This window comes from Pseudogemmobacter hezensis (genome assembly GCF_013155295.1).
Classification (GTDB): domain Bacteria; phylum Pseudomonadota; class Alphaproteobacteria; order Rhodobacterales; family Rhodobacteraceae; genus Pseudogemmobacter; species Pseudogemmobacter hezensis.
This window is the reverse complement of record NZ_JABJXT010000009.1, coordinates 1-114,481: the sequence shown is the minus strand read 5'-3', so window position 1 is coordinate 114,481 and position 114,481 is coordinate 1. Positions and strand designations below refer to the sequence as shown.

At 63.6% G+C, this 114,481-nt stretch carries 99 protein-coding genes, 3 tRNA genes and 2 pseudogenes (1 of these 104 cut by a window edge); 48 read left to right on the top strand and 56 right to left on the bottom strand.

Annotated features, from left to right (window positions below):
* The 4 genes from gyrA to gluQRS form a co-directional block, all read left to right on the top strand.
* Positions 1-529, top strand: partial view of a DNA gyrase subunit A gene (gene gyrA / locus HOY34_RS11885; protein ID WP_172363091.1) — the final stretch only. 2,237 nt of this gene lie to the left of the window's left edge; only the last 529 of its 2,766 coding nucleotides appear in the window; its start codon lies off the left edge, out of view; its stop codon occupies positions 527-529.
* Positions 530-625: 96 nt separating this feature from the next.
* Complete coding sequence (locus tag HOY34_RS11880; protein ID WP_172363089.1) at positions 626-976, top strand: DUF6614 family protein; 351 nt, start codon at positions 626-628, stop codon at positions 974-976.
* 66 nt (positions 977-1,042) lie between these two features.
* The gene (trmFO, locus tag HOY34_RS11875; protein WP_172363087.1) at positions 1,043-2,371 is read left to right on the top strand and encodes a methylenetetrahydrofolate--tRNA-(uracil(54)-C(5))-methyltransferase (FADH(2)-oxidizing) TrmFO; all 1,329 of its coding nucleotides are present in this window, start codon (positions 1,043-1,045) and stop codon (positions 2,369-2,371) included.
* Positions 2,359-3,183 carry a tRNA glutamyl-Q(34) synthetase GluQRS gene (gluQRS, locus tag HOY34_RS11870; RefSeq protein WP_172363085.1) on the top strand — a complete coding sequence of 275 codons (825 nt, stop codon included), beginning with the start codon at positions 2,359-2,361 and terminating at the stop codon, positions 3,181-3,183. The genes trmFO and gluQRS overlap by 13 nt, the downstream gene beginning before the upstream one ends.
* A gap of 10 nt (positions 3,184-3,193) precedes the next feature.
* On the opposite strand, the gene hisI is transcribed toward gluQRS, so the two are convergent.
* Positions 3,194-3,553, bottom strand: coding sequence for a phosphoribosyl-AMP cyclohydrolase (gene hisI, locus HOY34_RS11865; protein WP_172363083.1), 360 nt, complete (start codon positions 3,551-3,553; stop codon positions 3,194-3,196).
* 60 nt (positions 3,554-3,613) lie between these two features.
* On the opposite strand from hisI, the gene HOY34_RS11860 reads away from it, so the two are divergent.
* Entirely contained in the window at positions 3,614-4,060 is a 447-nt protein-coding gene (locus HOY34_RS11860) for an iron-sulfur cluster assembly scaffold protein (RefSeq protein ID WP_172363081.1), read from the top strand.
* 186 nt (positions 4,061-4,246) lie between these two features.
* Here HOY34_RS11860 and HOY34_RS22320 read toward each other — a convergent pair whose 3' ends face one another.
* From HOY34_RS22320 to HOY34_RS11810, 11 genes are all read right to left on the bottom strand, one after another.
* Positions 4,247-4,369, bottom strand: coding sequence for a hypothetical protein (locus HOY34_RS22320; RefSeq protein WP_301538898.1), 123 nt, complete (start codon positions 4,367-4,369; stop codon positions 4,247-4,249).
* Between the two features lie 164 nt (positions 4,370-4,533).
* Complete coding sequence (gene recG, locus HOY34_RS11855; protein ID WP_172363079.1) at positions 4,534-6,624, bottom strand: ATP-dependent DNA helicase RecG; 2,091 nt, start codon at positions 6,622-6,624, stop codon at positions 4,534-4,536.
* On the bottom strand, positions 6,621-8,879 hold the full coding sequence (ligA, locus tag HOY34_RS11850) for an NAD-dependent DNA ligase LigA (RefSeq protein WP_253944404.1): 2,259 nt from the start codon (positions 8,877-8,879) through the stop codon (positions 6,621-6,623). The genes recG and ligA overlap by 4 nt, the downstream gene beginning before the upstream one ends.
* 107 nt (positions 8,880-8,986) lie before the next feature.
* A complete protein-coding gene (pgi, locus tag HOY34_RS11845) occupies positions 8,987-10,591 on the bottom strand; it encodes a glucose-6-phosphate isomerase (protein ID WP_172363075.1) in 1,605 nt (534 codons plus the stop codon).
* A gap of 24 nt (positions 10,592-10,615) precedes the next feature.
* Positions 10,616-11,287 (bottom strand): 6-phosphogluconolactonase, encoded by a 672-nt coding sequence (gene pgl, locus HOY34_RS11840; protein ID WP_172363073.1) that lies wholly within the window; start codon positions 11,285-11,287, stop codon positions 10,616-10,618.
* The gene (zwf, locus tag HOY34_RS11835) at positions 11,284-12,738 is read right to left on the bottom strand and encodes a glucose-6-phosphate dehydrogenase (RefSeq protein WP_172363071.1); all 1,455 of its coding nucleotides are present in this window, start codon (positions 12,736-12,738) and stop codon (positions 11,284-11,286) included. The genes pgl and zwf overlap by 4 nt, the downstream gene beginning before the upstream one ends.
* Positions 12,739-12,929: 191 nt before the next feature.
* Complete coding sequence (locus HOY34_RS11830; RefSeq protein ID WP_172363069.1) at positions 12,930-13,826, bottom strand: NAD(P)-dependent oxidoreductase; 897 nt, start codon at positions 13,824-13,826, stop codon at positions 12,930-12,932.
* A 178-nt stretch (positions 13,827-14,004) separates the two neighbouring features.
* A complete protein-coding gene (locus HOY34_RS11825) occupies positions 14,005-15,441 on the bottom strand; it encodes an aldehyde dehydrogenase family protein (RefSeq protein ID WP_172363067.1) in 1,437 nt (478 codons plus the stop codon).
* Between the two features lie 140 nt (positions 15,442-15,581).
* On the bottom strand, positions 15,582-16,415 hold the full coding sequence (locus HOY34_RS11820; RefSeq protein WP_172363065.1) for an isocitrate lyase/PEP mutase family protein: 834 nt from the start codon (positions 16,413-16,415) through the stop codon (positions 15,582-15,584).
* A gap of 134 nt (positions 16,416-16,549) precedes the next feature.
* On the bottom strand, positions 16,550-19,009 hold the full coding sequence (locus tag HOY34_RS11815) for a GcvT family protein (protein ID WP_172363063.1): 2,460 nt from the start codon (positions 19,007-19,009) through the stop codon (positions 16,550-16,552).
* Between the two features lie 62 nt (positions 19,010-19,071).
* A complete protein-coding gene (locus tag HOY34_RS11810; protein WP_172363061.1) occupies positions 19,072-21,513 on the bottom strand; it encodes a GcvT family protein in 2,442 nt (813 codons plus the stop codon).
* A gap of 160 nt (positions 21,514-21,673) precedes the next feature.
* Between HOY34_RS11810 and HOY34_RS11805 the strand changes: the two genes are divergently transcribed.
* Entirely contained in the window at positions 21,674-22,543 is an 870-nt protein-coding gene (locus tag HOY34_RS11805) for a LysR family transcriptional regulator (RefSeq protein ID WP_172363059.1), read from the top strand.
* A 93-nt stretch (positions 22,544-22,636) separates the two neighbouring features.
* Here the strand turns inward: HOY34_RS11805 and HOY34_RS11800 are convergent, their stop codons facing one another.
* Positions 22,637-23,563, bottom strand: coding sequence for a PHP domain-containing protein (locus HOY34_RS11800; RefSeq protein WP_172363057.1), 927 nt, complete (start codon positions 23,561-23,563; stop codon positions 22,637-22,639).
* Positions 23,564-24,032: 469 nt separating this feature from the next.
* Here HOY34_RS11800 and HOY34_RS11795 point away from each other — a divergent pair, with 469 nt between their 5' ends.
* Both HOY34_RS11795 and HOY34_RS11790 read left to right on the top strand, forming a co-directional pair.
* Positions 24,033-24,500: an SspB family protein gene (locus tag HOY34_RS11795; RefSeq protein ID WP_172363055.1), complete on the top strand. Its 468-nt coding sequence runs from the start codon at positions 24,033-24,035 to the stop codon at positions 24,498-24,500.
* Positions 24,501-24,656: 156 nt separating this feature from the next.
* Positions 24,657-25,211 carry a class I SAM-dependent methyltransferase gene (locus tag HOY34_RS11790; protein ID WP_172363054.1) on the top strand — a complete coding sequence of 185 codons (555 nt, stop codon included), beginning with the start codon at positions 24,657-24,659 and terminating at the stop codon, positions 25,209-25,211.
* A gap of 108 nt (positions 25,212-25,319) precedes the next feature.
* On the opposite strand, the gene HOY34_RS11785 is transcribed toward HOY34_RS11790, so the two are convergent.
* Positions 25,320-26,798, bottom strand: coding sequence for a carboxypeptidase M32 (locus tag HOY34_RS11785; RefSeq protein WP_172363052.1), 1,479 nt, complete (start codon positions 26,796-26,798; stop codon positions 25,320-25,322).
* Positions 26,795-28,000: a heme A synthase gene (gene ctaA / locus HOY34_RS11780; RefSeq protein ID WP_172363050.1), complete on the bottom strand. Its 1,206-nt coding sequence runs from the start codon at positions 27,998-28,000 to the stop codon at positions 26,795-26,797. Before ctaA ends, HOY34_RS11785 begins: the two co-directional genes overlap by 4 nt.
* Before the next feature lie 199 nt (positions 28,001-28,199).
* Here ctaA and purD point away from each other — a divergent pair, with 199 nt between their 5' ends.
* From purD to HOY34_RS11765, 3 genes are all read left to right on the top strand, one after another.
* The gene (gene purD, locus HOY34_RS11775; RefSeq protein ID WP_172363048.1) at positions 28,200-29,480 is read left to right on the top strand and encodes a phosphoribosylamine--glycine ligase; all 1,281 of its coding nucleotides are present in this window, start codon (positions 28,200-28,202) and stop codon (positions 29,478-29,480) included.
* Positions 29,481-29,673: 193 nt separating this feature from the next.
* Positions 29,674-30,159 (top strand): GNAT family N-acetyltransferase, encoded by a 486-nt coding sequence (locus HOY34_RS11770; RefSeq protein WP_172363046.1) that lies wholly within the window; start codon positions 29,674-29,676, stop codon positions 30,157-30,159.
* A gap of 127 nt (positions 30,160-30,286) precedes the next feature.
* Entirely contained in the window at positions 30,287-31,060 is a 774-nt protein-coding gene (locus tag HOY34_RS11765) for an EcsC family protein (RefSeq protein ID WP_172363044.1), read from the top strand.
* Positions 31,061-31,158: 98 nt separating this feature from the next.
* Here HOY34_RS11765 and HOY34_RS11760 read toward each other — a convergent pair whose 3' ends face one another.
* Both HOY34_RS11760 and HOY34_RS11755 read right to left on the bottom strand, forming a co-directional pair.
* Positions 31,159-32,397: a lytic murein transglycosylase gene (locus HOY34_RS11760; RefSeq protein ID WP_172363042.1), complete on the bottom strand. Its 1,239-nt coding sequence runs from the start codon at positions 32,395-32,397 to the stop codon at positions 31,159-31,161.
* A gap of 146 nt (positions 32,398-32,543) precedes the next feature.
* Entirely contained in the window at positions 32,544-33,332 is a 789-nt protein-coding gene (locus HOY34_RS11755) for an RNA methyltransferase (protein WP_253944403.1), read from the bottom strand.
* Between the two features lie 259 nt (positions 33,333-33,591).
* Here HOY34_RS11755 and HOY34_RS11750 point away from each other — a divergent pair, with 259 nt between their 5' ends.
* A complete protein-coding gene (locus tag HOY34_RS11750; protein WP_172363040.1) occupies positions 33,592-34,212 on the top strand; it encodes a thiamine phosphate synthase in 621 nt (206 codons plus the stop codon).
* Between the two features lie 100 nt (positions 34,213-34,312).
* Here the strand turns inward: HOY34_RS11750 and HOY34_RS11745 are convergent, their stop codons facing one another.
* Entirely contained in the window at positions 34,313-35,125 is an 813-nt protein-coding gene (locus HOY34_RS11745) for a glutamate racemase (protein WP_172363038.1), read from the bottom strand.
* 243 nt (positions 35,126-35,368) lie between these two features.
* Between HOY34_RS11745 and HOY34_RS11740 the strand changes: the two genes are divergently transcribed.
* The 7 genes from HOY34_RS11740 (at position 35,369) to HOY34_RS11710 (ending at position 41,210) form a co-directional block, all read left to right on the top strand.
* Positions 35,369-36,262 carry a LysR family transcriptional regulator gene (locus HOY34_RS11740; RefSeq protein WP_172363036.1) on the top strand — a complete coding sequence of 298 codons (894 nt, stop codon included), beginning with the start codon at positions 35,369-35,371 and terminating at the stop codon, positions 36,260-36,262.
* A gap of 668 nt (positions 36,263-36,930) precedes the next feature.
* Positions 36,931-39,105: a phosphoribosylformylglycinamidine synthase subunit PurL gene (gene purL / locus HOY34_RS11735; RefSeq protein WP_172363034.1), complete on the top strand. Its 2,175-nt coding sequence runs from the start codon at positions 36,931-36,933 to the stop codon at positions 39,103-39,105.
* A 32-nt stretch (positions 39,106-39,137) separates the two neighbouring features.
* Positions 39,138-39,566: a GNAT family N-acetyltransferase gene (locus HOY34_RS11730; protein WP_366926955.1), complete on the top strand. Its 429-nt coding sequence runs from the start codon at positions 39,138-39,140 to the stop codon at positions 39,564-39,566.
* An 84-nt stretch (positions 39,567-39,650) separates the two neighbouring features.
* Entirely contained in the window at positions 39,651-39,893 is a 243-nt protein-coding gene (locus HOY34_RS11725; RefSeq protein ID WP_172363030.1) for a BolA/IbaG family iron-sulfur metabolism protein, read from the top strand.
* Between the two features lie 19 nt (positions 39,894-39,912).
* The gene (locus HOY34_RS11720) at positions 39,913-40,101 is read left to right on the top strand and encodes a hypothetical protein (RefSeq protein ID WP_172363028.1); all 189 of its coding nucleotides are present in this window, start codon (positions 39,913-39,915) and stop codon (positions 40,099-40,101) included.
* On the top strand, positions 40,098-40,457 hold the full coding sequence (gene grxD, locus HOY34_RS11715; protein ID WP_172363026.1) for a Grx4 family monothiol glutaredoxin: 360 nt from the start codon (positions 40,098-40,100) through the stop codon (positions 40,455-40,457). The genes HOY34_RS11720 and grxD overlap by 4 nt, the downstream gene beginning before the upstream one ends.
* Positions 40,458-41,134: 677 nt before the next feature.
* A tRNA-Phe gene (locus tag HOY34_RS11710) sits at positions 41,135-41,210 on the top strand.
* Positions 41,211-41,426: 216 nt separating this feature from the next.
* On the opposite strand, the gene tgt is transcribed toward HOY34_RS11710, so the two are convergent.
* Both tgt and pepN read right to left on the bottom strand, forming a co-directional pair.
* Complete coding sequence (gene tgt / locus HOY34_RS11705) at positions 41,427-42,557, bottom strand: tRNA guanosine(34) transglycosylase Tgt (protein WP_172363024.1); 1,131 nt, start codon at positions 42,555-42,557, stop codon at positions 41,427-41,429.
* 572 nt (positions 42,558-43,129) lie between these two features.
* Positions 43,130-45,727, bottom strand: coding sequence for an aminopeptidase N (pepN, locus tag HOY34_RS11700; RefSeq protein ID WP_172363022.1), 2,598 nt, complete (start codon positions 45,725-45,727; stop codon positions 43,130-43,132).
* 296 nt (positions 45,728-46,023) lie between these two features.
* On the opposite strand from pepN, the gene HOY34_RS11695 reads away from it, so the two are divergent.
* Both HOY34_RS11695 and eno read left to right on the top strand, forming a co-directional pair.
* Positions 46,024-46,953, top strand: a complete 930-nt coding sequence (locus tag HOY34_RS11695; RefSeq protein WP_172363020.1) for a DMT family transporter — start codon at positions 46,024-46,026, stop codon at positions 46,951-46,953.
* 80 nt (positions 46,954-47,033) lie between these two features.
* A complete protein-coding gene (eno, locus tag HOY34_RS11690) occupies positions 47,034-48,311 on the top strand; it encodes a phosphopyruvate hydratase (protein ID WP_172363018.1) in 1,278 nt (425 codons plus the stop codon).
* Positions 48,312-48,417: 106 nt separating this feature from the next.
* Here eno and HOY34_RS11685 read toward each other — a convergent pair whose 3' ends face one another.
* Positions 48,418-48,960, bottom strand: coding sequence for an RSP_2648 family PIN domain-containing protein (locus HOY34_RS11685; protein WP_172363016.1), 543 nt, complete (start codon positions 48,958-48,960; stop codon positions 48,418-48,420).
* Positions 48,960-50,189, bottom strand: a complete 1,230-nt coding sequence (locus HOY34_RS11680) for an RSP_2647 family RNA methyltransferase (RefSeq protein WP_172363014.1) — start codon at positions 50,187-50,189, stop codon at positions 48,960-48,962. The genes HOY34_RS11685 and HOY34_RS11680 overlap by 1 nt, the downstream gene beginning before the upstream one ends.
* A 227-nt stretch (positions 50,190-50,416) precedes the next feature.
* Here HOY34_RS11680 and edd point away from each other — a divergent pair, with 227 nt between their 5' ends.
* The gene (edd, locus tag HOY34_RS11675) at positions 50,417-52,243 is read left to right on the top strand and encodes a phosphogluconate dehydratase (protein WP_172363012.1); all 1,827 of its coding nucleotides are present in this window, start codon (positions 50,417-50,419) and stop codon (positions 52,241-52,243) included.
* An 81-nt stretch (positions 52,244-52,324) separates the two neighbouring features.
* Positions 52,325-52,969 carry a bifunctional 4-hydroxy-2-oxoglutarate aldolase/2-dehydro-3-deoxy-phosphogluconate aldolase gene (eda, locus tag HOY34_RS11670; RefSeq protein ID WP_172363010.1) on the top strand — a complete coding sequence of 215 codons (645 nt, stop codon included), beginning with the start codon at positions 52,325-52,327 and terminating at the stop codon, positions 52,967-52,969.
* 100 nt (positions 52,970-53,069) lie between these two features.
* On the opposite strand, the gene HOY34_RS11665 is transcribed toward eda, so the two are convergent.
* Together HOY34_RS11665 and HOY34_RS11660 are read right to left on the bottom strand one after the other, a co-directional pair.
* Positions 53,070-53,345: a hypothetical protein gene (locus HOY34_RS11665; RefSeq protein ID WP_172363008.1), complete on the bottom strand. Its 276-nt coding sequence runs from the start codon at positions 53,343-53,345 to the stop codon at positions 53,070-53,072.
* Between the two features lie 23 nt (positions 53,346-53,368).
* A complete protein-coding gene (locus tag HOY34_RS11660) occupies positions 53,369-56,155 on the bottom strand; it encodes a [protein-PII] uridylyltransferase family protein (RefSeq protein WP_172363006.1) in 2,787 nt (928 codons plus the stop codon).
* 298 nt (positions 56,156-56,453) lie between these two features.
* On the opposite strand from HOY34_RS11660, the gene HOY34_RS11655 reads away from it, so the two are divergent.
* The 7 genes from HOY34_RS11655 (at position 56,454) to HOY34_RS11625 (ending at position 64,424) form a co-directional block, all read left to right on the top strand.
* Positions 56,454-57,296, top strand: coding sequence for an arginyltransferase (locus HOY34_RS11655; RefSeq protein ID WP_172363004.1), 843 nt, complete (start codon positions 56,454-56,456; stop codon positions 57,294-57,296).
* Positions 57,297-57,766: 470 nt separating this feature from the next.
* Positions 57,767-59,515: an acetolactate synthase 3 large subunit gene (locus HOY34_RS11650; RefSeq protein ID WP_172363003.1), complete on the top strand. Its 1,749-nt coding sequence runs from the start codon at positions 57,767-57,769 to the stop codon at positions 59,513-59,515.
* Positions 59,516-59,623: 108 nt separating this feature from the next.
* On the top strand, positions 59,624-60,184 hold the full coding sequence (ilvN, locus tag HOY34_RS11645; RefSeq protein ID WP_172363001.1) for an acetolactate synthase small subunit: 561 nt from the start codon (positions 59,624-59,626) through the stop codon (positions 60,182-60,184).
* 188 nt (positions 60,185-60,372) lie between these two features.
* Positions 60,373-62,220 (top strand): ABC-F family ATP-binding cassette domain-containing protein, encoded by a 1,848-nt coding sequence (locus tag HOY34_RS11640; protein WP_172362999.1) that lies wholly within the window; start codon positions 60,373-60,375, stop codon positions 62,218-62,220.
* 128 nt (positions 62,221-62,348) lie between these two features.
* Complete coding sequence (locus HOY34_RS11635; protein ID WP_216654725.1) at positions 62,349-62,948, top strand: nitroreductase family protein; 600 nt, start codon at positions 62,349-62,351, stop codon at positions 62,946-62,948.
* Between the two features lie 189 nt (positions 62,949-63,137).
* On the top strand, positions 63,138-63,758 hold the full coding sequence (locus HOY34_RS11630) for a MarC family protein (protein ID WP_172362997.1): 621 nt from the start codon (positions 63,138-63,140) through the stop codon (positions 63,756-63,758).
* A 90-nt stretch (positions 63,759-63,848) separates the two neighbouring features.
* The gene (locus tag HOY34_RS11625; RefSeq protein ID WP_172362995.1) at positions 63,849-64,424 is read left to right on the top strand and encodes a retropepsin-like aspartic protease family protein; all 576 of its coding nucleotides are present in this window, start codon (positions 63,849-63,851) and stop codon (positions 64,422-64,424) included.
* A gap of 37 nt (positions 64,425-64,461) precedes the next feature.
* On the opposite strand, the gene HOY34_RS11620 is transcribed toward HOY34_RS11625, so the two are convergent.
* Together HOY34_RS11620 and HOY34_RS11615 are read right to left on the bottom strand one after the other, a co-directional pair.
* The gene (locus HOY34_RS11620; RefSeq protein ID WP_172362993.1) at positions 64,462-64,929 is read right to left on the bottom strand and encodes a DNA polymerase III subunit chi; all 468 of its coding nucleotides are present in this window, start codon (positions 64,927-64,929) and stop codon (positions 64,462-64,464) included.
* Between the two features lie 7 nt (positions 64,930-64,936).
* Positions 64,937-66,406, bottom strand: coding sequence for a leucyl aminopeptidase (locus tag HOY34_RS11615; RefSeq protein ID WP_172362991.1), 1,470 nt, complete (start codon positions 66,404-66,406; stop codon positions 64,937-64,939).
* Between the two features lie 282 nt (positions 66,407-66,688).
* Between HOY34_RS11615 and lptF the strand changes: the two genes are divergently transcribed.
* From lptF to rsmA, 5 genes are all read left to right on the top strand, one after another.
* Positions 66,689-67,837, top strand: a complete 1,149-nt coding sequence (gene lptF / locus HOY34_RS11610; RefSeq protein ID WP_172362989.1) for an LPS export ABC transporter permease LptF — start codon at positions 66,689-66,691, stop codon at positions 67,835-67,837.
* The gene (gene lptG, locus HOY34_RS11605) at positions 67,834-68,931 is read left to right on the top strand and encodes an LPS export ABC transporter permease LptG (protein WP_172362987.1); all 1,098 of its coding nucleotides are present in this window, start codon (positions 67,834-67,836) and stop codon (positions 68,929-68,931) included. The genes lptF and lptG overlap by 4 nt, the downstream gene beginning before the upstream one ends.
* 1 nt (position 68,932) lies before the next feature.
* Positions 68,933-71,149 (top strand): LPS-assembly protein LptD, encoded by a 2,217-nt coding sequence (locus HOY34_RS11600; protein ID WP_172362985.1) that lies wholly within the window; start codon positions 68,933-68,935, stop codon positions 71,147-71,149.
* A 208-nt stretch (positions 71,150-71,357) separates the two neighbouring features.
* Positions 71,358-72,659 carry a peptidylprolyl isomerase gene (locus HOY34_RS11595; RefSeq protein ID WP_172362983.1) on the top strand — a complete coding sequence of 434 codons (1,302 nt, stop codon included), beginning with the start codon at positions 71,358-71,360 and terminating at the stop codon, positions 72,657-72,659.
* A gap of 35 nt (positions 72,660-72,694) precedes the next feature.
* Entirely contained in the window at positions 72,695-73,540 is an 846-nt protein-coding gene (gene rsmA, locus HOY34_RS11590; RefSeq protein WP_172362981.1) for a 16S rRNA (adenine(1518)-N(6)/adenine(1519)-N(6))-dimethyltransferase RsmA, read from the top strand.
* Between the two features lie 997 nt (positions 73,541-74,537).
* On the opposite strand, the pseudogene HOY34_RS22560 reads toward rsmA, so the two are convergent.
* The 5 genes and pseudogenes from HOY34_RS22560 to HOY34_RS11565 all read right to left on the bottom strand — a co-directional run.
* A pseudogene (locus tag HOY34_RS22560) lies at positions 74,538-74,793 on the bottom strand (DUF4167 domain-containing protein); the annotation flags it as partial.
* 263 nt (positions 74,794-75,056) lie between these two features.
* Entirely contained in the window at positions 75,057-75,884 is an 828-nt protein-coding gene (gene prmC, locus HOY34_RS11580; protein ID WP_172362979.1) for a peptide chain release factor N(5)-glutamine methyltransferase, read from the bottom strand.
* The gene (prfA, locus tag HOY34_RS11575) at positions 75,881-76,936 is read right to left on the bottom strand and encodes a peptide chain release factor 1 (protein WP_172362977.1); all 1,056 of its coding nucleotides are present in this window, start codon (positions 76,934-76,936) and stop codon (positions 75,881-75,883) included. The genes prmC and prfA overlap by 4 nt, the downstream gene beginning before the upstream one ends.
* Before the next feature lie 51 nt (positions 76,937-76,987).
* Positions 76,988-77,434 (bottom strand): DUF6636 domain-containing protein, encoded by a 447-nt coding sequence (locus HOY34_RS11570; RefSeq protein WP_172362975.1) that lies wholly within the window; start codon positions 77,432-77,434, stop codon positions 76,988-76,990.
* Between the two features lie 35 nt (positions 77,435-77,469).
* The gene (locus HOY34_RS11565; RefSeq protein ID WP_172362973.1) at positions 77,470-78,630 is read right to left on the bottom strand and encodes a M20 aminoacylase family protein; all 1,161 of its coding nucleotides are present in this window, start codon (positions 78,628-78,630) and stop codon (positions 77,470-77,472) included.
* Between the two features lie 88 nt (positions 78,631-78,718).
* Here HOY34_RS11565 and mazG point away from each other — a divergent pair, with 88 nt between their 5' ends.
* The 3 genes from mazG (at position 78,719) to HOY34_RS11550 (ending at position 81,985) form a co-directional block, all read left to right on the top strand.
* A complete protein-coding gene (gene mazG / locus HOY34_RS11560; RefSeq protein ID WP_172362971.1) occupies positions 78,719-79,582 on the top strand; it encodes a nucleoside triphosphate pyrophosphohydrolase in 864 nt (287 codons plus the stop codon).
* A 210-nt stretch (positions 79,583-79,792) separates the two neighbouring features.
* Positions 79,793-80,941, top strand: a complete 1,149-nt coding sequence (locus HOY34_RS11555; RefSeq protein ID WP_172362969.1) for a Hint domain-containing protein — start codon at positions 79,793-79,795, stop codon at positions 80,939-80,941.
* A gap of 96 nt (positions 80,942-81,037) precedes the next feature.
* The gene (locus HOY34_RS11550; protein WP_172362967.1) at positions 81,038-81,985 is read left to right on the top strand and encodes a nucleoside hydrolase; all 948 of its coding nucleotides are present in this window, start codon (positions 81,038-81,040) and stop codon (positions 81,983-81,985) included.
* A gap of 121 nt (positions 81,986-82,106) precedes the next feature.
* On the opposite strand, the gene HOY34_RS11545 is transcribed toward HOY34_RS11550, so the two are convergent.
* Genes HOY34_RS11545 through HOY34_RS11530 form a run of 4 tightly spaced genes read right to left on the bottom strand, consistent with a single transcriptional unit; the run spans position 82,107 to position 85,232 of the window.
* The gene (locus HOY34_RS11545) at positions 82,107-83,144 is read right to left on the bottom strand and encodes a sensor histidine kinase (protein WP_172362965.1); all 1,038 of its coding nucleotides are present in this window, start codon (positions 83,142-83,144) and stop codon (positions 82,107-82,109) included.
* The gene (locus tag HOY34_RS11540; protein ID WP_172362963.1) at positions 83,141-83,689 is read right to left on the bottom strand and encodes a gamma carbonic anhydrase family protein; all 549 of its coding nucleotides are present in this window, start codon (positions 83,687-83,689) and stop codon (positions 83,141-83,143) included. Before HOY34_RS11540 ends, HOY34_RS11545 begins: the two co-directional genes overlap by 4 nt.
* Positions 83,686-84,321, bottom strand: a complete 636-nt coding sequence (gmk, locus tag HOY34_RS11535; protein ID WP_172362961.1) for a guanylate kinase — start codon at positions 84,319-84,321, stop codon at positions 83,686-83,688. Before gmk ends, HOY34_RS11540 begins: the two co-directional genes overlap by 4 nt.
* A gap of 17 nt (positions 84,322-84,338) precedes the next feature.
* Entirely contained in the window at positions 84,339-85,232 is an 894-nt protein-coding gene (locus HOY34_RS11530) for a YicC/YloC family endoribonuclease (RefSeq protein WP_172362959.1), read from the bottom strand.
* A gap of 531 nt (positions 85,233-85,763) precedes the next feature.
* On the opposite strand from HOY34_RS11530, the gene HOY34_RS11525 reads away from it, so the two are divergent.
* Positions 85,764-86,765 carry a PAS domain-containing protein gene (locus tag HOY34_RS11525; RefSeq protein ID WP_172362957.1) on the top strand — a complete coding sequence of 334 codons (1,002 nt, stop codon included), beginning with the start codon at positions 85,764-85,766 and terminating at the stop codon, positions 86,763-86,765.
* A gap of 167 nt (positions 86,766-86,932) precedes the next feature.
* Here the strand turns inward: HOY34_RS11525 and HOY34_RS11520 are convergent, their stop codons facing one another.
* The 7 genes and pseudogenes from HOY34_RS11520 to HOY34_RS11490 form a co-directional block, all read right to left on the bottom strand.
* The gene (locus HOY34_RS11520) at positions 86,933-87,466 is read right to left on the bottom strand and encodes a GNAT family N-acetyltransferase (RefSeq protein ID WP_172362955.1); all 534 of its coding nucleotides are present in this window, start codon (positions 87,464-87,466) and stop codon (positions 86,933-86,935) included.
* Entirely contained in the window at positions 87,463-88,080 is a 618-nt protein-coding gene (locus tag HOY34_RS11515) for a GNAT family N-acetyltransferase (protein WP_172362953.1), read from the bottom strand. Before HOY34_RS11515 ends, HOY34_RS11520 begins: the two co-directional genes overlap by 4 nt.
* 142 nt (positions 88,081-88,222) lie before the next feature.
* The gene (gene rpmA, locus HOY34_RS11510) at positions 88,223-88,492 is read right to left on the bottom strand and encodes a 50S ribosomal protein L27 (RefSeq protein ID WP_172362951.1); all 270 of its coding nucleotides are present in this window, start codon (positions 88,490-88,492) and stop codon (positions 88,223-88,225) included.
* 114 nt (positions 88,493-88,606) lie between these two features.
* Positions 88,607-88,981 (bottom strand): annotated as a pseudogene (gene rplU / locus HOY34_RS11505) (50S ribosomal protein L21); the annotation flags it as partial.
* 122 nt (positions 88,982-89,103) lie between these two features.
* Positions 89,104-89,286, bottom strand: a complete 183-nt coding sequence (locus tag HOY34_RS22430; RefSeq protein WP_366926954.1) for a hypothetical protein — start codon at positions 89,284-89,286, stop codon at positions 89,104-89,106.
* 11 nt (positions 89,287-89,297) lie between these two features.
* Complete coding sequence (locus tag HOY34_RS11495; protein ID WP_172362949.1) at positions 89,298-90,245, bottom strand: DUF2059 domain-containing protein; 948 nt, start codon at positions 90,243-90,245, stop codon at positions 89,298-89,300.
* Between the two features lie 708 nt (positions 90,246-90,953).
* A tRNA-Ser gene (locus tag HOY34_RS11490) sits at positions 90,954-91,043 on the bottom strand.
* A 447-nt stretch (positions 91,044-91,490) separates the two neighbouring features.
* Between HOY34_RS11490 and lon the strand changes: the two genes are divergently transcribed.
* From lon to HOY34_RS22595, 4 genes are all read left to right on the top strand, one after another.
* On the top strand, positions 91,491-93,896 hold the full coding sequence (gene lon / locus HOY34_RS11485) for an endopeptidase La (RefSeq protein ID WP_172362947.1): 2,406 nt from the start codon (positions 91,491-91,493) through the stop codon (positions 93,894-93,896).
* A gap of 171 nt (positions 93,897-94,067) precedes the next feature.
* Positions 94,068-94,529 carry an HU family DNA-binding protein gene (locus HOY34_RS11480; RefSeq protein ID WP_172362945.1) on the top strand — a complete coding sequence of 154 codons (462 nt, stop codon included), beginning with the start codon at positions 94,068-94,070 and terminating at the stop codon, positions 94,527-94,529.
* Between the two features lie 12 nt (positions 94,530-94,541).
* Positions 94,542-94,616: transfer RNA gene (locus tag HOY34_RS11475), tRNA-Val, on the top strand.
* A 222-nt stretch (positions 94,617-94,838) separates the two neighbouring features.
* Positions 94,839-94,976 (top strand): hypothetical protein, encoded by a 138-nt coding sequence (locus HOY34_RS22595; RefSeq protein WP_216654724.1) that lies wholly within the window; start codon positions 94,839-94,841, stop codon positions 94,974-94,976.
* 207 nt (positions 94,977-95,183) lie between these two features.
* On the opposite strand, the gene HOY34_RS11465 is transcribed toward HOY34_RS22595, so the two are convergent.
* The 8 genes from HOY34_RS11465 to HOY34_RS11430 form a co-directional block, all read right to left on the bottom strand.
* A complete protein-coding gene (locus HOY34_RS11465) occupies positions 95,184-96,224 on the bottom strand; it encodes a FliM/FliN family flagellar motor C-terminal domain-containing protein (protein ID WP_172362943.1) in 1,041 nt (346 codons plus the stop codon).
* A 149-nt stretch (positions 96,225-96,373) separates the two neighbouring features.
* Positions 96,374-99,061 carry an ATP-binding protein gene (locus HOY34_RS11460; RefSeq protein WP_172362941.1) on the bottom strand — a complete coding sequence of 896 codons (2,688 nt, stop codon included), beginning with the start codon at positions 99,059-99,061 and terminating at the stop codon, positions 96,374-96,376.
* Between the two features lie 6 nt (positions 99,062-99,067).
* On the bottom strand, positions 99,068-99,604 hold the full coding sequence (locus HOY34_RS21825; RefSeq protein WP_216654723.1) for a hypothetical protein: 537 nt from the start codon (positions 99,602-99,604) through the stop codon (positions 99,068-99,070).
* Between the two features lie 177 nt (positions 99,605-99,781).
* On the bottom strand, positions 99,782-100,216 hold the full coding sequence (locus HOY34_RS11450; RefSeq protein WP_172362939.1) for a response regulator transcription factor: 435 nt from the start codon (positions 100,214-100,216) through the stop codon (positions 99,782-99,784).
* Positions 100,217-100,349: 133 nt separating this feature from the next.
* Complete coding sequence (locus HOY34_RS11445) at positions 100,350-101,696, bottom strand: helix-turn-helix transcriptional regulator (RefSeq protein WP_172362937.1); 1,347 nt, start codon at positions 101,694-101,696, stop codon at positions 100,350-100,352.
* A 158-nt stretch (positions 101,697-101,854) separates the two neighbouring features.
* Entirely contained in the window at positions 101,855-103,306 is a 1,452-nt protein-coding gene (gene hydA / locus HOY34_RS11440) for a dihydropyrimidinase (protein WP_172362935.1), read from the bottom strand.
* Between the two features lie 13 nt (positions 103,307-103,319).
* Positions 103,320-103,847, bottom strand: coding sequence for a hypothetical protein (locus tag HOY34_RS11435; protein WP_172362933.1), 528 nt, complete (start codon positions 103,845-103,847; stop codon positions 103,320-103,322).
* 17 nt (positions 103,848-103,864) lie between these two features.
* Complete coding sequence (locus HOY34_RS11430) at positions 103,865-105,115, bottom strand: Zn-dependent hydrolase (RefSeq protein ID WP_172362931.1); 1,251 nt, start codon at positions 105,113-105,115, stop codon at positions 103,865-103,867.
* A gap of 147 nt (positions 105,116-105,262) precedes the next feature.
* Between HOY34_RS11430 and HOY34_RS11425 the strand changes: the two genes are divergently transcribed.
* Both HOY34_RS11425 and HOY34_RS11420 read left to right on the top strand, forming a co-directional pair.
* Positions 105,263-105,898: a TetR family transcriptional regulator C-terminal domain-containing protein gene (locus HOY34_RS11425; RefSeq protein WP_172362929.1), complete on the top strand. Its 636-nt coding sequence runs from the start codon at positions 105,263-105,265 to the stop codon at positions 105,896-105,898.
* 127 nt (positions 105,899-106,025) lie between these two features.
* Positions 106,026-106,331 (top strand): hypothetical protein, encoded by a 306-nt coding sequence (locus HOY34_RS11420; protein WP_172362927.1) that lies wholly within the window; start codon positions 106,026-106,028, stop codon positions 106,329-106,331.
* Positions 106,332-106,471: 140 nt separating this feature from the next.
* Here the strand turns inward: HOY34_RS11420 and preA are convergent, their stop codons facing one another.
* The 3 genes from preA to HOY34_RS11405 all read right to left on the bottom strand — a co-directional run bounded on the left by preA (position 106,472) and on the right by HOY34_RS11405 (position 109,855).
* Positions 106,472-107,773: an NAD-dependent dihydropyrimidine dehydrogenase subunit PreA gene (preA, locus tag HOY34_RS11415; protein ID WP_172362925.1), complete on the bottom strand. Its 1,302-nt coding sequence runs from the start codon at positions 107,771-107,773 to the stop codon at positions 106,472-106,474.
* Between the two features lie 126 nt (positions 107,774-107,899).
* A complete protein-coding gene (locus tag HOY34_RS11410; protein WP_172362923.1) occupies positions 107,900-108,436 on the bottom strand; it encodes a DedA family protein in 537 nt (178 codons plus the stop codon).
* Positions 108,437-108,538: 102 nt separating this feature from the next.
* Positions 108,539-109,855 (bottom strand): NAD(P)-dependent oxidoreductase, encoded by a 1,317-nt coding sequence (locus HOY34_RS11405; RefSeq protein WP_172362921.1) that lies wholly within the window; start codon positions 109,853-109,855, stop codon positions 108,539-108,541.
* Between the two features lie 332 nt (positions 109,856-110,187).
* Between HOY34_RS11405 and accB the strand changes: the two genes are divergently transcribed.
* From accB to aat, 3 genes are read left to right on the top strand one after another with little or no spacing between them, the layout of a single operon-like run.
* On the top strand, positions 110,188-110,679 hold the full coding sequence (gene accB, locus HOY34_RS11400; protein WP_172362919.1) for an acetyl-CoA carboxylase biotin carboxyl carrier protein: 492 nt from the start codon (positions 110,188-110,190) through the stop codon (positions 110,677-110,679).
* An 8-nt stretch (positions 110,680-110,687) separates the two neighbouring features.
* Positions 110,688-112,043 (top strand): acetyl-CoA carboxylase biotin carboxylase subunit, encoded by a 1,356-nt coding sequence (accC, locus tag HOY34_RS11395; protein ID WP_172362917.1) that lies wholly within the window; start codon positions 110,688-110,690, stop codon positions 112,041-112,043.
* 11 nt (positions 112,044-112,054) lie between these two features.
* Positions 112,055-112,702: a leucyl/phenylalanyl-tRNA--protein transferase gene (gene aat / locus HOY34_RS11390; protein WP_172362915.1), complete on the top strand. Its 648-nt coding sequence runs from the start codon at positions 112,055-112,057 to the stop codon at positions 112,700-112,702.
* Here the strand turns inward: aat and HOY34_RS11385 are convergent.
* From HOY34_RS11385 to HOY34_RS11375, 3 genes are read right to left on the bottom strand one after another with little or no spacing between them, the layout of a single operon-like run.
* Positions 112,642-113,064, bottom strand: a complete 423-nt coding sequence (locus tag HOY34_RS11385; protein WP_172362913.1) for a DUF2155 domain-containing protein — start codon at positions 113,062-113,064, stop codon at positions 112,642-112,644. The genes aat and HOY34_RS11385 overlap by 61 nt on opposite strands.
* Positions 113,064-113,543, bottom strand: a complete 480-nt coding sequence (mlaD, locus tag HOY34_RS11380; RefSeq protein WP_172362911.1) for an outer membrane lipid asymmetry maintenance protein MlaD — start codon at positions 113,541-113,543, stop codon at positions 113,064-113,066. Before mlaD ends, HOY34_RS11385 begins: the two co-directional genes overlap by 1 nt.
* Positions 113,540-113,917, bottom strand: a complete 378-nt coding sequence (locus HOY34_RS11375) for an NADH:ubiquinone oxidoreductase subunit NDUFA12 (protein WP_172362909.1) — start codon at positions 113,915-113,917, stop codon at positions 113,540-113,542. The genes mlaD and HOY34_RS11375 overlap by 4 nt, the downstream gene beginning before the upstream one ends.
* Between the last annotated feature and the right edge of the window lie 564 nt (positions 113,918-114,481).

Sequence of the window (114,481 nt, the reverse complement as noted above, 5' to 3'; positions counted from 1 at the left end):
CATCCGCCATTTCGAGGCCGACCCGGCCGAACGTGCCGCCTATCTGAAGCAGCGCCGCCTTGTCGCGGGCGTGACCGATGAGACCGAGGCCGATGATGAGGATGAGGCCGCCGAAGGCCAGCTTTCGCCTGAACGCTATGCCGAGATGTCGGCGGCCGAGGATCTGATCCTGACGATCACCGCGCGTGGTCTGGGCAAGCTGTCGTCCAGCCATGATTATCCGGTGCGCGGCCGTGGCGGCCAGGGCGTGACCGCCTTTGCCAAATCGATGCCGGGCGGGCCGCTGGTGGCCTCTTTCCCGGTCGACATGTCGGATCAGATCATGCTGGCGACCTCGTCCGGCCAGTCGATCCGGGTGCCGGTCGGCCAGATCTCATTCCGCTCGCGTTCGGCGGGTGGGGTGAAGGTTCTGAACACCGGCGGCGAGGAAGAGGTGGTCTCGGTCGCCCGCATCGCCGAGCAAGAGGCGGATGAGGCGGCGCCAGACAGCCCCGCAGCAGAGGCCCCCACAGACCCGGCACAGGAATGATTTTACGGCCCGCCCCATCGGCGGGCCGTTTCATTTTAACCCGGTGGTAAACCTTAGCTGTTTCACTGTGCTCTGGATCCCGGCACGGAGGATGCGGTGAATCTCTATCATTGTCTGATCGAACTCAGGCCCGAGGCGCGGGCCTTGTCATTCGCGGCCGCAGTCGCCGCCTGGATGGAACATCTGCGCAACAAGGGCCTTGTAAGTGAATGGCGGCTTTTGCGGCGCAAGCTGGGCCTGGCCTCGGGCGCACATACCGATTTCCTGCTGGAGATCGAGCTTCCCGGCCTTGCCGGGCTGGACAACGCCTTTGCCGGGCTGGCGGCCACCGATGAAGAGGCCCTGCGCCGTTACGACCAGATGCACGGCATGATCGCCCATGCCGATGTCGGCCTTTATCGCCCCTGGCCGGACCCCGCACAGCGAGAAAGGATCGCCCTGATCTGAGCAGCCAATCTCAGCCCTCAATCTGGGCAGTTGATCTGCCGCCCCGGCAGGGCTACATCCCCGGCTATGGATAAGCTCAATATCATCGGCGGCGGCATGGCCGGGTCTGAGGCTGCCTGGCAGGCGGCTGAGGCCGGAATCCCGGTCGTCCTTCACGAAATGCGCCCCTCTGTGGGCACATTCGCGCATCGCACCGGCGATTTCGCCGAAATGGTCTGCTCGAACTCATTCCGCTCGGATGATGATGAGAGGAACGCCGTCGGTCTTTTGCATTGGGAAATGCAGGCGGCCAACGGGGTGATCATGGCAATGGCGCGGCAGCATCGCCTGCCCGCCGGGGGGGCGCTGGCGGTTGACCGCGATGCCTTCTCGGCCTCGGTCACGGCGAAACTGCGGGCGCATCCGCTGATTTCATTCGCGCCGGGCGAGATTACCGCGCTGCCAGATGACGGCCACTGGATCATCGCCACCGGCCCGCTGACCTCTGGCGCGCTGGCCGAGGCGATCCGAACAGAGACAGGCGCCGAAAGCCTGGCGTTTTTCGATGCGATCGCCCCCATCGTCTATGCCGAGACCATCGATATGGACATCGCCTGGCGCCAGTCGCGCTATGACAAAGGCGAGACCGAGGAAGAGCAGAAGGCCTATATCAACTGCCCGATGACCAAACCTCAGTATGAGGCTTTCATCGACGCGCTGCTGGCGGCTGAGAAAACCGAATTCCACGAGGGCGAGACCGCAGGCTATTTCGACGGTTGCCTGCCGATTGAGGTCATGGCCGAGCGCGGGCGCGAAACCCTGCGCTTTGGCCCGATGAAGCCGGTTGGCCTGACCAATTCCCATGCCCCCGACACCAAAGCCCATGCCGTGGTGCAGCTGCGCCGCGACAATGCGCTTGGCACGCTTTACAATATCGTGGGCTTCCAGACCAAAATGAAATACGGCGCCCAAACCGCTGTTTTCAAAATGATTCCCGGTCTTGAGAATGCCAGCTTTGCGCGGCTTGGCGGCATTCACCGCAATACTTTCATCAACTCGCCCACGCTGCTCGACAATCAGATGCGGCTGAAATCGCGCCCGAATATCCGTTTCGCAGGCCAGATCACCGGGGTTGAGGGCTATGTCGAATCTGCGGCCATGGGGCTGCTGGCGGGCCGGATGGCTGCGGCAGAGATCAAAGGCCAGGATCTGCCGCCGCCCCCCGCTGACACCGCCATGGGGGCGCTGATCACCCATATTACCGGCGGGGCCGAGGCGAAAACCTTCCAGCCGATGAATGTGAATTTCGGTCTCTTCCCGCCGATTGACGCCAAAGGCGGCAGGCGCGGCCGCAAGGACCGTTACAAGGCCTATACCGACCGCGCCAAGGATGCTTTCACGGCATGGCTCGGGTAACGCGCTTCGCGCCGTCACCAACCGGGCCTTTGCATCTGGGCCATGCCTATGCCGCGCTGGTTGCCGCTGAACGCGGCGATCAGTTCCTGCTTCGGATTGAGGACATTGATACGGCGCGTGCAAAACCTGCCTTTGAGGCAGGCATCTATGAGGATCTTTCCTGGCTGGGGCTGCGCTGGCAACAGCCCGTTCTGCGCCAGTCTGAACGGCTGGCACTTTACGCAGATGCCGTTGGTCGGCTTAGCGAAATGGGCCTCACCTATCATTGCACCTGCAGCCGTGGCGATATTCGCGCAGCGCTTTCAGCCCCGCAGGAAGGCGCGCCGCTGATCGGCCCCGATGGTCCGGTCTATCCCGGCACCTGCCGCAATGCAGGCCACCGCGAGGGCGCGATCCGGCTGGATATGGCAAAAGCGATGGCCCTCAGCGGGCCCATTCGCTGGACCGAAACCGGCCTGAACCCCGGCGCACATCAGCGCGACGCCCATCAGATGGTGACGGAGATCGGCGATGTCGTGCTGGCGCGGCGCGATATCGGCACCTCATATCATGTTGCTGTGGTGGTCGATGACGCCGCCCAGGGCATAAGTGAGGTCACCCGCGGTGCCGATCTTTTCGAGGCGACCGCCATTCACGTGCTGCTGATCCGCCTGCTTGGCCTGGCCCAACCGCTTTGGCATCATCACCGACTGATCCGCGATGCGGCGGGCAAGCGCCTGGCCAAACGCGATGACGCCCAGGCGCTGGCGAAATATCGGGCCGAGGGCGCGACGCCCGCCGATATTCGCCAGATGCTGCAAGCCGGAATCTAGCCTGGGAAAATCAGGCGATGGGCTTCATCAGCTCGACCTCATCGCCCGTCTCAACCCCGGTGTAAAAGCACGAGCGGCGGTTGGTGTGGCAGGCAGGCCCGGTCTGATCGACCAGCGCCAGCAGGCAGTCGCGGTCGCAATCCACCCGCAGACCGACCAGCTTTTGCACATGGCCAGAGCTTTCGCCCTTCACCCAGAACGCCTGACGCGAGCGCGACCAATAGGTCACCCGCCCCGTTTCAAGCGTTTTCGCCACCGCCGCTGCATTCATCCAGGCCAGCATCAGCACCTCGCCGCTGTCATGCTGCTGCGCGATGCAGGGGATCAGCCCATTGGCATCATATTTCAGGCTGGCAGGATCAAAGGGCATCGGCTTCTCCTTGGCGCGGGGCGGCATCGGGATTACATAGACCAAAGCGGAGGGCAAGCCATGAGCGACAGCGATCTGATCTCGCTTTATTCCGGACGCATCCTGGAGCTGGCGGCCAATGTGCCGCTGACCGGGCGGCTGAGCGCCCCTGATGCATCAGCGCGGCGGCGCTCGCCGGTCTGCGGGTCTTCGATCACCGTGGATCTGGTGCTGAAAGACGGGCGGGTTTCCGAATACGCCCAGGAGGTGCGGGCCTGTGCGCTTGGCCAGGCCTCGGCGGCCATTCTGGGCCAGATGGTGATCGGGCGCAGCCCTGCCGAGCTGACCGCGCTGCGAGATGCGGTCGCGGATATGCTGAGATCCGGTGGCGACGGCCCGGATGCGCCGTTTGATCTTTACCGTGTGCTGATCCCGGCCCGCGAGTTTCGCAACCGCCACGCCTCGATCCTGCTGGCGCTTGAGGCGGCTGCTGAGGCGGCAGAGATCGCCGGCAGCAAGGATCCCTGAGCGGCATAAACCGCTGAATAAAAAAACCGCCGCACGTCGGGTTGCGACGGCGGCGGAAGTGCAGCGTGTCTGGGACATGCGGGGATCTGCAGGACAAAGGCAGATCAGACGGCCATAGGATCGGGACAGATAAGGCCGTGGCATGCCGGGGGTTCAGACCGCAGGCAGAAACTCAGATCCAGGCGCTCAGCCCGCAACGGGCAGCGCGAGGGTAACAAACAGCAAGGCAAACAGGGCGACGATGCCAAGGATATCCTCAACCACGCGGATATCACTGTTGCGGCGGACGGCTTTCAGTCGGGCGATCATTGTCTTTTCCCTCTGCTCTCTTGCTTTGTTGCCTCATTGTTCTCATTTCATTCACCTTTTGTAAAGAACTTTTTGAGAACATTTAGGTATAAAGTGAGAACATTAGGGTTCTGGGGCTGGCCAGCCATATTAAGACAAATGATTTCATAGGGTTAATCGGGATCTCAGCCGACGGTCAGCAATCTGATCGCGCGGTCCTGATCCAGCAGCCACAACAGATGCCGTGCGGCCTTGCCGCGTGGTGATTCCAGCTTTGGGTCGTCATGCAGCAATTTGCGGGCATCCGACTGGGCAACAGCCATCAGCGCTGATTGCCGCTCGATATCGGCGACGCGGAACTTTGGCAGGCCAGATTGCGCGGTGCCGATCAGATCACCCGCGCCGCGCATCGCCAGATCCTCTTCGGCGATGCGAAAGCCGTCTTCGGTATCGCGCAGGGTTTTCAGGCGGCGCTCACCCGTCTCTGTCAGCGGCGCCTGATACATCAGCAGGCAGGTCGATTCGGCTGCGCCCCGCCCGACCCGACCGCGCAGCTGATGCAACTGCGCCAGGCCAAAACTCTCGGCCCGCTCGATCACCATGATCGAGGCATTGGGCACATTCACCCCCACTTCAATCACCGTGGTCGCAACCAGCACCCCGGTTTCGCCCGCCACGAATCGTGCCATCGCCGCGTCTTTGTCAGTGGGCGGCATCTGGCCGTGGACCAGCCCCACCCGCCCTTCGCCCAGGGCGGCCCGCAGCTGCGCGAACCGCTCCTCGGCCGAGGCCAGATCGACCAGCTCGCTTTCTTCAACCAGCGGGCAGACCCAATAGGCCTGCCGCCCCTCGCTCAGGGCGCGTTTCAGATGCTGGACGACCTCATCAATGCGGGCCGTGGTCACCAGGGCGGTTTTGATCGGCTTGCGGCCCGGTGGTTTTTCATCAAGCACCGAGACATCCATATCGCCATAGGTGGCCAGCGCCAGGCTGCGCGGGATCGGCGTGGCGGTCATCACCAGCACATCAACCGCCTCGCCTTTGGCGCCCAGCTCCATCCGCTGGGCAACGCCAAAGCGGTGCTGTTCATCCACCACCGCCAGGCGAAGATCATGGAAAACCACGTCTTTTTGGAAAACCGCATGGGTTCCGACCAGGACCTGGATCTCGCCCGCGGCAAGCGCCGCCAGTTTCGCCGCCCGCTCGGCGCCGCGGTCGCGGCCGGTCAAAAGCTCCAGCCGGATGCCGGCGCTGGCGGCCAGATCGCGCAGCCCCTCATGATGCTGACGCGCAAGGATCTCGGTCGGGGCCATCATCACGCCCTGCCCGCCCGCCTCAACCGCGACGGCAAGCGCCAGCATCGCAACCAGCGTTTTGCCCGCCCCGACATCGCCCTGCAGCAGGCGGTTCATCCGCAAAGGCGCGGCCATATCTGCAGCAATCTCGCTTAGGGCACGGGTCTGCGCCCCGGTCGGGCGATAGGGCAGCGCCGCCAGAACCCGCGCCTGCAGGTGCCCATCGCCCCGGCTTTCCACACCGCGCCCGCGCCGCATCCGGGCCCGCGCCAGCGAAAGCGTCAGCTGATGGGCCAGCAGCTCATCATAGGCCAGCCGCGCCCGGGCCGGGTGATCGGCGGCCAGATCCTGGGCGCTCATGGGCAGATGCGCGCGGCGCACCGCCTCGGCCCAGGTGGGCCAGCCCTCTTTCGCCATCTGACCCGGATCGATCCATTCCGGCAGGTCCGGCAGCCGCGTCAGCGCCGAGGCCACCGCCTTTTGCAGCGTCTTTTGGGTAATCCCGGCGGTCAGCGGATAGACGGGCTCCCACCCGGACAGGGTTTTCGCCTCTTCCGGGGCGAGGATGTGATCGGGGTGCACCATCCTGACCGCGTAATCATTGGCCTCGGCCTTGCCCGAGACCACGCGCCGCGCCCCGACCGGCAGGATGCGCTGCAGATAGTCGCCACGGGCGTGGAAGAACACCAGCTCCAGCACCTCGCCCGCAGAATCGCGGGTCTGGATCACCACCGGGGCCGAACGGTTCCGGGCCGGATTGTGGCGCAAAACCTCGACCTCGATCGTGATGGTGGTGGGCAGGATGTAATCGGAAAGCCCCGCCTGCAGACTGCGGTCGATCCCGGAATAAGGCAGCAAAAACAAAAGGTCGCGCGGGCGCGTGACCGAAAGCCCCTCAAAGGCCTTTGCCGATTTCGCGCCGACCCCGTCCAGCGTTTCCAGATCCGCGAAAAGCGGGAAAAGCGCCTCTGGCCTGCTCATGCCCCTGAGGATCCGATCAGCGCCAGCCAGGCGTCCTCATCTATCATCTTCACGCCGTGTTTTTCGGCATCCTTCGCCTTTGATCCCGCGCCAGGCCCCGCCACCAGCAGATCGGTTTTCGCCGAAACGCTGCCCGCAACTTTGGCGCCAAGCGCCTCGGCACGGGCCTTGGCCTCGGCGCGGGTCATTTTCTCAAGGCTGCCGGTGAAGACCACCGTCAGGCCAGCAACCGGGCTGGCGCTGGCCCGCGCCGGGGGGGGCGTGATCTCGCGCAGCTGGGCAATCAGCGCATCGACCGCCTCACGCTCATGCCCGCCGGGCGCGAGCGAGGTGACCAGCGACACCGCCAGCACCGCGCCGATCCCGTCAATCGACAAAAGATCCGACCAGGCGGCGGTGGTCTCAGACGGCAGCGGATCCGCCTCCCATATCGCGGCACGCACCTTTGCCAGCTGGGCGCGGCGGCCCTGGTGGCTGGCCTCGGCACGTTCTTGCGCCTCGGCCTCATCGGCGGCGATCTGGCGCAGGGCGGCGGGATGGGCGAGGTCAACCGCCCCGATCAGCGCCGTCCAGCTGTGATAATAGCGGGCCAGATCGCGGGCCGCGCCCTCGCCGACATCGCGGATGCCAAGGCCGAACAAAAGCCGCTCCAGGCTGATGCGGCGGCGTTCCTCTATCGCCGCCCAAAGCTTTTTGACCGAGGTCTCGCCAAAGCCGTCACGGTTCTTCAGCTTTTGCAGCGGATTGGCATTGTCGCGCTCTTCCAGCGTGAAGATATCGGCGGGGGTTTTCACCGGCAAAAGGTCGTCGTGATAGAACATCTCGACCTGTTTCGCGCCAAGCCCCTCAATATCAAAGGCATTGCGGCTGACGAAATGTTTCAGCCTTTCAACCCCTTGCGCCGGGCAGATCAGCCCGCCCGTGCAACGGCGCACGGAATCGCCCGGGGCGCGGATCGCCGGGCTGCCACATTGCGGGCAGGTCTCGGGGAAATGATAGGGCTGCGCGGTATCGGGCCGTTTCGTCAGATCGACATCGGCCAGCTTCGGGATCACATCACCGGCGCGGTAGACCTGGACGAAATCGCCGATGCGGAAATCGCGCCCGCCCCGGATCTCTTCGCCCGCCGAATTGCGGCCCTGGATGTAATCCTCATTGTGCAGGGTGGCGTTCGAGACCACCACGCCGCCCACCGTCACCGGGGTCAGCCGCGCCACCGGAGACAGCGCCCCGGTGCGGCCCACCTGGATGTCGATGGCTTCGATCCAGGTCCAGGCCAGCTCGGCTGGGAATTTATGCGCAATCGCCCAACGCGGCGTGGTCGAGCGAAAACCAAGCCGCGCCTGCAGCGCCAGATCATCGACCTTATAGACCACGCCGTCGATATCATAACCAAGGCTGGCGCGGCGCTCGCCGATCAGACGGTATTGCGCCAGCATCTCATCGGGCCCGGCGCAAAGCACGGTCAGCGGATTGGTCTGAAAGCCAAAGGCGGCCAGCTGCGCGATGGCCGCCGATTGGGTGGCCGCCAGCGGCTGCGACAGCTCGCCCCAGGCATAGGCGAAGAATTTCAGCGGCCGCGCGGCGGTGATCGAAGCATCCAGCTGGCGCAGACTGCCCGCCGCCGCATTGCGCGGATTGGCAAAGACCTTCTCGCCCGCCGCCAGCTGCCGCGCATTCAGCGCCGCGAAATCGGCATGCGACATATAGACCTCGCCGCGCACCTCAAGAACCTCGGGTGCCCCGGCGATTGTCTGCGGAATATCCGGGATGGTGCGGGCATTGGCGGTGACATTCTCACCCGTCGCGCCATCGCCGCGCGTGGCGGCCTGGACCAGCACGCCCTGCTCATAACGCAAGGACAGCGAAAGCCCGTCGATCTTCGGCTCGGCGGTGTAACTCAGCGCCCCCTGATGGTTCAGAAAGCTGCGCACACGCTCGTCGAAATCGGTGACATCGGCATCGTCGAAGGCGTTTTCCAGGCTGAGCATCGCCACGCGGTGGGGCACTTTGCCAAAGCCCTCGGCCAGCGCGGCGCCGACCTGTTCGCTGGGGCTGTCCTGGCGTTTCAGCTGCGGGAAATGCTGCTCTAACAGGCTGTTGCGCCGTTTCAGCGCGTCATATTCCGCGTCAGAGATCACCGGCGCATCATCGGTGTGATAGGCGCTGTTTGCTGCCGAAATCGCCTGGGCCAATGCCGCCAGTTCGGCCTGGGCCTCGCCTGGGCTAAGCTGATCTGGGTCTTTGGCGTCCATGGTCATCTCCGGCATTGCTGGCCGAAATTAGGGCCTGTCAGCGCAGAGGTAAAGCCGGATCGGCATGGCGGCAGATGCTGCCTGCCCCATGCCGACCCGTGATTTTCTTAGCCCTTCAGGAAGGCCACCAGCGCCGCGGTCGAGCCGTCTTTGCCCTCGGTTCCGACCTGGCCTTCCAGCACGGGTTGCAGGGCCAGCGCCAGTTCCTTGCCCAGCTCGACCCCCCATTGGTCGTAAGAGTTGATGCCAAGGATCACCCCTTCGACAAAGACCCGGTGTTCATAAAGCGCGATGATCTGGCCCAGCACGAAGGGGGTCAGCAGGTCATAGGCCAGCGTCGTGGTCGGGCGATTGCCGGGGAAGACGCGGTGGCGGGCCTGGCGTTCCAGCTCATCCCCGGTCAGGCCTTTTTTGGCCATGATGGCGCGGGCTTCATCAAGTGAGCGGCCGCGCAAAAGTGCCTCGGATTGCGCCAGGCAATTGGCGACCAGCAGCAAATGCTGATGCGCCAGATCCGGCTCATGCCCGTGACGACCGACGAGGAACTCGCATGGGATCACCCGCGTGCCCTGATGGATCAGCTGGTAAAAGGCGTGCTGGCCATTGGTGCCAGGTTCGCCCCAGACCACCGGGCCGGAATTGATCGTCAGGCTTGAGCCATCCAGCGCCACGGATTTGCCGTTACTCTCCATCTCAAGCTGCTGCAGATAGGCGGGCAGCCGCGAGAGGCGCTGCTCATAGGGCAGCACGGCACGGGTGGCGTAATCGCAGAGCTGGTTGTGCCAGATGCCGACCAGCGCCAGCAGAACCGGGATGTTTTCCGCAAAGGGCGCTTCGAGGAAGTGGCTGTCCATCGCGCGGCCACCAGCCAGGAACTGATCGAAATCCTCAGGCCCGATCGCCAGCATCAGCGCAAGGCCAATCGGCCCCCACATCGAATAGCGCCCGCCGACCCAATCCTCGAAACCGAACACACGTTCGGGCGCAATGCCGTAAGCTGCGGTTTTATCCGCCGCAGTCGAGACGGCAGCGAATTGCGCGCCGGGGTCTTTCACCACCCGGCCCATCCAGGCCTTTGCGGTATCGGCATTGGTCATCGTCTCGATGGTGGTGAAGGTTTTCGAGGCCACGATCACCAGCGTCGTTTCCGGGTTCAGCCCGGCAAGCGTGTCATGGATATGCGCCCCGTCGACGTTCGAGACGAAATGCACCCGCGGCCCGTCGGCGTAGGGCACCAGCGCCAGTGCAGCCATCGCAGGCCCCAGGTCAGAGCCACCGATACCGATATTAACCACATCGGTGATGCGCCCGCCCTGCCCCTGATACGCGCCCGAGCGCAGCTGATCGGCGAAAGCCGCCATCCGCTTGCGGGTCGCGGTGATGCCCGGGATTACATCTTCGCCATCAACCAGGATGCGGTGATCCTCACCCGCCCGCAGCGCGACATGCAAAACGGCGCGGCCCTCAGTCTCATTGATTTTCTTGCCGGAAAACATCGCGGCGCGCTTATCGGCGACGCCGGATTTTTCAGCCAGATCCAGCAAAAGATCGCGGGCTTCCGCGTCGATATTGGTCTTGGACCAGTCAAAAAGCAGCCCGTCAGCCCTGGCCGAAAACGCCGCCGCCCGACCGGCATCTGCGTTGAAGAGCGAAAGGATATGGCGATCCGCCACTTTCGCATGATGCGCCCTCAGCGCCTGCCACTTGTCCATGTTTCAGCCCTTCCGGTCCTGTTCTCACTCGGCCCAATGCACCTCGGCCAGATCCAGCACTGTGCGGATCGGGGCCTCTTCGACGGGCAAACCAGCCGCCTTTTCAATCGCTTCGCGCTTCGCCTCGCCGGTGATCAGCACATGGATATGCATGGCGTCACGCAAGACGGGCGCGGTCAGGGTCACCCTTGGCTCGACCGCAGCCTCGGATCGCATCGGCATCAAGAGCGGCGCATCAGGGGCCAGCGCATCCGTCAGACGGTCAGCCCCCGGAAAGAGCGACGCCGTATGCATATCGCCCCCCATCCCCAGAAGCAGGACAGAGATCGGCAGCGCGGCGCGAAGCCCCTCTTCCAGCGCGGGGATCCCCTCTTCCGGCGTATCGGTCGCGGTATAAAGCGGGATCAGCCGCGCATTGGCGGCCCGCCCGGTCAGCAGACGCTCACGCAGAAGCCTTGTGTTCGAGCGATCAGAGTGCTCGGGCACCCAGCGTTCGTCATTCAGCACGACCGAGACCAGAGCCCAGTCGAGATCGACGCCCGAAAGGATGTCGAAAACCGGGCCGGGCGTGGTGCCGCCGGGCACCGAAAGCGTGGCGCGGCCATCGCGGCGGATGAATTCCCCCAGTTGCGAGGCGATGCGGTCCGCCAGCTTCAGATGCAGGAAATCGCGGTCAGGATAGGCGTTGAATTTCATGAGCCGATCCCCCGCCAGCGGCGCCCGTCGCGGTGCATCAGCATCAGCGCATCTTCGGGACCAGAGGTGCCGGGATCATAGGCTTGCGGCTTATCGCCCCGCGCCTCCCATCCCTCGATGATCGGATCGGTCCAGGCCCAGGCGGCCTCGACCTCATCGCCGCGCATGAAGAGGGTCTGATTGCCACGGATCACATCCATGATCAGCCGCTCATAGGCATCAGGCACATCTTCGAGACTGTCTTTCAGCGCCTCGGCGAAGGACATATCCAATGGCACCTGGGTCAGGCGCATGCCGCCCGGGCCCGGTTCCTTGATCATCACCTTGAGGTTCATGCCCTCATCAGGCTGCAGCCGGATCACCAGCACATTGTCGCGCCAGCCCGCGTGATCGTCGAAAATCGAATGCGGCGGCTCTTTGAAGGTGATGGCGATCTCGCTTTCGCGCGCCCGCAGACGCTTGCCGGTGCGCAGGTAAAAGGGCGTGCCCTTCCAGCGCCAGTTCGAGATATTCACCTTCAGCGCGATATAGCTTTCGGTGCGGCTGGCCGGATCTTCCGAATGCTCAAGATAGCCCGCCTCGCCGCCCCCGGCCAGATACTGGCCGCGCACGATGTCTTCGGGCTGCACCGGATCCAGCGCCCGGATGACCTTGAGTTTCTCATCGCGCACCGCGTCGGGGTCAAAATGATAGGGCGGCTCCATGGCGATCAGGCACAAAAGCTGCATGATGTGGTTTTGCACCATATCGCGCATCGCGCCCGATTTGTCATAGTAAGCGCCGCGCCCGTTCACGCCGACGGTTTCCGCCACCGTGATCTGGACGTGGTCGATATATTCCGACTTCCACAGCGGCTCGAACAGGATATTCGCAAACCGCACCGCCATCAGGTTCTGCACGGTTTCTTTGCCGAGGTAATGGTCGATCCGGTAGATCTGCCGTTCCTCGAAATGCTGCGCCAGAACGGCGTTCAGCGCTTTGGCAGAGGCCAGATCGCGCCCGAAGGGTTTCTCCACCACGATCCGCGCATCCGGGCCTGCGATGCCATGGCTGGTCAGCCGTTCCGCAATCGCGCCGAACAGGGACGGCGCGACCGAGAAATAAAAGGCCTGCACCACATCGGCGCGGATCAGCTTTTTCAGATCCTTCCAGCCCTTTTCGCCGGTCGCATCAATCGTCACGAAGGACAGCCGATCCAGAAAGCCCTGGATCGCCGTCTCGTCGCGCTTTGCCTCGGGCACGAATTCGGCAATCGCACCGGCGACGAAATCGCGGAATTCCGCATCGGTCAGATCGGCACGCGCCGCGCCGATCACCCGGGCCTCGGGCAGGATCTGCCCCGCCAGCCAGCGCAGATATAGGCCGGGAAGGATTTTGCGCCGGGCCAGATCGCCGGTGCCGCCAAAGATCACAAGATCGAATATTTCGACCGGAATGACGCGCGAAGCCATGGAATCCCTGTCTGTTCTGAACCTGTCGTGATTGCGCCCCGGCCTGGCAATGGCCCGTCCGTTAGCGCTAACGTAGCATTGTCAGCCTTCTAGCTGCCGTGCATCCCCATGTCTAGCACCGGAATGTGACACCGCAAATAGCTGATACCGTCCGGGAACTGCGTGGGGGCTTCGTCCGGGGGCTGCGGCGATCAAAGACGTTCTGGAAAACCGCCTGCCCGCAGATCAGTGTCCAGCAATTCTTCCAGCAGCTTCACGATCCGGGTCGACTGCGCCTGGCCGCCAAAGGCCGCCCGCCCGCGCAGGAAGGTCTGGTTGACGGTAGAGGCCAGATCCAGCGGCACCCCGAATTCCTGGCCAAAGCCAAGCGCAAAGCCCAGATCCTTCAGCGCCATATCCATCGAGAAGCCGACATCATAGCTGCCATTCAGGATCAGCTGGCCCTCGGTCTCATGCACGAAGGAATTGCCGGAAGAGGCGGCAATCGCCTCCCACGCGGTTTTCAGATCAAGGCCGCCGCGCTTGGCCAGCATCAGCGCCTCGCCGTCGGCCACCAGATGGGTGAAGGCCAGCATATTGGTGATCACCTTGATCACCGCCGCCGAGCCCAGCTCTCCCATGTAAAAGATCTTGCCGCCGATCACCTCAAGCGCGGGGTAATGCAAATCAAAAAGGTCGCGCTCGCCGCCGGCCAGCACGGTGATCTCGCCTTTGGCGGCCATATGCACGCCGCCGGTGACCGGGGCCTCCATCATCCGAATGCCGGCGCTGCGGGCAAGGCCTGCGAAACGCAGCACATCCTCGCGCCCCAGCGTCGAATTCTCGATCCAGCTTGCACCCGGCCGCATGAAGGGCAGCATCTGCGCCAGCACGGCCTCGCTGACCTGGGGTGAGGGCAGGCAGGTAAAAACATGGTCAACCCCCGCCGCCAGTTCCTCCAGCGAAGAGGCCCGGTCGCCCCCCTTGCCGCAAAGACGGTCAACGGCGGCACTGTCGCGGTCATAGACGGTGACGTCAAATCCCGCATGCAGCAGGCTGGCAGCAAGATGCCCGCCCAGATTGCCCAGACCGACATAGCCATAACGCATGGCCGCACTCCTGATTGAGACGGATTACAAAGACATACCGCAGGGCGCGACTCGGCCCGGCGCGGGTCTCACTCAATCACCGCCCGCACAGAAGATGCAAGATCGCCATCTGTCCGATTCCGGCAGGGCAGCTATGCACCCGCCGGAACCCTTTTTCACAGAACAGGCCCCCCCAGGATCAGGCCCCCCAGCCGACGATGCCCTTGATCTCGCAGAAATCATGGATGCCCCAATCGGCATATTCGCGCCCGTTCCCCGATTGTTTATAGCCGCCAAAGGGCGCGAAAGTGTCCCAGTCCGGGTAGTTGAGGTTCACCGTCCCCGCCCGCAGACGCCGTGCGATGGGTTTCGCCTCTTCGACCGGGCCCGCGATATAGGCCGCCAGGCCATAGGGCGTGTCATTGGCCATGCGGATCGCATCATCGATGCTGTCATAGGGCAGGATCGAAAGCACCGGGCCAAAGATCTCTTCACGTGAGATGGTCATCTCATTGGTGACATCGCCAAAGATCGTCGGCTGCACATACCAGCCGCGATTGACGCCCTGAGGCCGCCCGGTGCCGCCAGCGATCAGGCTTGCGCCCTCGTCAATGCCCGCCTGAATCAGCCGCTGCACCTTGTCATATTGCGCCTTTGAGATCAGCGGCCCCATCGTGGTGGCGGTCTCTGTGGTCGGCCCGATCACCACCTCATCCGCGGCCTCTTTCGCCGCAGCATAGGCGGTCTGCGCATGGGCGCGGGGCACGAACATCCGCGTCGGCGCATCGCAGCTTTGCCCGGTATTGGCGAAACAGCCCGCAACGCCCGCCTTGACGGCCTCGGCAATATCCGCCGATGGCAGAATGATATTGGGGCTTTTGCCACCCAACTCCTGGGCCACGCGCTTCACGGTCGGCGCAGCGGCGGCGGCAATCGCAGTGCCTGCGCGGGTGGATCCGGTGAACGAGACCATATCCACCTCAGGATGCGAGGACATCCGCGCCCCCACCACCGGGCCCATCCCGTTCACCAGATTGAAGACGCCCGCAGGCACCCCGGCCTCATGGCAGACTTCGGCAAACAAAAGCCCCGAAAGCGGCGCGATCTCGGATGGCTTCAACACCATCGTGCAGCCCGCGATCAGCGCAGGCGCGACCTTGCAGGCGATCTGGTTCATAGGCCAGTTCCAGGGAGTGATCAGGGCGCAGACGCCGATCCCCTCCATCACGATGCGGGTATCGCCGCGCATATATTCCCAGGTCATCTCTTCGGCGGCTTTGATGGTGGATTCGATATGCACCTGCCCCGCCCAGGCCTGCGCACCTTTGGCCCATTCAATCGGTGCCCCCATCTCAAGCGACATCGCAAGCGCGAAATCGTCATAGCGCGCATTATAGACCTCAAGGATCCGCTTCACGAGCGCGATACGCTCTGCGACCGGAACCACCGTCCAGGCATCAAAAGCCGCCCGCGCAGCCAGGATGGCGCGATCGGCATCGGCCTCGGTGCCAAGCGCCAGCTGCCCCAGGATTTCTTCGGTGGCGGGGTTCTCGACCCCCAGATCACTGGCCCCGGGCAAAGGATCAACCCAGGCCCCGTTGATATAGAAATGCCCCAGATGCTTTGAGACCGTCATTTCTCTCTCCTGTCGCTTCACAAAGGCACATTGATTGCGCCCTCTTATATTTCCGCAGACTGAGGCGGATCACCGCCATACACAAGCACCGCCACGACCAGACCAAATACCGACGCGGCGCAAAGGCGCAGTCCACCGCGCTACAGACGCGCAGCCCCCACACGCAGCAGGGCATCGATCTCATCGCCCGGTGCCGCGCCCGCCAGCGGCGCAAAACTGCCCTCGCCCAGCATCGCAAGTGTCGCATCACGGATCGCCGCATGGGTCAGCCGCGCAATCTGGCTGCCGGCAGAGATCCGCCGCACCCCCATCGCCGCCAGATCCGCCACCGGGCAGGCCTTCAAAGGCCCCGCCGCCAGCGCATTGACGGGTGCCCTGACCGAGGCCAGAACCTGCGCCAGCCCCTCACGCCCGGGCGGCACCGGCAGATACAAAAGCCCCGCGCCGGCCGCCTCAAAGGCCTGCAAACGCCGGATCCCCTCGGCCAGGTCATAGACGCCGTTCATCACCCCATCGGCACGGGCGCAAAACACAAACGGCCGCCCAAGCGCCCGCGCGGCTGCCGCCCCGGCGCGAACCCGCTCAACCGCCAGTTCGAAATCATAGGCCGGATTGCCCGCAACCATCTGCGTATCCTCGACCGAGATCCCCGAAAGCCCAACCTCTGCCGCCAGGCGAACCGTCTCAGCCACCATCTCAGGCGCATCGCCAAAACCATTCTCGAAATCGCCCGAAAGCGGCAGATCCACCGCCGCCAGCAGATCGGCAGCATGGGCCAGGGCCTCATCGCGGCTGACACCCCCCATATCCGGCCGCCCCAGTGTGAAAGCATGAGCCGCAGATGAGGTCGCCAGCGCCTTCGCTCCCAAAGCCGCCATCATCCGCGCAGATCCCCGGTCCCAGGGATTTGGGATCACAAAACACCCCGATCTGTGCAGATCCTCAAAATCCCGATGCCGCGCCGCAAGTATCATTCATCTGTCCTCAAATATCCTCGGGGGGCGGGCGCGGGAACCGCGCCCAGGGGGGCAGACAGCCCCCCACTTTTCCCGCTCCCCATTTTCCCCGACCACCACTTTTCTCCGACCCCAACGTTTCCCCAACACAGTCACATACGGATACGCTCCGATTTCGGATCATACATCGGCACCAGGCTCACCTCAGCCTCGTGGCGCACCCCGGCCACCTCGATCTCATAGCACGAGCCCAGCAGATCCGCCTCACTCTCGCCTGCGCAGGGCACATAGCCCAGCCCGATCGCGCCCCCCAATGCATGACCATAATTAGCCGAGGTCACCGGGCCCACGATCTTCCCATCCCGCACGATCGCCTCATTGTGGAAAAGCGATACCTCCGGGTCTTGCAGCCGGAACTGCAGCATTCGCCGCCCCACGCCCTGCTCCATAACGCGCAGCACCGCATCACGGCCAATGAAATCGGGCTTTTTCACCCGCACCGCAAAGCCAAGCCCTGCCTCAAGCACATGATCCTCATCGGTAATATCATGGCCCCAATGGCGATACCCCTTTTCGATCCGGCACGAATCCAGCGCATGCAGCCCGCAAAGCCGCAGCCCCAGATCGGCCCCGGCCTCTTCCAGCGCCTCAAACACATGCGCGGTCTGATCCGAGGGGACGTAAAGCTCCCAGCCCAGCTCGCCGACATAGGTCACCCGATGCGCCCGGGCCAGACCATAGCCGACCTCAACCTCGCGCATGCTGGCAAAGGGATGCGCCTCATTTGAAAAGTCATTGGGCGAGACCCTCTGCATCAGATCCCGCGCCTTCGGCCCCATCACGCACAGAACCGATTCCGCCGCCGTCACATCGGTGATCACCACGAACTCATCACCCAGATGCCGCCGCAGCCAGGCCAGATCGCGCTGCAGCGTCGCCCCCGGCACCACCAGCATAAAGGCGCGCTCTGACAGCCGCGTGACGGTCAGATCGCTCTCGATCCCCCCCCGCGCATTCAGCATCTGCGTGTAGACGATCCGGCCCGCCGCCACATCCATCTGCCCCGCACAGACCCGGTTGAGGAAACTGACAGCGTCACGCCCCTCGACCCTGATCTTGCCGAAAGAGGTCATATCGAAAAGGCCCACGCCCTGACGCACCGCCATATGCTCGGCGCGCTGGTTCTCAAACCAGTTCTGGCGGCCCCAGGCATAACGATATTCGCGTTCCTGGCCGGGGTTTGCGAACCAGTTCGCCCGCTCCCAGCCCGCGACCTCGCCAAAGACCGCGCCCCGCGCCTGCAGATGCCCATGCAACGGTGTGCGCCGCACCCCCCGCGCCGTCGCCATCTGACGGTAGGGATAATGGTCGGCGTAAAGCAGGCCCAGCGTCTCGGTCACCCGGTCTTTCAGATAGCGGCGATTGCGCTGGAAGGGCTGGGCGCGGCGGATATCGACATCCCACAGATCAAACGGCGCCTCCCCCGTGGTGATCCATTCCGCCAGCGCCATGCCCGCGCCCCCGGATGAGACAATCCCGACCGAGTTATAGCCCGCCGCCACCCAATAGCCGCCCAGCTCTGGCGCAGGGCCCAGATAATAGCGATCATCGGGGGTAAAGCTTTCGGGTCCGTTAAAGAAGGTATGGATCCCGGCGGTCTGGAACATCGGCATCCGGTTCGCGGCATCCTCCAGGATCGGCGCGAAATGATCCCAATCTTCGGGCAGGGTGTCGAATTCGAAATCCTCCCGGATGCCCGCCATGCCCCAGGGTTTGGCGACCGGCTCAAAGGCGCCGATCATCATCTTGCCGGCATCGGTCTTGTAATAGGCGCATTCATCTGGAACCCGCAGAACCGGCATATCGGTCAGGCCCGCGACAGGCTCGGTGATCAGGTAGAAATGCTCGCAGGCATGCAGCGGCAGCGTCACACCCGAGGCTGCGGCCAGATCGCGGCCCCACATGCCGCCGCAATTGATCACCACATCCGCAGCGATATGGCCCGGCCCATCCGGCCCGATATAGTCAACGCCGCTGACCTGGCGACGCCCGCCCACAGCCGGCCCCTCGGTCACGCCCGTGACCTTGACGCCCTCGAACACTTTCGCGCCACGCATCCGGGCACCTTTGGCCAGCGCCATGGCGATATTGGCGGGATCACATTGCCCATCCCCGGGCAGATGCACGCCGCCAATCACCCCATCCGTGTTAAGATGCGGATACATCGCCTTGATTTCAGTGGGGGAAATCTCTCCAACCTCAACCCCGAAAATCCGCGCCACCGTCGCCTGGCGCAGGATCTCCTGCATGCGGTCCCCGGTCAGCGCCACCGTCATCGAGCCGACCCGCTTCAGCCCGGTTGCAACCCCGGTCTCTTCTTCCAGCCTGCTGTAAAGATCCGCCGAATACTTCGCCAGCCGGGTCATATTCTGATTAGCCCGCAGCTGCCCGATCAGCCCCGCCGCATGCCAGGTGGTGCCTGAGGTCAGCTTGCGCCGCTCAAGCAGCACCACATCCGTCCAGCCCGCTTTTGCCAGATGATAGGCAACCGAACAGCCCGAGACGCCGCCCCCAATTACCACCGCCCGCGCCGTTTTTGGTACATCCACCAAGATGTTAGCCCTTCTTCTTTGTATAAATGTCCCGGGGGCTCTGCCCCGGACGTTCCCTCAGCTCAGGCGCGGATCCGCAGATTTTGCGGATCCCAGAGCGGGCCATCCGCCTGCACCACCGCCGCATGCCTTTGCCCGAAGATCTCAACCTCCAGAACCTCACCCGGAACATTCAGATCAGCCCGCAACATACCAAGACCAATCGATTTTCCGACACGGTGACCATAATAGCCCGAGGTCACTTCCCCCACGGCCTGATCGCCTTTCCAGATCGTCGCCATATAGGGCGCATCATAGGCCCCGGCCTCGATCACCAGGGTGGTAAACCGCTTTGTAACTCCGGCCTGGCGCTCTGCCAAAAGCGCCTCGCGGCCGCGGAACGCGGGCTTGTCCCAGTCAACAAATCTCTCAAGACCGCCCTGCAACAGGCTGTAATCAGTGGAAAGATCGCCTTTCCAGGCCCGATACCCCTTTTCGATCCGCAAAGCGTTCAGCGCGAACATGCCAAAGGGCTTAAGCCCCAAAGGCCCGCCCGCCCGCATCAGCGCCTGGCGCACCGCAGGCATATCGGCGTTTTCCGCATGGATTTCCCAGCCCAGCTCGCCCGCGAAACTGACCCGCGCCAGCCAGACCTCACGCCCGGCAATCCGGCCCGTCTGATGCGAAAGCCAGCCCTTCGCCAGATCCGCCTCGGCCCCGGCGGCCTGCAAAACCTCGCGCGCCTTTGGCCCGGTCAGGATCTGGCAGGACCAGTCATCGGTCAGCTCGGAAAGGCTCAGCCCCGGTGCCAGATACCGCTCCAGCCAGGCGCGGTCATGCGCCTGGGCCGTCGCTGCCGTGATCAGCAAAAACGCATCATCGGCAAGACGGGCCACCGACATCTCTGTGACGATCCGCCCCCGGTGATCGGCGAAATAGGCCAGCCCCAGTCGCCCCGGGGCTGGCAGTCTGCCGGTGATCTGCGCCGAAAGCCAGTCTGCCGCACCCGCACCCGAGAGGTGGTAGCGCGAGAACCCGGGCAGATCGAGAATGCCGCAGGCATCCCGCACCGCCTCACATTCCGCCTTCACGGCAGCAAACCATGGTCCCTGACGCGCCCATGTTCGCTGCGCCGCCTCAGAGACATCGTCGCCAGGCCGCGCATACCAAAGCGCACGCTCCCAGCCGTTGAATGGCCCGAACTGCGCGCCCAGAGCGGCGACATCCGTATGCACGGGCGACAGCTTTTTGTCGCGCCCCGCCCCCCAGACATGATGCGGAAAATGCATCGCATATTCATGGCCATAGACTTCCTTGCCCTTGGCCACGCAGTAATCGTGGTCCTCAAACCCGGTGAAACGGCGCGGATCGCAAGACCACATATCCCATTCGGTCGTCCCCTCAGTCACCCATTCGGCCAGAACCTTGCCCGCACCACCGCCCTGACAGATGCCAAAGGTGAAAACGCAGGCCTCAAAGGCATTGGGCACCCCAGGCATCGGCCCGATCAGCGGGTTGCCATCGGGCGTGTAAGGGATCGGCCCGTTGATCACCTTTTGCAAAGCCGCCTTCTCCAAAAGCGGCACCCGCGCCATCGCATCGGCGATATGCCATTCCAGCCGCTCCAGATCATCGGGGAAAAGCTGGAAACTGAAATCCTCGGGCATCGGGTCATCAGGCGTCGCCCAATGCGCCCGGCAGGGGTTCTCATAGGGGCCAAGATTAAAGCCCATCTTCTCTTGGCGCAGGTAATAGCTGCTGTCGACATCGCGCAGCAAAGGCAACTTATGCCCGCTTTCCGCCGACCAGGCCGCCAGCTCGGGGATGGTGTCGAACAGAAGATACTGATGGCTCATCACCATCATCGGCACCCTTCGCCCGAACATCCGCCCCACCTCAGCCGCGTAATAGCCGCCCGCATTGACGACATATTCCGCCCGCACCTCGCCCTTCGGGGTCGTCAGAACCCACTCGCTGCCCGTCCACTTCGCCGCTGTCACCGGGCAAAAGCGCTCAATCCGCGCCCCCATCTGCCGCGCCCCCGCCGCCAGCGCCTGGGTCAGCTGTGCCGGATCAATATCCCCATCATAAGGATCATAAAGCGCCCCGCTCAGATCATGGGTCTCAAGAAAGGGATAGCGCCCGCGGATCTCATCCGCGCCCAACACCTCAAGATCCATCCCCTGGGCCCGCCCCATCCCGGCAACACGCCTGAACTCCAAAAGCCGCTCGGCACTATGGCCCAGACGCAGCGATCCGGTGACATGGTAATTCATCGGATAACCAACCTCTTCGCCCAGCCCCCGATAAAGCCCCGCCGAATAACGCTGCATATTCATGATCGACCAGGAGGCCGAAAACGTCGGCACATTCCCCGCCGCATGCCAGGTCGAGCCCGCCGTCAGCTCGTTCTTCTCCAGCAAGATCACATCGCGCCACCCTGCTTTCGCCAGGTGATAAAGCGCCGAGACGCCAACCACGCCCCCCCCGATAATCGCAACCCTTGCGCTGGCGAATTCCGACATGCTGGCCCCCATCTGTTCGCGGCCACTATTCGCCAGCTCTCTTCCCCTTTCAATTCGGCCGCGCCCCACCTATTGATCGGGTAATCCGATCAGCGCCTGCCGCCTTTTCATCTGTCCAAAAATATCCCGGGGGTCCGGGGGCTGGCCCCCGGCTTTGACCATGCAAATCGAACTTATCGAGACCTTCCTCGACCTCGCTGAAAGCCGCAGCTTCCACCGCAGCGCCGAGCGTCTGGGGCTAACCCAATCCACCGTCTCGGCCCGCCTCGTCAGCCTTGAAACCGCGCTTGGCACCCGGCTTTTCGACCGCTCGCGCTCTGGCACGGCGCTTACCACCGAGGGCAAACGGTTCGAACCCCATGCCCGCATGCTGCGCCATCAGTGGAATGAGGCCAAGCGCCATATCCAGATCCCCAGCGGCACCGGGCATCTGCTGCGCCTTGGCATTCAGAACGATCTTTCCGCGATCTATCTTGGCGATTGGGTGGCCGAAATCCGTCGCACCTTCCCGCAGATCGCGCTTTATATCGAGCCCGATTACTCAAACCAGATGTGCACGGATCTGCTGACCGGGGTGCTGGACTTCGCGGTCATGTTCTCGCCAAAGCCGCATCCTGATCTGCATTTTGAAAGCCTGGGGGATGCCTGCTATCACATGGTCTCAACCCTGACAGATCGTCTCTCTGATGTGCAGCCAGAGCGCTTTATCTTCTCGCATTTCTCGCCCGCTTTTCAGGAGATGCACCGCCAGATCACGCCAGAGCTGGCCGAGGCCCCGATCTCGGTCGGCCAAAGCGGCTCGGTCGCCTCGCTTCTGATGGGGATGGGCGGCACGGGCTATGTGCTGGAACCAACCGCCCGTGAGATGATCGCCGCAGGTCGGGTGCGGGCGGTCAGCGACGCGCCGGTTTTGCGCCAGCCGGTCTATGCCGCGATGCATATCCGCCACCGGATCACGCCTTTGCACCGCAAGCTGACGCGAATCGTCAGCCGCCAGCCCGCCCCGGCCGGGGAACAGGCACCAGGCTGATCCCCCGCAAAGCTGATCGCCGAAAAAGGATATTGCCCAATCGGGCCGCGTTGCCGCTCGCAGCCCGATTGCGAAACCCGAAACCGCCCGCGCTCAGGCGCGGCGGATCGGGTTGCTCCAGGCCCTGCGCCCGGCTGCATCAATCACCACCACCCGCAGCCAGGGCGTATCGCTTTGCCATTGCAAAGACAGCTCGGCCCGGGTCAGCGACTTGCCCCAAAGGCAGTTCGAGCTGGAGCCCTGGCCAAGCGCAATCACCCGCTCGACCGCCGAGCATTCGACATGGACAGTATCCCCCGCGACCCGGAAATCATGGATCTCGGGGCCTTCGCTCGAATAGAAATCGCCCCGTTTCAGCGCGGCCAGCAAGGCCTCGGGGGTGTTTTCCTCGGCTTTCACCATGGTCCAGCCGCCGAAATAATCGGGGTCTTTGAAATGTGAATCATCGGTCGCAATCAGCGAAAGGTCACGCCCCTCAGAGATCAGCAGATCGGCAATCTGGGTGCCATCGCCACGATCATTGCAGACGGCTGACCCGTGATTGTAGATCTCAACCGCATGGGCGGCGGTGATCGAGCGCGCATCGGCCAGCGTCATCCCCGACCATTGCGGATGGGCGATGGTGACAAAAGCCCCCGCCGCCGCAGCCCGGGCCGCAAGCGCCGGGCCGCTTTCCTGATCGGGCGCGGCCCGCCAGTCCCGGGCGCCGATCTTCGGGAAATCGGCGGGCAGACCAACGGCAAGGATATGCCACAGCTCGCCGTTTTCCATCGCGCCGGAATGCAGCTCGGCCCCCAGAATGGTGGTGAAATCCGCCTGGCGGAACGGCGTGGTATCGACCAGCGGATAATCATAGATCCCGACGTAATGATCGGTCAGCGCCAGGAAGTCATAGCCCTCGGCCCGGTAACGGCGACAGACCTCTTCGGGGGTCAGCGCCCCGTCGGAACGGTTGGAATGGCTGTGCAGATTGCCGCGCCAAAAGCGGCCAGGGGCGGAAAAGGCGGATTGGCGGGTCATGAAGGCTCCGGTAGCAGGATGGGCAGATGGCAAGGGGTGGACAGGTGCTCAGCGCATGCAGGCTGCGGCGAACGGGCGGTATATGCAAGGTTCTGACAACGGCAATATGACAGCCCGATTTGCGGTTTAACGCCCGATTTAACGCAAGGTTCAACGCAAGGTTTCGTGGGCCGATCCTGACACAGCCAGATCACAGCACGGGCAGATCACAGCACGGGCAGATCACAGCACGGGCAGATCACGGCACGGGCAGATCACGGCGCAGACTGCCTTATCGCAGGGGGCCAGCGCAAGAGCCCGCACAAGAGGCCAGCGCAGAAGCCGCAACAGCCCTGCCATCAGCTGCGGCAAAGCCTTATGAGCGGGCTGCGGCTGCGGCCGAACGGGCTTTTCGCCGCCGCTTTGGCGCTGCCCTCTTTCCTTGTGCGTCATTTGATTTATGCTGGCCCCGAAATGGCTGGGGATCCGAATGACACGCGCAATAGATTATGGAAACCTGATGCACCAGGCCATGCGCGGCCTGATCCGCAACGTGCTGGAAGATGTCGCCAAAAACGGCCTTCCTGGTGACCATCACTTCTTCATCACCTTTGACACCCACCATCCCGATGTCGCCATCGCCGACTGGCTGCGTGAACGTTATCCCAATGAGATGACCGTGGTATTGCAGCACTGGTACACCGGGCTTGAGGTCACCGATCAGGGCTTTTCGGTCACGCTGAACTTTGGCAACTCGCCCGAGCCGCTGGTGATCCCCTTTGATGCGGTGCTGACCTTTGTCGACCCTTCGGTCGAATTCGGGCTGCGCTTTGAAAGCCAGCATGAGGATGACGAGGATGACGAGGCGGCTGACGCCGGCGATGACAGCGATGACGGCGAGCCAGCCCCTCGCCAGGAGGCAGAGGTCGTCAGCCTCGATAAGTTCCGCAAAACCTGAGATCTGAAGGCGGAAATCGCAGGTCCAAAGGCCTGAGACCCGAAATCAGGCCCCCGGCTGCGGCTATGGCACTGCCGCCGGGCCGCCCCCTGCGATCAGATCAGCACGGTGCCCCCATAGGGCCACAAGTGGCGCGACCAACAGACAGGAAGTTCATTGGAAAGCGATCTTGCATTGTTCCGGCGGCGCCTTTTGCGCAATCCCCGCCAGGTCTCGGCCATCGCGCCCTCTTCGCGCACGCTTGCCCGGGCGATGACGCTAGGGATCGGCCCCAATACCGGCCAGGTGGTCGAGTTCGGCCCCGGCACCGGACGCTTTACCGAGGCCCTGCTGGCACGCGGTCTGCCGCCGCAAAACCTGACGCTTTTCGAGCTGGATGAGGAATTCGTCGCCCATCTGCGCCAGAAGTTCCCCGGCGTAAGGGTGTTGCAGGCCGGGGCCGAGACGGCGGGCCAGGTGATGACGGAAAAGGTTTCGACAGTGATTTCGGGGCTGCCGCTGCTGTCGATGCCCGAGGATATTCGCCAGGCGATTGTCGGGGCCGCTTTTGAGGTTCTGGCGCCGCGCGGCAGCTATGTGCAATTCACCTATGGTCCGCGCCCGCCGCTGCCCCCCGAGACCATCGAGGCGCTTGGGCTGCGGGTGAACAAGGGTCACAAGATCTGGGCCAATCTGCCGCCTGCCCGCGTCTATCGCTTTCGTCGCGCCTGAGTGCGAAATCCTGCCCGCGAAAATCTGGCTGCATAAAGACTGACCGCGAAAGACAAAGGGGGCAGAGAAACCCTGCCCCCCAGCCGAAAATCATCCGCGACGCGGTGCTCAGAAACCGTAAATCCCGGCGAATTTCGTCTCCAGGTAATCCAGCAGCGGCTCGGCCGAAGGCTCTTCGCCACAGGCGCGGGCGATGGTCTCGCGCGGGCTATAGATGCCGCCATGACGGCGCAGGTTCTCGCGCAGCCAGTCATTGGCCGCCCCCAGCTCGCCCTTTGCCAGATCCTGGTCGAGACCCGGCAGATCGCGGCGCAGCGCCTGGTTCAGGCAGCCTGCATAAAGATTGCCCAGGGTATAGGTTGGGAAATAGCCAAAGAGGCCAATCGACCAGTGCACATCCTGCAGCATCCCGTTCGAGGGCTTGTCGACCGCCACCCCGAAATCCGCGAGGGAACGCTCATTCCAGGCCCCTTCCAGATCGGCAACCGCCAGATCGCCCGCAATCAGCGCCCGCTCCAGATCAAAGCGCAGCATGACGTGCAGGTTGTAATGCACCTCATCGGATTCGGTGCGGATATAGCCGGGGCTGACGCGGTTGACTGTGGCATAGAAGGCCTCTGGGTCCTGGATGCCGAACTCGCCGAAACGGTCGCGCATCTCACCGAACAGCCATTCGGTAAAGGGGCGTGAGCGGCCCAGCTGGTTCTCACAGATCCGGCTTTGGCTTTCGTGAACCCCCATCGAGACACCGCCGCCAATCGGGGTCAGCAAAAGATCGGAATCGACGCCCTGTTCATAGGCGGCATGGCCGGTCTCATGGATGGTGGAATAGAGACAGTTGAAGGGGTCGCCCTCGGCCACGCGGGTGGTGATGCGCACATCATCGCCCGAGCCGGAACAGAAGGGATGCACCGCCGTGTCAACGCGCCCGCGCTGCAGGTCATAGCCAAAGACCATGGCAAGGCGGCGCGACAGGCGGATCTGCGCATCGGCCCCGAAGCTGCCGCTCAGCGCCTCAGGTTTGCGCGGCGAGGCGAGGATCCTTTCGCGCAGGGCCACAAGGCGCGGGCGCAGCGCGTCAAACATCGCCGCGCATTCGGCCCCGGTCATGCCCGGCTCGTAATCATCCAGCATCGCGTCATAAAGATCACCGCCAGAAGCCAGCGCCGCCGCCTCTTCGCGTTTCAGATCAACGACCTGCGAAAGCGTCGGCAGGAAATTGGCCACCGCCTCACCTGCCCGCGCCTCAGCCCAGATGCCCTGCGACAGCGAGGTGACCCGCGCAATCTCCTGGGAAAGGCGTGCAGGCACCTTCATCGCCCGCTGGTAAGAACGGCGGATCCGGGCGACCTGCGCCTTTGCCACCACCTCGACCGGATCGACCTTCGCCAGCCACTCGCCCACCCGCGGATCGATGCGGCGGGCATGGAGAACGCCCTCCATCGCGGCCATTTCCTCGCCGCGCTGCGCCCCCGCGCCGCGTGGCATCATGGTTTCCTGATCCCAGGACAGCCGCCCCGCCACCTGCTCGATCGCGGCGGTCTCGCGGGCATGCGCCATCAGCGCCTCGTAAACGTCAGCCATCATGCGGTTCCTTTGCGGATCGACCCGGCAACCGGGTATTGCGACAGATAGCGGGCCCGCAGGATCAGCACCCACAGGATGATCGCGCCGATCTGATGGGTGATCGCCACATGCAGATGCGCCGAGGTCAGCACCGCCATGATGCCCAGACCAGCCTGCGCCACCAGCATCAGCATGACCATGTGAAAGGCGAAACGGGTGTCACGATGGGCGGATTTGCGGCCCCTGAGCCAGACGACCACGCCGAAGATGAACAGAAGATAGCCCGCCATCCGGTGCATGAACTGCACCAGCCCCGGGTTCTCAAAGAAGGCATGCCAGACCGGCAGCACGTTCCCTTGCATATCCGTCGCATAGAAGGCATCGGCCGGGAAGAAACTGTCGCCCATCAAAGGCCAGGTCGGGAAGGCACGGCCTGCATCGATCCCGGCAACCAGGGCGCCCAGCAGGATCTGCAGGAAGGCAAAATGCATCAGCCCGGTTGAAAGCGAGAAGAGCTTTGCCTCCCGCCCGCGCCGCGCTGTCATCAGCTGGGATTCGCTGCGCGACAGCAAAAGCGCATACCAGCCCAGGAACCCAAGGATCACGAAAGCCAGCCCCAGGTGCACCGCCAGCCGGTAAGAGGCCACGCGGATCATCTCTCCCTGCAGGCCCGAATGCACCATCCACCAGCCAATCGCGCCCTGCAGACCGCCAAGCGCGCCGACCAGCAAAAGCCGCCCCGTCCAGCCATTGGGGATCGATTTCGTCAGCCAGAAGCCCAGGAAGCCAACCGCCCAGACCAGGCCGACCAGACGGCCCAGCTGGCGATGCCCCCATTCCCACCAATAGATGAACTGGAACTGCTCAAGGCTCATCCCGGCATTGGCCAGCTGATATTGCGGCGTCTGGCGATATTTCTCAAACTCTGTTGCCCAGGCCGTGGCATCCAGCGGCGGCAGCGCCCCGGTGACAGGCCGCCACTCGGTGATCGACAGGCCCGAGCCTGTCAGACGCGTCAGCCCGCCGACGACGATCATCGCCACCACCAGCAGGAAAAGAACGATCAGCCAGATACGGATCGGTCCGCGCGCCCCCTTATGCCCCTGATCTATCAGGCCAGGCCCGGCCGGGCTGCCGCCCGTCGCCGGGGGCCTGCCCGCGCCCTGTCCCGCGCCCTGTTTCGTCTCGCCAACGTCTTCAAATATGCTGCGTTTTCCGGCCATGGTGCCTTCCTTCGTGACAGCCTGCAGATTAGGCCGCGCCCGCCCAGGCTTCAAGGTGACAAAGCGTCCGGCACATGGGGCGAAAAACCTGAGCCACTTGCTCTTGTCACCCGCTGCCCTGGCGACTATCAGGCCCGCAAGCAGGGGCGCCATCGGTGGCCGCTGGTCAGAGTATTGCAACCATGCGGGGGCGCGAGAGATGAATATCCTGATCCTTGGCGGCGGCGGGCGTGAACATGCGCTGGCCTGGGCGGTAAAGCAGAACCCGAAATGCGACCGGCTGATCGTGGCGCCGGGCAATGCCGGGATCGCGCAGATCGCCGAATGTGCGGCGCTTGATATTCTGGACGCGGGCCGCGTGGTGGCATTTTGCGAAGAGAATGCGATTGATTTCGTGATCGTCGGGCCAGAGGCTCCGCTGGCCGCCGGCGTCGCCGATGCAACCCGCGCCGCCGGGATCCTGACCTTCGGCCCCAGCCAGGCGGCAGCCCAGCTGGAAGCCTCAAAGCGGTTCACCAAAGAGGTCTGCGACGCCTGCGCCGCGCCGACCGCCGCCTGGGCCAGGTTCACCGAGGCCAGCCCGGCGAAAGACTATATCCGCGAAAAGGGCGCACCGATTGTCGTCAAGGCCGACGGCCTGGCCGCAGGCAAAGGCGTGATCGTCGCCATGACCGAGGCTGAGGCCCTGGCCGCCATCGACGATATGTTCGGCGGCGAGTTCGGCGAGGCCGGGGCCGAGGTCGTCATCGAGGAATTCATGCAGGGCGAAGAGGCCAGCTTCTTCATCCTGTCAGACGGCACCACCGCCCTGCCCTTTGGCACCGCCCAGGACCACAAGCGCGTCGGCGACGGCGATACCGGCCCGAATACCGGCGGCATGGGCGCCTATTCGCCCGCCCCCGTCCTGACCGAGGCGCTGCAGGCCCAGGCGATGGAGCGCATCGTCCTGCCCACCATCCGCGAGATGGCGCGGCGCGGCACCCCCTATCAGGGCATCCTTTATGCCGGGCTGATGATCGACGATGACCCGCAAAGCGGCGAGCGCCGGGCGCGGCTGGTTGAATACAACTGCCGCTTTGGTGACCCCGAGGCCCAGGTGCTGATGATGCGGCTTGGGGCTCAGGTGCTCGATCACCTGATCGCCACCGCCGACCAGCGGCTGGCCCAGGCAAAGGTCAACTGGGCCGATGATCACGCGCTCAGCGTGGTCCTGGCCGCAAAGGGCTATCCCGGCAGCTATCAGAAAGGCAGCCGGATCGGCGGGCTTGAGGATCTGCCCCAGGACAGCCGTCACATGGTCTTTCACGCCGGAACCACCGCCAAAGACGGCGCAACCCTCGCCAGCGGCGGGCGGGTGCTGAACGTGACAGCCCGCGGCGACAGCCTGGCCGAAGCCCGCGATGAGGCCTATAAAATGGTCGATGCCATCGACTGGCCCGAAGGGTTCTGCCGACGCGACATCGGCTGGCGGGCGTTGTAAGCGGCCATCCGCCGCCCTTCGTGACATCCCGCCCCTTTGACATCCCGCCCGCCGGACAGGAACCGGCGCGGGTGTCGGCGGCCTGTCACGCCCCTTGATCGCGCACCATGGGGGCTGCATTGCCCCTGTCACATTCCCATGTAAGGCAGGGCTGCGGCAGCCCCCTTGCCGTCAGCAAAAAGGACAGGCGCAGGTGTATCGGCTTGACGAAGAGACCGAGGCCGACTGGTGGGAAGTCGAGGCCCTTTATGACCTGTGTTTCGCGCCCGGGCGCACCGCGCTTTCGTCATACCGACTGCGCGAGGGCGTGCCGACGATTGCGCCTTTGTGCCTGTGCCTGCGCGATGGCGACGGTATCCTTGCGGGCGCGATCCGCTATTGGCCCGCGAAAATCGACAGCACCGATATCCTGCTGCTGGGCCCGGTTGCGGTACACCCGACCCGCCAGGGCGAGGGCCTCGGCGGGCTTTTGATCACCGAAAGCCTGGCCATTGCACGCCGCATCGGCTGGGAACGTGTCTTGCTGGTCGGCGACGCCCCCTATTACCGCCGCTTTGGCTTTGAAAAGCTTGATCACGTGGTGATGCCGCCGCCAACCAACCCCGACCGGGTGCTGGGCCTTGCACTGAAAGAAGGCGCCTGGGCGGGAATTGCTGGCGCGGTCAGCCGCGCGACCTGAGGCCTGCGCTGCGCGGGCCGGGGTGCCGCTCTGGCGCGATTGCCACAGCCGCGCCTGCCTTGTGGCCCGCAGATCCTGGTGGCCCGCAGATCTTGCGTTGCGGCCAGGGCCACCCAATATCAAAACCATGAACAGTGAAACCGCCAAAGCCGCCCCCCTTCCGGCCCTCTCGGATTGCGCCGGCGAAGTCGACACCCTTGCGCTGCGCTGGAAGCGGGCCAATGGCCCGATCATGTCGTTGCTGACCCGCTTTGGCGGCAAACTGGAGGAACAGCTGTCGCTGTTTCCGCCGGGCTTTCGCACCCGGGCCGAAACGGTCACCGCCGCCGCCCTTGAAAGCGCCTATGCGGTGGCGAAACAGGGCGGCAAACTGCCCGGCACCGGAGAGCGTGGCACCATGACCGCCGCCATTGGCGCGGGGCTGGTGGGCGGCGCGGGCGGGTTTGCCTCGGCGCTGGCAGAGCTGCCCTTCACCATCACCGTCCTGCTGCATGCGATCCGGCGCGAGGCTCTGCGCGAGGGCTATGACCCCGACGATCCCTGGATCATGGCCGAGGCGCTGCGCACCTTTGGCTCTGGCAGCCCGGTGGCGGCGGATGACGGCATCAATACCGCGTTTTTCTCGGCCAGGGTGGCGCTGACCGGCCCGGCGATCAATCAGATGATCGCCACTGTCGCGCCGAAACTGGCAACCATGCTGGGGCAGAAACTGGCCGCCCAGGCGGTTCCGGTGATGGGGGCGCTGTCAGGGGCGGCGCTGAATGCCGCTTTCCTGCGTTATTATCGGGAGATGGCCGCGATCCGCTTTCGCCTGCTGCGCCTGTCGGAAGAACATGGCGCCGAGGCGGTGCTGCATCACTTTGCAACAGCCACCGCCCAGCCGCGCCTGACGAAAGCCTGAGGCCCGGTAAGTGATGCGGGGCCAATGATACGGGGCCAGTGATACGGGGACAATGATGCGGGGCCGCCGCAGTCAGTGGCCCCGCCTCTTTCAGCTGTTCAGCGCAATGCGGCCAGCAGGGCGGGCGACGGCACGCCGTTTGCCTCGATCCCGCGGCTTTTCTGGAAGGCCATGATCGCCTCACGCGATTTCGGGCCGATCACCCCGTCGCTGCCGCCGGTGTCAAAGCCCCGCGCCGTCAGGCGGCGCTGCAGATCCTGACGGTCTGCCTTGGTCAACCCATTGGCATCAGGGCCAAAAGCCGCCCTGACCGGGCCGCCGCCGATGATCCGGTCGGCCAGATGGCCGACGCCGATCGCGTAATTCTCGGCGTTGTTATAGCGCAGGATCACGTTGAAATTCTGCGTCAGCAGGAAGGCGGGCGTGCCCACCCCGCCAGGCGCGATGATCGAGCCTGCAGCAAGGGCGCCGCCCCCGGCCCGCGACACGCCAAGCGCGGCCCAATCCGCCGCCGACTGCCCCTTGCCGCGCCCCAAAAGACCGGCGTTGAAGCCCTGCGGCAGCACGACCTCCATCCCCCAGGGCAGGCCCCGCTGCCAGCCGGTGCGCGACACGTAATTGGCGGTCGAGGCCAGCGCATCCGTCGGATCATCCGACCAGATATCGCGCCGCCCGTCGCCGGTGAAATCCACCGCATATTGCAGATACGAGGTCGGGATGAACTGGGTGTGGCCCATCGCGCCCGCCCAGCTGCCCAGCATCCGGTCAGCCGGAATATCCCCCGCCTGCAGGATCCGCATCGCGCCATCCAGCTGGCTTTCAAAAAAGGCCGCCCGCCGCCCCTCATAGGCCAGCGTCGACAGCGCCGAGATCACCGGAACATTGCCGCGCCTTGTGCCGTAAAAGCTTTCCAGCCCCCAGAAGGCGCAGACGACATTGCCCTCAACCCCGTATCGCGCCCCGATTGCCGAAAGGACCGAGCCGTAACGCGCATACATTTCGCGCCCCAGCGAGACCCGCTCATCCGAGGCCGCAATCGCCAGATAATCCTCAAGCGAGCGTTTGAACTCGGTCTGATTGCGGTCTTTCTCGATCACCTCGGGCAGGAAGCCTGCATGGCGGAAGGCTGCATCCAGCGTGCCCGCCGAGATGCCGCGCGTTGCCGCGCGATTGCGGTAATTCTGAACCCAGGTCGTCCAGCCAGCATTGGGCACGGCACGCGGCGCGGGCGTCTCACGGCTGCCCGTAGCCACGCCGCCCATGCGCGGTGCGCCGCCCACGCAGCCTGCAAGCAATGCCGATCCGGCGGTAAGGGTGAAAACTCTGCGCGAAATCATGCTGCCTGCCTCTGTTTTACATTTTTAAGGCAGTTTAGCTGATCAGCGCCCGCAGTCAAAGCCCCGGCAGCACGGGTGGCGGGAAAGCCGCCAGGAGATAATCACCCTGAAAGGGCCGGAAAAACGCCGCGCCTGTGGCCCGCAGCTCAGCCCTCTGCGCCGGGCGGCGGGTTCCCATTCGGCGGGTCTGCGGCCTGGCCCTTGCGAAACAGGATCTGGCGCAGCATGCCATGCAGGGTCTGCACCTCAGCCCGGGTCAGGGCCAGTCTGCTCCACATATTGCGCAGGTTCAGCCGCATGCCATCGGCCTTGGTCGGCGGGAAGAAAAACCCCGCCTCTTCCAGCCGGGTCTCATAATGATCGCCAAGGCGCTGCACTTCTTCGCGGCTGGCCATTTCCGTGCGGGCAAGGCCCATCACGCTGTCTGGCACCGCCGAGCCCTGGCGGCCCCATTCATAGGCCAGCAGCAGGACCGACTGGCCAAGGTTCAGCGAAAAGAACTCTGGGTTGACGGGCACGGTGACGATGGCATTGGCGTGGATCAGATCGGCGTTTTCCAGCCCGGCGCGTTCGGGGCCAAAGAGGATGCCGATCTTCTTGCCCTGCGCCCCCATCTCACGCGCCATGGCCATCGCCCGCTCTGGCGTGACGATTTCCTTGACCAGCTCGCGCGAGCGGGCCGTGGTCGCAAAGACGAAATCGCAATCTGCCACCGCGCCCGCGACATCCGCGAAAATCCCCGCGTGATCCAGCACCCGCCCCGCGCCGCTGGCCATCGCATTGGCTTTCGGGTTCGGCCAGCCGTCACGCGGATCTACGATGCGCATCCGGTCAAGGCCGAAATTCAGCATCGCCCGCGCCGCCGCGCCGATATTCTCGCCCATCTGCGGGCGCACCAGCACGACCACCGGATCAATCATCTCAGCCTTTGCCATTCGCGGGCCCATTCCCTAAGTGCAGGTTCCGCGCCCCGATACCCTGCATGGCCCCCGGTAACAAGCAAATGGCGGAGCGGGCAAATGGCGAGCGGGCAAATCGGGCGGAGGAAACAAAACCGCCCTGCCCGCCATATGCAACGGCACGGCCTACCCCGCACAGCCCACCCCGCACGGCCTACCCCGCACGGCCTACCCCGTAGCCAAAACCCGCAAACGCTGCTACAGCCCGCCCCGACACAGCAGCCGGAGGCCCGAAATGTCCGCAGAAGACCGCCCGCAGATCAATCTGATCACGCCCCCGAGCTTCCAGACCGATCTTTTCCCCGACCAGCTGGCCCGCGTGCTGGATACGGTTGAGATCGCCTGCCTGCGCATCTCGCTGGCCACCCGCAACACCGATGACCTGGGCCTCGCCGCCGATATCTGCCGCGATGTCGCCCATCGCCGCGACGTGCCCGTGGTGATCGAGAACCACCTGCTGCTGGTCGAGCCGCATGGCCTTGACGGCGTGCATCTGACCGATGGCGCGCGCTCGCTGCGCAAGGCCCGCAAGGATCTGGGCGCAGATGCGATCATCGGCGCCTTTTGCGGCGCGACCCGGCATGAGGGCATCAATGCCGCCGAAGCCGGGGCCGATTACGTCGCCTTTGGCCCGGTGGGCGAAAGCAGCCTGGGCGATGGCAGCCGTGCAGACTGGGATCTGTTCCAGTGGTGGTCTGAGATGATCGAGGTGCCGGTTATCGCCGAGGGCGCGCTGACCACAGAGCTGATCACCCGCTTTGGCCCGGTGACCGACCATTTCGCCATTGGCGAAGAGATCTGGTCGGCCGAGGATCCGCTGGCGGCACTGCAGGCGCTGATCGCGCCGCTTGGCTGACCCAAACCCATTCCCCGCGACGGCCACGAAAAAAGCCGCCCCCGAAAGGGGCGGCTGATTTTATTGAAGGGCAAGCAGCATCAGCCCGGATCACTCCCTGTCAGGCCTTTTCAAACCGGATGCCCCGGCGCAGGAACTGGGTGGCATGGGCGCTGACCGAGACCGGATCGCCCGTGGTCAGGAACTTGCTTTCGCGCCCCGAACCCAGAAACTCGGGCCGCCGCGCCAGGTAATCCGAGAGGCTGTCTGCAACCAGCCGCGCCTGGCTATAGACTTTGACCTGCGGGCCAAGCGCCTCCTGGAAGGTCTTTTCCATCAGCGGGTAATGGGTGCAGCCAAGGATCGCCGCCTCTGGCGCGGGCATCCGCCGTTTCAGCGCCTCGACATGGCTGCGCACCAGCGCATCCGCCAGGATCTCATCGCCCTGCTCGATCGCATCGACCACACCGCCACAGGGCTGCGCCTCGACATCGACGCCAATCGCGCGGAACGCCAACTCGCGCTGGAAGGCCCGGCTCGACACGGTCGCGGGCGTGGCAAACAGTGCCACATGCTTCACCGTCACCTCGCGCGGGGGCGAGTTGTCGCCCCATTGCCGTTCGGTCAGCGCCTCGATCAGCGGCACGAAGACCCCCAGCACCCGCTTGTCGGCGGGCAGCCAATGTTCCTGCATCCGCCGCAGCGCCGCAGCCGAGGCGGTATTGCAGGCCAGAATCACCAGATCGCAGCCCTCAGCCCAAAGACGCTCGGTCGCGGCGCAGGTCAGGGCGAAAATGTCATCCGCCGTCCGCACCCCATAAGGCGCATGCGCATTGTCGCCGAAATAGACAAAGGGCACATCGGGCAGTTTTTTGACCAGCGCATCCAGCACCGTCAGCCCGCCCAAGCCCGAATCAAATACGCCTACCGCCATCTGCCTGCCCTCTCACGTGCTTGCCTGACCGGGATGGGGCCGAAACGCGCCCTCCCCCATAGCGGATTTCACCGCTCTTTGCTGCAATCATAGGCACAACCGCAGCGCCACGAAAGGCTTGCCAGGGCCTCTGGCGTGACATTCCTGCCAAATCCCCATTGCTACAGCAAAATTGCGTGATCTGGTTTTCCTCTGCTGCATGGCTTGTGCTATGGTCCGGCGCGAATGGAAGGGCATTGAGACATGGACTGGGACAAGCTGAGAATTTTCCACGCGGTGGCCGACAAAGGCAGCCTGACCCATGCGGGTGAGGTGCTGCATCTGTCGCAATCCGCCGTCAGCCGCCAGATCCGCGCGCTGGAAGAAAGCCTTGATGTGACGCTGTTCCACCGCCATGCCCGCGGCCTGATCCTGACCGAACAGGGTGAATTGCTGTTCGAGGCCACCCAGGCCATGGCCAAGCGCCTTGATGCCGCCGCCGCCCGCATCCGCGACAGCGAGGATGAGGTTTTCGGCGAATTGCGCGTGACCACCACCATGGGGTTCGGAACGCTCTGGCTGGCGCCACGTCTGGCGCGGCTTTATGAGAAATTCCCGGCGCTGAAGATCGACCTGATGCTGGAAGAGCGCGTCCTCGATCTGCCGATGCGCGAGGCCGATGTCGCGATCCGCATGAAAGAGCCGAGCCAGGCCGATCTGATCCGCCGCCGTCTGATGAATATCCGCATGCGCCTTTATGCAACGCCGGAATACCTGGCGCGGCACGGCACGCCGCAGACCATGGCCGATATGGGCCAGCACCGCCTGATCTGTCAGCACCCCGGCACACCGCAGGTGGCGGCAGGAGCGCGGCTGGTCCAGGAGATCATGGCCCATGACATCCCCTCGACGCTGCATGTGAACAATTACTTCGGTGTGCAGCAGGGCGTGATCAACCATCTCGGCATCGGGGTGCTGCCGGATTACACGACCGAAGAGAACCCACATCTGGTGCGCGTTCTGGCCGATGTCGAATCGGGCGAAGTGCCGGTGTTTCTGGCCTATCCCGAGGAATTGCGGCACTCAAAACGCGTCGCAGCCTTTCGCGATTTCGTGACCGAGGAAATCTCAACCTTCCGCCGCAGCCACGGCAGCTGAGGCCTCTCTGTTTCGGCTGTATTGCGGACCTCAGGGGCTGCGGGCCCGCGGTTTCTGCCGCGGCGCAGCCCTTGCCGCCGTTCAGATCCTGGGCATGCCCCCATACAGAGCCGGAGAGGTATCGCAGCGCTCAGCCCTCTTGCGCCGACCAGAAGTGTTCAGGACAGCCAGAGGAAGGCAGAGGCTGGCGAAGACTGGCCCCGCCCCCCGCTTTTTCTGCGCCTTTCCTGCCCTGCGGCGTTACCGCAAACATCCCGCCCCTCCAGCCATGCGATCCGCGCATAGCAGCATTGCCCGACCTGCGACATTGCTGCACTTGCATAATTTATAAACAGCCCATAAATCAGGCTACGAGGCGCTGATCAGGGCAACCTGTTCGCCCTCATACCTCCCTGTTGGACTTGGGCCGAGCTTTGCTCGGCCTTTTTTTTGTTCTGTGCTAGCAGACCGCGCCCGTCCCAGGCATGCACGAATCGCATTCGCGCGCAGCTCTACGGGCCGGGGCCACGCCCTGCTTTCGGCAATACTGCGCGGCCCGCTCGTATTATCCTGCATCAGTGCCGGCAGAGCCCTTCCCCAATCGCCCCGCATGCAATATGACGCCCGCAGATTTCCCGCTCAGATTTCCCGCATAGCGCAGAGCAAACTGCAGACCCGGAGGCCAGATCATGACCGTTGCCGCACGCGAACCCGCCATCACCCCGGAGCTGATCGCCTCGCATGGGATCAAGCCTGACGAATATACCCGCCTGCTTGAGATCCTCGGCCGCGAGCCCAGCTTCACCGAATTGGGCATCTTCTCGGCAATGTGGAACGAGCATTGTTCCTATAAATCGTCGAAAGTCTGGCTGCGCACCCTGCCCACGACCGGCCCGCAAGTGATCTGCGGCCCGGGTGAAAACGCGGGCGTGGTGGATATCGGTGATGGCCAGGCGGTCATCTTCAAGATGGAAAGCCACAACCACCCCTCTTACATCGAGCCGCATCAGGGCGCCGCGACCGGCGTCGGCGGCATCCTGCGCGACGTCTTCACCATGGGTGCGCGGCCGATCGCTGCGATGAATGCGCTCTCGTTCGGCCTGCCGTCCCACCACAAGACCGCGCATCTGGTCAAAGGTGTGGTTGAGGGCGTTGGTTCCTACGGCAATGCTTTCGGCGTGCCGACGGTTGGCGGCGAAGTGCGCTTCCACAAATCCTACAACGGCAACTGCCTTGTGAACGCTTTCGCAGCGGGCCTGGCGGATACCGACAAGATCTTCTACTCGGCGGCCTCGGGCGTCGGCATGCCGGTGGTTTACCTTGGCGCGAAAACCGGCCGTGACGGCGTTGGCGGCGCGACCATGGCCTCGGCCGAGTTTGACGACACCATCGAGGAAAAACGCCCCACCGTTCAGGTCGGCGACCCCTTCACCGAGAAACGCCTGCTGGAAGCCTGCCTTGAGCTGATGCAGACCGGCGCGGTGATCTCGATCCAGGACATGGGCGCGGCTGGCCTGACCTGTTCGGCGGTTGAGATGGGCGACAAGGGTGGCCTTGGCATCAAGCTGCAGCTGGACCAGGTGCCGCAGCGCGAAACCAATATGACCGCCTATGAGATGATGCTGTCGGAAAGCCAGGAGCGCATGCTCATGGTGCTGAACCCCGAGCTGGAAGACGTGGCGCGGGCGATCTTCGTGAAATGGGATCTCGACTTTGCCATCGTCGGCGAGACGATCCCGGAAGACCGTTTCCTGATCCTGCACGGAAATGAGATCAAGGCCGATATCCAGCTGTCGAAGCTGTCGTCCTCTGCGCCGGAATACAACCGCCCCTGGGTTGAGACGCCGAAGGCCGAACCCCTTGGCGCCGTGCCGCATATCGGCGCGATTGAGGGGCTGAGAGTGCTGATCGGCAGCCCGAATTACGCCCATAAAGGCTGGGTGTTTGAGCAATACGACAGCCAGGTCGGTGCCGATACCGTCGTGACCCCGGGCCTGCCCGCAGGCGTCGTGCGCGTTCACGGAACCTCGAAAGCGCTGGCCTTCACCTCGGATGTGACGCCGCGCTACGTCAAGGCAAACCCCTTTGAGGGCGGCAAGCAGGCCGTGGCCGAGGCTTACCGCAACCTGACCGCCATGGGCGCCCTGCCGCTGGCCACGACCGACAATATGAACTTCGGCAACCCCGAAAAGCCCGAGATCATGGGCCAGTTCGTCGGCGCGATCAAAGGCATCGGCGAGGCTGTCTCGGCGCTGGATATGCCGATCGTCTCGGGCAACGTGTCCTTGTATAATGAGACCGACGGCTCGGGCATCCTGCCGACGCCGACCATCGGCGCGGTGGGGATCCTTGCCTCGCTGGACGATCTGATCTGCGGCAAGCCCCAGGCGGGCGATGTGGCGCTGCTGATCGGCGAGACCTTCGGCCACCTGGGCCAGTCGGCGCTGCTGGCCGAGGCCTTTGGCGATGAACGCGGCGATGCGCCCTCGGTCGATCTGGCCGCCGAAAAGAAAAACGGCGATTTCGTCCGTGCGCAGCGCCGCCAGATCGTTGCGGCATCGGATCTGGGCGATGGCGGCCTTGCGCTGGCAGCCTTTGAGATGGCCGAGGATGCAGGCGTCGGCATCACGCTGATCCCGGGCGATACCTCGGCGCTCTTTGGCGAAGATCAGGCCCGCTATCTGCTGGCGGTGCGCGAAAGCGCCGCAGCCCAGATCGAGGCCGCCGCCCTTACCGCAGGCGTTGCGGTGGCCCGCATCGGCAGCTTCGGCGGCGACAGCGTCACCCTTGGCCAGGACAGCGCACCGCTGGCTGAGCTGTCAGCGCTTTATCGCGGTGCCTTTGCCAAAGCCGTGGGCCTTTGATCCGCAAGGCGACAGAGGCTGATCTTGAACGGGTGGACCTGCTGATCCGGGCCCACCCGCAGGCCCTTATGGACAAGGGCATGGCAGAGCTGACCGCGATGCTGGATGATCAGGACTGCCTGATCCTGATCGCCGAAGGCGCAGACTGCAACGGCATCGCCACCCTGCGCATGCTTTACGACCAGGTCTGGTATCTCGACAATCTGACGGTGACAGAGCCTGGCAAAGGCGACGGCCCCCGGCTGATCCGTGCGGTCACTGATCTGCTCTTCGGCAGCTATAACGCCCATCGGATCATGTGCGACGTGGTTTTCGACAATCCGGTGGCGCTGAAAACCTTCCTCGGCGCAGGCTTTACCCATGAGGGCAATATGCGCCAGTGCTGGAAGCGAAACGGCACCTGGGTCGATTGCGACGCGCTGGCGATGCTGGCACCGGAATGGCGTGCATTGCAGGCGTAACCCGCCTGCAGCCTTTGGGCCATATCCCTTGCGGGCCGCGCAGCCAGCGCATACATCTTAGGTGAAAGAGCAAGGAGCAGCCCGATGCCAATGGAAGGCAAGGATATTGAGGCTTTGATCCGGGAAAGCTTCCCCGAGGCCCAGATCACCATTACCGACCTCGCCGGAGACGGCAATCACTGGGCCGCCGAAGTGATCGACGAAAGCTTTCGCAGCATGAACCGGGTGCAGCAACAGCGTGCCGTCTATGCCAGCCTGAAAGGCAAGATGGACGGCGCGCATGGCGATCTGCACGCGCTGGCGCTGACGACGAAAGCGCCAGAGTAGCTTCGGGTGTAATTTTCGAATGTCCGAAATCTTCGATCTGATATTGCGGATTGTGGTGGCGTTGTTGCAGCTGGTGGATGCCATCCTGCGGATGCTGTCTCCGCTGGGCTATTGCCGCGATATGCGGGGATTTCTGAAATATGGCGGCAGCTACTGGCTGCGTATGCGCCGGCTTGAGGCCTGGCGAAGCAAGAGGGAAATGATATGAGCGCGCAGGATCAGATCCGCGAAACGGTTGAGAAGAACGACGTGGTGCTGTTCATGAAGGGCACCAAAACCATGCCGCAATGCGGCTTTTCCAGCCGGGTGGCCGGGGTGCTGAACTATATGGGCATCGACTATCTCGATGTGAATGTTCTGGCCGATGCCGAAATCCGTCAGGGAATCAAAGACTTTTCCGACTGGCCCACGATTCCGCAGCTTTACGTCAAAGGCGAGTTCGTCGGCGGCTGTGACATCGTGACCGAGATGACGCTTTCGGGCGAGCTGGACACGCTTTTCACCGAGAATGGCATCAGCTTTAACAAAGAAGCCGCCGATAAAATCCGCGAAGCCAACGCGTAAACGACCGCGCGGACAATACTGGTCCCGGGCAGCCCTGCCCGGGAATACCTGCGGCCAGGCGGAACGCAGACCTCCGAACGCAGACCTCCGCCCCCCCCATACGTTCCGAACGCAGACCTTCCGAATCCAGACCCCGGCTGTTTTGGTGATTCTCTGCGCTGGCACTGACAGGGACACGCTCGCAGCACCGCGCGGTGTTCAGCGCCCCTCATAATCGCCCCCTTTCATAGAGCATCTTCCGTGCGCCTTCAGCGGCACAGCGAAAACGCACGGCGAAAGACGCAGGCCATTCTCAGAGATGCTCGGGGAAATCAGGTGGCGGGCCCGCAGCGGCCGTGGGTGGTCTCGATATCCCGAGAGCCAGAGGTCTCAGGTGGGAACCAGGTATCCGGACCAGGATCCGGGCAGAGCCAGCCCCCATTCATATGCTTATCGGCCACTGGGTTATGGACCCCTCACGCGAAGAGCAGCACCCGCCAGTGGTGAACTTAGTGACGCTCTGCCCGCAGGACAAGGGGCGATGCGCATCACTCCAGCGCGGATCACGGCAGGGTATTGGTGCGGGCTGAGATCAATCCTGGCAGGCAGGCAATCATTCTTCCGAAGACAATGCATTTATTTGTTTTTTACCTCTGGACACCGCCCTGAGGCTTGGGTATCACCCCCACATCAAAGGTGCCCGGATAGCTCAGTTGGTAGAGCAGCGGATTGAAAATCCGCGTGTCGGCGGTTCAAATCCGTCTCCGGGCACCACTTGATAACTCCCTCAAAATGACGCCGCTTTGAACAAGCAAACCATTGGTGCCGCTGGCATATTGTTTTGGCTGAGGCATAGTGCATCAGGGAAAGACCTCGGCCGCAGATCCTGGCCGCGTCGAAATCAGATCCGTGCAAATCCTGCACGCCCTTATGCGGGCGCGCATTTGTTGGCTGAGGACTTCGCCTGCTGATCTGTCTCGCTGATCCGCCTCAGAGCGGCTCTATATCGCCCTCGGCCCGCGCCGCATGGAAGCCGGCCACGAATTGGGCCAGTTTCCCGGCGCCGATCGCCTCACGCAGGCCTGCCATAAGCTCTTGATAGTAGTGCAGGTTGTGCCATGTCACCAACATCGAAGAGATGATCTCCTGGCTGCGGAACACGTGATGCAGATAGGCGCGCGAGTAGTTGCGGCACGCCGGGCAGCTGCAGTTCTCATCCAGTGGGCGCGGGTCGTCCTGGTGGCGGGCGTTCTTGATATTCACCTGGCCGCGGCGCGTCCAGGCCTGGCCCGTACGACCCGAGCGTGACGGCAACACGCAATCCATCATATCGATACCGCGCTCGACCGCGCCGACGATATCATCGGGCTTGCCGACCCCCATCAGATAGCGCGGCCTGTCCTCGGGCAGGAATCCGGGCGCATAGTCCAGAACGCCGAACATCGCCTCTTGCCCCTCGCCCACCGCCAGGCCGCCGACCGCATAGCCGTCAAAGCCGATCTCGCGCAGCGCCTGGGCCGATTCCTCGCGCAGCTCGCGGGTCACGCCGCCCTGCATGATGCCAAACAGCGCGTGTCCCGGCCGGTCGCCAAAGGCATCGCGCGAGCGCTGCGCCCACCGCATCGAAAGCCGCATCGACTTTGCGACCTCTTCCTCGGTCGCGGGCAACGCCGGGCATTCGTCGAAACACATCACGATGTCAGAGCCCAGCAGTTTCTGGATCTCCATCGAGCGTTCCGGCGAAAGCATATGCTTTGAGCCGTCGACATGGCTGGAAAAACGCACGCCCTCTTCCGTCAGCTTGCGCAGGCCGGCAAGGCTCATGACCTGAAAACCGCCCGAGTCGGTCAGGATCGGCTTTTGCCAGTTCATGAAATTATGCAGCCCACCTAAACGCGCCACACGCTCGGCGCCAGGACGCAGCATCAGATGATAGGTATTCCCCAGCAGGATATCAGCGCCCGTCGCCGCCACCGATTCCGGCATCATCGCCTTGACGGTTGCGGCGGTGCCGACCGGCATGAAGGCCGGGGTGCGGATCTCTCCGCGCGGCGTTTTGATCACGCCAAGGCGGGCGGCGCCGTCTTTCGCCTTCAGCTCGAATGAAAAGCGTTGCTGCATCTTTTGTCTCACGCATGAACCCAAAGCGCGGCTCCGGGCGCGGCGCGGAAAGCGCGCAGCCAGAGGCCGATCTGGGGGCTTTTGCCACAGATCCCGCGCCAGTGCACCCGCTTTGCACCCGCTTTGGTGTCAAAGCTGTGGCCGCAGGTCAGGGGAAGGGCCCGGGGCAGCCCCTGCCCCTTATTTGTTGCGATACTGGCGGGCGATAACTTCCGGCGCGTCGCGTTGCTGTGGCGACAACGCACGCGCGGCCCCGCCAGCTGCGCCCCCGGCCACCTGCGCCCCCGGCCACATCGCCCGGCACCTGGCCCACGGCTTTGGCCCGCAATACCAGAAAGCGGCCGCAGAGATAATTCCAGGCAAAGCAATGATCAGCGGCATATCACAATACCCTGCTGGCAGCCTTTCTGGCCGCCAAACACGCCCATGCATGGATCAGGGAACAACTCATCCCGCTTTTCAAGCATCGCACAGAGCTGATCAGGCCCTCCGATTCAGGCGCCACCGTTGCAGGCCCGCCCGTTGCAGGCCCGCCCGCACAGACCGGCGGGCGGGCCTGGCAGTCACCCCGGTCAGCCTGCGGCCAGCATCCGCCCGACCATCTCTGAAAGATCACGGCTCAGGCCTGGTGTCGCACTGATGCGGGTCAGCTCTGCCCGGATCAGCGCCTGGCGGGCGGCGTCATAGCGCGGCCAGGTCTCAAACGCGGTCGAGATCCGCGCCGCCGTCTGCGGGTTCAGCGTGTCTAGGCGCAGCAGCCAGTCGGCCAGCAGCCGATAGCACGCGCCATCTGCCTGATGAAAGCCCGCATGATTGGCCGCCAGCGCGCCAAAGACCGCGCGGAAACGGTTGGGGTTCTTCAGGTCGAAATCTGCATTCCCCGTCAGCGCATCGGCAATCTCTGCCGCTTTTCCGGGGGCGGCACAGGCGATCTGCAGCATGAACCATTTGTCCATGACATTGCGATCTGCCTGCCATTTGCCCGCGAAAGCGGTCAGTTCAGCCTGGCCCTGCCCATTGTCCAGCAGCGCCGTCAGCGCAGCGATTGTCGCGCTCATATTGTCGGCCGCGGCAAAAGCAGCTGCCGCCGCTTGCCCCCCGTCTAGACGCGATTGCAGCGCCAGAAGCGCCGCATGCAGCGCGCGCCGCCCCGCCCCGGCTGCATCGGGAACAAAGGGCCTGTTGTCCTGCAAACCCGCCAGCAGCCCCGGCAAATCCCGCGCCAGCGCCGCCGCCAGCGCATCGCCCGCGCTGCGCCGCGCCAGATAGATCGCCGCCGGATCGGGGGTGATGCCACGATCCGCCAGCGCCTGGGCCAGGTCATCCTCGCCCGGCAGCCGCAGGATCAGCGCCCGGAAAGCAGGGTCCAGATCCACATCGCGGATCACCGGCACCAGCGCGTCCAGCCAGGCCTCTTGCAGATCGGGCCTGCCACTAAGGCTGGCCACCAGCATCTCTCGCGCCAGCGAGCGCCCGGCCTCATAGCGGTTGAAGAGATCGCTGTCATGGGCCAGCAGCAGCGCGCGCTCGGTGACGCTTGTCTCACGCTCCAGCACCACCGGGGCCGAGAAGCCGCGCAGGATCGAGGGCACCGGACGCTCGTTCAGGCCAGTGAATTCAAAGCTTTGCTCTGCCTCTGTCAGGGTCAGGATGCGGGTCGGATGCAGTTCACTTCCGTCCTGCGCCAAAAGCCCCACCGCGACCGGAATCACCTTTGGCGATTTCACGGGCTGGCCGGGCGTTGGCGGCGTGTGCTGGCGCAGCACCAGGCGATAGGTGCCATTTTCAAAACTGTCCGAGACCTGAAGGCGCGGCGTGCCCGCCTCTGAATACCAGCGCTTGAACTGGCTGAGATCTTGCCCCGTCACATCCTCAAAGACGCGCAGCCAATCCTCGATCGTCGCCGCATGACCATCGTGGCGGCTGAAATAGAGATCCAGCGCCTTTGCGTAAGCCTGATCGCCGACCAGCACTTTCAGCATGCGGATCAGCTCTGCGCCCTTTTCATAGACCGTGGCCGTGTAGAAATTGTTAATCTCGACAAAGCTTTCCGGGCGAACGGGATGGGCCAGCGGGCCCTGGTCCTCTCGGAACTGGCGCGCCCGCAAAAGCGCCACGTCTTCGATGCGTTTGACCGCATGGCTGCGCATATCGCCCGAGAATTGCTGGTCGCGGAAGACCGTCAGCCCCTCTTTCAGGCAAAGCTGGAACCAGTCGCGGCAGGTGATGCGATTGCCGGTCCAGTTGTGGAAATATTCATGCGCGATGATCGCCTCGATGCGGGCGAAATCGTCGTCAGTGGCCGTTTCGGGCGAGGCCAGCACGAATTTGGAGTTGAAGATATTCAGCCCCTTATTCTCCATCGCGCCCATGTTGAAATCATCAACGGCGACGATGTTGAATATATCGAGGTCATATTCGCGCCCGTAAACCTCTTCATCCCATTTCATCGAGCGGATCAGGCTGTCCATCGCCCAGGCGCAGCGGTCCTGATCGCCCTGGCGTACCCAGATCGCCAGATCAACGTCGCGCCCGGATTTCGTGGTAAAGCGGTCCCGATGCGCGACCAGATCCCCCGCAACCAGGGCGAAAAGATAGGCGGGCTTGGGCCAGGGATCATCCCATTCGGCGCGGGTCTGGCCATCTGCCCCGGCAGTCCCTGCCACCGGATTGCCGTTTGACAACAGAACGGGCGCCTCGCCCTCAATCACCACGCTGAACCGCGCCATCACATCAGGGCGGTCGGGGTAGAAGGTGATCTTGCGAAAACCCTGGGCCTCGCATTGGGTGCAATACATGCCATTCGACATATAAAGCCCCTCCAGCGCGGTGTTTTCCGCCGGGTCGATCTCAACCAGGGTTTCCAGCGTGAAGGGTGCATCGGGCAAAAGATCGCCCGGAATGGTCAGGCCGGTTTCATCCGGGGTCAGATCCAGCAGCGCGCCGTCAAGTTTCAGCGAGATCAGCCGCAGCTCTTCGCCGTCAAGGCGCAGCACATGCGGGCCTGGGGCGGCGGGGTTTGGCCGCATATGCAGCCGCGCCGCCACTTTGGTGCGCAAAGGCGAAAGGCGAAAGGTAAGCTCGACCCGGTCGACCAGATGGCTGAAGGGGCGATAATCAGACAGCCAGACGGTGCGGGGATCATGCTCAGAGGGTGTCGTGGCGGTCATGTCAAATTCCTTATCGCCGGGGGCGCAGAGGTGGGGGCACAGAGGCAGGGTCGCAGAAATGGCCCGCGCAGGATGGCGCGATCCGCGCGGATCTTCAATCGCCCTTGCCCCAAGACTGGCGGGATGTGTTACGAATTGACCGACAGCGCCCCGGGCCCCGAGGCGAAGGGCTGATCTTTGCCCGCCTTCCCTCCTGGCTGAACCCAGGCTAAGAGCGATCTGCCGCAACGGCTGACCAAAGCGCAGCATCGCCTGACAGCTTTGACAAGCATCATCTGCGGCTCAGGGGGAAAGAAATGAGCGCCACGCCGATTGCGGCCAGCCAGTCGCAGGACAATCGCCGCGCGACGATCATGATGATCGCCTCGATGGCTGCTTTCGCGGTCGAGGATACCTTTCTGAAAGTCGCCGCCATTTCCATGCCGCCGGGCCAGGTTCTGGTGATCAACGGCCTTCTGGGCGGCGGGATTTTTGCGATCCTTGCGATGATGCGCGGCGAGAAGGTGTTCAGCCTGGATGCGCTGCGCGGCAAGGCGCTGGTGCGCAACCTGTCAGAGGGGGTGGCGGCCTTCACCTATCTTCTGGCGCTGGCGATTGTGCCGATGGCGATGGCCTCGGCGCTCTTGCAGGCCTCACCGCTGATGATCACCGCGGGGGCTGCGCTTTTCCTTGGTGAAACCGTCGGCTGGCGGCGCTGGATCTCTATCGTCACCGGCTTTGTGGGGGTGATGATCATCCTGAAGCCCTGGGAAAGCGGGATCGATATCGCGGGCCTCTCGATGGTTGGCTGTGTGATCGCGCTGTCGGTGCGCGATCTGGTGACGCGCCGCCTGCCGCCGCATCTGGGCACCATGAGCCTTTCGGCCTGGGGGGTGCTGGCCTCGGTGCCTGCGGGGCTGCTTTTGATGCTTTATCGCGGCGATGGGTTCGAGACCCCCGCCCCCGACAAGGCGCTGGTGCTGGGCTGCGCGGTCTTCGTCGGGCTGATCGGCTATTATCTGGTGGTCGAGGCGATGCGTATCGGCGAGGTCTCGGCGGTGGCACCATTCCGTTACACGCGGCTGGTATTTGCCTTCCTGCTGGCGATTGTTTTCCTCGGCGAAGAGCTCAGCCTGAATGTGCTGCTGGGCTCTGGCCTCGTGATCCTCTCCGGCCTTTATATGTTTGGCCGGGCCAGAAAGCGGGCAGAGAAACGCATGCCGACCCTTCCCCCAGGCCCAACCTGAGGCTAAACCAGTGGCGGGACAGGCCCATCCCGCAGGATTGAAACCGAAATCTGCAGATAAACCGCCAAACGGAGCCCCCAATGAGCACGATCATTGACATTCACGCCCGCGAAATCCTCGACAGCCGTGGCAACCCGACCGTAGAGGTCGATGTGGTGCTGGAAAGCGGCGCCATGGGCCGCGCGGCTGTGCCCTCGGGGGCCTCGACCGGCGCCCATGAGGCCAATGAGCGCCGCGATGGCGACAAATCGCGCTATTTCGGCAAGGGCGTGCTTGAGGCCGTGGCCGCCGTGAATGGCGAGATCGCCGAAGAGCTGGTCGGCTATGATGCGACCGAACAGCTGGGCATCGACCGCACCATGATCGAGATGGACGGAACGCCCAACAAATCGCGCCTGGGCGCCAATGCGATCCTCGGCGTGTCGCTGGCGGTGGCAAAGGCTGCGGCGGAATACACAACCCAGCCGCTTTACCGTTATATCGGTGGCACTTCGGCGCGGGTTCTGCCGGTTCCGATGATGAACATCATCAATGGCGGCGAACATGCCGACAACCCCATCGACATTCAGGAATTCATGATCATGCCGGTCGGCGCGGATGAAATGCGTGACGCGATCCGCATGGGCTCGGAAGTGTTCCACACGCTGAAGAAAGAGCTGTCGGCGGCCGGATATGGCACCAATGTCGGCGATGAGGGTGGCTTTGCGCCGAACCTTTCCTCCTCACGCGTGGCCTTGGATTTCATCCTGAAAGCGATTGAGAAAGCCGGCTATAAGCCCGGTGAGGATATCTACCTCGCCCTCGACTGCGCCTCGACCGAATATTTCAAGGGCGGCAAATATGAGATGAAGGGCGAAGGCCTGTCGCTGACCTCGGCCGAGAATGCCGAATACCTGGCAAAGCTGGCGGCAGACTATCCGATCATCTCGATCGAAGACGGCATGGCCGAGGACGACTGGGAGGGCTGGAAGCTTCTGACCGACAGCCTCGGCGCAAAGGTGCAACTGGTGGGCGACGATCTCTTCGTAACCAACCCGCGCCGCCTGGCCGATGGAATCAAAGCCGGGGTCGCAAACTCGATGCTGGTCAAAGTGAACCAGATCGGCACCCTGACCGAGACGCTGGAAGCTGTCGATCTGGCCCACCGTGCCCGCTACACCAATGTGATGTCGCACCGCTCGGGCGAGACCGAGGACAGCACGATTGCAGATCTGGCAGTGGCCACGAATTGCGGTCAGATCAAAACCGGGTCGCTGTCGCGCTCGGACCGGATGGCGAAATACAACCAGCTGATCCGCATTGAAGAAATGCTGGGCGCCACTGCCGAATACGCGGGCCGCTCGATCCTGAAAGGCTGAGGCCAGCCAGAGGCCCGGATTTTTCCAAAAATCCGGGCAAATTTCTTGCAAGAAATTTGCGGGCACCTTTGGTGCCCGTAACTTTTGTAAACCCGTATTTCGCGGATCAGGCCATCATCGCTTTGGCCAGCCGAAAAAGCCGCACGCGCTTCAAAAGCGGCTTTAACAGAACCGGGTTTCCGGACAGGGCTTCGGCTTTTGCCCGCACCCTCTCGACGACCTCCCCCATCTTTTGTGGCTGATGAGAATACAGCTCCCACAAAAAACCATCGGGATCACGCCTTGCAATCCCCTCAGCCGCAAGCACATGGCCCGGAAAATCGCGGGCATTGAAGGTTACAATCGCATCCGCATGTCCGGCAATCGCCGACGCCAGCACATGCAGATCGCCCTCATCGGGCAAGACCAGCCGCGCCTCAATCCCTGGCTGCGGCTGCACCCTGCCGCGTGGGAAGGCTGCGCGAAACAGCGCCGCCTCACCCTCTGCCACCGCCTGCACGCCTGCGCCCAGCTTGGCTGAACTATGGGTCCATTCGCCCAGGATCCGATCTGACCAGATCGGCTCGAACAGCCCCGCCTCGCCCGCGCCCTGCAAGATCTCACGCAGGACCGTCGGAAAGAGCACGCAGGCGTCAAGCAGAACCTTCATCAGCCGTCCAGCCGGAAAGCAAGCGCCTTCAGATAGCCCGATTCCGCCAGTTGCGGCATCACCGGATGATCCGCCCCGGCAAATCCGGTATAGATCAGCTGACCACGCCGCCCCCCGCGCCCGATACCGCGGGCGGAAGCATTGCGGAACGACGACAGATCCGCCGCATGCGAGCATGAGCACAGCACCAGATAACCGCCCGGCGCCACCAGTTGGGCCGCCAGACGGGCCACCCGCTCATAAGCGCGAAGCCCCGCTTCCAGTGCGGGTTTCGCCGGTGCAAAGGCGGGCGGGTCACAGATCACCAGATCAAACTGCGCCCCCTCAGTCCCCAATGCCTCAAGCACCTGGAAAGCATCGCCCTGACGGGTGGTGAAACGATCAGCAAAGCCAGAGGTTTTCGCCCCTTCGGCAGCCAGCGCCAAAGCCGGGGCCGAGCCGTCGACCGCCAGCGCCGATTGCGCACCACCTGCCAGCGCCGCCAGTGCAAAGCCGCCAACATGGGTAAAGACATCCAGCACCCGCGCCCCTTTGGCCAGGCGCGCGGTAAAGGCGTGATTGTCACGCTGATCATAGAAGAGGCCGGTTTTCTGCCCGCCGGTCAGATCCGCCATATAGGTCGCGCCATTCATCGGCACCGGCACCGGGGCCGCAGGGGCCGCGCCAAGGATCACGCCGCTTTCCTCGGAAAGCCCTTCCAGCCCCCGCGCCCGGCCCGAGCCGTTTTTGATCACGCTTGTGATCCCGGTCACCGCGACCAGGGCTGCAACCAGCTGGTCAAGATGCGCCTCGGCCCAGGCGGCATTGGGCTGCACAACCGCAACATCACCGAAACGGTCGATCACCACGCCTGGCAGGCCATCGGCCTCGGCATGGACCAGACGATAGAAAGGGGCCGCATAAAGGCGCGCCCGCAGGGCCTGGGCCCGCGAAAGCCGGGCCTCGAACCAGGCCTGATCAATCTCGGCCTCGGGGTCACGATCCAGTATCCGCGCCACGATCTTTGACGCAGGGTTCACCGTCACCAGCCCAAGCGCCCGCCGCTCTGCATCTTCCAGCACCGCCAGCGTGCCCGCCGCCAGCCCGGAGGAGCGGCGGTCCATCACCAGCTCATCTGCATAGACCCAGGGGAAGCCATGGCGGATCGCCCGCGCCTCGGCCTTGGGGCGCAGTCTGACAACGGGGCGTTTGTTTTGCTCTGAGGCGGGGGGGAGATCTGTATCTGTCATGCCCCCTCTCTTAATCCCCCAGCTTTCGCTGCGATAGGGTCCAGCGCAGTTTGCGCAAAAAATCCGCCGCTTTACTGGACCACAGGCCAGGTGATGCTAAACTGGGATGAGAATTTGACCATTCCCGCGCCTTTCCCTTGCGCCCAGGTCGGAAAACCGCTAATGTTAGCGCTAACAGTTCCAGCCGACCCCAAAGCGGTCGCCTCAGCCAGGACGTTGACAGAGCCATGACATCCAAGCATCCCGCCGCCTCTTTGCATCCCACGATCGCCAAAGTGACCGAGCGTATTCGCGCCCGCTCTGCCGCCACCCGCAGCGCCTATCTTACCCGCATGGCGGCGGCGGTGGCCAAGGGCCCGGTGCGCGCGCATCTCAGCTGCTCGAACCAGGCGCATGCCTATGCGGCGATGGGCAGTGACAAGGCCGATCTGAGTGCCGGGAAAAAGCCCAATATCGGCATCATCACCGCCTATAATGACATGCTTTCGGCGCATCAGCCCTATGAGACCTACCCCGCCCAGATCCGTGAGGCCGCGCGGCGCATTGGCGCCACGGCCCAGGTCGCGGGTGGTGTGCCTGCGATGTGCGACGGCGTCACCCAGGGCCAGCCCGGGATGGAGTTGTCGCTTTTCTCGCGTGACGTGATCGCGCTGGCGGCGGCGGTCTCGCTTAGCCACGACTGCTACGATTCCTCGCTCTGGCTGGGGGTCTGCGATAAGATCGTGCCGGGGCTGATCATGGCGGCGGCCACCTTTGGCCATATCCCGGCGATTTTCGTGCCCGCAGGCCCGATGTCCAGCGGTATCGCCAATGACGAAAAGGCCAAGGTCCGCGCCGCTTTCGCCGAGGGCAAGGCCACGCGCGAAGATCTTATGGCGGCTGAGATGGCAGCCTATCACGGGCCCGGAACCTGCACCTTTTACGGCACTGCCAATACCAATCAGATGCTGATGGAGGTGATGGGCCTGCATCTTCCTGGCGCAACCTTCGTCAACCCCGGCACCCCTCTGCGCGACGCGCTGACCGAGGCTGCGGTCGCCCGTGCCGCTGCGATCACCGCCCAGGGCAATGACTTCCGCCCCGTCGGCGAAATCCTGGACGAGCGTGCCTATGTGAACGGGATCGTCGGGCTTATGGCAACGGGTGGCTCGACCAATCTGATCCTGCATCTGCCCGCGATGGCGCGGGCCTCTGGCGTGATCCTGGATCTTGAGGATTTTGATGATCTCTCGGGCGTGGTGCCGCTGATGGCGCGGGTCTACCCGAATGGCCTGGCCGATGTGAACCATTTCCACGCCGCGGGCGGGCTGCAATTCCTGATCCGCGACCTGCTTGGCGCAGGGCTTTTGCATGAGGATGTCAAAACCGTCGCCGGTGATGGCCTGTCGCATTACACCCGCGAGCCCGAACTGCATGAGGGCCAGTTCCGTTACCGTGACGGCCCCGAGACCACGCTGAACGACCGCATCCTGCGCCCCGCCGCCGATCCTTTCGCGCAAACAGGCGGGCTGCGGCAGCTGTCGGGCAATCTGGGGCGGGCGGTAATCAAGATCTCTGCCGTCGCGCCAGAGCGTCATGTCGTCGAGGCCCCGGCCCGCATCTTCCACGATCAGGATTCGGTCAAAGCGGCCTTCAAACGCGGCGAGTTCACCTCTGACACCATCATCGTTTTGCGCTTCCAGGGGCCGCAGGCCAATGGCATGCCGGAACTGCACTCGCTGACCCCGGTGCTGAGCGTCCTGCAGGAACGCGGGCTGAAGGTGGCGCTGGTCACCGATGGCCGCATGTCAGGCGCCAGCGGCAAAGTGCCCGCCGCGATCCATGTCTCGCCCGAGGCGGCCTGTGGCGGCCCGCTGGCCCGGCTGCGTGACGGCGATCTCTTGCGCCTTGATGCGACATCGGGCAGCCTCAGCTGCCTTGCGCCCGATTTCGACACCCGCAGCCCGGTCAGCGCCGATCTTGCCGCCAATGGCTTTGGCACCGGGCGCGAGCTGTTCGAGATGTTCCGCCGCACCGTCGGCACCGCCGAACATGGGGCCGCAGTTGTTCTGTAAGCCGCCGTTTTGTAAATCTGGCGGGATGCACCGCCCCTTTTAAGCAAGTCCCGGCAATCGCCGGGTGGATGAGGAAATACCATGACCCCCGCAGAGCAATCCATCGCCTCTGAACAGATCTGCCGCCTGGCCCCGGTTGTCCCGGTGCTGATCGTCGAAGAGGTGGCCCAGGCCGCAGCGCTGGCAAAGGCGCTGGTTGCGGGCGGGCTGCCTGCGCTTGAGGTGACCCTGCGCACCAAAGCGGCGCTGGATGTGATCCGCGCCATGTCAGAGGTCGAGGGCGGCGTGGTCGGTGCAGGCACGCTTTTGACCCGCGCCGATGTGCGGGCGGCAAAGGCTGCCGGGGCGAAGTTTGGCGTCTCGCCGGGTGCCACACCCGCGCTGATCGAGGCCTGCGAGGATGAGGGGCTGGCGCTTTTGCCCGGTGCCTCTTCGGCCTCCGAGGCGATGGCGCTGCTGGAGCGCGGCTATACTGTGCAAAAATTCTTCCCGGCGGAACAGGCGGGGGGCGCTGCGTTTTTGCGGGCGCTGTCATCGCCCCTGCCGCAGATACGCTTTTGCCCGACGGGCGGGATCAGCACGAAAAACGCAGGCGATTACCTGAGCTTGCCGAATGTGCTTTGCGTCGGCGGCAGCTGGGTTGCCCCCAAAGAGGCGGTTCAGGCCGGAAACTGGGAAGAGGTCACCCGCCTCGCCCGCGCAGCAACAGCACTGGCGGCGGGCTGAGGCCTGGCGCGATCTGCCCGGTTTACGCTTACGTTTCTGGCCCGGCCCGGGCCAGAAACGCTTCAGGTCAGGCCAGGGTAAAATCTGGCCTGTTTCAGGATCAGGCTGAAGCCGGGGCCCGGCCCAGCCTGCCGCCGCGCCGCTTTGCCTCTGGCGCGGGCATCAGCCCTGCGATCAGCACCGCATTCATCGGATGATCCGGCGCGCCCGCCACATATTCTGCGATCAGCGTGCGCAGCGCGTCGGGCACTTTGCGGCTGTCACCAAGGCTCAGCGCCCAGTCGATAAAGATCGAGCGGCATTCGCCGTCGCTGATGCCCTCGATGCGATAGCTTTCCCGCACCAGCCCTTTCGGATCGGCCTCGCTCAGTTGCATCGCACGTCTCCCCATGGTGCCCGTCACCCGTTTTCTGTGACTGTAAACTGCCCTGCGCAAAGCCTGCCCGCAAGGTCCACCACCGACCCAAGCCTGGCCAGAAGCGTCTCTGTGTCGCTTTCCCCGGTCTCGCGCAGAAGGAACGCCCGCCCCCCCTCGCCCAGAGCCGCCGGATCGGGCGGGCCGTCCGACAACAGCCGCGCCGCGCAATGCAGCGACCACAGGAACCGCCAGCATTTCGCCAGCTCTTCCTGGTCAGATTTGGACAGAACCTCTTTCGCGCCAGCCAGCTGACGCTCGACCGGGCGGGCGGGATTGGCGGTGATCAGCGCCGCCATCTCGGCCACCAGTTCGATATCCATCAGACGGCCGGGGCCATTTTTGGTCTCCCATGGGCTTTTGGCGGGTTTGGCATCCTGCAGACGCTGACGCATCGCGGCGATATCCTCGCGCACCGCGGCGCCCTGCCCCTTCAGCGCGATCACCTCGCGCCGCGCCGCTTCGATCTGCGCGCCCAGGTCGGGGGCGCCCGCCAGCACACGGGCGCGGGTCAGGGCCAGATGCTCCCATGTCCAGGCCTCATTCATCTGATAGTCACGCCAGCCCTTCAGCGAGGTCGCAACCGGACCCTGCCGCCCCGAGGGGCGCAGCCGCACATCGACCTCATAAAGCCTCCCGCCTGCCGTCTGCGCCGAAAGTGCGGTCACCATCGCCTGGGTCAGCCGCGCGTAATAGGTGCGCACCGGCAGCGGACGGCGGCCCTCGGATTGCTCGGCCTCGCCGGCGTCATAGATCAGGATCAGATCAAGGTCAGAGCCCGCATTCAGCCGCCCCGCGCCCAGGCTGCCCATGCCCAGAAGCGCCGCGCCATTGCCCGGCAGCGGGCCGTGCTTGCCCGCGAATTCATCCGTAACCACCGGCCAAAGCGCGACCACAACGGCCTCGGCCAGATCGGCATATTGTTTGCCCGCCTCAAAACTGTCGATCAGCCCGCGCAGGTGATGCACGCCGATGCGGAAATGCCATTCCTTCATCCAGCGCCGCGCCTCATCGAGGCGGCGCTCATAATCGTGCAATTCACCCAGACGGCGCGAGAGGTCAGAGCCCAGCCCCCGCGCGCCCGGCCAGGCCTCAAAGAACGAGCCGCCGATCACCGCATCCAGCACCGAGGCATTGCGCGACAGATAAAGTGCCAGGCCAGGTGCGGTGCCCGCGATGTCGATGATCAGATCGACCAGCGAGGGATTGGCCTCGAACAGCGAGAAAAGCTGCACCCCGGCAGGCAGGCCCGCCAGAAAACCATCCAGCGCCACCAGCGCCTCATCGGGGTTGGCCGCGCCTGCAATGGATTTCAGGAACTGCGGCCGCAGGCGGCGGAAGATCTGCTGCGCACGATCTGAGCGCAGACAGGGGTAATTCGCCCAGGCCGCCACGATGTTTCTGGCGTGATCGGAAAGCTCTGGCCCCGCCTCGACACCTTCATCGGGGGCGAAAAAGCCCTCGGTCAGCTCATCGGTGCGGGTAAGCCGTGCCAGCAGGCCCGCGCGGAAATTCGCGTCGCTTTCGCCCATGAAAGCCGCGATCCGCGCGACGCCCTCGGGCGTGGGGGGCATGGTCTGGGTTTGCTGATCGCCGACCATCTGCAGACGGTGCTCGACCTCGCGGTGGCTGCGGTAAAGCGCGGTCAGCTCTGCCGCCACATCACCCGGGATCCAGCCTTTGGCCGAAAGCGCCGCAAGCCCGCCCACCGTGGTCGGATCGCGCAGATCCGGGTCACGCCCGCCCGCAATCAGCTGCCGCGTCTGGGTGAAGAACTCGATCTCGCGGATGCCGCCAAGACCCAGCTTCATATTGTGGTTTTCCACCGCCAGCGGGCCATTCAGCCCGCGATGCTCGCGGATCCTCAGCCGCATGTCATGGGCGTCCTGGATCGCCGCATAATCAAGGTGCTTGCGCCAGACGAAAGGGGTCAGCGATTTCAGGAACCGCGCCCCGGCCTCAAGATCGCCACCACAGGGGCGGGCCTTGATATAGGCGGCACGCTCCCAGGTGCGGCCCTCGGCCTCATAGTAGTTATAGGCGGCGGCCATCGACAGGCAGACCGGCATCACCGAGGCATCGGGGCGCAGGCGCAGATCGGTGCGAAAGACGTAACCCTCTGATGTCACATCGGAAAGGATCGAGGTCATCTTTTTGGTGACGCGGATGAAAGAGGCGCGCGCCTCGGCCCAGTCCTCGCCATAACGCTCCTGGTCGAAAAGGCAGATCAGGTCGATGTCTGAGGAATAGTTCAGCTCGCCCGCGCCCATTTTGCCCATGGCAAGCACGGTCATGCCGCCTGCGGTCTCGGCGTCATGGGGTTCGGCTCCGGGCAGTTTGCCGCGCCGGATTTCCTCGGCCACCAGCCATTTGACGCTGAGATCAACGGCGGTATCGGCCAGCGCCGTCAGCGCCCCGGTCACCTCTTCCAAAGACCAGACGCCCCCCAGATCGCACAGGCCCGCCAGCAGCGCCGCGCGGCGCTTGGCCTGGCGCAGCGCCGCGCCCAGCGTATCCAGCCCCGCCTCGCGCGGCTCTGACAGCAGTGAGGCCAGCGCCAGTTCCGGTGCCCCGGAAAGGGCGGCGCGGATCCAGTCTGCCTCACGTTCCATCAACCCGCGCAGATAGGGCGAGCATCCGGCGCTCTGCCCCATAAGATCGCGCAACTCCGGCGCGAGATCGCCAAATTCGGCCGCCACCTCAGCCCCGGCGGCGGGATCAAAAGCGATGGGCTGGCGGATGATGCGGGTGGCGAATGAAGCGTCTGACATGGGCGCAAAATGCGGGGTGGCGCGATGGTGGTCAATCACCCGTTTCGGGCTGGCGGTGACTTCGCGCCGATTGACGGCGCATTTGACGGCGCATTTTGCCGCAATTGTGCTGTTGTCGGATGGAATTGCCCTTGATAGGCTTCGCCGAAATGGGTGCCACAGGCGGCTGCGGCATACGCCTGCACGATGCCTTTGCAGATCCTGCCTGCCGCTATCACAACAGCCGACCACCAGAACGGACCACCACAGCGACCCAGACCCATCCCCGCCCGCCCGGGCAAATCCGAAACCGAAACCGATGCGCCACACCCTTCCCATCGCCCCGCAATTCTATGTGACTGCGCCCCAGCCCTGCCCCTATCTGGACGGCCGGATGGAGCGTAAGCTGTTCACAGCCCTGCAGGGCGAACATGCGCAGCGTCTGAATGATGCGCTGTCAAAGCAGGGGTTTCGCCGCAGCCAGAATGTGCTTTACCGCCCCTCTTGTGCGGAATGCTCGGCCTGCCTCTCGGCGCGGATCCGGGTGGCCGATTTCCAGCCCACCCGCACCCAAAGGCGGATCTGGAAGAAGAACGCCGATCTGACCCGCAATGCCACCAGCCCCTGGGCGACCGAGGATCAGTTCCAGCTGTTCCGCCGCTATCTTGACACCCGCCACGCCGATGGCGGCATGGCGGATATGGATATCTTTGAGTTCGCCGCGATGATCGAGGAAACGCCGATCCGCTCGCGGGTTATCGAATATACCCGCCCGGCCGCCACGGGCGAGACAGGCGGCGACTATGGCGAGCGCCTGACCGCCGTTTGCCTGACCGATGTTTTCGATGACGGGCTTTCGATGGTCTATTCCTTCTACGACCCCGATTTCGCGCATCGCTCGCTGGGCAGCCATATCATCCTCGACCATATCGAGATCGCCCGCGATGCCGGCCTGCCCTATGTCTATCTGGGCTATTGGGTGCCCGGCTCGCGCAAGATGGGCTATAAGGCGGGCTTTGACGCGCTGGAGATTTTCAAGGGCGGGCAATGGGTGCCGCTGGGTGATCCCGCCGATCACCGGGCCGAGTTGCACCCGCTGTCGGTTGATCCGATTGCCGAGCAGGTGGCGAAAATCAGCCTGCCAGAGGCCCGCGGCACCTGAGCCCGCTGGCTGGCGAAGGGCCGCCGAAGAAAAAGGTGATCCTGGCCCCTGCCAGAGATAACCTGCCAGGGCCATCCGCCGCCGGATTGCGCAAAACCGCCCCGGAATTTGCGATAATTCCAGCGTCACCCCGGATGATTGAAAGAAAATTACCAATTTTCTGACATCAGCGACAGATTCCATGCTGATTTGCGGTTGACGCCCCGAAAGCGCTTGCCTAATTTCCCCGCAGACCAGGCAGAACCGGGCCAGACGCCCGGAGAAACCTGCGGCAGGGCTTGCGACACGGGGTGCTGCTTTGCGGCACAGGAGAGAGACGGATGGACAGAATTCTTGTAGTCGTCGGGGATTGGCGCATGGGCCGGTAACGGTTGCCATAACAGATCCCCATGCGCCCCCGGATTGACCCTCGGGGGCTTTTTGTTTTGAACGGCCGGCCTGGTGTCGGTGAGAGGAATACGGTGAAGGCGATGACAGCAAAGGTGATGACCGGCGCGAAGATGGTGGTTCAGGCGCTGAAGGATCAGGGCGTCGAGGTGGTGTTCGGCTATCCCGGCGGCGCTGTCCTGCCGATCTATGACGCGATTTTCCAGCAAAACGACATCCGCCATATCCTGGTGCGCCACGAACAGGGCGCGGTGCATATGGCCGAGGGCTATGCGCGTTCCACCGGTAAGGTGGGCGTGGCGCTGGTGACCTCGGGCCCGGGCGCAACCAATGCGGTGACCGGCCTGACCGATGCCCTGCTGGACAGCATTCCGATCATCGTGCTTTCGGGCCAGGTGCCGACCTTCATGATCGGAACCGACGGCTTCCAGGAGGCTGACACCGTCGGCATCACCCGCCCCTGCACCAAGATGAACTGGCTGGTGAAAGAGACCGACAAGCTGTCGGATACCATTCACCAGGCCTTCCATGTGGCGAAATCGGGCCGTCCGGGCCCGGTGCTGGTTGATATCCCCAAGGATGTGCAATTCGCCACCGGCCCCTATACCGCGCCGGAAAAGGCCAGGGTCTCGCATTATCAGCCGCGCGTGAAGGGCGATATCGAGGCGATCACCCGCATGGTTGAGATGCTGGAAACCGCCGAGCGCCCGCTGTTCTATACCGGCGGCGGCGTGATCAACTCGGGCAAAGGCGCAAGCCAGTTGCTGCGCGAGTTTGTCGAGGCGACGGGCTTTCCGATCACTTCGACCCTGATGGGCCTGGGCGCCTATCCGGCCAGCGGCAAGGCCTGGCTGGGCATGCTGGGCATGCATGGTCTTTATGAGGCCAATCTGGCGATGCATGGCTGCGATCTGATGATCAATGTCGGTGCCCGTTTCGATGACCGGATCACGGGCCGGGTGGCGGATTTCTCGCCGAAATCGAAGAAGGTGCATATCGATATTGATCCCTCCTCGATCAACAAGGTGATCCGGGTCGATCTGCCGATCCTGGGCGATGTTGGCCATGTGCTGGAAGATGCGCTGAAGATCTGGAAGGCGCGCGGGCGCAAGGTCAACAAAGAGGGCCTGGCGAAATGGTGGGCGCAGATCAATGAATGGCGGGCGGTGAACTGCCTGTCCTACACGCCCTCGGCCAGCACGATCAAACCGCAATACGCATTGCAGCGGCTTGAGGCGCTGACGAAGGGGATGGACCGCTACATCACCACCGAGGTCGGCCAGCACCAGATGTGGGCCGCGCAATTCCTGGGCTTTGAAGAGCCGAACCGCTGGATGACCTCTGGCGGCCTTGGGACCATGGGCTACGGCATTCCGGCCTCGATCGGTGTGCAGGTCGCGCATCCGGACGCGCTGGTGATCAATGTGGCGGGTGAGGCCTCCTGGCTGATGAACATGCAGGAGATGGGCACCGCGATGCAGTTCCGCGCGCCGGTAAAGCAGTTCATCCTGAACAATGAGCGGCTTGGCATGGTGCGCCAGTGGCAGGAGCTGCTGCATGGCGAGCGCTATTCGCACAGCTGGTCGGAAAGCCTGCCCGATTTCGTGAAACTGGCCGAAGCATTCGGGTGCAAAGGGCTGAAGGTCTCGGATCCGAAGGATCTGGATGACGCGATCATGGAGATGATCCGCTATGAGGGGCCGGTGATCTTTGATTGCCTGGTTGAGAAGCATGAGAATTGTTTCCCGATGATCCCTTCGGGCAAGCCGCATAATGAGATGCTGCTTTCGGCGGATGCGGATGCGTTCAAGTCAGGCGCTGTGCTGGTGTGAGATCGTGCCAGGGGCTCTGCCCCCCAAGACCATTGGTTTCTCGAACCAATGGCGAAATCAATGGTCCCACCCCGGGATATTTAGAGACAGAAAATGAAAGGGCAGCAGATGTCTGCGCTTAAGATCAAAAAGGGCTCGACGAGCCATTCGGCCTATGACCTCCGCGACCATCACTCTGAGGTCGAGGAAAGCCATACGCTGGCAGTTATCGTCGAGAATGAGCCAGGCGTGCTGGCGCGGGTGATCGGGCTGTTTTCAGGACGCGGTTACAATATCGACAGCCTGACGGTGGCCGAGGTCGATCATACCGGGCACCGCTCGCGGATTACCATCGTGACGCGCGGGACGCCTGCGGTCATCGATCAGATAGAGGCTCAGCTGTCGCGGATGGTGCCTGTACATGCCGTCCATGACCTGACCGCCGAAGGGCCCAGCGTGCAGCGCGAGCTGGCGCTGTTCAAGGTGGTCGGCAAGGGAGATCAGCGGATCGAGGCGTTGCGCCTGTGTGAGATCTTCCGTGCCAAGGTCGTCGATACCAGCCTGGAAAGCTTTGTCTTTGAGCTGACCGGAACGCCCGACAAGATCGACGCATTTGCCGATCTGATGCGCCCGCTTGGGCTGGCAGAGATCGCCCGGACCGGGGTTGCCGCCCTTTCGCGCGGGCTCTGAGCGACACGCCCCACAATGGGCGCAACCGCGGGCGCGCGAAGCGCGCCCGCCCCCGCCATCGCCTTTTCTGTGGATCGCGAAGCGGTCCGTGGAAAAGGCGATGGCCGCTCTCCGCTTTCATTTACAAACTGCGTTCTGCACAATGATGCCCGTTGACCTTCGCCCGCCGCGCTGGCAAGGCGGGGCGCATGTTACGCATCTCTGACATCACCTATTCCGTCGAAGGCCGCCCGCTCTTTGAAGGCGCCTCTGCCACCATTCCGACCGGCCATAAGGTCGGTCTTGTCGGGCGCAATGGTGCCGGCAAGACCACGCTCTTTCGCCTGATCCGCGGCCAGCTGGCGCTGGAGGGCGGCGAGATCAGCCTGCCCGCCCGCGCCAAAATCGGTGGCGTTGCGCAAGAGGTGCCCTCCTCCGAGACCACGCTGCTTGACACAGTGCTTGCCGCCGATACCGAGCGGGCCGCTCTGATCGAGGAATCCGGCACTGCAACCGATCCCGCGCGCATTGCCGAGATCCAGGCCCGGCTGACCGATATCGACGCCTGGTCGGCCGAGGGGCGCGCCTCGGCGATCCTGCGCGGCCTGGGCTTTGATGCCGAGAAGCAGCTGATGCCCTGCTCGGCCTTTTCAGGCGGCTGGCGGATGCGCGTGGCGCTGGCGGGCGTATTGTTCGCCCAGCCCGACCTCTTGCTGCTCGACGAGCCGACCAACTATCTTGACCTCGAAGGCGCGCTCTGGCTGGAGGCCTACCTTCAGAAATACCCTCATACCGTGATCATCATCAGCCATGATCGCGGCCTTTTGAACCGCGCCGTCCAGGGCATCCTGCATCTCGACAACCGCAAACTGACCTATTGGCAGGGCGGCTATGACCAGTTCGCCCGCCAGATGGCCGAGCGCCGCGCCGTTCAGGCGGCCGAGGCGAAAAAGCAAGAGGCACGCCGCGCCCATCTGCAAAGCTTCGTCGACCGTTTCAAGGCCAAGGCCTCAAAGGCCACCCAGGCGCAAAGCCGGGTGAAGATGCTGGAAAAGATGACCACCATCACCGCGCCAGAGGATGCGGCGAAGACGGTTTTCACCTTCCCCGAGCCCGAAGAGCTTTCACCCCCCATTCTGACGCTGGATGGTGCGAGCGTCGGCTATGACGGGCCGCCGGTTCTGAAGAAACTGTCGCTCAGGATCGACCAGGATGACCGCATCGCGCTTTTGGGCCGCAATGGAGAGGGGAAATCAACCCTTTCCAAACTGCTTGCGGGCAAGCTGAAGGAAGCGGGCGGCACCGTCACACGTTCGTCAAAGCTGCGGATTGGCTATTTCGCCCAGCACCAGGTTGATGAGCTTTATATCGACGAGACGCCGCTGCAGCATATCCAGCGTCTGCGCCCGTCTGAGCATCAGGCGAAGCTGCGTGCGCGGCTGGCGGGCTTCGGCCTTGGCGCGGATCAGGCGGAAACCGCCGTTGGGCGGCTTTCAGGCGGCCAGAAGGCGCGGCTTTCGCTGCTGCTTGCCACCATCGACGCGCCGCATATGCTGATCCTCGACGAGCCGACCAACCACCTCGACATTGAAAGCCGCGAGGCGCTGGTCGAGGCGCTGACCGAATACTCCGGTGCGGTGATCCTGGTCAGCCACGACATGCATCTGCTCAGCCTGGTGGCCGACCGGCTCTGGCTGGTCAAAGGCGGCGCGGTCGAGCCCTATAATGGCGATCTCGAAGATTACCGCCGCCTGCTTTTGACCCCGGATGAGGCGCAAAAGCCTGCAAAAGCCGTTGAAAAGCCGAAGAAAGCCAGCCGCGAAGAGATCTCGGCGCTGAAGGCGGAACTCAGGAAATGCGAAGAGCGTGTCGCCAAGATCGAGGATATGCGCGCCAAACTGGCGGTAAAACTGGCCGATCCCGCGCTTTATGAGGATGACCGTAAGGGCGACCTGGGGGTCTGGAATCGCAAATACGCCGAGGTGATGGAGGCGCTTGACCGTGCCGAGGCGCTTTGGATGAAGGCCCAGGAGGCGCTGGAGAAAGCCAATCCATAACTGACGCACAGATGAACCCGGGTTGTTCGCCTGTGCACAGTTGTCCTGGGTTGAAATTCTTCTGATCAGGGCGTTTCTTTGCGGCAACGAAAACGCCGCTGCGGCGGCATCTGTTAAGGCTTCGGATAATGTCGAAAACGCTCGAACTTCTTGCCAAACGTCGCTCGCAATATGCGCTTGGCCGCAATGTCTCGCTCTCGAATGATGAGATCGAGGCGCTGATCAAAGAGGCGATCCGCCTCTCGCCTTCGTCCTTCAACTCGCAAAGCGCGCGGGCCGTGATCCTGTTCGGTGAGCGCAGCGAGAAAGCCTGGGCGCTGATCGCCGATGTGCTGCGCGCCTGCCTTCCCGCCGAGCAATTCGCCGGCACCGAGGCCAAGCTGAAAAGCTTTGCCGCAGGCGTTGGCACCGTTCTGTTCTATGAAGACCAGGACACCATCAAAGGCCTGCAGGAAAACTACCCGCTTTACGCTGAGGCCTTCCCCGGCTTCTCGCTGCATTCGGCAGGCATGGCGCAAATCGCCGTCTGGACCGCCCTGGCCGAAGAGGGCATCGGCGGCAGCCTGCAGCACTACAGCCCGATCGCCGACGAGCCCTTCGCCAAAGAGTTCAACATCCCCGCCAGCTGGAAACTGCAGGCGCAGCTTCCCTTTGGCTCGAATGAGGCTGGCTTCCAGGAGAAAAGCTTCATCGCCGATGAAGGCCGTTTTGTAACCCTGGGCAAGTAAGCCTGGCATAAGTCCCGCCTGGGCCCGGCGTTAGCTACGCCTGAGCATCGTGCTGTCGCCGGGCCAGATGATCACAGTCAGACAAATGGGAAGGCCAGCCGCCTTCCCCTTTTCGCATTTCAGGGCGAAAGCCCGGTTTTTACGATGATTTTCCTTGACCTGGCCCGCCTGCGGCGCTGACAGTCACATATGGACAGTGCATTTCTTATTACCGCCTTTGCCACGCTTTTCGTGGTGATCGACCCGCCAGGACTGGTGCCTTTGTTCATCGCCCTGACCCAGGGGATGGATACCGCCCGCCGCCGTGCAATGGCGCGGCGCGCCTGCCTGATCGCGGCCTTCCTCTTGCTGGTCTTTGGGCTGTTTGGCGAAAAGATCCTTGGCTTTATCGGCATCTCAATGCCCGCCTTCCGCATCGCAGGCGGCATTCTTCTGTTCCTGACCGCGCTGGATATGCTGTTTGAACGCCGCACCCAGCGGCGTGAGGGGCAGCTTCCCGACCCTGATCATGATCCTTCGGTCTTTCCGCTGGCCACACCGCTGATCGCGGGCCCCGGCGCGATTGCCACCATGATCCTTTTGATGGGCCAGGCGGGCGACGGGATCAGCGCCAAACTGGGGGTGATCCTTTTGCTGGGCGCAATCATGCTGGTCACCTTCCTGTTCCTGCTGGCCTCACCACCGATCGAGCGGCTTTTGGGCCGCACCGGAACCGTGGTGATCACCCGGTTGCTGGGGATGCTGCTGGCCGCGCTTTCTGTGCAATTCGTGATCGACGGGGTGCGCCAGACCGGCCTGATTGCGGGCTGAACACCCTTTCCCAATGCAGGGCTTTCGCCCATACTCCGGCCCATTGGCCGCGCCCCAAAGCAGCTGCGCCGCGCGCAATCGGAGAGAGTGATGGATTCAGAACTGTGGCCGCGCCTTGTTTATCTCAGCCTGTTGCTGGCGGCCCTTGGTGGCTGGATGATGGTTGAATATCGCGGCCGCATGGGTGTGGCGATGCGCAGTTTTGCGGCCTGGGGGCTGATTTTTGTCGGCCTCGCCGCCGGATATGGGCTGTGGCAGGACATCAACTCCGGCAGCCGCCCGCGCCAGATGGCCAGCGATGCGGGCGAGATGGTGCTGCGTCGCGCCGCTGATGGCCATTTCTACGCCGCCATCGACATCAATCAGACCGAGGTGTTTTTCATGGTCGATACCGGAGCGACCAATATGGTGCTGACCCAGAAAGACGCCGAACGGCTGGGCTTTCACCCTGATGAGCTGCGCTATTTCGGTGAGGCCTCTACCGCCAATGGCATCGTGCGCACCGCCCGCGTCGGGCTGGATCAGGTGAGCTTTGGGCCCTTCGACGATTACGGTGTCGATGCCTGGGTCAATGAGGGCGAGATGGACGGCTCGCTGCTGGGCATGGATTACCTGCGCCGCTTTTCGATCCGCATTGAGGGCGACCGGATGATCCTGACGCGCTGAGAAAGGCATAGCCGCGCCCGCCGGAAGGCCAGCCGTCTTAGCCCGCCGCGCCGCCGGTTGAGGTTTTCATCACCCAACGTCCGGTTTCATCCGACCAGTATTCCGCCACCAGACCTGCGGCCACCACCGCCCTCCACTCCTGGCGGGCTGCCTTCATCTGCTGATCATCGGCATCCTCAAACAGCAGCCAGACCCGCTCCATCCGGGCGGCCTCGTCCGGGTCGATCACCGCGCCAGGCAGCAGCATGACCGCCTTTGCCCCATTGACCGCCGCCCCCGCCCCCAAAAGCACGGGCTGCGTGCTGTCATGCGCGCCGCCCTCCAGGCCATGGGGCAGGAAGCTGACGCTCGGCTGCCAAAGCTGAAGATCCAGCTCCTGCAACAGCGGGCGCGAGGGGCTGCGCATCATGACCCGCCAGCCCTGGGCCAGCGCCTGGGTCAGGATGGGGCGCGCAGCCTCAACAAGGCTGCGGCCGGTCAGATGATAGAATTTGACAGCCCCCATCGGCCCCTCAGCCCTCGAACCGATCCTGGATCAGGCGGTTCAGCGCCCGCACCCCCCAGCCCGTCGCACCTTTGGGGCTGAAAGCGGTGCCCGATTTCGCCCAGGCCGTGCCCGCGATATCCAGGTGGATCCAGGGCATATCGGCCTTCACGAACCGCTGCAGGAACTGCGCCGCGGTGATCGAGCCCGCCTCGCGCCCACAGGAATTGCGCATATCGGCGACGCGGCTTTTCAGCATCGCATCATAGGCGTCGCCCAGAGGCAGACGCCAGGCGCCCTCGGCCTCGGCCTCGGCGGCTTTCAGGAAGGCGTTGCAAAGCGTGTCATCATTCGAGAACACGCCCGCATTCTCATTGCCAAGCGCGACAATCACCGCCCCCGTCAGCGTCGCCAGATCGATCATGCCACGCGGGCTGAAACGCTCCTGCGCATACCAAAGCACATCGGCCAGCACGAGACGGCCCTCGGCGTCAGTATTGATGACCTCGATCGTGTCGCCCTTCATGGACTTCACCACATCGCCGGGGCGCTGCGCACGGCCATCGGGCATATTCTCAACCAGGCCAACGATACCCACGACATTGGTTTTGGCCTTGCGCAGGGCCAGGGTGCGCATAACGCCCGCCACCGTGCCAGCGCCGCCCATATCCATCACCATATCTTCCATGCCGGCGGCAGGCTTCAGGCTGATACCGCCAGTGTCGAAACAGACGCCCTTGCCGATCAGCGCCAGCGGAGCCTCATCCTTCGCGCCGCCGCGCCATTGCATCACCACCACTTTCGAGGGGCTCTCGGACCCCTGCCCGACCCCCAGCAGCGCCCGCATGCCAAGCCGTTCAAGCTCTTCTTCCTCAAGGATCTCGACATCAAGACCCAGCTCCTGCATGGCGGCCAGCCGGGCGGCGAACTCGAATGTCGTCAGCACATTGGCGGGCTCATTGATCAGATCGCGGGTGAAGAACACCCCTTCCGCCAGGGCCGCCAGCGGGGCCGCACTGGCCGCGACCTCTTCGGGCTTCGTCACCCGGAACGCGACCGGGCCCCAGGGCTTTTTCTCGCCCGAGCGGTAGATCTCAAACTCATAGGCCCTGATCGCCAGACCAAAGGCGATCTCGGCGCTTTTCGGGTGCCCCTCGGCCAGGACGGTCAGCGGCTGGCTGCGATGCGCAGCACCGATCACCGCACCTGCCTTGCGGGCGGCCTGGGTATCGGTGCGTTTGGGCAGGCGCAGGATCTGCACCGCATCAGCGGCAAGGCCTGCGGGGAAAGCCAGCTCAAGCCCTTCGCCGGGCTTCAGCTTTGCAAAGGCGTCAGAGGCGACGGCCCGGCTGAAAGCGCCCTTCGCCGCCCGGTCCAGCTTGCGTGCAAGCGGCGACAAAGGGGCGGCTGCATCGGCAAAAATGGCGATCTGCCCGGTGAGAGCGGTCAGATCCGCCTCTTGCGCCTCTTCAAACCGGATCTGAACTGGTTGCGACATGGTTTTGTTTTCCTGTCAAAAAATCAACTCGGGCAGCAGCGGATCCCGACCTCCTGGCCCCCTGGATCCTGCCCTTCGCGCAAAGCTAGACCTCTGCGCCGGGCTTGACCAGAGATCAGTTTTAACGACCGCAGAATTTTCGCCGCCCGGCCCCCAGCCCGGCCGAAAGCGGGTTTTCGCCCGCAGTTGCGCCAAATATCCGATCTGTCGCTTGCGGGTCTGCCGCCTTCGGGCCTAAATGCGGACCAGGAAATCTGACCAGAACCTCAGGCGAGATTAAACTTGTCGAAATTCGACCGTTACCTTCTGTCTCAGCTTTTGGCCCTGTTCGGCTTTTTCAGCCTGGTGCTGGTGGCGGTCTATTGGGTCAATCGGGCTGTAGGGCTGTTTGACCAGCTGATCGGTGACGGTCAGACGGCGCTGGTCTTTGTCGAGTTTTCGCTGCTGACACTTCCAAATGTGATCCGGCTGGTGCTGCCTGTCTCGGCCTTTGCGGCCTGCCTTTATGCGATCAACCGGCTGATGCAGGATTCGGAACTGGTGGTGATGCAGGCCACCGGGTTCTCGGCGTTCCGGCTGGCGCGTCCGGTGCTGTTCTTCGGGATCTGCGTCTTTGGCATGCAGATGGTGCTGACCAATTTCCTGGTGCCGCAAAGCCAGGCGCGACTGTCGGAACGCTCGGCCGAGATATCCGAGAACATCACCGCGCGTTTCCTCAATGAGGGGCGCTTCATGCATCCGGCCGATGGCGTCACGCTTTACATCCGCGAGATCAGCCAGCAAGGCGAGCTGAACGATATTTTCCTGACCGATGAGCGTGATCCGAAAGAGCGCGTCACCTATACCGCCCGCCAGGCGCTGATCGTGCGCGGCGATCCCGCGCCGCGGCTGGTGATGCTGGACGGCATGGCGCAAAGCGTGACCCGCGATGAGGATCGCAGGCTTTCCGTCACCCGCTTTGCCGATTTCACCCTTGATATGGCGGGGATCATCAATGTCAGGGCCAGCGGCACCCGCAATCTGCGCGAGATGCCGACGCCTGCCCTGCTGCGTGCCGATCAGGCCGTGCAGGATGAGACCGGAGAGGGCCGCGCCAAACTGCTGGAAGAGGGGCATGGCCGGATCTCCAGCGCGCTTCTGGGCCTTGTCGCGCCGCTTCTGGGTTTTTCGGCGCTGATGCTGGGGGGCTATTCGCGCTTTGGCCTGTGGAAACAGATTGCCGGCGCGGTGGTGCTGATCATCCTGATGCAGCTGGTATCAACCGCCGGATCCGGTGCCGCATTGCGATCTGAGGCCCGCTGGCCGCTGGTCTATGCCGCGCCGCTGGCAGGCGCGATCCTGTCGGTGATCCTTTTGTGGGTTGCAGGCAGACCCCGCCGGATCAGGAACAAAGCCGCCGATGGCGGCACGGACAGTGAGGCGCGCGCATGACACTGTCTTTCTACATCACACGCCGCTTTGCCATGACGGTGGGTCAGGTTTTCCTGGTGTTTTTCGGCATTCTGATGCTGATCGACATGATCGAGCAGCTGCGCAAATTCTCTGGCAAGGGCGCAAGCCTCGGCAATGCCTTTCACCTCTCGCTGCTGAATGTGCCCGAAACGCTTTACCGCATTTTGCCGCTGATCTTCGTGATGGGGGCGATTGCGCTTTTCCTGTCGCTGGCACGCTCGTCCGAGCTGGTGGTGGTGCGGGCCGCCGGGCGCTCGGGGCTGCGGTTTCTGGCGGCACCTGTGGTGGTGGCAACGCTGATCGGGGTGCTGGCGGTTGCGGTGCTGAACCCGCTGGTTGCGGCCACCTCGCGGGCCTATGACGACCTTTCGGCCCGCTATGCGGCCGAGGGCAGTTCGGTGCTTTCGGTCTCTGACTCGGGGCTTTGGCTGCGCCAGGGCGGCAGTTATGGCCAGACAGTGATCCAGGCCGCCCGCGCCAATTTCGACGGCACTGAACTCAGCGGCGTCACCTTCCTGACCTTTGGCCAGGAGGGCCTGCCCGTCACCCGGATCGAGGCCCGTCAGGCCCGTCTTTTGCCCGGCGCCTGGTCGCTGGAGGGGGCGCGGGTCTGGAACCTTTCCGCCGCCAATCCCGAGCTGTCGGTGCAAAGCTGGCCCGATGGCACCCGTCTGCCCTCTGACCTGACGCCAGAGCGGATCCGCGACAGTTTCGGCACCCCCTCGGCGGTGCCGGTCTGGCAGCTGCCCTCTTATATCAAGGGACTGGAACAGGCGGGGTTCTCAGCACGATCCTACAAACTCTGGTTCCAGATGGAGCTGGCCCAACCGCTTTTGCTGACCGCCATGGTGCTGGTCGCTGCGGGCTTTACCATGCGCCATACAAGGGCCGGAAAGACCGGGATCCGTGTGCTTTACGCCATCCTTGCGGGCTTTGCGCTGTTTTTCCTGCGCAATTTCGCGCAGGCCCTTGGCGAGAGCGGGCAAATTCCGGTATCTCTTGCCGCATGGAGCCCGCCCGTCGCGGCGGTTATGCTGGCGCTTGGTTTGTTGTTGCATCTGGAGGACGGTTGAGATGCGGTTTCGCCGCCTGTTTGCAACACTGACCATCGCGCTTTTGTGCAGCAGCGCAGCCCCCGCGGCCCTTTTCGCCCAGGGCTTCGACACGGCTGACAGCACGACAGACCACAGCCAGCCGGATGAGGCAAAACGCGCCACCCTGATCTCTGACCGGCTTGAGATTGCCAGCGAAAACCGCCTGATCGCCTCTGGCAAGGTCGAGGTCTTTCAGGACGGCCAGCGCCTGACCGCAAGCCGCGTGATCTATGACAAATCAACCGACCGCCTGCAGATCGAGGGGCCGCTGACCCTGACTGATGCCACCGGCGGCGTGGTGATCCTGGCCTCACAGGCCGAGCTTTCGACCGATATGTCTGAGGGGATCCTGCAAAGCGCCCGCGTCGTTTATGACCGTCAGCTGCAGCTGGCGGCCGGGAATATCGCCCGCGTCGGCGGGCGCTATACGGCGATGAACAATGTGCTGGCCTCTTCGTGCAAGGTCTGCGCCGCCCGCCCCACCCCTTTGTGGGAAATCCGCGCAAAACGGGTGATCCACGACAAAGAAGAGCGGATGATCTTCTTTGAAAACGCCCAGTTCCGCGTCGCAGGCCTGCCCGTGGCCTATATTCCGCGCCTGCGCCTGCCAGACCCGACGCTTGACCGCGCCACGGGCTTTCTGGCGCCGCGCCTGCGCACCACCTCGACGCTGGGGACCGGGCTGAAACTGCCCTATTTCATCGCGCTTGGTGACAGCCGCGATCTGACCATCACCCCCTATCTCAGCACCCGCGACAGCCAGACCATCGAGCTGCGCTACCGCCAGGCCTTTCGCACCGGCGCGATTGAGCTGGAAGGGGCGCTGACCAATGACCGGCTGACCGACGACGACACCCGCGGCTGGTTCCGCGCCCGCGGCGGCTTTCGCCTGCCCGAAGATTTCCGGCTGTCCTTTGACATCCAGACCACCTCGGACAATGCCTATCTGCTGGACTACGGCTATTCCGATGCCGACCGCCTCGACAGCCGGGTTGAGGTCAGCCGGGTGCGCCGCAACGGCTTTTTCTCGGCGCGCATGGTCAGCTTCCAGTCGCTGAGGGATGATGAGGACAACAATACCCTGCCATCCCTGGTGGGCGATGCCACGCTGCAGCGCCGCTTTTCGCTGGGGCCCCTGGGCGGGATGGGCGGTTTCCGGCTGCAATGGCACTCGCATTACCGCACCTCATCCAGCCCATATATAACCCGGCCCGCAGGCGCACTCAGCCGTATCTCGGACGGGCGCGATGTCAGCCGCCTTTCGGCGCGCTTCGACTGGCGGCGCAGCTTTGTCTCGGATCAGGGCCTTGTGGCCACGCTATTGGGTGAGGCACAGGTCGATGCCTACCGCCTGCGCCAGGATGCGGTTTTCGAGGGGCGCTATACCCGCAGCCATGCCGCCGCCGGGCTGGAGCTGCGCTGGCCGCTGGTCAAGGCTGCCGCCAGTGGCGCAACCCATGTGCTGGAGCCGGTGGTGCAGCTGATCGGTGCCACCCGCGACCGCTCTGGCCTGCCCAATGAGGATTCGGTGCTGGTCGAATTTGACGAGGGCAATATCTGGTCGCTGGATCGCTTTCCCGGCTCTGACGCGATTGAACAATCCAGCCGCGCCAATGTCGGCCTCAGCTGGACGCGCTATGATCCGGCAGGCTGGAATGCCACCTTCACCATGGGCAAGGTCTTTCGCCGCTCTGACACCGACAATTTCAGCAATGCCTCGGGTCTGAACGGGATGCATTCCGACTGGCTGCTGGCGGCTGCAATCAACCTGCCCAATGGCATCTCGGCCAGCGGGCGCACGGTGATCGGCGACGATATGGACCCAACCAAGGCCGAGCTGCGGATCTCTTCCTCGAATGACTGGCTGACGCTGTCCTCGTCGGCGCTGTGGTCGATTGCCGATCCCCAGGAGAATCGCCCCGACCCCACCCGCGAGCTGACCTTCGATGCCGCCTGGACGGTCAATCCGGCGCTGCGGGCCAAGGCCGAGGGCCGCTATGACTTCGACGAGAACCGCGGCACCATTGCCGGCGTAGGCTTTGAGTATCGCAATGAATGCGTGGTCGTCGATCTTTCGCTCTCGCGCCGTTTCACCACCTCGGCTAGTGTGGACCCGACCACATCCTTCGGCCTCTCGGTGGATCTGATCGGCTTTGGCAGCGGCAAGGCGGCAGGCCCGGCGCGGCGCTGTTACTGAGGGTGTATTCGCCTGTGCGATGCGGCGGATCAGACCAGACGGGCCAAACCGAAACGAATGGGCCAGAGTGAACAAGGACGACGATTGCCGATCCCGGCCTGCATCAGCGCCTGGCCCTTGCACCGGGCCTGTGGGAATGGCAGGCATAGACGGCAGGAATACGACAGAACTTATGCGACAGCACTTATACGGGCAGACGGTCAGACAGATGGCAAAAGCTGATAAAACTTCGCGCAACGCGGATCGCCGCATGATCAAAGCGCGGGCCGCAAAAGCGCAGCCCCTGCGGATGCAGATCCTTGCGCTGGCCCTGGCCGGAATGACGGCGGCCGCGCCCGGCCTGCCCATGCTGGCGCTGAGCGCCCCGCCTGCGATGGCGCAGAACCTTTTCGCGCCGCGCGTCTATGTCAATGACCAGGTGATCACCGAGTTTGAGGTGCAGCAGCGTGCCCGCTTCATGCAGGTGCTGAACGCCCCCGGCGACCCCGAGGCCGAGGCGCTGAAATCGCTGATCGACGACCGTCTGCGCATGAGCGAGGCAAAGCGGCTGGGCGTGAAGCTGACGCCAGAAGAGCTGACCGCAGGCATGGAAGAATTCGCAGGCCGCGCAAGCATGACCGCCGATCAGCTGGTCGGCGAGTTGCAAAAGGCCGGGATCTCGGCCGAAACCTATCGTGATTTCGTCCAGGCGGGCGCAGTCTGGCGCAAGATCGTGCGGGATCGTTTCTCGAACCGCGTCCCTGCCTCAGAGGCGGATGTCGACAAATACCTGGCCGCCAGCACCCGTCCAAAGGCGATGAAGGTGCAGGTCTCAGAGCTGGTGATCCCGGCCGAACCCGGCAACGAAGACGCCGCAATGGCGCAGGCGCAGCGCCTGTCGCAGGATCTGCGCAGCGAGGGCGCTTTTGCCGCCGCCGCCCGCAACTATTCCGCCGCGCCTACCGCGCCGAATGGCGGCCGGGTGCCCGAGTGGCTGCAGCTTTCCAACCTGCCCGGCCCGATTGCCACCCAGCTGCTGGCGCTGTCGCCCGGCCAGACCTCGGCCCCGATTGCGGTGCCGGGCGCGGTGGTTCTGTTCCAGCTGCGCGCGATTGCCATGGATGAAAAGGCCGCGCCGATCAGCGTTAAGGTCGAATGGGCCAATCTTCTGTTCCCCGACACCCCCGAAGAGCTGGGCCGGATCAGCGCCGGCACCGACAGCTGCAATGATCTTTACGCGCTGGTGAAAAACCTGCCGCCCGCCAATATGACGGTCAAGGAACAGCCCGTCTCAGAGCTGCCCCAGGATGTGGCTATCGCGCTGTCCAAACTGGATATCGGCGAGTTCACCACGACCTCGCGCGGGGATGGCTGGCGCAGGCTGATCATGCTTTGCAAGCGCGAGCCGATCATGGATCCGCCCCCGAACCGCGACCGCGTCAAAGAGATCGTCATGAACCAGAAGCTGGATGGTCTGGCCGAGAATTATCTCGAGGAAATGCGCCACGCCGCGATCATCCGCCACCCCTGACCCCTGCCGCCGCGCAACTCTGCAGGAGGTGTTTCATGGCAACAATCGACGGGCTGCCGCCTCTGCGTGAGGTGATCCGGGCGCATGATCTGGTCGCCAAAAAGCAGCTGGGGCAGAATTTTCTGCTCGATCTGAACCTGACCTCAAAGATCGCCCGCTCGGCCGGTGATCTGAGCGGCTCTGACGTGCTTGAGGTCGGGCCTGGCCCCGGCGGGCTGACGCGCGGCCTATTGGCCGAAGGTGCGCGGCGCGTGGTTGCGGTCGAGAAAGACCCAAGGGCGCTGCCCGCGCTGCAGGAAATCGCCGAGGCCTATCCCGGCCGCCTCAGCGTGTTGCAGGGCGACGCGCTTGAACTGGATATGGCGGCGCATCTGACGCCTCCGGTCAAAATCGTGTCAAACCTGCCCTATAATGTGGGGACGGAACTGCTGATCCGCTGGCTTTCGCCGACGATCTGGCCCCCCTTCTGGCAGAGCCTGACGCTGATGTTCCAGAAAGAAGTGGCCGAGCGGATCATCGCAAAGCCGGGCAGTGATCACTATGGGCGGCTGGCGCTGCTGGTTCATTGGCGGGCCGATGCGCGGATCGTGATGTCGCTGCCGCCCGAGGCCTTTACGCCCGCGCCCAAGGTGCATTCTGCCGTGGTGCATCTGACCCGGCTGGAAGAGCCGCGCTTTCCTGCCGATGGCAAGGTGCTGAACCGGGTGACGACGATGGCCTTTGGTCAGCGCCGCAAGATGCTGCGTTCATCGCTGAAAGGCCTGGGCCCCGATATCGAGGCGCGTCTGGAGGCCGTAGGCATCGCGCCCACGGCACGGGCCGAGGAAATCGGACTGGAGCAGTTCTGCGCCCTCGCCCGCAATCTGGCCGAGGCCCCCTGAGGCCGCAAAGCGGGGCCGGCCCTCCACCGCCACCAGGCACAGTTGCGAAAAAAGCCGCCCCGAACCGGGCGGCTTTTGAATGTATCACGTCTGAACTTATCTCAGGCTTATCACGCGTGGCACGCGATCCAGGCCGCCAGGGACCAGGCCGCCAGGGCAGACGGGCCAGGATGATCAATCCATCCGGCCCGCATTGGCCCCGCTTACTCGGCCGCCTCAGGGGCACCATTGCTGTCAGCCGCAACATCGGCCTTACGCGCGCGGCTTTGACGACGGGGCTTTGGCGCCTCATCAGCCGATGCGACACCGGCTTCGCCAGGGCCTTCGCCCTCGCCCGTGGCTTCGGCTGCCGCAGCATCGCGGCGCGGCTGGCGGATCTGATTGCGCGGGGCTTTCGCACCATCGGCATTCCCGGTCGCGCCCGCATCCGCACCGCTTTCACGACGCGGTGCACGGGTATTGCGTGCACGGGCAGCAGGCGCCGCCGCTGCTTCTGTCACGGCGCCATCCGCCTCTGTCTCATTGCGGGCCGATGCGAAAAGCGGCGTATCCGCTGCATCCTCAGCACTGCTGCGGGCCCCGGTCGCCCTGCTTTCGGGCTGATTGCTCTCTGGCAGATCGACAAGGCCGCTGGTCTCGCCGCCGAAATCAATCACCTGAGCGGCTGCGGGCTGGCGGTTCTCATCGCGTGGCGGGCGCTGATCATTGCGGTTTTCGCGCTCGCCCCGGTCGTTGCGCTCGCCCCGGTCGGCGCGGTCACCACGGTCGCTCCGATCATTGCGGTCGCCCCGATCATTGCGGTGCTCGTTGCGCTCACGATAGTCGCGGCCGCCACCGTTTTGATTGCCACCGTTTTGATTGCCGCCATTCTGGTTGCCCGCGTTCTGGTTACCAGAGTTCGGATTTCCAGACTGCGGATTGCCAGACTGCGGATTGCCAGAGTTCTGGCCGCCATTCTGGTTGCTGTTTTGATATTGCTGCTGCCGAGCTTCCTGCTCGGCTGCCAGTTCACGCTGCGCCTCGGCCAGCATGCGGGTGTAATGCTCGGCATGCTGGAGGAAATTCTCTGCTGCCACGCGGTCGTTCGACAGCTGGGCGTCACGCGCCAGCGTCTGGTATTTCTCGATAATCTGCTGCGGCGTCCCGCGCACCTTACCCTCTGGCCCCGACGAATCGAACACACGATTGACGATATTGCCGAGCGAGCGCGGGCGGTTCTGACTGGAACGCGAGCGTTTCTTGGAAGAGCGCATCTTTGCCTAATATCCAGGGATCACCGTGGCCCCCATCAGTGCCGCTTCAGGCGACAAAAAGAGATTGGGGCGGGATCGGGTTTTTGCAGGGACAGCACGTTGCGCGCTAAATCCTCCACATTCGTCTGCTAAACCACGCAGGCGACAGGCTGGCAAGATGATTCTGCCTGAACGTGCTGCCAGCGGCGGTGTTTTTACACAGAATTTGCATATAGTTGCGGTTTTGCCGGATTCAATGGGTGAAAACCCAGCAGTCATCGGGCTTAAAGACAGCCGCAGACCACCCGGTCATGCCCGGCAAGATCGGCAATCACCCGGATATCGCGCAGCCCCGCATCTGCCATCAGCCACGCAACAGCCTGGCCCTGGGCAAAGCCGATCTCAAAGATCAGCCGCCCGCCCGGGGCCAGATGTTCGGGGGCCTGGGCGGTGATCTCGCGGTAGGCGGTCAGCCCGTCAGCCCCGTCGGTCAGCGCCAGATGCGGCTCGTGCTCGCGGACCTCGGGCTCAAGCCCGGCCATTTCCGCAAGCGCGATATAGGGCGGGTTCGAGACGATCAGATCAAAGCGCCCGCTGACGCCCTCAAGCCAGCTGGTCTGCTGAAACCGGGCGCGGGGCGAAAGGTCCAGCGCCCCGGCATTGCGGCCCGCCACAGCCAGCGCCGCCGCCGAAAGGTCAGAGCCCATGCCCTGGGCCTGCGGGCGTTCGGCCAAAAGGGTCAGCAGGATCGCCCCGGTGCCGGTGCCAATATCAAGCACGGTGTCAAAGGGGGCGCGTAACGCCTCTTCGATCAGGATTTCAGTCTCGGGGCGCGGGTCCAGCGTGTCGGCGGTCACGATGAAACGCCGCCCATAGAACAGCCGGCTGCCGATGATCTGAGAGACCGGGCGGCGGGCGGCGCGATCCGCGATCGCCGCCTCAAACCGGGCGGCAGCAGGTGCCTGCAGCGGGTCGGTCAGATGCAGCGTCAGCCGATCCGCCCCGATGCCCATCGCATGGGCCAGCAGGATCCGCGCATCGCGGGCCGGATCCTCGACGCCTGCATCCCTCAGGCGGGCGATGGCCGGGATCAGCGCCAGTTTCGCGCTCATAGCCCTTCCTCGGCCAGGCGTGCGGCCTGGTCATGGGCGATCAGCGCGTCGATCACCTCACCCAGGTCGCCCTGGATGATCTGCGTCAGCGCATAAAGCGTCAGGTTGATGCGGTGGTCGGTCATCCTTCCTTGCGGGAAGTTATAGGTGCGGATCCGTCCAGACCTGTCGCCAGAGCCGACCTGGGATTTCCGATCCGCCGCGCGTTCGGCGTCAAGACGGTCACGCTCGCGCTCATAAAGCCGGGCCCGCAGCACCGCCATGGCATTGGCGCGGTTCTGGTGCTGCGACTTCTCGGATGAGGTGACGATGATCCCCGTGGGAATATGGGTGATCCTGACCGCCGAGTCGGTGGTGTTCACATGCTGGCCGCCCGCGCCCGAGGCCCGCATCGTATCAATTCGGATGTCGCTGGCGGGGATGTCGATATCGACCTCTTCGGCCTCTGGCAGCACGGCAACGGTCGCGGCAGAGGTATGGATGCGCCCGCCGGCCTCGGTCTCTGGCACCCGCTGCACACGGTGGACGCCCGATTCGTATTTGAGGCGCGCATAGACGCCCGCGCCCTGAATATGGGCGGTGAATTCCTTCACGCCCCCCAGATCGGAAAGCTGGCTTTCCAGCACCTCAAAGCGCCAGCCCTGGCCCTCGGCATAGCGCTGATACATCCGCGCCAGATCGCCCGCGAAAAGGCTGGCCTCTTCGCCGCCTGTGCCGGGCCGGATCTCCAGGATCGCGGCGCGCTCATCTGCGGCATCTTTGGGCAAAAGCGCTAAGCGCAGCTGATGCTCCATCTCTGGCAGCAGGGCCCGCAGGCGGGGCAGCTCTTCCTCGGCCAGCGCCCGCATTTCGGGATCCGCCAGCATCGCCTCGGCGTCGGTCAGATCCTGGCTGGCGCGATGCCAGGCCTCAATCCCGGCGACGACGGATTTCAGATCGGAATATTCGCGGCTGAGCCCCGCGATCTCGGCGGCAGAGGCGCCTGCGTTCAGACGCGCCTCGACATATTCGAAACGCTGGGTGATGCGGGCGAGTTTGTCCATTGGCAGCATGGATCAACCCCTGCCGTGATGTGGGCCTGCGGTCAAGGGGATCTGCCTGCCTCAGAACAGCTTTTGCTTTGCCCGTGACAGGGTAAAGCCATGGCCATCAAGGTTGCGGCAGGTGACGCCGCTGCGCTCTGATTTGCAGCGGATGGTGTCGAAGGTGATGCTTTCGCCGTAGGGCAGCACCCGGCCGTTCGGGTTCTGGATCGTATCGCCGTGGCAGGTCAGCCCGGCCCGACCCGTGTCACCGACATAGAAAGATGTGCCCCAGTCCAGATCGCAGCCCTCAGGCGGGGTTGTATAGGTCTGGGTGGCCTGCACCATATCGCAGCGCAGCCATGGCGACTGTTTCTGATCGCCATAATCGCCGTCATCATAGAGGCAATGGATATTGCCTGTGGGGCTGAGGAAGAAATCGCTGTCATCGGCCCGGGCCGAAGTGGCGAAAAGGGGCGCAGCAGCCAAAGCCGCCGCCAGAAAAATCGAATATCCGTTTATCGGCAAGATGTTACACCCCTTTCCTGACATTTCTGTTCCGCTTACAGCGGCTGCGCGCGCTCGACCAGACGGGCGAGGAAGCTTGCCCCATAGGGCGCGGCCTCATCGTTGAAGTCATAGGCGGCATGGTGCAGCCCCGCCCCCGGCCCGATGCCAAGGAAGAGGTAAGACCCCGGCCGCGCCTCAAGCATGTAAGAGAAATCCTCGGACCCCATCTCACGGTTTGAGGTGTCATTCACCGCCTGATCGCCCGAGATTTCCCGCGCCACAGCTGCGGCAAATCCGGTTTCCTTCTCGTCATTGATGGTCGCCGGATAGCCCCATTCATAGGTGATCGCAGCCTTGACGCCAAAGGCCGCCGCCGTGCCCTCGACAATCTCATGGAAGCGCTTTTTCAGCAGCTCGCGCACATCGGGGCGGAAGGCGCGGATGGTCGCGGCAAAGGTGCCATCCTCGGGGATGATATTCGAGGCCGAGCCGGTGTGGATCATCGTGACCGACAGGATCGCCTCATCCAGCGCATAGACATTGCGCGGGATGATGGTCTGCAGCGCCTGCACCATAGCCACAATCGCCACCACCGGATCGACGCATTCATGCGGCGTCGCGGCGTGACCGCCAAGCCCCGTGACCGTGACATAGGCCGTATCGACCGAGGCCATGATCGGCCCTGGCGTGGTCTGGAAATGGCCCAGCGGCAGGTTCGGCGCATTATGGATGCCAAAGACGCGGGCGATGTTGAAGCGGTCCATGATGCCCTCGCGCACCATGACCTCGCCGCCGCCGCCCTCTTCCTCGGCGGGCTGGAAGATCAGCGCCACGCTGCCGGTGAAATTGCGGGTCTCGGTCAGGTATTTCGCCGCGCCCAGCAGCATCGTCACATGGCCGTCATGGCCACAGGCATGCATGCGGCCCGGCACCTGGCTTGCATGTTCGGCGCCGGTGATCTCGGTGATCGGCAGCGCGTCCATATCGGCGCGCAGGCCAATCACCAGCCCCGGACCACGCCCGTCAATGATCGCCACCACGCCCGAGGTAGCAATCCCCTCATGGATCTCATCGACGCCGAATTCGCGCAGCCGTTCCACGATGAAGGCCGCGGTCTTGTGGCAGTCAAACTCCAGCTCGGGATTGGCGTGAAGATGGTGACGCCAGCCCTTCATTTCCCCGGCGTAAGAGGCGATACGGTTCAGAACGGGCATAGGCTGATCATCCCTGATATGGTCTGGCCCGGACCCCCCGGGCGATTCATCTGCCGCAATATGTGGCCTATCTCAGCAGAGGTGCGCAATGACCCTATCCCATACCCGCCCCGATACAGACAGCGACAAAACAGCCGCTGATACGGCTGAGGCGGAAACTGCGGCCGAGACCGGGCTTTCGCGGCTGGTGGCCATCATGGCGGCGCTGCGCGATCCCAAAACCGGCTGCCCCTGGGATATTGAGCAGACCTCGGCCTCGATCGCGCAGTATACGCTGGAAGAGGCGCATGAGGTGGTCGATGCCATCGAGCGCGAGGCCTGGGACGAGCTGCGCTCGGAACTGGGGGATCTGCTGTTGCAGGTGGTGTTCCATGCGCGCATCGCCGAAGAGGCCGGGCGTTTTGCGCTGCCTGATGTGATCGCGGCGATCTCGGACAAGATGGTCTCACGCCACCCGCATGTCTTTGGCGATGAAAGCCGCGACAAATCGGTCGCGCAGCAATCCCTGGACTGGGAGACGCTGAAAGCCGCCGAACGCGGCCCGGCCCGGGTGCTGGACGGGGTGGCCATGGCGCTGCCCGCGCTCAGCCGGGCGGTGAAATTGCAAAACCGCGCCGCAAGGGTGGGGTTTGACTGGCCTGATGCAGCCCAGGTTCTGGACAAGATCACCGAAGAGGCCGCCGAGGTCGTCGAGGCCCGCGACCGCCTGACCGAGGTCGAGCTGGCCGAGGAAATGGGTGATCTTTTCTTTGTCATGGCCAATCTGGCGCGACATCTGAAGGTTGATCCCGAGGCGGCGCTGCGGGCCGCGAACCAGAAGTTCACCCGCCGCTTCAACCGGATCGAGGATTGGCTGGCCGCAGAGGGCCGCGCCCCCGCGCAATCGGATCTGGCTGAGATGGACGCACTGTGGAACCGCGCCAAGGCCGAAGAAAAGCAGGCAAAACTGTGACCCTGCAATCATAGCAATCGTTAATAAATCTCCGACAATGTGTCAAAATAGCCAGAATGTTTCCTGATTTGCGCCCAGTTCATGCTGTAAATTCTGCATGAATATGCCCTGGTGGCGCCTGAAACTGCTTTGACCAGCCTGATTTTCTCTGGCTGTGATTTCCTTTTTTCTGGCACGCGGGCAAATCGACGACTGCCACGGAGATAAGTAATGATTTACAGTTTTAACGTGTATTCGAACCACGATATCGGCCGCACCGATCAGCAGACAGGTTCAGGCGAATTTACAGTTTCGGCCTCATCTGCAATACGCACGATGCAGGTGCTTGATGACGATCCGGTTTTCGACGACGAGAGCGGGGCCCCAAGTAATGGGCTGCCGAGTAACAATGAAACCTATGACACTTCGCAGCAGGTCCTGGCCGCTGATATTGACGACCGTGGGCTGACACGAAAAGTCGTCCAGTCGATTATGAGATACGATATTGTAAACAAAACCACAGGCGAGACTGGTTACGTCTATCTGATACGTATCTACAACACCGATATCCCTGGAAAAGCCTGGGAAGACGGGCGTCCTGTACCGGGATATAACCCGATCGGCCCTCTGTACCATGCAACCACGGTCCATGTATCGCCGGGCGATGAGATCGAGTACCTGTACGGGCATTACTCAGGCACGGTCCGTTACGATGACCTTGTTAGCGGGCCGCCGATCTGTTTTCGCGCCGGCACGATGATCGCCACCCCCCAGGGCGAACGTCCGGCAGAGCAGCTCAGCCCCGGCGATGAGGTCATGACCCGTGACGGGATTGCGCGCGTGCTGTGGCACAATACGCAGCGGATCAGCCTGGCACGCCAGATCGCGGATGAGCGGCTGCGCCCGATCCGCATCGCGCCGGGTGCGCTTGGCCACGGCATGCCGACCCGAGAGCTGATGGTTTCGCAACAACACCGCGTTCTGGTGTCCTGGCCCGGTGTCAGAGAGCTGTGCGACAGTGACGAGGTGCTGGTGCCCGCCTGTCACCTGGTCGGCAGGCCAGGCATCACGCGCTGCGAGGCGCAAAAAGATGTCACCTATGTGCATTTCCTGTGCGAGCGCCATGAGATCGTCTTTGCCGAAGGCGCCCCTGCCGAAACCCTGCTGCCAGGCCCCGAAGCGATAAAATCGCTGTCAGACGCGGCACGTCACGAGCTGGAGCAGCTGGTGCCCGACTACTTTACCCTGACCGAGGCGCCAGACAGCCGCCTGTTGCCCGCCGCGCCCATCGCCAGCGGCAAAATGGCCAAAGCGCTTGCAAAGCAGCACGGCCAGCGCCACGACATGGCGCAAGAGGGTCTCGTCGCACTGGCGTCCTGAGCCCGTCTGCCGCCCTCCCCCGCCTCTGCGCCCTTGCGCAGAGGCGGCCCGGCTGCAACAATCGCGCAAAAGCGCTAGCACGGGAATGGCACTATCATGGCGGCAAAGCAGAAGATCATCATCGACACCGATCCCGGCCAGGATGATGCGGTGGCGATCCTGCTGGCGCTGGCCAGCCCGGAAGAGCTGGACGTGCTGGGGATCACCGTCGTTGCGGGCAATGTGCCGCTGGCCCTGACCCTGCGCAATGCGCTGCTGATCACCGGCATCTCTGGCCGCACCGATGTGCCGGTTTTCGCGGGCTGCGACCGCCCCCTGAAACGCGAGGGCGTTACCGCCGAAGAGGTTCATGGCGCAACCGGGCTGGACGGGATTGATCTGGGCGACCCGGTGCTGCGTGCCGAGACCACCCATGCCGTTGATTTCATTATTGAAACCCTACGACGTGAAGAGCCGGGCACGGTCACGCTTTGCACCCTTGGGCCGCTGACCAATATCGCCACCGCCTTCAACCGTGCCCCCGATATCATCGCCCGCGTCAAGCGCATCGTGCTGATGGGCGGCGCGTATTTCGAGGTAGGCAACGTCACCCCGGCGGCCGAGTTCAACATCTATGTCGACCCCGAGGCCGCCGATATCGTGTTCCGCTCGGGCGCGGATCTGGTCGTGCTGCCGCTTGATGTGACGCATAAGGCGCTGACCTCGCGCGCCTGGATCGACGGGCTGCGGGCGCTTGGCACCCATGCGGGCGAGGCCGTCGCCTCCTGGACCGACTTTTTCGAGCGCTTTGATACCCAGAAATATGGCAGCGAGGGTGCGCCCCTGCATGACCCCTGCGTGATCGCCTGGATGCTGCGCCCTGACCTGTTCCAGGGCCGCCATATCAATGTCGAGATCGAAACCGGGTCCGAGCTGACGCTGGGCATGACGGTCGCCGACTGGTGGGGGGTGACCAAACGCGAACCAAATGCGCTGTTCATCGGCTCGCTCGACCGCGACGCCTTTTATGCGCTGCTGACCGAACGGATTGCGCGGCTGAAGTAACAGCCGGCACCCCGACGCAGGCAAAGCATACCAGGCAAGCCAGAAAAAATGACAGACACCAGAAAATGACGGGCACCGGAAAATGACGGGCACCGGGTCTCCGGTGCCCTGACCATATGGCTTAACTCTCTGGCAGGATTACGGAAAACACCGAACCCCTGCCCTTTTCGCTGTCGATCCGCAGCCAGCCGCGATGGCGGTTGATGATATGTTTGACGATCGCCAGCCCCAGCCCGGTGCCCCCTTCGGCCCGCGAGCGATGGGTGTCGACGCGGTAAAACCGCTCGGTCAGGCGCGGCAGATGGATCTGGTCGATCCCGTCGCCCTGATCGGCAACATCGACGCGGATCGCCTCACCGCGTGAGGTGGTTTCCCGGCTTAGCGTGACGGTGACCGGCTTGCCCTTTGCACCGTATTTCACCGCATTTTCCATCAGATTCAGGAAAACCTGCGTCAGCTGATCGGGATCGCCCGGCACCATCACCCGCCCCTCGATCCCGGTGATCACAATCGGCGAGCCATGTTCCTCGGCGATCTGACGGACCGAGGCCGCAGCCGCGCGCAAAATGCCTGGCAGATCAACGCTTTCACGCGGGCGCACGCGCTCTTCGGCCTCAACCCGGCTTAGCTGCAGCAGATCGCGCACCAGCCGGTTCATCCGCCCCGCCTCACGCGACATGATGTCGAGAAAGCGCGTCCGCGCCGCCGGATCGTCTTTCGCCGCCGTCTGCAGCGTCTCGATGAAGCCCATCATCGCGGTCAGCGGCGTGCGCAGCTCATGGCTGACATTGGCCACGAATTCGCGGCGGATCGCCTCATTCTGCGCCTCAGAGGTGACATCCTGCATCACGCAAAGCACCAGGGGCGGCGTGGCACCGGGCAGGTTCGAGACCTTGACACGAAACTGCGCCTCATCGGGCAGCCGCAGCAAAATGCGCTGCTGCGCCCCGTTATGACGCACCGCAGCGACCGCCTCCAAAAGCTCTGGCCCGCGCAAAGACAGCGCCAGGTTGCGGCCCCGCGCCCTTTCCCCCAGGACCGCCAGCGCCGGAACATTGGCCGCCGTCACGATATCGCGCGGATCAAGCGTGAAGGCCGCCAGCGGCATCCCGTCAAGAAACTCTGCGATCAGGCTGCTGCCCTCTGCCCCGTCGCTCATCCCTGCCCATCCACAGATTTTGGCCCATCCGCAGGTTTCAGCCCGGCCCGAAAGCGCCGCGCATTGGCCATATAGCTTTCGGCCGAGGCGATCAGCCGCGCCTGCGCCGCCTCATCCAGCTGCCGCACCACCTTGCCGGGGCTGCCCATCACCAGGCTGTAATCGGGGATCTCCTTGCCCTCGGTGATCAGCGAACCCGCGCCGATCAGGCAGCCCTTGCCGATCTTCGCGCCGTTCAGCACCGTGGCCCCCATCCCGATCAGCGAACCCTCGCCGATCACGCAGCCATGCAGCATCGCCTTATGGCCGATGGTGCAATTCGCGCCGATCACCAGCGGAAAGCCCATATCGGTATGCAGCACCGAATTTTCCTGAATGTTCGAGCCCGCCCCCACATCAATCAGCTCATTGTCGCCGCGCAGCACCGCGCCGAACCAGATGCTGGCACCGGGCGCCAGGCGCACCCGGCCAATCAGATCGGCCGAGGGCGCAACCCAGGCATCACCGTCGATTTCGGGGCTGATCCCGTCAAGTTCCCAGATCATCGCGTCGCAAACTCCTCGTTCAGGCCGCGCACGAAACTGGCCAGATCGGGCTGGCGTTCACGCTTCAGGCGCTCGGCGGTGATGATGGCCTGCAAACGGTCAAAGCAGGCATCGGCATCGTCATTGACCAGAACATAATCATATTCCGCCCAATGGCTGATCTCATCGCGGCTTTTGGCCATGCGGCCGGCGATCACCTCATCGCTGTCCTGGCCCCGCCCGCGCAGGCGGCGATCAAGTTCGGCAATCGAGGGCGGCAGGATAAAGACCGAAACCGCATCGCGCCCCAAAGCCGAGTTGCGGATCTGCTGGCCGCCCTGCCAGTCAACGTCGAAAAGCGTGTCACGCCCCAAAGCCATCGCCTCGTCAACGGGGGCACGCGGGCTGCCATAGTAATTGCCGAAGACCTCGGCATGTTCCAGCATCCCCCCCTGATCGACCAGGGTGCGAAAGCCGTCATGATCGTGGAACCAGTAATGGACGCCATGTTCCTCGCCCGGCCGCGCCTTGCGCGTGGTGGCCGAGACCGAGAATTTCAGCGACGGATCCCACTCCATCAGCCGCCGCGCCATGGTCGATTTCCCCGCGCCCGAGGGCGAGGAAAGGATCAGCAAAAGTCCGCGCCGTGCCATATCAGCACCCCCGTTTCTTATTCCACATTCTGCACCTGCTCGCGCATCTGGTCGATCACGGTTTTCAGGTCAAGCCCGATCCGGGTCAGTTCGCGGTCCTGCGACTTTGACAAAAGCGTATTCGCCTCGCGCAGAAATTCCTGCATCAGAAAGTCAAATTTGCGGCCCACGGGCGCGGTATCGGCCAGCAGGGCCGTCGCCGCCGCGATATGGGCGCGCAGGCGGTCGATCTCTTCGGTGACATCAGCCTTGACCGCAAGCAGCGCCAGTTCCTGCGCGATGCGGGTCTCATCATAGCCGTCCGGGTTCTGCCCCAGCCGCGCCAGCGCCTCGCGCAAAGCCTCACGCGCCTTTGGGCGGCGGGCTTCAGCTGCGGCCTGCGCCTGCGCAACAAGCGTGGTGATACTGGCCAGCTGCCCCTGGATCACCGCCTGCAAAGCCTGACCCTCAGCCGCACGAGAGGCGTTGAAATCGGCCAGCAGCCCCGGCAGATCGGCCAGAATTGCCTGGGCCAGCGGCGCGGTATCCTCATCGCTGCCCGCAGTTTCCAGGATGCCGCGCATCCCCAGCACATCGGCCGCCGTCATCGGCGCAAGCCCAAGACCACGCGCCGCCGCCCGATCCTCAACCTCGGCCGCCAGCGACAGCGCCGCCTGCAGCGCGGCCTCATTCAGGCGCGGCCCAACTGCCGCCACCTCATCACGCGACAGCCGCAGCGAGAGGCTGACATTGCCGCGCCCAAGCGCCTTTTGCAGCGCCGTGCGCAGCTGCGCCTCAAGCCCATCGATCCAGTCGGGCACCCTGAGGCGCAGATCCAGCCCCTTGCCATTGACCGAGCGCAGATCCCAGGACCAGCCAAATCCCGCCGCCTGGCCCCGCGCCGCTGCAAATCCCGTCATTGAAATCGTCATGCAAAAACCCCCATCCGCCTGCCCCCTTCGGCCCGGCCGGTCATCCCTTCACGCATCCATCCATGATCTTTACCATTTTAAAAGATTTCCATGCAAACCCGGCTGTTTCCGTCTAATATGATCCTGTAACTGATTTGCCCTTAACGGCGCATCTGTTCCGACGAAAACAAGGTGAATTTTGGCCGTTTCGGAAACAGGCCGAAACCGCCGTTTCCGGATTATCGCAGCTGGCCCGCTGGACAGCCTGTGATCGCCGGGGCAAAAAGCAGGCCGATGATCGGCCAGAGTGTAAGAGCCGGGGGCGCTGGAAACAGAGCCTAACGGGAGTGGGGGATGCCCTTGCGGAACAGGGTGCATAAGCCCTTAAGGGACTGAGGGCGAAAGACGCCCTGTGACGGAATGCCCGATGTGAAAACCGGGCGAAGATTAAAGAGTGACTGGTTAAAAATCAGTCATACGAGGCCTTGGGCGCGGGGGCGTTACCAAGCACAATGAGCCCGGGAGAAGCCCGGCATAGTGCAGGAGGCAGGTATGGCACAGGACTTTCTCAACCTGGGACTGGCGCGGCGTTCTGCGTCGGAAGAGGCGCGTTTCATGAGCCTGCAGCGCGTTCGCGGCTATTGGGAAGGGCTGATCGGCCCCGGCGGCGAGCTTCCCGGTCCCGCAGCCCTGGATCCGCGTGGCCTTTTACCGGCCCTGGAAGATGTTTTTCTCGCCGAGCGGGTCGGCAAGGGCCTCTTGCGGCTGCGGATCGCCGGACGCCGCGTTTCGGCCCCTGCGGGGGTGGATATGCAGGGCCTGCCACTCTCGGCGCTTTTCCTGCCCGAGGCGCGTGCAGCGCTTGCAGAAACGATTGAGCGGGTCTGCAACCACAAATCGCTGGTCACAATGGAGCTGAGCGCCGAGGGCAGTATCGCCCGCCAAAGCCTTTATGCGCGGCTTTTGCTTTTGCCCCTGTCGCCCCCTGATCGCGGTGTGCCTGCGGTTCTGGGCTGCCTGTCGACTTTGGGAGAGGTCGGCCGCACGCCGCGCCGCTTCCAGGTGGTCAGCGTGATCGAAGAGCGGCTGGGGCAGCGCATTGCTGCAGCCTCTGGCCCTGCGACGCGCCCGGTCGATCTGCCCGATTTCGCCACATCGGCGACCCAGACCGGCCCGTTTATTCGCCCCTCCAGACCGCTGAAAACACCGGGATTTCAATCGGCTGGGCTTCAGTCGGCAGAAGATCAACCGGGGGGGGCTCAGGCAGGTGATCCAGCGCGGCCAACCTCTGCGCCGCACAGGGAAGAGTTCGCCGTCCGGTCAGCCCCGGCACCAGCTGACGCCAGGCAAAACGTTAGCGAGCATTCCCATACCCGGCCCCACCCCCAGCCCCAGCCTCATACCCCGGCTCATACGCAGCCACAGGCTCATACCCAGGCAAGCGGGGATGCTGCGTCCTTGGATGGCGCCCCCACAGAGCCAGGCACAGCAGAGCCAGGCACAGCAGAGAAATCGGCCCGGCCACATCTGCGGCTGGTCCATTCTTCAGACTGACCCTGTCGCAGATACCCTCTCGCAGATGTGGCAAGGCTGGCAGAGAAGACGCGCGGCAAGGGGATGCGTTATATACCGTGCAATGCCTGTTCCACAGCCGCTACCGGGGCGCTACCGGGGGGGCGCTACCGGGGCGCGGCCCTTCGCGCTGAGCACCCGCAGAGAGATCAAAGCGGGGCCGGATCCTCATTCGGGCTGCTGCGCTGATCAAGACGCAACGTCATGAACTGCAGATCCAGCCAGCGGCCGAACTTCTGCCCGACCTCACGCATCAGCGGCCCGTCCTGATAGCCGAATTTGCGATGCAGATGCTGCGAGGCCTGGTTGTTGGCCTCGATCGCGGCGATCATCATATGCAGCCCCTGCCCACGCGCGCGGGCGATCAGCGCCTGCATCAGATGCGCCGCAATTCCCTGGCCGCGAAACGCCTCGGCAACATAGACCGAGTTCTCAACCGTCAGCCGATAGCCCGCAAAGGCACGCCAGCTGCCATAGCTGGCATAGCCCGCGACCTGGCCGGCAATGATCGCCACCAGAACCGGAAAGCCATCCGCCTGGCGACTGGCGATCCAGGCCCGCCGATTGTCGGCATCGACCACGCTGTCATTCCAGATCGCAGTCGTATGGATCACGGCATGATTGTAGATCTCTGCAATGCCCGCGGCATCTTCGGGGCGGGCATCGCGGAGATCAGGCATCATTTCACCATTTTGCGAATATAGGTCCAGGTCGGCACCATCGCATTGCGGGCGACCGAGAAGGCCTCGGCGTCGCCCAGATAGGCGAAACCCGCATTGGTCAGAACCCGTGCAGAACCCGGATTGTCCTGAAAGACTTCGGCAAAATAGGTGCAATCGTCAAGCGGATTGGCCGCGATCAGCGCCCTGACCGCCTCGGATGCGATGCCGGTATTCCAGAAGGCCGGGGCCACCCAATAGGCGATCTCAGACTGGCCAGAGCGGCCCGCCTTCACCTCCATCGGTTTCAGGCTGATCACGCCCAGCAATTCCGACAGCCCATGCGCGGATCCGTCCATCACCCAGACCGAGCCCGGCCGGTCATGGTTCATCGCCCGGTTGACATAGGCCTCGGCCGCGCCTGGCGGAAAGGGATGCGGGATGTTCTGCGTGGCCTCGGCCACCCGCCGGTCGCCGGCATAATGCGCGATCAGCCCGGCATCCGATGGCCGCACCGCGCGCAGCACAAAACGCCCCGCCGCGATCTGAACATTGCCTGCCGTGGCCGGGTCAATGCTGCTGGTTGCCACATGCGCCCCCGGGATCGTTCCCGGGATGTGACCTGTCTCAAATTCCATGGCTTCCCTCCTGCCTGAAGCGCATGTGGGTATCGTTTCCCCCTTTTCCCATCCCTGCCAGGGTGATTGCATGGCAGAAATAAGAAAAGGGACCGGCTTTTCAGCCGATCCCTCCGATACACATGAAATGTAAAGGTTCGGCTTACTCGGCCGCCTCCGCAACCGGGAGGACCGAAATAAAAGTGCGACCCTTAAGGCCCTTGCGGAATTTGACCGCGCCTTCAGTGACCGCATAGATGGTGTGGTCGCGGCCCATGCCGACGCCCTCACCCGGGAAGAAGGTGGTGCCGCGCTGACGCACGATGATATTGCCCGGAATGACAGCCTGGCCGCCATAGAGCTTTACACCAAGACGACGACCAGCCGAGTCGCGGCCGTTGCGGGACGAACCGCCTGCCTTTTTCGTTGCCATGGGGGATTACTCCTCTGCAGCAGCGGCCTTGCGGGCGCGCTTCGGTTTCTCGGCAGCTTCCGGTGCAGCCTCAGCCTTGGCCTTCGCGGCTTTGGCGGGCTTTGCAGCGCCGGGGGCTTCATGGGCGGTGCGGCGTGCATCGGCGGTGCCGGTTGCAGCTTTGACGCCCGACTTGTCGGCGCCTGCAGCCAGAACCTCGGTCACGCGAACCAGCGTCAGGTGCTGACGGTGGCCTTTGGTGCGCTGCGAAGAGTGCTTACGGCGACGCTTGACGAAGTGGATGGTTTTCTCGCCTTTGATCTGGTCGATCACTTCGGCCTGAACCGCAGCGCCAGCCACCAGAGGTGCGCCAACGGTGCTGTCCACCATCAGAATTTCGTTGAACTGGATTTTTTCACCAGCGACGGCATCAAGCTTTTCCACGCGCAGAACGTCACCCGCCTGCACTTTGTATTGCTTGCCGCCTGTTTTCAGGACCGCAAAGGTCATCGTTTGTCTTCCTCTCATGCCCGCGTCCTGCGGCCCCTGTCGCCCCGTGCCAGAGTGGCAGATGGATCAGGTGTTTCCGGGTTTCCCCGCCTATGGACAGCGCATCCGTTACCGGATGGTTATCAAAAATAATCCGCCCCTGGGATTCGCATCCTGGGAAAGATCGCTGCTGATAGACCGCAATATAGCCCAGGGTCAAGCCACCGTACCGGGGCAAAAGGCGCAAATCCACGTGATTTCCGCAGATTTCGTCGGTTTATCGCGGCGCGCTTCAGATTTGCCCGCCTCAGATCGGCCCGCCTCAGATCGGCCCGCTTCAGATTTGCTTGCCCAGAGCGGCCAGCCCCACCTCATGGCCAAGCTCTGCCATCACCTCGCGAAAGGTCTCGCTATAGGCGGTGAACAGCGCCTGGTTCAGCGCCCTGCCACTGTCGCTGGCCGAGAAATCCACCCAGGCCTGCAACTCTTCATCTGTCAGCGGCGCATAGGCCAGCGTCATGAAGCTAAGCAGCCACAGGCCGGTACTGGCGCGAATTTCGCCCTCCTGGCGCCAGATCTGGGCCATACGGTCAATCTCTGGCAGGCGTTGGGCCTCTGGCAGCGTCGCGCTGAGCGCCTCGTTGAAGGCCGCAGCGCCGGTCAGCCCCGAGGCGACATTGCCCTCAATCAGATCGGCGGCCTCGATCAGACGGCGGATCTGGCGCAGACGCGGGCTGCGGGCGTCACGCAGCTTTCCGGCCTCGACCTCGGCTGCCTCTTTCGCATCCGGATCCAGCAGGGTCTCACGCGTTTCACGCTCGCGGGTGACGACGCGCTGGCCGAGGGGCGTATTGAAAAAAGCATTCGCCTCGGCGATCACCCCCGGCTGGTTGCCAATCGCCTCCTGGAACACCTGCGAGAACCGCGCCTCCAGGCGGGACGGCTCGTAAATCCGCATGACGGTCTGACGCCAGCCCGCCCCCCCGCGCCCGCCCAGCATCCCGTCATCAAGCGAGGCGCCATAATCCTGTCCCTCACGGGCCAGCACCTTAAAAAGCGCCGGAATTCCAAGGCTTGCCTTCAGGTCATCCACGGTCGCGGCCTGGGTCACCCCCTGCGCGGCAACCGGGGTCACAAAGACGAGAGGGGCAGAAGACGCGAGGAAAAGGCCAAGGCAAAGCCGCGCCAAAAGCCCGCAACCACCACGGCGCACGCCTGCCCGCGCAGCTGCTGATCTGGCCTGCAAGCTATCGCAGCCACTGTGCAGCGCGGCGGGTAAACGCATGCAGGCATTCGATATTTCGCGCATCCTGCGGCCTTCCTGTCGGTCAATCCGCATTCAGCCTAACGGCATTCGCCCCCCATTTCCAGCTATCGCGGCCAGAAAGAGCGCCCGGATCGCAGACCACATCCCCGGATGCCAGCAAGATGCCCCCAACACCCGCCGGCATTCTTACAGAAGTCAGACGCCAGCCAAACGGGCTTGTGCTACGCCCCCATACAGCGCAGCCCCCCTGCCCGATAAAAGCCTCAGTCTCGTCTTTCTATATGCAATCGACCACAAGACGCCGGAGTTTGTTCGCACAGACAGACCGCGCGTAAGTCATGAAGCCGGTCGTCGTGCTATCGCGGACCGCACGACCTTTATCGTCAGCTTCCAGAGATTCCCGACCATGAGTCTTTACTGCTATAGAGCGGGTCGGACAGCGCGAGGCCAGGATCTCGCGTGCCTCAGCGAGGCCTCGCATAGAAGCTGGTGATGACCGCAACAGCCTTACCCTCGCGTACTCGCGTCTGACGGCAGCTCATAATCAACCAGCTCGCGCTTACCGACTACCTCGCGCAACTTCTCGGGAACGGTGACGCGGACGACCCACTTCCCCCGGACGTGCTGTAAATGCTTCATCCTCGCGACCCTGTTTGTAGCAAACTTTGTAGCGGAAACCCTTATAGAACAAGGGGTCTGAGCAAAATCAACGCTGTAGGGGTGTATTGGCGGAGAGGGTGGGATTCGAACCCACGGTAGGCGCAAACCTACAACGGTTTTCGAGACCGCCCCGATCGACCACTCCGGCACCTCTCCGCGCTTTTGGGGGTCGTCTATGCGGCGGGGTTTAGCCGGGCCGCTCGGGAAGCGCAAGCCCGTTTGTTACCTTTTTCTTACCTCTTGTCCCGCCTTTGTGATTTCGCACTGCAACCGCTTTAAAACTGCCCGAAAAGCCCTCTCTCAGAACAGCCAGCGACCCAGCTGTTTGCCCTCAGATTCCAGGCGATTGGCATGTGACAGCCCCCTGCCCCCAAAGCCGCACCCGAATCCGCCATGATCAGGCGGGGAGATCAGACGGGGAATCGGGCTACCTTTCTGCTTGCAGGCCTGTTTGCGGACGCTATTCTGCCTTGTCGGCACTTGCGGCAGTGGGTCACTTGAATTCGGCCCGTGGTCAACACAGATTAACAGGCAATCCGATGGAGACAGCGATGGTTGCCGATATCCGGGACCGCACTGTCTGCCGAAGTTAAAGGATGAATGATGAGCGATATGAAAACCTCCACTTACCCCGTCCTGCCGCTCCGCGACATCGTGGTTTTTCCCCATATGATCGTGCCGCTTTTCGTGGGCCGGGAAAAATCGGTGCGGGCGCTGGAAGAGGTGATGCAGGATGATCGCCAGATCCTCCTGTCCAGCCAGATTGACCCCACCGTTGATGACCCCTCGCCCGAGGGGATCTATCGCACCGGCGTGCTTGCCAATGTGCTGCAACTGCTGAAGCTGCCCGATGGCACCGTGAAAGTGCTGGTCGAGGGCAAGTCACGGGTGAAAATCACCGATTTCATCGACAACCCCGCCTATTTCGAGGCCAGTGTCGAGGCGCTTGAGGAAAGCGCCGGCGACAATGACACCGTCGAGGCGCTGCTGCGGGCGGTTGGCGAAGAGTTTGAGCGCTACGCCAAGATCAAGAAGAACATCCCCGAAGAGGCAATGGCCGCGGTCTCTGACACGCGTGAGCCTGCACGTCTGGCTGACCTGGTGGCCGGACATCTGGGGATTGATGTCGCGCAAAAGCAGGATCTGCTGGAAACCCTGGTGATCTCTGAGCGGCTTGAAAAGGTCTACGGCCAGATGCAGGGCGAGCTTTCGGTCCTGCAGGTCGAGAAGAAGATCAAGACCCGCGTCAAAACCCAGATGGAGAAGACGCAGCGCGAATACTATCTGAATGAGCAGATGAAGGCCATTCAGAAGGAACTCGGCGACGGCGAGGACGGCCAGAACGAGATTGCCGAGCTGGAAGCACGGATCGCAAAGACCCAGCTGTCCAAAGAGGCAAAGGAAAAGGCCGATGCCGAGGTCAAGAAGCTGAAGTCGATGTCTCCGATGTCGGCCGAGGCGACGGTTGTTCGCAACTATCTTGACTGGCTGCTGGGCGTGCCATGGGGCGTGAAATCGCGCACCAAGAAGGATCTGCCGGCAGCGCAAAAAGTGCTGGATGCCGATCACTTCGGGCTGGAAAAGGTCAAAGAGCGGATCGTCGAATATCTCGCCGTGCAGGCGCGGGCGACCAAGCTGAAAGGCCCGATCCTGTCGCTGGTCGGCCCTCCGGGCGTGGGTAAAACCTCGCTGGGCCGGTCGGTCGCCAAAGCCACCGGGCGCGAATTCATCCGCATCTCGCTGGGCGGTGTGCGTGATGAGAGCGAGATCCGCGGCCACCGCCGGACCTATATCGGCTCTATGCCGGGCAAGATCATCCAGGCGCTGAAAAAGGCGAAGACCACCAACCCGCTGATTCTGCTCGATGAAATCGACAAGATGGGCCAGGACTTCCGGGGCGATCCGGCATCGGCGCTGCTTGAGGTGCTGGATCCGGAACAAAACGGCACCTTCGTCGATCACTATCTTGAGGTCGAATATGACCTCTCGAACGTGATGTTCATCACCACGGCGAACAGCTACAACATGCCGGGCCCGCTTTTGGACCGGATGGAGATCATCCCGCTTTCGGGCTATACTGAGGACGAGAAACGCGAGATCGCACGCCAGTATCTGCTGCCCAAGCAGATCAAGGCGAATGGTCTGAAGAAAGGCGAATTCTCGGTCTCGGACGAGACGCTGAACCACGTGATCCGCTATTACACACGTGAGGCAGGCGTCCGGAACCTGGAACGTGAGATCGCCAAGCTCGCCCGCAAGGCGGTGACCGAGATCCTGAAAGGGGTCACGAAATCCGTCGAGGTGACCCCGGCCAAGGCCGAGGAATATCTGGGCGTGCAGCGCTATCGCTATGGTCTGGCCGAGAAAGAGGATCAGGTCGGCGTGGTGACGGGCCTGGCCTGGACCTCGGTCGGCGGTGATCTTCTGCACATCGAGGCGCTGAAACTGCCCGGCAAGGGGCGGATGAAGACGACCGGGAAACTGGGCGATGTGATGAAGGAATCCATCGACGCGGCGTCCAGCTATGTGCGCTCGATCAGCCCGCAGCTCGGCATCAAGCCGCCGAAATTCGACACCGTAGACATCCACGTCCACGTGCCGGATGGGGCGACGCCGAAAGATGGCCCCTCGGCAGGTCTGGCGATGGTGACGGCGATTGTATCGGCGCTGACCGGAATTCCGGTTCGCAAGGATATCGCAATGACGGGCGAGGTTTCCTTGCGTGGCAATGCGATGCCGATCGGCGGGCTGAAAGAGAAACTGCTCGCAGCGCTTCGTGGTGGCATCCGCACGGTGTTCATCCCCGAAGAGAACGAGAAAGATCTCGCCGAGATCCCGGCCAATGTGAAAGAGGGCCTGGAAATCGTGCCGGTCACCCATGTGCGTGAGGTGCTCGCCCGCGCCCTGACCCGCCAGCCCGAGCCGGTGGATTGGGACGAGGCCGCCGAAGAGGCTGCAGCAGCAGCCCGCTCTGCCGCCGCCGCCGAGCGCGCTCAGGTCGCGCATTAAGACAGATATCTCTGCCGCCCGCGGCAGAGATCCCTCAGAACCGAACATCGATACGGCGCGGAAGAGAGATCTTCCGCGCCGTATTGTTTTGGCCCATCCGCGTATTCTCATGGAAAACGGATGTATTGCCCGCTAGAATCAGGGCAACAGAAACATTGCAGGACAGTGGTCATGCCAGCGAGCAAAACTTCGGCAAAACCCAGGGCAACCGCAGCCCCCAAAGCTGCGAGTGCGAAAGCAACACCGGCGGCGACGGCGGCAAAGGCTAAAGCGAAGGCGCCAGCAGCAAAACCTGCTGCCAAAACGGCCCCTGCCGCTGCGGCTGAGGCTGAGGCTGCAGCCAAAGTCAGAACGCCGGGCCTGAAGCTCAAAGAGCTGGTTGCACGGGTCTCAGAGCAAAGCGACGCCCCGAAAAAGCTGCAGCGCGAAGTAAGTGAGGCAGTTCTGGCGGTGCTGGGTGCCGCCCTGCTGGCGGGCGAAGAGATCAATCTGCCGGGGTTTGGCCGCGCCAAAGTGGTGAAATCGCTGGATAAAGCTGGCAGCCAGGTGCTGACGGTGAAAATCCGCAATGCCGGACAAAAGAAATCGGACGGCAGAAAAGAGGCTCTTGCGGATGACGGGGAGGATAGCTAAAAGCCCCCTATCGGGCGATTAGCTCAGCGGTAGAGCGCTTCGTTCACATCGAAGATGTCAGCGGTTCAAATCCGTTATCGCCCACCATTATTGGCCCAGAAATACGAGGAAACCCCTTGTTTTTCTGGGCCTTTTCTATTCCGACATTACAAACCGTGTTCCAGGCAGGTCTGGCATGGCTGGCGCACAACGATACCTTCGAACTGTGATGGCAGATTCTTTACCCGGCTTGTGGTGCCGAAAGACCTGCGGACAATCGTAGGTAAGTCCGAACTTAGGGCAGCGCTCGGGCCGGATCGCAGGACCGCCATGAAGATGCTGCCGGGCGCGGTGGCGCCGCTTCAACACCAGATCGCACAAGCCGAGCGGCAGGCGGCTCCGGCGAACAGCGCAGCCAGCCCGGCGCATTATCCGCCGGCACCGGCTCAGATTGCCCTTTCGCACTGACCTGCTGCCGATCCCTGGACAGTTTTCTGAGATCTTGACGCGGCAGCCTTTGCCTGCCGGTCGGTTTCGATCCGCCTGAACTGGCCGACGGCGGTGGCAAAGCCCCGCCGCATCGGCAGCCGGGTAAGACCAGCCGCTTACAAAACAGATCGGCCTGTTGCATCCCTGTTTATGGGCGAGACGCAGATGCCTCGTTTCATCACCACATCAGGCTGTGGCGCGGAAGTCCTGGCCGATATCGCCTGGGCCGAAGCCGTCATCTGCCAGGGGTTGTGAAGGCGCAAAGGGCGCATCCATGTCTGCACCATTCCCATCAGCTGGCGCATAGGCCGCTTCGGCCAAAGCTGCTGGCGGTTCAGTGGCAGCCAGGCCATTGGCCTCGGATCCGGCCACGAAACTCAGGCGCAGGGCGCGATTGCCATCCTGTTGCCCCAGCCTGGCCATGGCCACAGGCTTGCCGTCGATGCCGCGCAGGCTGATCCGGGTGATCGCGGCATCATCCAGCGTCAGAACCTGCCCGGGCTCCAGCTGCATCACCTCGCTCAGGGGCAGGACGCGGTGGCCCAGAACCGCCACCAGCTCACAATGCGACTGGTTCAGCCCGGCCACAAATTCCTGCGTCGGGTCGGGCTGGCGGGCTGCTGCGGGCAATGGCACCGCCTCATTGGTTTCAAAGCCCAGCGGCAGGGCAAGCAAAACCTCACCGCTGCGCCCGCCCTCGCCCAGCGTCAGGGTGACGCTTTGCAGGTGATAATCGAGATCATCGAGCAGGAGGCCGATACTGCGGGAATCCTCAAGCAAAGAGGCGAAGCGGAACCCCTGCCCGATCCTGGCCTGTGGCAGATCCCTGACCAGGAAATCAAACCGCGCCAGCGCCCGGTCAAGGATCGGTGAGACCATTGCCGCATCGGTGCGCGTTGGCCGCCGCGTGACCGCAGGGCCATTGCCGACCCGGCCGATGGTCTGCATCTCAATCAGCGAGGCGGTCAGTTCCGGCGCGAAAGCCGCCATGCCCATCGCGCCACCTGGCCCGTCAAGCAGGGCAATCAGCGCCTGTTCGGGCGGCAGTTCCGGCAGATCATCCAGCCCGCATTGCCGCGATGACAGCGCATTCGTCTCTGCTGCCAGCCCTGCCCCCTCACGCAAGGCGCGCGCCAGCGCCAGCCGCCAGGCCTGATCGACCAGCGCATGCGGCGCCTCTTCGGGCTGCTGTGCCCGCGCGAGTTTGCGGCGCAGAACCTCGCTCATTGCCCATTGCTCCTGTTGCTGTGCCGATTGCGGTGTCGCTCATCGGCACTTTGACAACAGCAAGGTTTGCAAGAGGTTAACCGATCCGGCCGATTGCAGGTTTTCTGCCGGTTTGCGCGAAAAAACCGTCCTCCCCCGAAGGAAACCGCTTAGCCAGCCTCGATCCGCAGCGGCAGGGCGACGCGGAAGCCGGCCCCTCCCTGGCCGGGCAGGTAGTCTATGGTGCCGCCCAGATTGGTGACGATCTCGCGGCAGATCGCCAGCCCCAACCCCGCGCCCGAGGCCCGCGCCTCGCCCGGCAGGCGCCAGAATTTCTCAAACACCATCGACTGCAGCGCCTTGGGGATGCCCTTGCCGTTATCAGAGACATCGACGCGCACCCGCCCTGCCCGCACCCGCACCGCGATGCGGATCTGCGGATGGCTGGAATCGCAGTATTTCCGGGCATTTGCGATCAGATTGATAAAGACCTGGGTCAGGCGGTCGGCATCGGTGCGCAGCCAGACGCTTTCGGCCACCAGGTCGCGGATGAACTCGATATCGCGCTCTGGCTTCATCTTTTCGGTGGCCATGATCGCCCGTTCGATCATGTCGCGCACGCTGACCAGCGTCACCGAAAGCTGCACCTTGCCGCTTTCCAGCACCGAAAGATCCAGCAGATCATCCAGCAGCCGCGTCAGCCGGACCGCCTCATCGCGGATGATGCCGCCAGATCGCGCCACCACGGTTGCAGGCAGATCGCCCTCGGTCAGGATCTCGGAAAAGGCGCGGATCGAGGTCATCGGCGTGCGCAGCTCATGGCTGATCTGCGACAGGAACGCGTCCTTTTGCACCGAAAGCGCGGTCAGTTTCTCATTGGCCTCGCGCAGCGCGGTGGAAGAGCGGGCCAGCTCTTCGCGTTGCTCTTCCAGTTGGGCGGAATGCTCCATCAGCTGGGCGGATTCGCGGGCAACCACCATCAGATCCTCGACCGTGACCGTATCCAGCCCCACCAGTTTCGAGATCATCGCATGCGCGGTCGCAGCCCCGATTGAACCCGCCAGGCGCTCTTCCAGCGCGGCCAGGAAGGCGGGCGTCGGGTCGGGCAGCATGGTCTCTGACTTGCCCTGGGCGCGGGCGGCACGCTCGAACAGGCTTTGCGCCTCTTCCTCGCCCATGATGCGCTGCGTCATCACCAAAAGCGCCTCTGGCTCGGCCTCGCCCCGCGCCCAGCGTTGCGGGCCGACGGGGCCGTCAAAGACGTTCACAAAGGCCGCACTTTGCAGCCGCTCGACCGGCCCCGGGAAGCTGAGGATCGAGGCCAGACAGAATATCGTCGTATTGGCCAAAAGCGACCAGAACAGCGCATGAACCAGCGGGTCCATCACTTCCGTGCCAAACATCGCCTCGGGGCGCAGCCAGGAAAGGCCCCAAAGCCCGTGCTGCAGCACAGATGCAGGCAGGATCGCATCGCCGAATGAGGGCAGGAACAGGCAATAGGCCCAGAAGCCGAACCCCGTCAGCAGGCCCCAAAGCGCCCCGGTCCGCGTGGCGCCGCGCCAGAAAATGCCCCCGATCATCGCGGGCAGGAACTGCGCCACCCCCGCAAATGAGATCAGCCCGATCTCGGCCAGCGCCCCCGCGCCGCCAGAGACCCGGTAATAGCCAAAGCCCAAAGCCAGCACGAGGCCGATCGACAGCCGCCGCGCGATCAGCACCAGCGAGCGCACATCCTCGGAGATCGCGCCAGAGCGGCGCAGCCGCAGCCAGATCGGGATCACGATATGGTTCGAGACCATGGTCGCCAGCGCAATCGCCTCGACGATCACCATCGAGGTGGCCGAGGAAAACCCGCCAAGGAAGGCCAGCATGGCAAGCCCGCCCTGCCCCTCGGCCAAAGGCAGGGTGAGAACGAACATATCGGGATTTGAGCCCTCGGGCAGGCGCTCAATCCCCAGAACGGCGATGGGGATGATGAAAAGGCTCATCAGCAAGAGATAGGCCGGGAAGGCCCAGGAGGCGCGCGCCAGCTGCCGGTCGTCCGAGTTCTCGACCACGATCACCTGGAACATGCGCGGCAGGCAGATCACCGCCGCCCCAGCGAGGAACAGGATCGCCGTCCAGCGCCCGGGCTGCAGCTGCCAGTCATGCAGGGATGAGGCGTCGATCTTCGCCATCACCCCCAAGACGCCGCCAGAGAGGCCCCAGACCACGAAACAGCCCACCGCCACCAGCGCCACCAGCTTGACCACCGCCTCAACCGCGATGGCGGCGACGATGCCGGTATGCTGCTCTTTGGCGTCCAGGTTGCGGGTGCCGAACAGGATGGTGAACAGCGCCAGCCCCGCCGCCACCCAGATCGCCGTCTGCCCGGCGGCAGGGCGCGTCTCGCCGGGGGCGGCCTGGGCAAAGATCTCGAAGGCCAGCACCACCGATTGCAGCTGCAGCGCGATATAGGGCGTGACCACCACCATCGCCATCAGGGTCACAATCACCCCCAGCGAGTTCGACTTGCCATAGCGGGCGGAAATCAGATCGGCGATTGAGGTGATGCGTTGTTGGCGACCAATATAGACCAGTTTGCGCAGGATCCACCACCAGCCGATAAAGACCAGCGTCGGGCCCAGGTAGATGGTGATAAACTCCAGCCCCGAACGCGCCGCATAGCCGACCGCGCCGTAGAAGGTCCAGGCGGTGCAATAGATCGACAGCGACAGCGTATAGACGAAGGGCGAGCGCAGCCAGCCCAACCGCCCGTCAGCCCCGCCATAGCCCGAGCGCCGCTCGACCAGAAAGGCCACGGTAAAGAGAAAGATCACATAGGCGAGGCATGAGGCGACCAGCAGATTGAATGACATAGACGCCTAGCCCTCGTTCTGCGCGGGCGAGGGATGGCGGCTGAAGGCCGGGTCGGGCCGCCCCACGTCTGGCTGTCCCAGGTCTGGGTGCCCCACCTCTGATTGCCCAACATCTGGCGCCCCCGGATCTGGCGACCCGGCCTCTGGCGACCCGGCCTCTGGCCCTGCGCCCATGCGGCCGGGGGGGGGGGGGGCGTCTGTTTCCGGTCCGCCCGCCTCTGAGCCCCCCGCCTCAGAGTCTCCCGCCTCTGAACCTCCCATGTCTGAGCCTCCCAGGTCTGAGACCCCCAGATCTGAACCCGGCACGTCTGGATCTGACAGCCCAGGCGCCAGCGCCGCCGCCAAAGCCACCAGTGCCGCCCAGATCAGGAAGAACCAGATCACATCAGAGGAGAGCAACCGCTGCCCGCCATCCGCCGGGCTCCAGAGCATCGGCACCAAAAGCGCAAGCAGGCCAAAGACCGGCAAAAGCCGCGCCGCATCGCGCAACCGGCGGCGGCGATAGGGAATGCGGGCCAGAAAAAGCGGGCGTGGCGGTTTCATTGCCAACCCTGGCACCAGCTGTGCCCCTGATGCCAGCCCCCACGGTGCCTGCCCCTACATTGCATGCGCCCGTGAAACCCTGCCGCGGTGGATACGGGCTGGCCCAGGGCCGGGGCCTGCATAAGCACCCCGAATGCCAGCCGCGCGGCCCTGCCCCCAAATCGCCGGATCCGGAAATCAGCCCGCACTGTCTGCAGCCCTGTCCTGCGCCACAGCCGCGGGCTGCGCCGGGTCCAGCCCGGTCAGGCTGCGCACCTCGGCCACGATCCCGGCATTTGAAAAGGGCTTGGTCATGAAACGCGTCGCCCCGGCCCGCTCGGCCGCCTCACGGTCACGCGGCAGGCCCTTGGCGGTCAGCATCAGCACCGGCACCGGGGCCGTCAGCGGGTCTGCCCGCAAAGCCTCCAGCACCTCAAGGCCGGACAGCCCCGGCAGCATATGGTCCAGGATCACCAGGGCAGGCCGCAGCTCTCGCGCCAGGGCGGGCGCATCACGGCCCTCGCCATGGTGGATCACCTCCCAGCCGGCCCGCGACAGGATGAACTGGATCGCCTCGGCGATATTGGGCTCATCCTCGACCAGCAACACCCTGCGGTTGTCTTGCGTGACCATCTGACCCGATCCCTTCCCCCCGCCGATCCTGGGCCTCCCCCCGGGCCGAACAATCGCAGATTGCGCAGACGCAGGGAAATGGCGGGACCAGCACTCTTCCCCCGGTCACTATTCAATAAAATGTCGCTGGCTGTCAAAAGGTGATCTGTCTGCGACCAGAACCGACGGATGGGGCCAGGGCGCCCTGCTGCGCAGGCTCGCTGAGGATTGAGGGTTCGCGTCGCGCCGGACAGGCCTCACGCGGGCAAAGACGGCAGGTGCTGCCCGCCGCAAGATCGGGGGGCGTCATTCCCGATGCCGCAAGATCCGGCGTCACGCGCCGCGTATCATCGGGCAGGATCAGCATCGTGGCCTCGCGCAGCTCTGGCCCGCCAAAGCCCCAGGGCAGACGCGCCTCGCAAAAGGCCAGGCACAGAAAGCGCCCGCCGCCCGGCTGCGGCATCGCCACCCGCGCCGTAACCGGCTGCCCGGACCGCATCAGCGCCGTGAACAAAGGCCAAAGCGGGCACGCCGCCCCATAGCGCGGCAGCGCGAACCCGGCGACCGGCTTGCGAAACAACAGCGTTCCCGAGGCATCGCAGCGCACCAGCCCCGCCGCCACATCGGGGCGCAGGGCCACACGCCGCATCACCGCCTGGACCGGAACCCCGAACCGCGCCGCCAGCAAAGCCGGATCGCCACTTTCGGCCCAGGCCGTGCTAAATTCAGCCTCGGGCATCGCCGCCAGATCGGCCCGCATGGCCGCAATCCAGGCCCGCGCCAGATCCTTTGCGCCTGCAGATTTCAGCCGCGCCAGCGCCACTTCTTCATCTTCGGGCAAAGACCAGTTCAGCGCGGCGGCCCAGGTCTCAAGTTCATCCTGGGGGGTGACGGCCGCGCTTTCGGCCTCATCGCCGGAATGGTCCAGCCAGGAGATCAGCGCCTCGGCCCCGCCGACCAGCCGCTCGCTGTCGTGATGCAGGTTCTGGTGAAAGCGGCGCTGCCAGTCGGGGGTCAGATCCTCGGTCTCGACCAGGATCCCCGCCGTCGCCCTGACCGCCGAGAGAGCCGAGAGCAGCTCGTGCAGCGCCGCCGAGAGATGCGGGTCATGGCCCAGCCGGTCGTTCAGCGCTGCCATCCCCTGGCGCAGGCCTGCGATATGGGCCTGCAGATCGGCAATCAGCTGCGCCCAGCCGGGATAGCGCCCGGCCAGCTCGGCCGCGCGATCGGTTTCCGCGCCCGAGCCGGGAAAGCCCGCCGCCGCCGCCCGCAGATCGGCGACCAGCGCGCCAGGCTCGGCTTCGGTGAAATCGCCGGGCGGCAGGCCAAGCGCCCCGGCCAGACGCTCAAGCACATCGGGGGTGACATTGCGGCGGTTGTGCTCGATCAGGTTCAGATATGAGGGCGAGATCCCCGCCGCGCGGGATACATCCCCCTGGCGCAATCCGGCCTGGAGACGCCGCTCGCGCAGCCGCGTGCCGATCAGGGTGGCGCGGGACATGGATCCTCCGGTTGGCGATTGGCAGCGGGGGCCGTTGTGGCTGCCCTGGATGCAGGCAGATCAGCGCCGCCGAATTTACAGCGGCGTGAAAATTTTACAACGCAGCAGTTTTACCGCGCCCCCACACCCGCACGCCATCCCACCAAACCCCGCGCCGATCAGACACCGCTGACCGGGATCGCGCCGCGCTGCACCGGGCGCGGCGCGGTCAGCTCTTTCCATTTTGACAGCGCCTGATTGACAGCGCCCCTGGGGGGACGGGCGACGAATTTACCATGCCCCTCGGCAGAGCTGAGCGCCCCTTCGGTCACCGCGACATGGCCACGTGACAGCACGAAACGCGGGCCGCCGATCACCTCTTTGCCCTCAAACACGTTGTAATCAATCGCGGATTGCTGGCTTTCAGCGGTGATCACCTTTGCCCGCGCCGGATCCCAGACCACCAGATCGGCATCCGCGCCAACCAGAACCGCCCCCTTCTTCGGATAGCAATTCAGGATCTTGGCGATATTACCTGAGGTGAGCGCCACGAATTCATTCATGGTGATCCGCCCGGTCCGGACGCCATGGGTCCAAAGCATGGTCATCCGGTCCTCAAGCCCGCCGGTGCCATTGGGGATCTTTGTAAAATCGCCCAACCCGGTGCGTTTTTGCGCGGTGGTAAAGGCGCAGTGATCGGTCGCCACGCAAGACAGCGACCCCGAGGCCAGCCCCGCCCAGAGGCTGTCCTGGTGGCGTTTGTTGCGAAACGGCGGCGACATCACGCGGCGCGCCGCATGATCCCAGTCCTGGCTGAAATATTCGCTTTCATCCAGGGTCAGATGCTGGATCAGCGGCTCGCCCCAGACGCGGCTGCCGTTCTGACGCGCACGGCGGATCGCCTCATGCGATTCCTCACAGGAGACATGCACGACATAAAGCGGCACGCCCGCCATTTCGGCGATCATGATGGCGCGATTGGTGGCCTCACCCTCGACGGCGGGGGGACGGGAATAGGCGTGTCCCTCGGGGCCATTGTTGCCCGAGGCCAGAAGTTTCGCCTGCAACTCGGCCACCAGATCGCCATTTTCGGCATGCACGAAGGGGATCGCGCCCAGATCGGCGCAGCGGGTGAAGGATGCGAACATCTCGTCATCATTCACCATCAGCGCGCCCTTATAGGCCATGAAATGCTTGAAGCTGTTGATGCCCCGGGCCGTGACCTGCGCCATCTCATCAAAGACCTGCTGATCCCACCAGGTCACCGCCATATGGAAGGAATAGTCGCAATGCGCCCGTGCGCCCTTGTTGTCCCAAAGCTTCAGCGCGTCCATCAGCCCCTGGCCCGGCGCGGGCAGCACGAAATCAACCACCATCGTCGTGCCGCCCGCCAGCGCGGCCCGGGTGCCAGAGTCGAAATCATCGGCCGAATAGGTGCCCATGAAGGGCATCTCAAGATGGGTATGGGGGTCAATGCCGCCAGGCATCACATAGCAGCCCGCGGCATCCAGCACCTGGTCGCCCTGCAATCCATGGCCGATGGCGATGATCTGCCCCGCCTCGATCAGCACATCCGAGACATAGCTCAGATCGGCTGTGACAATCGTGCCGCCTTTGATAACCGTGCTCATGACGTTCCCCCTGTTATTGGCCCGCACAAACCGGATCGGCCAGCGCCTCGCGCAGGCCACCGGCCGGAAAATCGAATTCGGTTCCGACCTCTTCGCCCATCACGGCAAGGATCACGCCGGCGCTGTTTTGCAGCCGTTCGACGCTTTCCGGGCCAAGCGCCGTGAAATAGCTGCCACCGGCATAGGGCATCTCGTTCAGATCAATGCTGTCGCCATCAGAAAGCCCGATGCGCGCGGTGATCGTGCCGCCGAAGGCCGCCTCGCCTGCGGCCGAATAGCGGATGGTGCGATTGCCCCCCTCATCGGTCCAGCAAGACAGATAAAGACCGTTGCCGACCGCATCGCGCAGATAGGCCTCGGCGAATTCGGCCTCAGCGCGCCCGACCACAACCGGGTGCGAGCCGCCGCTCTCAGCCAGATATTGCAGCTGCCAGCCCCCGGCCAGGGCGGCACCCGCCGATGCCAGCAAAGCAAGGGGGGCGAGAGCGCCCGGGCGCAGCAGAACACCAGGGCGGGCAGATTTCAGGGATGACAGTTTCATAGCCTTGCCTTTGCCTCTCACGCCACCACTTCGGCGGTCTCAAGCACCGCATGCAGCAGCACATCGGTGCCCGCCGCCGCCCATTCCGGGCTGATCGCCTCGGCCTCATTGTGCGAAAGCCCCCCCTCGCAGGGGCAAAAGATCATCGTGGTCGGCGCGATGCGGGCGATCCAGCAGGCATCATGCCCCGCGCCCGAGACGATGTCGCGCTGGCTATAGCCCAGCTGCCTCGCCGCGCGGCGCACGGTATCGACCAGATCGGGCGTGAAGGTGACCGGGTCGAAATGGCCGACCGCCTCAACCGTGCAACCCACGCCGAGTGTGTCGCATATCTGCGCCGCCCCCGCCTCGATCGCGGCCCGCATCCGGTCAAGTTTAGCCTGATCGACGGTGCGGATATCGACGGTGAAAACCACCGTTCCCGGCAGCACATTGCGCGAGTTGGGCGCAAAGCGCACCTGGCCCACGCCCCCCACCGCATCGGGCTGGTTTTCCATCGCAACATCCTGCACCAGCTCAAATATCCGCGCCATGGCGAGGCCTGCATTTTTGCGCATCGCCATCGGGGTTGATCCGGTATGGGCATCGCGCCCGGTCAGCGTGAACTCCAGCCACCAAAGCCCCTGGCCATGGGTGACGACGCCTATATCGACGCCCTCGGCCTCAAGGATCGGGCCCTGCTCGATATGCAGCTCATAATAGGCGTGGATCTTGCGGGCACCGGTCTTTTCCGCCCCCAGCCAGCCGATCCGCGCCAGCTCATCGCCATAGCGCTTGCCGTCGGGGTCCTGGCGGCTCCAGGCGTGCTCCTGGTCGATCACCCCGGCAAATACCCCCGAGGCCACCATCGCAGGCGCAAACCGCGCCCCCTCTTCATTGGCCCAGTTCACCACCGTGATCGGATGGCGGGTGCGGATGCCCAGATCGTTCATGGTCCGAACCGCCTCCAGCGCGCCCAGGACCCCCAGCACGCCATCATATTTGCCGCCCGTCGGCTGGGTGTCGAGGTGGCTGCCCATGAAAACCGGGGCCGCGTCAGGATCGGTGCCGGGGCGGGTGAAGAACATCGTGCCCATCTGATCGACGCCCATTTCCATGCCCGCAGCCTCGGCCCAGGTGCGGAAAAGATGGCGGCCCTCATTGTCCTGATCGGTCAGCGCCTGGCGATTGTTGCCGCCCGCGACGCCGGGGCCGATCTTTGCCATCTCCATCAGGCTTTCCCACAGCCGTTCGGAATTGATGCGCAGATTCTCGCGCGCTTTGGCCATGACACTCTCCTGCTTTGTCGGTATGCGGCCATCTGCGGGCCTGTCTTTAAGGCAAAGGCCAACACAAGCTGACCATCCGGTCAAGAATTATCCCACCCCATCCGCCGAAGGTTTGACCTTGGCCCCGCCCGGTGATTAAGTTTTCACATGCAGATCAAGACCGCCCGCGCCCCGCGCCGCAGCCGTATCCAGCAAAAGAACCGCGAGACGATCCTGAGCGCGGCGCTGGAGGTGTTTTCCGCCCATGGATTTCGCGGGGCCACGCTGGATGAGATCGCCCAGGTCGCGGGCCTCTCAAAGCCGAATCTGCTTTATTATTTCAGCTCGAAAGAAGAGATCTACCGCGACCTGCTGACCGGCCTGATGGCCGCCTGGCTGGAGCCATTGCGCGCCATGCGTGAAGAGGGTGACCCCCTGGCCGAGATCATGGGCTATATGCGGCGCAAACTGGATCTCTCGCGTGATTTTCCGCGTGAAAGCCGGCTGTTTGCCACCGAGATCATTCAGGGCGCACCCAGGATCAATGAGGTGATCCGGCACGAATTGCATGATCTGGTGCAGGATAAAGCAACCGTGCTGCGGCGCTGGATGGATCAGGGGCGGCTGCGCCGCTCTGACCCGGTGCATCTGATCATTTCGGTCTGGGCGCTGACGCAGCATTACGCCGATTTCGAGGCCCAGACCCGCAGCGTGCTGGGCGCGGATCAGGATCCCTGGACAGGTGGCGCCGCCTTTCTGGAAACGCTTTATCTGCGGCTGCTGGCGCCGCTGAACCCGGGCTGAGCGCAGCTGCAGATCGTGGATTTTCCGTTAAAGTTAAACTTTAATATGAAGCAGTAACCGTTTTGATATCATTGCATTTTATGACACCCTCAACCTGTGGGGCATTCTTATTCGTGGGGTGACGGTTATGGGATTCATTTCCGCCGTCCGTCCTGTCCTGCCGACCGCAGATCTGCCGTCGCATGGCCAGGCCGGAAATTCAGCCGGTTCCGTGTCGGCATCACAAAGCAGTGGCCGGGCGTCAGATGCTGGCAGCACTGAAATCGCAAATCCGGTTGCGCAGACTGTCGGCACCAATGCCAGCCGCCCGCCGCTGACCGATCAAAGCAACCTGCAAGAGCTGGCCAAAACCAAGGTCGAAGAGGCGCAGCGGGCCTATATGATGACGCTGCGGGCGGTGGGCGTGAACCCGCTGGCAAACCGGGTGCCCTGAGCCGTCGCCCGGGCCAGATCCCGGGTCATCTCAGACCTGTCTCAAACACGGTCAGCCCGGGCCTTTCCCCCCGTTGTGCAGCCGCGCGCCATGCAACGACAGCGCTGCCAGGATGCCCGCCGCACCCTGGCAGCCCCCGCCTATTCGGCTGCAGGCCGTGCCGCCGGATTGTTCGGATGCGTTGTCCAATTCGCATAATCGCCCACCACCTGCCCGGTGCGCGGATCGGTCTGGCCTTTGGCCATCGGCTCCATCGTGATGCAATTCTCGACCGGGCAGACATTGACGCAGAGGTTGCAGGCGACGCATTCCTCTTCTTTGACGGTAAAGACCCGCCCCGGCCCCATGGCAATCGCCTGGTGGCTGGTGTCCTCACAGGCGGCATAGCAGCGGCCGCATTTGATGCAGTCGTCCTGGCTGATATGCGCCTTGGCCACGTAATTCAGGTTCAGATGCTGCCAGTCGGTGACATTGGGCACCGCGCGGCCGCGCAGCTCTTCCAGCGTCATGCCCTTCTCATCGAGATATTCGCTGAGGCCGGAAATCAGCTCTTGCACCACTTTGAAACCATAGGTCATCGCAACCGTGCAGGCCTGGACTGTGCCGCAGCCAAGCGCGATGAACTCTGCCGCATCGCGCCAGGTCGTCACGCCGCCAATCCCGGAAATCGGCAGGCCCGCCGTTGCCGGATTGCGGGCGATCTCGGCCACCATATTCAGCGCGATCGGCTTCACCGCCGGGCCGCAATAGCCGCCATGGCTGCCCTTGCCGTCGATCATCGGCTCGGGCGAGAAACTGTCGAGATTGACCGAGGTGATCGAGTTGATCGTATTGATCAGGCTGACCGCATCGGCCCCACCGCGCCGGGCGGCCTCGGCGGGTTTGCGGATGTCGCTGATGTTCGGCGTCAGTTTCACGATGCAGGGCATGCGCGAATATTGCTTCACCCAGCGGGTGACCATCTCGATATATTCGGGCACCTGCCCCACAGCCGAGCCCATGCCGCGTTCCGCCATCCCATGCGGGCAGCCGAAGTTCAGTTCGACCCCATCGGCCTCGGTATCCTCGATTTTGGCAAGGATATCCTTCCAGCTGTCCTCATCGCAGGGCACCATCAAAGAGATGATCAGCGCCCGGTCGCGCCATTTGCGGCGCACGCGTTTGATCTCATCCAGGTTCACCTGCAGCGGGCGGTCGGTGATCAGCTCGATATTGTTCAGCCCCAAAAGCCGGCGATCCGCGCCCCAGACCGCGCCATAGCGCGGGCCGTTGACGTTCACGACCGGGGGCCCTTCCGCGCCGAGGGTTTTCCAGACCACGCCGCCCCAGCCCGCCTCAAAGGCGCGCTCGACGTTATATTCTTTGTCGGTGGGCGGGGCCGAGGCCAGCCAGAACGGATTGGGGGAACGGATGCCAAGGAAATTTGTTGTAAGATCAGCCATTTGGGCCTCCCTGGAGATGGACGGCTGCGGGCCGCCTCTGGTGTCTGGGGAAAGGGGTCACAGATGCAAAAGGCGCGGCCAGAGACTGCTCTGCCGCGCCTTTGGTTCTTCGCGTAAAAGCTGGGTCTAGCCGAACAGCCAGCCCCAGGCCCAGCTGATCACCCAGCCGCCGACCTCGCCGAATTTCAGCACGACCCCGGCCCAGGCGATGCAGCCCAGCGTGTTCCAAAAGGCGAACCGCCCCAGGGTCATGCCGCTCATCCCGGCCATCAGAAAGACGACGGGGCGCAGGACGGTGACGAAATGGCCGCCGAAAACGGTGATCGGGCCCCAGCGGGTAAAGGCCTTGTTGGCCTGCACTTTCCATTCCGGATGGTCGCGCATCGGCCGCATCTGCAGGATCGCCGCGCCGTAGCGCCAGCCCAGCCAGTATGAGAAGAACGAGCCGACCATCGCCCCCAGCGAGGCCCCGATCCACAGCGTCGTAAAGCTGAGAACGCCATTGGCCGCAAAGGCCCCGACCGCCACCATGATCGCGGTTGAGGGGATGATGATCGACAGAAAGGCCGTGGTCTCGGCTGCCGCCAGGATCAGCATGATCCAGGGGGCAAGCGCCTGATGACGCTCGATAAAGTCGATGATTTGCGCGATCAGATCGTTCATGGCCCCTCACGTTCTGACGCTGATTTGAACGAGAAGAATGGCCAAGACAAGGCAGAAGCGGCTCTTTTTGCCAATCGTTACAAGGATGTGGCCCTGACATGGTCAAAGCCCGCAAAGATGCAGATGGATCGCCTCGGCGGCGTCGCGGCCCTCGGCCACGGCTGTCACCGTCAGATCCTCGCCGCCTGCCGCGCAGTCGCCGCCCGCCCAGACCCGCGCCGGGGCCGCGCCGATCTTGCCGCCCCTGGCCTCGATCCCATCGGGCAGCCCGGTCAGGCGCTGGCCAATCGCCCGCAAGACCTGATCGGCCCGCAGGGTGAAGGTCTCGGGCAAAAGGCGCAGCCTGCCGCCCTCGTCAGCGGTATAGGCGAATTCGACCGCCTCGACCTGGCCCTTGCCGATCAGCCGCAGCGGCGCGGCATTGTGGATGATTCGCACCCCCTTGCTGGTCGCATGTTCCTGCTCATGCGCCGAGGCCGACATTTGATCCTGGCCGCGGCGATAGACGATGGTGACATTTTCCGCGCCCAAAAGCCGCGATTGCACCGCGGCATCCACCGCCGTCATGCCGCCGCCGATCACCACCACATCGCGGCCAACCGGCAGCACAGACAGATCTTCCGCCTGGCGCAGCTCGGCGATGAAATCGACCGCATTGCTGATGCCTGCCAGATCCTCGCCCTCGGTCCCCAGAAGATTGACGCCCTGCAGCCCCACCCCAAGGAAGACCGCGTCATATTCCTCGCGCAGATCCTGCAAAGCGAAATCGCGGCCCAGCTCTGCGCCCAGCCGCAGCTCGATGCCGCCGATCTGCAGCAGCCAGTCAACCTCACGCTGGGCAAAGCCGCCGGTGGATTTATAGCTGGCAATGCCGAACTCATTCAGCCCGCCCGCTTTGCTGCGGCGTTCAAAAATCACCACGTCATGGCCCTTCATCGCCAGCCGATGCGCACAGGCCAGCCCCGCCGGACCCGCGCCGACCACGGCAATCCGACGCCCGGTGCTGGCCTCGCGCACAAAGGGATGGCCCTTTTCCATCGCATAATCGGTGGCAAATCGCTGCAAACGACCGATTTCGACGGGTTTACCCTCGGCCACCTCGCGCACGCAGGCCTGTTCGCACAGCGTCTCGGTCGGGCAGACACGGGCGCAGATGCCGCCCAGGATGTTTTGCGACCAGATGGTTTTCGCCGCAGCCTCGGGGGTTGCAGTGGCGATCTGGCGGATGAAAAGCGGGATGTCGATCGCGGTCGGGCAGGCCGTCATGCAAGGCGCATCATGGCAGAAATAACAGCGATCCGCCGCCACCCGCGCCTCATGCACCTCTAAGGGCGGCGTATGATCCAGAAAGTTTCGTTCATAATCGGGGGCGGGCAAACGCCCTGCCACAATGCCGGGGGTCAGCTTGCTATTGGTCATCTGGTCAGACCTCTCTGTTGGGGTTTCGGGCTCTTGCGCGGCCCGTAATGCCTGGGCCCAGCGTGACACGGGTCCGATTTTTTACCAAATGGAAAAATTTCATCCGGACGGCTGGCCTGCATTTTTCGCCCTGCTGCGCAAATTTGCGGCATTCGCGCGCCAAAGAGCCGGTCCCGGTCGGCTTATCGGTGCTTTTCACCGCTGAGCACCTGCCCTATAAGCGGTGTTCAGCAGAAACGGGGCTTGTGAGCGGTATCATCCGCGACCACATCAGCGCCGCTAAACCAGTGCAAACAAGTCAACACGGCGACACAACGCCATCAGAGGACGGCATGAGCAAACATTCTTCCGACGCAGACGTCGCATTCATCTCGGCTTTGGCCGAGCTTCTGAACAAGAACGAGCTGACGGAGATCGCCGTCAAACGCGAATACGGCGAAGATGACAGCCTTGAGGTCAAGGTCGTCAAACAGGCCAATATCGTCACCACCGCTGTCGCGGCCCCTGCCCCGGCCTATGCCGCTGTTGCAGCCCCCGCAGCCGCAGCCGCGCCTGCCGCAATCGCTGTCTCGGAAGATCCCAGCCAGCACCCGGGCGCTGTAACCTCGCCGATGGTCGGCACCGTTTACCTGGCCGCCGAGCCGGGCGCGGCCGCCTTTGTCAGCGTTGGCACCCAGGTCAAAGAGGGCCAGACCCTTTTGATCATCGAGGCGATGAAAACCATGAATCACATCCCGGCGCCGAAATCCGGCACGGTGAAGCGCATCCTCGTCGATGACGCGACCCCCGTCGAATATGGCGCCCCGCTGATGATCATCGAGTGAGGTCGGGGATGTTTGAAAAACTCCTGATCGCCAACCGGGGCGAGATTGCGCTGCGCGTGATCCGGGCCTGCCGGGAAATGGGCATCCGCTCGGTCGCGGTGCATTCGACCGCTGACACCGATGCGATGCATGTGCGCCTTGCTGACGAATCCGTCTGCATCGGGCCTGCGGCCTCTTCGGGCTCTTATCTGAACAAGGCGGCGGTGATTTCCGCCTGTGAGATCTCGGGCGCGCAGGCTGTGCACCCGGGCTATGGCTTCCTGTCGGAAAACGCCGATTTCGCCCAGGCGCTGGAAGATCACGGCATCACCTTTATCGGCCCGACCGCCCAGCATATCCGCCTGATGGGCGACAAGATCACCGCGAAAGAAACCGCGAAGGAACTGGGCATCCCGGTCGTTCCCGGCTCTGACGGCGGCGTGCCCGATTATGAGACCGCGCAGCGCGTGGCCAAAGACATCGGCTATCCGGTGATCATCAAGGCCACCGCAGGCGGCGGCGGGCGCGGCATGAAAACCGCGCTGAGCGAGGCCGATCTTGAGGTTGCCTTCCGCACGGCGCGGTCCGAGGCGAAAGCCGCCTTCGGCAATGACGAAGTCTATATCGAGAAATACCTGCAAAAACCGCGCCATATCGAGATCCAGGTCTTTGGCGACGGCAAGGGCAAGGCGGTCCATCTGGGCGAGCGGGACTGCTCGCTGCAGCGCCGCCACCAGAAGGTCTTCGAGGAAGCACCCGGCCCGGCGATCACGCCCAAGCTGCGCGCCGAGATCGGCAAGGTCTGCGCGGATGCAGTGGCGAAGATCAATTACATCGGCGCCGGCACCATCGAGTTTCTCTATGAGGACGGCAAGTTCTACTTCATCGAGATGAACACGCGCCTGCAGGTCGAGCACCCGGTGACCGAGTTCATCTATGGCGTCGACCTCGTGCGCGAACAGATCCGCGTCGCGGCGGGGCTGCCGATGTCCTTCGTCCAGGCCGATCTTGAGGTGAATGGCCACGCGATCGAGGTGCGGATCAACGCTGAAAAGCTGCCGAACTTCACCCCCTCGCCTGGTCGGGTTAAAACCTTCCACGCGCCGGGCGGCCTTGGGGTACGGATGGATTCGGCGCTTTACGGCGGCTATTCGATCCCGCCCTATTACGACAGCCTGATCGGCAAGCTGATCGTCCATGGCCGCGACCGGCCAGAGGCGCTGGCCCGCCTGCGCCGCGCGCTTGGCGAGCTGGTCGTCGACGGGATCGAGACCACGGTGCCGCTGTTCGAGGCGCTGCTGAACGAGCCCGATATCCAGTCTGGGGATTACAATATCCACTGGCTGGAAAAATGGCTCGCGGCGCAGTTCGCCCCGCGCGACTGACCCCGAAAGCGATGTCTCAGATCACACCAGAGCTCCTGCTGCATGCCTATGCGGCAGGAGTTTTTCCTATGGCAGAGGGCCGTGATGACCCGGAAATCCACTGGGTCGACCCGCGCAAACGCGGCATCCTGCCACTCGATGGCTTCCACATCTCACGCAGCCTGGCGAAAACCATCCGCCGCAGCGGCTGGCGCGTGACGGTGAATGAGGCCTTCACCGACACCGTCCTGGCCTGCGCAGACCGCGCTGAGACCTGGATAAACGCTGAAATTCTTGATCTTTATCAACGCCTTCACGAGATGGGCTTCGCCCATAGCCTGGAGGTCTACGAGGATCGGGAAATGGTCGGCGGCGTCTATGGCGTCAGCCTGGGCGCGGCTTTTTTCGGCGAGAGTATGTTCTCGCGGCGCACCGATGCCTCAAAACTGGCGCTGGCCTTTCTGGTTCATCGGCTGCGGGCGGGCGGCTATCAGCTGCTGGATACGCAATTCATCACCCCGCATCTGGCCAGCCTGGGCGGGACAGAGATCCCCCGTGCCGCCTATCACCAGCGCCTGAAAGCAGCGCTGGCCCATCCGGCAAGGTTCACGCCCGAGGGTTACTCGCCCTCGCCCTCTTCGGTGCTTTCGGGGGTATCGACGGTCTCTGGCGGCTTATAGCCCGGCACGATGCAGCGCAGCACCCAGACGTCATAACGCGGATGCTCCATCGCGGAAAGCGCAGGCGCTGATGCCAGCATCCAGCCCGAGAAAACCGGATCCTGGCGGCTGGAATCCATGATGGTCAGATGCGCCTCGGCCTCGGCGGCGGGGTTTTCCACCGGGTAGCGACACTGGTTCAGCTGGATCGTCAGCCGCCCATTGGTCGCCGCCTGCCCGCGCGAGAGATCCAGGTCGCCCGTGCGCCCGGTCAGCGTATCAAGCCAGCGGATCACGCCGCCCTCAGCCTCGGCAAAGCTTTGCGCGGCCGCCGGGCCGGCAGCAAACAGCGCTACACAAAGAACCGCACGCACCAGCCGCATCAGCCGCCATCCGTGCCAGAGCTTGCGGCGCTGTCAGAGCCACCGCCCACGAATTTCATCAGCAGCGACAACAGCGAGACCGAGCCCTGCGTGTCCTCGATCTCATCACCGGGGGCCAGGACCTCATCCATGCCACCCGGGCGCAGCTCGACATAATTGCCGCCGAGCAACCCATCCTGCGAGATCAGAATGGCGGTATCGACCGGCAGTTCGATCCCCTGCTGCATAGAGATGGTCGCATCGGCAAAGAAGGTTTTCGGGTTCAGCGTCAGGGCGGTGATCGTCCCCACCTTCAGCCCCGCCAGCCGCACGTCAGAGCCGACCTGGATCCCGTCAACCGCCCGGAACGAGGCCACCAGCGGATAGCTTGCGCCAGCGCCAAAGCCACGCCCCGCGCTGCCTGCAGCCCAGACCGCAAAGCCGATCCCAACCGCCAGAACGGCAGCGCCCGTCAAAACCTCTGCGACAGAACGGCTCATTCCGGGGCCCAGGCCTCATAGTCCTGACGGGCCGCCGGCACGCCACGACGGATAGAGCCGGGCGGCGCATAGGCCAGATCCGAGCCGGACAGATTCTCGGCATGCGGCTTTTCCCAGACCTTATGCACCAGCGGCGCCTCGGTCGGCGGCTTTTCATAGGTATGGTGCAACCAGCCATGCCAGTCAGGCGGCACGCGGCTGGCTTCCATCTCGCCGTTGAAAATCACCCAGCGTTTTTTGCCATCGCGCGACTGATAATAGACATTCGCCTGGTCATCCTCACCCATCTTCACGCCTTTGCGCCAGGTAAAGAACCGCGTGTTCAGCGTCTCGCTGTTCCACCAGGTCAGAAAGCTGAGCAGGAATTTTTTCATACCTGTATCTCCGGGCATATCTTCCCCTCCGCTATGAACCAGCCAGCCCGAAAGGTCCAGAGCCAGCGCGCGTGCACGCCTTGTGCAGGACGGTTCCGGCTTAATTTCCCACCTTCAATCCCCCCGCCAGGGGCCGACAGATCCGCCGCCCGGAACATTTAGATCATTCCAGGCAGGCGGGCGGCTCGGGCAAACAGTGTCTCAGGCAAACAGTGTCTCAGGCAGGCGGAAGGCTGAGGCGGGCGGAAGGCTGGGCGCCCGGTTTGAATAAACCGCTGACCTGCGCTTTTTCAACGCCAGGCCTGCGCCCTGGCCGGTGTTGATCCAAATGTGTTGATCCAAAGACGCTGATCCAAAGACGATGCGAAGCGGGCAGTCGCCCGCCCCCCTGAAAATCCATGAGCAGACCCCCATGCTGACGCGCATTATAACTGATGGGCTTTGTTGCACTATCCGGCCGGCTCATGGATTCATGTTTGTGAGTCAGCGGGTTAGGTTGGCTCTATGAGCAAGCCGATCCCTCTTTTTCGCACAACGAACTGGTCGAGCTACAGCCGGGCCCTG

Bases quoted from the DNA above. Each gene is read 5' to 3' on its own strand.
- trmFO (WP_172363087.1), top strand. From the start codon at position 1,043: ATGGATAAGCTCAATATCATCGGCGGCGGCATGGCCGGGTCTGAGGCT.
- gluQRS (WP_172363085.1), top strand. From the start codon at position 2,359: ATGGCTCGGGTAACGCGCTTCGCGCCGTCACCAACCGGGCCTTTGCAT.
- hisI (WP_172363083.1), bottom strand. From the start codon at position 3,553: ATGCCCTTTGATCCTGCCAGCCTGAAATATGATGCCAATGGGCTGATC.
- HOY34_RS11860 (WP_172363081.1), top strand. From the start codon at position 3,614: ATGAGCGACAGCGATCTGATCTCGCTTTATTCCGGACGCATCCTGGAG.
- HOY34_RS22320 (WP_301538898.1), bottom strand. From the start codon at position 4,369: ATGATCGCCCGACTGAAAGCCGTCCGCCGCAACAGTGATATCCGCGTG.
- recG (WP_172363079.1), bottom strand. From the start codon at position 6,624: ATGAGCAGGCCAGAGGCGCTTTTCCCGCTTTTCGCGGATCTGGAAACG.
- ligA (WP_253944404.1), bottom strand. From the start codon at position 8,879: ATGGACGCCAAAGACCCAGATCAGCTTAGCCCAGGCGAGGCCCAGGCC.
- pgi (WP_172363075.1), bottom strand. From the start codon at position 10,591: ATGGACAAGTGGCAGGCGCTGAGGGCGCATCATGCGAAAGTGGCGGAT.
- pgl (WP_172363073.1), bottom strand. From the start codon at position 11,287: ATGAAATTCAACGCCTATCCTGACCGCGATTTCCTGCATCTGAAGCTG.
- zwf (WP_172363071.1), bottom strand. From the start codon at position 12,738: ATGGCTTCGCGCGTCATTCCGGTCGAAATATTCGATCTTGTGATCTTT.
- HOY34_RS11830 (WP_172363069.1), bottom strand. From the start codon at position 13,826: ATGCGTTATGGCTATGTCGGTCTGGGCAATCTGGGCGGGCATCTTGCT.
- HOY34_RS11825 (WP_172363067.1), bottom strand. From the start codon at position 15,441: ATGACGGTCTCAAAGCATCTGGGGCATTTCTATATCAACGGGGCCTGG.
- HOY34_RS11820 (WP_172363065.1), bottom strand. From the start codon at position 16,415: ATGATACTTGCGGCGCGGCATCGGGATTTTGAGGATCTGCACAGATCG.
- HOY34_RS11810 (WP_172363061.1), bottom strand. From the start codon at position 21,513: ATGTCGGAATTCGCCAGCGCAAGGGTTGCGATTATCGGGGGGGGCGTG.
- HOY34_RS11805 (WP_172363059.1), top strand. From the start codon at position 21,674: ATGCAAATCGAACTTATCGAGACCTTCCTCGACCTCGCTGAAAGCCGC.
- HOY34_RS11800 (WP_172363057.1), bottom strand. From the start codon at position 23,563: ATGACCCGCCAATCCGCCTTTTCCGCCCCTGGCCGCTTTTGGCGCGGC.
- HOY34_RS11795 (WP_172363055.1), top strand. From the start codon at position 24,033: ATGACACGCGCAATAGATTATGGAAACCTGATGCACCAGGCCATGCGC.
- HOY34_RS11785 (WP_172363052.1), bottom strand. From the start codon at position 26,798: ATGATGGCTGACGTTTACGAGGCGCTGATGGCGCATGCCCGCGAGACC.
- ctaA (WP_172363050.1), bottom strand. From the start codon at position 28,000: ATGGCCGGAAAACGCAGCATATTTGAAGACGTTGGCGAGACGAAACAG.
- purD (WP_172363048.1), top strand. From the start codon at position 28,200: ATGAATATCCTGATCCTTGGCGGCGGCGGGCGTGAACATGCGCTGGCC.
- HOY34_RS11765 (WP_172363044.1), top strand. From the start codon at position 30,287: ATGAACAGTGAAACCGCCAAAGCCGCCCCCCTTCCGGCCCTCTCGGAT.
- HOY34_RS11760 (WP_172363042.1), bottom strand. From the start codon at position 32,397: ATGATTTCGCGCAGAGTTTTCACCCTTACCGCCGGATCGGCATTGCTT.
- HOY34_RS11755 (WP_253944403.1), bottom strand. From the start codon at position 33,332: ATGGCAAAGGCTGAGATGATTGATCCGGTGGTCGTGCTGGTGCGCCCG.
- HOY34_RS11750 (WP_172363040.1), top strand. From the start codon at position 33,592: ATGTCCGCAGAAGACCGCCCGCAGATCAATCTGATCACGCCCCCGAGC.
- HOY34_RS11745 (WP_172363038.1), bottom strand. From the start codon at position 35,125: ATGGCGGTAGGCGTATTTGATTCGGGCTTGGGCGGGCTGACGGTGCTG.
- HOY34_RS11740 (WP_172363036.1), top strand. From the start codon at position 35,369: ATGGACTGGGACAAGCTGAGAATTTTCCACGCGGTGGCCGACAAAGGC.
- purL (WP_172363034.1), top strand. From the start codon at position 36,931: ATGACCGTTGCCGCACGCGAACCCGCCATCACCCCGGAGCTGATCGCC.
- HOY34_RS11725 (WP_172363030.1), top strand. From the start codon at position 39,651: ATGCCAATGGAAGGCAAGGATATTGAGGCTTTGATCCGGGAAAGCTTC.
- HOY34_RS11720 (WP_172363028.1), top strand. From the start codon at position 39,913: ATGTCCGAAATCTTCGATCTGATATTGCGGATTGTGGTGGCGTTGTTG.
- grxD (WP_172363026.1), top strand. From the start codon at position 40,098: ATGAGCGCGCAGGATCAGATCCGCGAAACGGTTGAGAAGAACGACGTG.
- tgt (WP_172363024.1), bottom strand. From the start codon at position 42,557: ATGCAGCAACGCTTTTCATTCGAGCTGAAGGCGAAAGACGGCGCCGCC.
- pepN (WP_172363022.1), bottom strand. From the start codon at position 45,727: ATGACCGCCACGACACCCTCTGAGCATGATCCCCGCACCGTCTGGCTG.
- HOY34_RS11695 (WP_172363020.1), top strand. From the start codon at position 46,024: ATGAGCGCCACGCCGATTGCGGCCAGCCAGTCGCAGGACAATCGCCGC.
- eno (WP_172363018.1), top strand. From the start codon at position 47,034: ATGAGCACGATCATTGACATTCACGCCCGCGAAATCCTCGACAGCCGT.
- HOY34_RS11685 (WP_172363016.1), bottom strand. From the start codon at position 48,960: ATGAAGGTTCTGCTTGACGCCTGCGTGCTCTTTCCGACGGTCCTGCGT.
- HOY34_RS11680 (WP_172363014.1), bottom strand. From the start codon at position 50,189: ATGACAGATACAGATCTCCCCCCCGCCTCAGAGCAAAACAAACGCCCC.
- edd (WP_172363012.1), top strand. From the start codon at position 50,417: ATGACATCCAAGCATCCCGCCGCCTCTTTGCATCCCACGATCGCCAAA.
- eda (WP_172363010.1), top strand. From the start codon at position 52,325: ATGACCCCCGCAGAGCAATCCATCGCCTCTGAACAGATCTGCCGCCTG.
- HOY34_RS11665 (WP_172363008.1), bottom strand. From the start codon at position 53,345: ATGCAACTGAGCGAGGCCGATCCGAAAGGGCTGGTGCGGGAAAGCTAT.
- HOY34_RS11660 (WP_172363006.1), bottom strand. From the start codon at position 56,155: ATGTCAGACGCTTCATTCGCCACCCGCATCATCCGCCAGCCCATCGCT.
- HOY34_RS11655 (WP_172363004.1), top strand. From the start codon at position 56,454: ATGCGCCACACCCTTCCCATCGCCCCGCAATTCTATGTGACTGCGCCC.
- HOY34_RS11650 (WP_172363003.1), top strand. From the start codon at position 57,767: ATGACAGCAAAGGTGATGACCGGCGCGAAGATGGTGGTTCAGGCGCTG.
- ilvN (WP_172363001.1), top strand. From the start codon at position 59,624: ATGTCTGCGCTTAAGATCAAAAAGGGCTCGACGAGCCATTCGGCCTAT.
- HOY34_RS11640 (WP_172362999.1), top strand. From the start codon at position 60,373: ATGTTACGCATCTCTGACATCACCTATTCCGTCGAAGGCCGCCCGCTC.
- HOY34_RS11635 (WP_216654725.1), top strand. From the start codon at position 62,349: ATGTCGAAAACGCTCGAACTTCTTGCCAAACGTCGCTCGCAATATGCG.
- HOY34_RS11630 (WP_172362997.1), top strand. From the start codon at position 63,138: ATGGACAGTGCATTTCTTATTACCGCCTTTGCCACGCTTTTCGTGGTG.
- HOY34_RS11625 (WP_172362995.1), top strand. From the start codon at position 63,849: ATGGATTCAGAACTGTGGCCGCGCCTTGTTTATCTCAGCCTGTTGCTG.
- HOY34_RS11620 (WP_172362993.1), bottom strand. From the start codon at position 64,929: ATGGGGGCTGTCAAATTCTATCATCTGACCGGCCGCAGCCTTGTTGAG.
- HOY34_RS11615 (WP_172362991.1), bottom strand. From the start codon at position 66,406: ATGTCGCAACCAGTTCAGATCCGGTTTGAAGAGGCGCAAGAGGCGGAT.
- lptG (WP_172362987.1), top strand. From the start codon at position 67,834: ATGACACTGTCTTTCTACATCACACGCCGCTTTGCCATGACGGTGGGT.
- HOY34_RS11600 (WP_172362985.1), top strand. From the start codon at position 68,933: ATGCGGTTTCGCCGCCTGTTTGCAACACTGACCATCGCGCTTTTGTGC.
- HOY34_RS11595 (WP_172362983.1), top strand. From the start codon at position 71,358: ATGGCAAAAGCTGATAAAACTTCGCGCAACGCGGATCGCCGCATGATC.
- rsmA (WP_172362981.1), top strand. From the start codon at position 72,695: ATGGCAACAATCGACGGGCTGCCGCCTCTGCGTGAGGTGATCCGGGCG.
- prmC (WP_172362979.1), bottom strand. From the start codon at position 75,884: ATGAGCGCGAAACTGGCGCTGATCCCGGCCATCGCCCGCCTGAGGGAT.
- prfA (WP_172362977.1), bottom strand. From the start codon at position 76,936: ATGCTGCCAATGGACAAACTCGCCCGCATCACCCAGCGTTTCGAATAT.
- HOY34_RS11565 (WP_172362973.1), bottom strand. From the start codon at position 78,630: ATGCCCGTTCTGAACCGTATCGCCTCTTACGCCGGGGAAATGAAGGGC.
- mazG (WP_172362971.1), top strand. From the start codon at position 78,719: ATGACCCTATCCCATACCCGCCCCGATACAGACAGCGACAAAACAGCC.
- HOY34_RS11555 (WP_172362969.1), top strand. From the start codon at position 79,793: ATGATTTACAGTTTTAACGTGTATTCGAACCACGATATCGGCCGCACC.
- HOY34_RS11550 (WP_172362967.1), top strand. From the start codon at position 81,038: ATGGCGGCAAAGCAGAAGATCATCATCGACACCGATCCCGGCCAGGAT.
- HOY34_RS11545 (WP_172362965.1), bottom strand. From the start codon at position 83,144: ATGAGCGACGGGGCAGAGGGCAGCAGCCTGATCGCAGAGTTTCTTGAC.
- HOY34_RS11540 (WP_172362963.1), bottom strand. From the start codon at position 83,689: ATGATCTGGGAACTTGACGGGATCAGCCCCGAAATCGACGGTGATGCC.
- gmk (WP_172362961.1), bottom strand. From the start codon at position 84,321: ATGGCACGGCGCGGACTTTTGCTGATCCTTTCCTCGCCCTCGGGCGCG.
- HOY34_RS11530 (WP_172362959.1), bottom strand. From the start codon at position 85,232: ATGACGATTTCAATGACGGGATTTGCAGCGGCGCGGGGCCAGGCGGCG.
- HOY34_RS11525 (WP_172362957.1), top strand. From the start codon at position 85,764: ATGGCACAGGACTTTCTCAACCTGGGACTGGCGCGGCGTTCTGCGTCG.
- HOY34_RS11520 (WP_172362955.1), bottom strand. From the start codon at position 87,466: ATGATGCCTGATCTCCGCGATGCCCGCCCCGAAGATGCCGCGGGCATT.
- HOY34_RS11515 (WP_172362953.1), bottom strand. From the start codon at position 88,080: ATGGAATTTGAGACAGGTCACATCCCGGGAACGATCCCGGGGGCGCAT.
- rpmA (WP_172362951.1), bottom strand. From the start codon at position 88,492: ATGGCAACGAAAAAGGCAGGCGGTTCGTCCCGCAACGGCCGCGACTCG.
- HOY34_RS11495 (WP_172362949.1), bottom strand. From the start codon at position 90,245: ATGCGTTTACCCGCCGCGCTGCACAGTGGCTGCGATAGCTTGCAGGCC.
- lon (WP_172362947.1), top strand. From the start codon at position 91,491: ATGAGCGATATGAAAACCTCCACTTACCCCGTCCTGCCGCTCCGCGAC.
- HOY34_RS11480 (WP_172362945.1), top strand. From the start codon at position 94,068: ATGCCAGCGAGCAAAACTTCGGCAAAACCCAGGGCAACCGCAGCCCCC.
- HOY34_RS22595 (WP_216654724.1), top strand. From the start codon at position 94,839: ATGAAGATGCTGCCGGGCGCGGTGGCGCCGCTTCAACACCAGATCGCA.
- HOY34_RS11465 (WP_172362943.1), bottom strand. From the start codon at position 96,224: ATGAGCGAGGTTCTGCGCCGCAAACTCGCGCGGGCACAGCAGCCCGAA.
- HOY34_RS11460 (WP_172362941.1), bottom strand. From the start codon at position 99,061: ATGTCATTCAATCTGCTGGTCGCCTCATGCCTCGCCTATGTGATCTTT.
- HOY34_RS21825 (WP_216654723.1), bottom strand. From the start codon at position 99,604: ATGAAACCGCCACGCCCGCTTTTTCTGGCCCGCATTCCCTATCGCCGC.
- HOY34_RS11450 (WP_172362939.1), bottom strand. From the start codon at position 100,216: ATGGTCACGCAAGACAACCGCAGGGTGTTGCTGGTCGAGGATGAGCCC.
- HOY34_RS11445 (WP_172362937.1), bottom strand. From the start codon at position 101,696: ATGTCCCGCGCCACCCTGATCGGCACGCGGCTGCGCGAGCGGCGTCTC.
- hydA (WP_172362935.1), bottom strand. From the start codon at position 103,306: ATGAGCACGGTTATCAAAGGCGGCACGATTGTCACAGCCGATCTGAGC.
- HOY34_RS11435 (WP_172362933.1), bottom strand. From the start codon at position 103,847: ATGAAACTGTCATCCCTGAAATCTGCCCGCCCTGGTGTTCTGCTGCGC.
- HOY34_RS11430 (WP_172362931.1), bottom strand. From the start codon at position 105,115: ATGGCCAAAGCGCGCGAGAATCTGCGCATCAATTCCGAACGGCTGTGG.
- HOY34_RS11425 (WP_172362929.1), top strand. From the start codon at position 105,263: ATGCAGATCAAGACCGCCCGCGCCCCGCGCCGCAGCCGTATCCAGCAA.
- HOY34_RS11420 (WP_172362927.1), top strand. From the start codon at position 106,026: ATGGGATTCATTTCCGCCGTCCGTCCTGTCCTGCCGACCGCAGATCTG.
- preA (WP_172362925.1), bottom strand. From the start codon at position 107,773: ATGGCTGATCTTACAACAAATTTCCTTGGCATCCGTTCCCCCAATCCG.
- HOY34_RS11410 (WP_172362923.1), bottom strand. From the start codon at position 108,436: ATGAACGATCTGATCGCGCAAATCATCGACTTTATCGAGCGTCATCAG.
- HOY34_RS11405 (WP_172362921.1), bottom strand. From the start codon at position 109,855: ATGACCAATAGCAAGCTGACCCCCGGCATTGTGGCAGGGCGTTTGCCC.
- accB (WP_172362919.1), top strand. From the start codon at position 110,188: ATGAGCAAACATTCTTCCGACGCAGACGTCGCATTCATCTCGGCTTTG.
- accC (WP_172362917.1), top strand. From the start codon at position 110,688: ATGTTTGAAAAACTCCTGATCGCCAACCGGGGCGAGATTGCGCTGCGC.
- aat (WP_172362915.1), top strand. From the start codon at position 112,055: ATGTCTCAGATCACACCAGAGCTCCTGCTGCATGCCTATGCGGCAGGA.
- HOY34_RS11385 (WP_172362913.1), bottom strand. From the start codon at position 113,064: ATGCGGCTGGTGCGTGCGGTTCTTTGTGTAGCGCTGTTTGCTGCCGGC.
- mlaD (WP_172362911.1), bottom strand. From the start codon at position 113,543: ATGAGCCGTTCTGTCGCAGAGGTTTTGACGGGCGCTGCCGTTCTGGCG.
- HOY34_RS11375 (WP_172362909.1), bottom strand. From the start codon at position 113,917: ATGAAAAAATTCCTGCTCAGCTTTCTGACCTGGTGGAACAGCGAGACG.